This window comes from Pseudomonas sp. FG-3G, assembly GCF_901007645.1.
Lineage (GTDB): Bacteria > Pseudomonadota > Gammaproteobacteria > Pseudomonadales > Pseudomonadaceae > Aquipseudomonas > Aquipseudomonas rhizophila.
Genome location: NZ_CAAKGZ010000016.1, coordinates 1 through 109,907 on the forward strand (window position 1 = coordinate 1; position 109,907 = coordinate 109,907).

Genomic DNA, 109,907 nt, shown 5'->3' on the forward strand with positions numbered 1-109,907 from the left:
AAGGTTTACATCACCCGCCAACCCCCACCCAGCGCCCTGTACAACGCCACGCTCGCCTGCACCCGCGCCAGCCTCAGTTGCACGTTCATGTCCTGGGCGGCGTACAGCGTGCGTTGGGTTTCCAGCACGGTGAGCAGGTCTTCGGCGCCGGCCTGATAACGGCTCTGGGCGATGTCGAAGGCGCTCTGGGCCTGGTGCAGTTCTTCGCTTTGCCATTGTCGCTGCTGGTCGAGCCCGTGGATGCCGTTCAGGGCTTTTTCGACGTCGGCGAAGCCGTTGATGATGGCGGCGCGGTAGAGCTCCAGCAGTTCTTCCTGGCGCGCGGTGGCTCGGTCGCGTTCGGCGCTCAGGCGGCCGTTGTTGAAGATCGGCGCGGCCAAACCTGCGGTGAGGTTGTAGACGTTGTTGCGCAGCAACTGCTCGGCAATGTCGGCGCCGCTGGCGAGGCTCAGGCCCAGGGTCATGGAGGGCAACATGGCCGCGCGGGCTACGCTGATGTCGGCCTGGGCGGCGGCGAGGCGGGCTTCGGCGGCGGCGATGTCGGGGCGGCGACTGAGCAGGTCGCTGGGCACCCCGGCGTCGATGGCGGGCCAGTGCAATCGGTCGAAATTCTCATCGTCGAGTGTGACCGACTGCACCGGTTGCCCCAGCAGCGCCGCCAGGCTGATCAAGGCTTCCCGGGCCTGCTGCTGCACTTGAGGCAACCTGCGCTGTTGCGCCGCCACCAGGCTTTTTTGCTGGGACAACTCCAGGGCCGTGGCACTGCCGGCGTCGTAGCGGGTCTGCACCAGATCGAGTACGCGTTGGGCGTTGTCCAGGTTCTGTTCGGCGATGCGCTGTTGCTCGCGCAGGGACAACGCCTGGGTGTAGCTGTTGGCGACGCCGCTGAGCAGGGTCAATTCCACGGTCGCCCGGTCGAACTGGCTGGCTGACAGACTGCTCAGTGCACTGTTCCGGGCCGCCCGTTTGCCGCCCCAGAAGTCCAGCTCATAGCTGGCGCTGAGGTGGGCGTCGTAATAGTCGATGGTGCGGTTGTCCCGATTGACGTCCAGTTGGCTGTAACCCTTGCCCCGCAACAACTCTTGACGAGTGCCGTTGAGCCCGGCTGTGAGCGCTGGCAGCAGCGGCGCGCCGGCGATCACTGCGCTGGCCTCGGCCTGGCGCACCCGGGCCATGGCGGCAGCGAGGTCGTAACTTTCCCGGCGCGCCTGCTCGATCAAACGGTTCAATTGCGGACTACCAAAGTGCGTCCACCATTGCTGGTTATCGGTTCGAGCGGTTGCGGTGTCGAAACTTTGCCAGGCCGGTGGCGGCTGGATGCCGCTGTCTGGTGCCGACAAAGGGGTGCCGCAGGCCACCAGTAAAAGACTGGCGGCCAGAAGGGTCAGGTGCGCTTTCATAGAGTGGAGGTCATTCACTGGTGAGGGCCGCGACCGGGTCGAGGCGAGCCGCCTTGCGGGCCGGCATGAAACCGAAGACAACGCCGGTGACCAGGGCGCAGCCGAAGGCGCCGAACACCGCCAGCCATTCGAAGGCCACGGCGATCTTGCCCAGCAGCAACGCACCGCCCACCAGCAAGGCCAGGCCGATGCCGGCCAGCCCGCCGACCACCGAGAGCATCACCGCTTCGGTGAGGAACTGGCGCAGGATGTCCCGCTGGCGAGCGCCGGTGGCCATGCGAATGCCGATCTCGCGGGTTCGCTCGCGCACGGTCATGAGCATGATGTTCATCACGCCGATGCCGCCCACCAGCAGCGAAATCGCGGCAATGGCCCCGAGCATCAGCGACAGTGTGCCCTGGGTGCGCGCCTCGGCCTGGATCATCGCGGCGTTGTTGGTCAGTTCGAAATCCTGCTTGCCGTCATGCAGGCGCAACAGGGTGCGGGAGATGGCCTGTTCGGCCTCCCTGACCTTGCCCGCGTCCCGGGCGGCGATCACCACGTATTCGGGATGCCGGCTGCCGAACAAACGAACGCTGGCGGCGGAATAGGGTACGGCGATGCGGTTGTCGGCGTCCGAATCCCCGGAGCTGGCACCTTTTTCCGCTAGCACGCCGACCACTTGAAAGGGCACGTTCTCAATCAGGATGTAGCGGCCGATGGGGTCGTCGACCTCCTTGAGCAGCTTGTGCCGGACCTTGTGACCGATCACCGCCACTGCCGCCGCGCTGCGTTCATCGGCATCAGTGAAATAGCTGCCCTGGGCCACCGGCCAATTGAAGATGGTCGGGAAGTTCGTGTCGTTGCCGCCGACGTAGCTGGTGTGGTCGAGGTTGCCGAAACGCACGCTGGCGTCGGCGCCGTTGACCGGCATGATCCGCTGCACCTCGGGCAGGGCGGCGAGGGCCGCCAGGTCGTGTTCGCTGATGATGCCCTTGGCGGCGCGCGGGGCGGGCGCGGTGCCGTTGAGGTAGATGATGTTGGAGCCGAAGGCGCCCATCTGGGCCATGACCTGACGTTTGCTGCCTTCGCCCACGGCCAGCATCACCACCACCGAGGCCACGCCGATGACAATGCCCAGCAGCGTCAGGGCGGTGCGGAAGCGGTTGATCCACATCACCCGCCACGCCGCTTGCACAGCGTCGAACAGTTCGCCTTTCCAGGCGCCGTTGTGTTCGCTGCCGGCGCTCAGGCGCTGGCGCAGGTCCACCGCTTGCAGTGCCTTCGGATTGGCTTGCACGTTGTGCGGCAAAGCGCCGGCGCTGTCGCTGATGATCAGCCCGTCGCGAATCTCAATGATGCGCTTGGCCCGCGCCGCCACCTCGCGGTCGTGGGTGATCAGGATCACCACATGACCCTGGCTCGCCAGTTCGTCGAGCAACGCCATGACCTCGATGCCGCTCTGGCTGTCGAGGGCGCCGGTGGGTTCGTCGGCGAGGATGATGTGGCCGCCGTTCATCAATGCCCGGGCAATCGACACCCGTTGCTGCTGGCCGCCGGACAGTTGATGAGGGCGGTTGCCGGTGCGGCTGGCCAGGCCCAGGCGTTCGAGCAGGGCGCTGGCCCGGGCGTGGCGCTCGGCGGCCGAAGTGCCGGCGTAGATGGCCGGCATCTCGACGTTTTCCTGGGCAGTGCCGGACGGGATCAGGTGATAGCCCTGGAACACGAAGCCGAAGGCTTCGCGTCGCAGCCAGGCCAGTTCGTCACTGCCCAGGCCGGCGACGTATTCGCCGGCAAACCGGTAATCGCCGCTGGTGGGGCGGTCGAGGCAGCCGAGGATGTTCATCAAGGTGGACTTGCCGGAGCCAGACGCTCCGACAATCGCCAGGAATTCCCCGGCGTGAATGGACAAGTCGATGCCGCGCAGTACCTCCACCCGAGGGCTGTCGCCACCGCCGTAAACCTTGCGAATGTCCCGCAGTTCGATCAGGGGCGCGTCCATTCAGCCTCCACTGCCGACGGCCGGACCGATCAGCACCCGGTCGCCTTCACTCAGGCCGTCGAGAATTTCGGTACGCAGCCGATCGCTGACGCCGGTGCGAACAGTGCGCGGCTGGACATCGCCATTGTCGGCCACCACCTGCACTTGCCCGGCGTTGGCCTGCAACGCAGCGCTGGGCACGGTCAGGACATCGCGTGCCTGGGCGGCAACAAAAAACACCTGGGCGGTCATTTCCGTCATCAGGGCGCGGTCGGCGTTATCCACATCCAGCAACACGGTATAGAGCACCACCCGTTCGCTGCCACTGCGCCCGCCCGTGAGGCTACCGCCCTGGCTCGCTTCCAGCGGGCGCGGCGGCACCGGCAGGATCTGGCGCACGGTGCTGCTCCAGCGCCGGGCGCCGCCGGCCAGGGTGGTGAAGTAGGCGGTCATGCCCGGTTTGACGTGGCCGATGTCCGCTTCCGAGACTTCGGCCCAGACCGTCATTGGCGACAGGCGCGCGATGCGCAGAATCAACGGGGTTTGCTGCTGGGCGTTAAGAGTCTGGCCTTCCCGGGCACCGACGGCGACCACGGTGCCGCTCATGGGCGCGAAAATGCGCGTGTAACCCAGCTCGGCCTCGTCACTGCGCAGGTTGGCCTGGGCCTGGCGGATCTGGGCCTGGAACATGTCGATGCGCGCCTGGGTCGCCCGCACTTCGGCCTGGGCAGTCTGCACGTCTTCCTCGCGGGTGGCGCCGCCGGCCTTGAGTTGCTGCTGGCGGCGGAATTTCTGCTGGGCCAGATCGTGCTGGGCTCGTTGTTCCTGGAGCTGGGCCTTGAGGTTTTCAATGGAGAAGCGTCCGGCGTCCAGCTTGGCCTTTTGTGTGGAGGGATCGATCTCAACCAGCAATTGGCCTTCGCGAACTTCGTCGCCGGCTTCTACATGAATCTTGCGGATCTGCCCGGACGCCTGGGCGCCGACGTCCACGTAACGCCGCGGTTGCAGGGTGCCCAGGGCGGTGACGCTGTTTTCGATATCGCCACGGGTGACGGGGGCGGTAATAAGCGATTCACGGCTCGGGGCCACCGCTTGCCAGGCGGCAAAGGCCACGGCTGGAAGCAGGGCGAAGGTTAAAAGCCAGGCGCGTCGGGTAGGGCGGGGACGTTTCATGCAGGGTTCCGGCCGGTGGTGTCGGGCCCGTTCCATGAGGGGCAGGGACGGGAGGCTGTCTTGGTAAACGAGCGCTTCTGACGGGAATTTACTGTGTGAAACACTTGGTAGCAGGTTGGAAAAATCAGTTGAAGCGCCACTGCCCCCCTGTGGCGAGGGAGCTTGCTCCCGCTGGGGCGCGAAGCGGCCCTAAAACCTGCGTCCCGGTTATGTCAGATTCAATGGTGTCGCCGGCCTTGGGCCTGCTGCGCAGTCCAGCGGGAGCAAGCTCCCTCGCCACAAAAGCAATACCTGGTGCCAGTAGAAATGAACGAATCAGCCTTGATACAAACCAAAGCTTTAAATCTATATGAGAATTACTATAAATTACGCGATGAAATCTGCCACTATCGTGCCATTGCCGATTTCAGGCACGCCGATCTGGCACAGGGATAGCTGTCGCAGCCATTGCGCAGGGGAGTCATGTTGGAAAACTACTATCGCGAGCTGGTGTGTTTCCTGAACGCCAGGCTAGGCAACCGCCAGGCGGCCGAGGATGTGGTGCATGACGCCTATGTGCGGGTACTTGAGCGCGCCAGTGACACGCCCATCGAGCAGCCCCGGGCGTTCCTGTACCGCACCGCGTTGAACCTGGTGATCGACGGGCATCGGCGCAATACCCTGCGCCAGGTCGAATCCCTGGACGTGCTGGACAGCGAAGAGCGTTTCTTCACGCCATCGCCCCATACCAGCCTTGACCACGGTCAGCGCCTGGACCTGCTCCAGCGCGCCCTGGCCGAATTGCCACCGCTGTGCCGCGAGAGTTTCCTGCTGCGCAAGCTCGAAGGCCTGTCCCACCCGCAAATCGCCGAACGCCTGGGCATTTCCCGGACGCTGGTGGAAAAGCACATCGTCAACGCCATGAAGCATTGCCGCACTCGTATGCGGCAGTGGGACGCGCATTAATCCGTCCACGCCGGTCGCATCGCGGTAAATTTTTTTTCACTGTCCTCGTTCCTCTCAACAGACGACTTGCCGGCTTGCCAAAGATCGGTCGGGTCACCCCAGGCTTTTCGCGCCCTGTTGAGGGGCCCTCCAGAGGACACTGGACATGACACAGGCAATTGCTTCGCCCAACGTTCACGACTTGATCGGTATCGGCTTCGGCCCCTCGAACCTGGCGCTGGCCATCGCGCTGCAGGAGCGGGGCCCGGTCCAGGGCGAACTGGATGTGCTGTTCCTCGACAAGCAGGCCGACTACCGCTGGCATGGCAATACCCTGGTGACCCAGAGCGAGTTGCAGATTTCCTTCCTCAAGGACCTGGTGACCCTGCGCAACCCCACCAGCCCCTATTCGTTCGTCAATTACCTCAAGCATCACGGCCGCCTGGTGGACTTCATCAACCTTGGCACGTTCTACCCGTGCCGCATGGAGTACAACGACTACCTGCGCTGGGTGGCCGGGCAGTTCACCGGGCAGAGCCGCTACGGCGAAGAAGTGCTGCGCATCGAGCCGGTGTTGCACAACCAGCAGGTCGAAACCTTGCGGGTGATTTCCCGTGACAGCCAGGGCGAAGAGCTCGTGCGCAGCGCCCGCTCGGTGGTGGTCAGTGCCGGCGGTACGCCGCGCATCCCCGACGCGTTCACCGCCTTCAAGGAGGATGCTCGGGTGTTCCACCATTCCCAGTACCTGGAACGCATGGCGACTCAGCCGTGCGTCAACGGCCAGCCCATGACCATCGCGATCATCGGCGGCGGGCAGAGCGCGGCGGAAGCCTTCATCGACCTCAATGACAGTTTTCCTTCGGTGCAGGTCGACATGATCCTGCGCGGCTCGGCCCTCAAGCCTGCCGATGACAGCCCGTTCGTCAACGAGGTGTTCTCCCCGGAGTTCACCGATCTGGTGTTCCAGCAGCCCCACAGCGAACGCGAACGGCTGGTCAACGAGTACCACAACACCAACTATTCGGTGGTGGACATCGACCTGATCGAACGCATCTACGGGATTTTCTATCGCCAGAAAGTCTCAGGCATCGCCCGTCATGCCTTCCGTACCCTCACCACGGTGGAGAAAGCCACGGCCACCGATGCCGGCGTGGAGCTGGCGGTGCGCAACAACGCCACCGGCGAGTTGACCGTGCGCCGTTATGACGCGGTGGTGCTGGCCACCGGTTACGAACGGCAGATGCACCGCACATTGCTGGCGCCACTTGAGCAATACCTGGGGAATTTCGAGGTAGATCGCAACTACAAGTTGATCACCGACGAGCGCTGCAAAGCGGCGATCTACATGCAGGGCTTCTGCCAGGCCAGCCATGGCCTGAGCGATACCTTGTTGTCGATCCTGCCGGTGCGCGCCGATGAGATCGCTGGTTCGCTGTACGAGCACAGCAACCATCGCGGACAGAGCCGTTCGGTGCGCGACCTGAAGCTGGCCACGGCGTAAGCAATCGGCAGTCTCGCCAGGAAAATCTTCAGAAACTTCCTACACTCACCTCACGTGTCCTGTCTTTCAGGCAGGCGCGTTGACGGTTCGCTGTTCCCTCGCTTTGGCAGTCTGAACCCATCAGCCGGTCTCCCTGACTTGACGTGAAGTCGGGGGTGTTCCGGGCCGACTACGCCAAACGAAACAACCTGAGTCAAATGACGCTGTTCTTACGCACAGGCCTGGTGGCGCTGTTGCTGGGCTTATCAAGTGTGACGCCGCAGGTTGGCGCGGCACCTGAGTCGCTGCAAGTGCTCGGGCGCTCCAGTGTGAGCGACTATTCGGTATCCCTGGGGGAGGCCGACTGGAACTGGCTACGCGGCAAGGGAACGTTGCTGTTGGGGGCCTCGGCGCCGGATTACGCACCGTTCGGTATCACCAGCAATGGCCGCGACTATGAAGGCCTCACCGCGGACTATGCCCAGTTGCTGGGGCAGATGTTGCATGTTGATGTGCGGGTGCAGCGTTATGCGTCACGGGAGGCATCGCTCCAGGCGCTGCGCAGCGGTGAGATCGACATGCTCGGCACGGCCAACGGCTTCGAAGCCAGCGACCCGGCGTTGGCGATGTCCCAGGCCTATGCCGATGACCTGCCCACCCTGGTGGCCCGCGTCGCGGATAGCCAGGACTTGCCCACGGACCTGGCGGGCATGCGCGTGGCGATGCTGTATCACTATTTGCCCACCGAGACAGTCAAGGCGTTTTATCCGGATGCGGCCTTGCAGTTATACCCTTCGACCTTGAGCGCTATCGGCGCTGTGGCGTTTGGGCAGGCCGACGTTTACCTGGGGGATTCGATCAGCTCCAATTACCTGATCAGCAAGAACTACCTGAACAACGTCCAACTGGCTGATTTCTCACGCATGGAAGTACAGCCGTTCGCCTTTGCGGTCAGCCGCGAGAACGCACGCCTGCTGCGCATTATCAACGCCGCGCTACAAGCCATCCCCGCCAGTGAACGCATGAGCATCCTGCGGCGCTGGAGCGCTGGCGGTGCGAGCATACCCGGTCAGCAACCTCTGCATTTCAGCGTTAAGGAACAGCGTTGGCTGAATGCACATCCGCGGATCACAGTGGCCGTCAACCAGAACTTCCCGCCACTCACGTTTATCGATGAACAAGGCCATTTGCGCGGTATCAGCGCCGATGTGCTGGCCCGGATCAGCCTGCGCACCGGCCTGAAGTTCGATATCCAGCGGGGTAACTCGCTTCATGATGTGATCGGGCGCGTCAGAAGCGGTCGGGCCGACGTACTGGCCGCCGCTCCACCGAGCACCGAACTTGAGGGGGCGTTGCGTTTTACCCGGCCCTACCTGAGCAATCCGTTCGTGCTGGTGGCACCCTTGAGGGGCAAAGTCCCGTTGACGTTGGACCAGATGGAGGGCAAACGCCTGGCGCTGATCCGGGGCAATGTGCTGCGTGAGTATCTGCTGGAACAGTTTCCCCGGGTGCACCTGGTGCCGGCTGAAAACGCGGCGGACGCGATGTCCATGGTCGCCGCCGGCACGGTGGACGGCGCAGTCAATTCGCTGATCAGTGCCCGCTATATGATTTCCCGCCAGTACCGCGGCAAACTGCAAATCACCAGCACCGTGGGAACATTGCCGGAGAGCGTAGCCTTGGCGACTCATCGTGATGCGCCGGAGCTGCATTCGATCCTGGACAAGGCGCTGCTGAGCATTTCTCCCGAAGAAATGGACGAGCTGACCAATCGTTGGCGCAGTGAAGTGGTGATCGACGACAACTACTGGTTGCGCAACCGCACCACTATCGTCCAGGGGTTCGCCATCGCCGCGCTGCTGTTGCTGCTGGCATTGGGGTGGGTCGTTTACCTGCGGCGTCTGCTGGAACAGCTGCGCGTGGCCAAGCAAAGCGCCGATGATGCCAACCGGGCCAAGACCACTTTCCTGGCGACCATGAGCCATGAAATCCGCACCCCCATGAACGCGGTGATCGGCATGCTGGAGCTGGCCCTGAAAAAAGCTGACCAGGGTGTGATGGACCGGTTCGCCATCGAAGTCGCGTCGGGCGCCGCTCGCGGCATGCTCGACTTGATCGGTGACATCCTCGACATCGCCCGCATCGAGTCCGGCAGGTTGTCGCTGACCCCGCAGCGGGCCAACCTGCGGGAACTGATCGAGTCGGTGGCGCGGATCTTTGAAGGCCTGGCCTGGCAGAAACAACTGCACTTGCAGCTGGAACTCGACGCCGCGATCAACCGCGACGTATTGATTGATCCGTTGCGTTTCAAGCAGATCGTGTCGAACCTGCTGAGCAACGCCATCAAGTTCACCGACCAGGGGCAGGTGCGCTTGAGTGTGCGAGCCGCACCGGGCGATGACGCGCAGTGCCTGCCGATCCGCCTGCGCGTCGAAGACACCGGCTGTGGTATTTCGGCCGAGGATCAGCGCCGCTTGTTCAGCCCGTTTACCCAGGCCAGCAACAACACCCAGTCGGCCCGCAGCGGCTCCGGGTTGGGGCTGGTGATCAGCCGCACGCTCTGCGAAATGATGGGGGGCACCCTGACGTTGAGCAGCGTGCCGGGGGAGGGCACGCAGATTGAAGTTCTGCTGAGCTTGCCGGCGCTCGATGTCTTGGCTCAAGCGCCGTCGGCGCAAGTCGAGGCGCTGGCACCGGTGCGGGCGCTGAACATTCTGGTGGTGGACGACTACCCGGCCAACCGTTTGCTGCTGTCCCAGCAACTGAGCTATCTGGGCCATCGCGTCCGCGAAGCCGACGATGGTGTCCAGGGGTTGCGCGCCTGGCGTGCTGAACGATTCGATGTCGTCATTACCGACTGCAACATGCCGTTGATGAGCGGCTACGAACTGGCCCGGGCCATTCGCGAGGCGGAGCGGGCCGAGGGTTTGTCGCCGGGGGTGATCCTGGGTTTCACGGCCAATGCCCAGCCCGAGGAAAAGGCCCGCTGTGTCGAGGCCGGCATGGACGATTGCCTGTTCAAACCCATCAGCCTCAAGGAACTGAACAGCTGCCTGGCTGCGGTCACGCAGGATTGCGCCGCAGTGCCCGATGAGCGGGTGCCTGCGCCGACCACCGGCGACATCGACTTGAGCAGCCTTGAACTATTGAGCGCAGGTGACATGGGCTCAATCAAAAAACTGCTAGGGGAAATGGTCAACAGCAATGCCGAAGACCTGGCGCAATTGATGCGTCTGCTCGCCCGACAAGACCTGCCAGGGCTGGCGGACCTGGCGCACCGGGTCAAGGGTGGCGCGCTGATGATCAGGGCCCAGCGCCTGATTGCCGCCTGCGAAGCCCTGGAAAGTGCCTGCCGTGGCGGCGACCGGCCGTTGCTCGCCGCCGCGGTGGATGACGTGCGCCAAGCCATGGAGCACCTGACTGAACGACTGGAGGCCTATGTGGCGGGGGAGCTTGCTCCCGCTGGGGCGCGAAGTGGTCCCCGCGGGTCTTCTCATGGATAAGCGAGCCGCGTAGTCATCCCGAAGCTACATGCGAAGTACCTTTTTCCTCCCTTTTTTGGGATTCGTCCTACAGCGCCTCTCAAAAGCTTCCTCTAGCCTGACGCCCCTTAACGATTGGGATGCCTGTCATGCCGAACAAAGCATTACGTATCATGATTGCCGACACGCAACATGCTCATCGAATGAGGCTTGAGCACCTGTTCAATCAACAGGGTTATTTTCGGATCGCCCCCGTGAGTGGCCTGCAGGAGCTGTTGACGCTGGTGGAATACGGCAGCGAGCCGTTCGACCTGGTCGTGGTCAATGCCGGCCTGGCCAAGGGCGCGCTGAACCTGCACGATTTCATTCTCGATAACCCCCAGCTTCGTCACGCGATGATTTACAACACACCACAGGTCGGCCTGTCCTCGGCGGCGGTCGCGCGGCGGCCGGGCATGCACTTGAGCCCGGCCCAGTTGCCTGACCTTGCGTCATTGGCGAGTCTGATGGAGCGGATTGATCCCCAGGCCAGCGAGTTGACGCGACCCTGGCTTCGCCCCCTCAGGCAAGGTCACGCAGGGTGAAGCTGCACCGTTGGTCGGCACTGTCAGACCTGACAGGTGGCATGGCCCGGCGCCTGTGCAACAGTCCGAAGCAGTCATGGCATCGGCGCCGTTTGCATTTACGTGGGGAGTTGCCTTGAAAGACGTATTGATCGTGGATGACCACCCTGTCATACGAGGGGCATTGCGGCTCATTTGCCAGAACGAGGGGTTTACCGGAGTCAGGGACGCGAGCGGTGTCGCCGACGCCAGGGCGTTGATCAAGGAAAAGGCTCCAGACCTGGTGATTCTGGACCTGGTGATGAACGGATTCGATGGCATGGACCTGTTGGTCTGGATCATGACCCAGTTCCCAGGGTGCGGGGTGCTGGTATTCACTTCCCAGGACGCGCAGCACTTCTGCAACCGCTGCATCTCGGCCGGAGCCAGGGGCTTTGTGACCAAGAAAAGCGACCTGAAAGAACTGATCAAGGCCATTCATGCGCTGAAATCCGGCTACTCCTATTTCCCTCAAATGCCGGTCAGGCTGGATTTTCAACAACGCACCGAACAGCAGACCCTGGAAAGTCTCTCGACCCGCGAGCTATCCATTCTGCGAATGCTCGCCATGGGAATGCGCGGCAAGGACATCGCCGATGCCTTGTTCCTGAGTCCGAAAACCGTCAGCACCTACAAGACCCGTCTGCTGGAAAAACTCGGACTCAAGACGCTGGTGGGTCTGTCGGATTTCGCCAAGCGCAATCATTTGTGATCCCTGTGTGCGGGCTCATTGCAGCCCCGTGCAATGGCATATCAGTGAAGTTGGGGGTCGATCGTTCTCTCTATAGAACGCTAAGACTGATTTTTGCAGTCTAGTGCGCCTGCGTTCGTGGTTTTAATCTGTGTCCATCGAATCGCAACGTCTGATTCGCAACACGATTGGAGCCACCGCATGAAAAACAACATCGGCGTCTACACCAGCCCCCGAGCCCATTGGGTCGGTGACGGCTTCCCGGTTCGCACGCTGTTTTCCTACGACAACCTGGGCAAGCACATCAGCCCGTTCCTGCTGCTGGACCACGCCGCTCCCACGCAATTCGAACCCACCGCCGAGCGTCGCGGTGTTGGCCAGCACCCTCATCGCGGTTTCGAAACCGTGACCATCGTCTACCAGGGCGAACTGGAACACCGGGATTCCACTGGCAGCGGCGGCAAGATCGGCCCTGGCGACGTGCAATGGATGACGGCCGCTTCCGGGATCATTCATGAAGAGTTCCACTCCGAGGACTTCGCCCGGCAAGGCGGGTTCATGGAGATGGTTCAGCTGTGGGTCAACCTGCCCGCCAAGGACAAAATGGCCCCGGCCGGCTACCAGACAATCCTCAAGAGCGACATTCCGAGCATCGACCTGAAGGACAACGCTGGCAGCCTGCGCTTGATTGCCGGCCGCTTCGAGGGGCATCAGGGCCCGGCGAAGACGTTTACGCCCATCGATGTCTGGGACATGCGCTTGAATGCCGAGAAAGACCTGACCCTCGACGTACACGATGGCTACAACACCGCGTTGGTGGTGTTGCGTGGCACGGTTCAGGTCAACGGTCGCGAGCGGGTCGAGGCTGGGCAACTGGCGTTGTTCGACCGGGCCGGCGAGCAGTTGCACCTGCACGCCAATCACGACGCGGTGGTGTTGCTGCTCAGCGGCGAGCCCATCGACGAACCCATCGTCGGTCATGGCCCGTTCGTGATGAACAGCGAGCAGGAAATTCACCAGGCCTTCAACGATTTCCACTCCGGTCGTTTTGGCGCGATGGACGACTGACCAGAGACAAGTCCTGTGGGAGCGAGCCTGCTCGCGATAGCGGTCTGACAGTCGATGCATCATTGACGGATACGCCGCAATCGCGAGCAGGCTCGCTCCCACATGAGTTTCTGCGGTGCTCTCTACGCCGTGTTCAATTTGTGCCAATCTTCGCCCCATGACCTTCCTGGAGCTGTCGCGATGCTGTCTCTGATCTCCGATCACCCACTGCTGAGTGCCTTGGTGCTGTTGGTGCTCGACATTCTGCTGTGGCGGCTGGTCAGCGCTGATCGGACTTATTGGAAGATCGGCGGGCGGCTGCTGATTTTTTCGTTGTTCAGCGCGCTGCTGTTCAACGAAGGCCTCAACCCCCTGCAACCGGCGCAGTGGGTTGACGACGTGCCACGCCACTTGGCGGCCACCGGTTTACAAATTGCCTGGTGGCTGTTCGCTGCGCGGACCCTGACGGTGATGATCGGCGCGGTGATGATGCAACGGGTGGGTCATACCGGGCGGCTCTTGCAGGATTTGATCGGCGCGGTGATCTTCCTGATCGCCGTCATCGCTGCCCTGGCGTATGTGCTGGACTTGCCGGTCAAGGGCGTCCTGGCAACCTCCGGGGCGATGGCGATCATCGTCGGCCTGGCCTTGCAGAGTACCCTCAGTGACGTGTTCTCCGGGATCGTGCTCAACACCACCAAGCCCTATCAAGTCGATGACTGGATTTCCATCGATGGCACCGAAGGCCGGGTCACCGACATCGACTGGCGCGCCACGCGGTTGCAGACCGCCCAGGGCAGCATGGCGGTGATTCCCAACTCCTTGGCGGCCAAGGCCAAGATCGTCAACTTCAGCCGGCCCAGCGATGTCCACGGGTTATCCATCAGCATCCCGGTCAGCCCGCATGCACGGCCACAAACCGTGATCGATGCGCTGGAGCGGGCGATGATTGGTTGTCGTTCCCTGCTTGCCAGCCCGGCTCCCTGCGTGACACTCAAGAGCACCGGCAGCACCGGGGCGGAATATGAAATCAGCGGGTTCGTCGCGTCCATGGGCCAGAAGCGCGAGGTGCGCAATCAGTTGTTCGACCTGGCGTTCCGGCATTTGCAGGCATCGGGCGTAAGCCTGTTGTCCACCAGCGAAAGCGCGTCCACCAATGGCGTGTCGCGGCCCCGTGCGTTGCTGGAAAGCTCGAGCATTTTCTCCACCTTGCGCCAGGATGAGAAAGACACCTTCAGCCAGAACATGACCCTGCAGACCTTCCGCGCCGGCGACATGATCCTGCCGGCCGGGGAGGTCAGCGATCATTTGTTCATCATCGAGTCCGGGGTGGTCAGCGTGACCTTGTTTCGCAACGGCCAGCCGTTCGAGGCCGGACGCATGGGGCCGGGAGAGGTTATTGGCGAAGCCGGGATCGTTTCCGACCAGGCCGCGCTGGCGAACTTTTCCGCCAAGACCTTCTGCACCCTTTATCGCATCGAGAAGAGCTACCTCAAACCCTGCCTGGACGCTCGCCGCGACATCAATGACGCGATGAAGAACCTGCTGGACGTGCGCATGCACCTGGCCCAGAACCTGACCCGCGACGTTCCCAAACCGGTGGCCAAGAAGCGCTTCCTGCAATGGTTGCGCAGTCGGGCCTGAGCAAGTATCAAGGGCGTGCATTGGCCCCCCGAACTTCCCAATAATTGGCTATTTGTACCGCGCCACCGCGAGGCTAACGTAGCGCCACACCCAATTGTTCTGGAGTTCACCATGCAACCGCGTATCGATTTCTACACTGCCTCCCCTGAAGCTTTCAAAGCCATGCTGGCGTTCGAAACCGCTGTTTCGAAACTGGGCCTGGAAAAATCCCTGCTGGAACTGGTCAAGCTGCGTTCCTCGCAAATCAACGGTTGCGCCTTCTGCATCGACATGCACACCGCCGATGCCCGCAAGGACGGCGAGACGGAGCGTCGCCTGTATGCCGTGACCGCCTGGCGCGAAGCCCCGTTTTTCACCCCTCGCGAACGCGCCGCGCTGGCCTGGACCGAAGCGCTGACCCGCTTGAGCGACACCCATGCGCCAGACGCCGACTACGAACTGCTGAACCAGCATTTCACACCCAAGGAAATGGTCGACCTGACCGTGGCAATCAACGCCATCAATGGCTGGAACCGCTTGGCGGTGGGCTTTCGCAAGATGCCTGAGGCGTAATCGAAAGCAGACACTACCTGTGGGAGTAACGCTTGCTCGCGATAGCGGTCAGACAGTTCATGCACCATCGACTGGCACACCGCCATCGCGAGCAAGCTTTGCTCCCACATAGATTTAATGCTCGGCTTGAAAGCTTCGGACGACAGGCACTGCAATAGGTTTGCTTCGGCTTAATAGGAAGCATTACTATTCACGCCCCGTTCCCACAGCGCAGTGCGATGACCCCCAAGCCGCCCCGCAGACCTGGCTTTTTCGAGCATTACGAAGAGTTGATCGGCACCTGGACCCGTCGCCTGCGCAATCGCCAGCAGGCCGAGGACCTGGCTCACGATACTTTCGTGCGGGTGCTCGAGTCCGATTCGGCTGATGTCCAGCAGCCGCGGGCCTATTTGCACCAGACGGCGCGCAACATTGCAGTGGATGGCTATCGGCGCGAAGATCGGCGGGGCGCCATGGAGGAGGTGGCGCTCGATCACAGCCAGTCGCTTTCGGGCGACCCGGAGCACTACATGCACGCGATCCAGTTGGCAGACTCCATCGAAAGGGCACTGGCCGAGCTGCCGGCCAATTGCCGTACGGTGTTTGTCTGGCAGAAGATCGAAGGCTTGACCCAGGCGGAAATCGCCGAGCGCCTGGGCTTGTCAAAAAACATGGTGGAAAAGTATATGATCCGCACCCTGCGGCATCTGCGCGATCGTCTGGACGGGGCTGGCCAATGATCCGTCGTTATCTTCCACCTGAGCCACAGGACCTTCCATGATGGATAACCGTGAATGCCCGTGCGGGCAGAACCGGGTTCGCGACGAGGCGGCGCAATGGTTCGTACGCTTGCAAGCTCCCGTCATGGGGGTCGATGAGCGCCAGCGTTACGAGGCCTGGCTGGACGAACATCCTAATCACCGCGACGAAATTCTACTTCTGCAGGGGATCTGGAGCGCCACGGATCTGCTGCCCAAGGAACGTCTGCAAGCGTTGTGCGAACCACCCGCCAAACGTCCCCAGCGTCGACCGCTACTGCGCTTCGCCGTGGCCGCCGGGCTGTTGGCGATGGCGGTCGGGCTGGGGTTGTTCAGCGGCTTGGGTGCTTCCAGCGATTACAGCGCTGAATTTGCCACGGCCCTGGGCGAGCGCCGGCACATCGCGCTGCCGGACGGTTCGGTGATCGACCTCAACAGCCGCAGCCGCGTGCGTGTTCAGTTCGTCCACCATCAACGGCGCGTGGAACTGGCCGAAGGCGAGGCGTTGTTTCGCGTCGAGCATGACGCCGGCCGGCCGTTTACGGTGGAGGCGGGCAACGGCCGGGTGACGGTGACCGGAACGCGCTTCGATGTGCGCCGCGATGCCGACTCAACCCGGGTGGCGGTGGAGCAGGGCAGCGTCAAGGTCCAGGGGCACGACGCGGCGCAGGCCGGGTTCGTCAGCCTCACGGCCGGCCTTGGCACTCGTATCGATGCGCAGGGCAAGGTCGCCGCACCTTATGCTATCAACGCCGATGAACTCACCGCCTGGCGCCACGGCAAACTGGTGTTCAACAACGCTCCCTTGAGCGAAGTCGTCCAGGAGGTTTCCCGTTATCGCGCTAAACCCCTGCGCATCGGCAGCGCGGCAGTGGGCAACCTGCGCCTGACCAGCGTGTTTCGTGCCGATAACCCCGAGGCGCTGCTCAAGGCTTTGCCGAACATCCTGCCGGTTGCCGTGCGTACCCTGGATGACGGCAGCCAGGAAATAATTGCGCGGTAAATTCAGGTTTTTTTCGAGTTCTTCGTCTTCTTGTCCAACTGCAACTGGTTTGCATTAACAGACGCGTATTCTTGCGATTCAACAGGACAAGGTTCGACGTGAAAACCACCTTCAAAAACAACAACCGCGCCCCCGCCCGCTGGCTGCCGCTGGCCCTGACCCTGGCCGTCAGTGCCGCATTGCCCCAGGCCTTCGCCGATCAGGCGGCCACGTCCATTCACATCCAGGCGCAGCCGCTGGGCCAGGCCTTGAGCCAGCTCGGCCAGCAGACTTCTTTGCAGGTGTTCTTCAGCCCGGAACTGGTGGCCGGCAAGCAAGCCCCGGCGGTGGACGGCAACTTGTCCCCAGAAGCGGCCCTGGGCCAACTGCTGCAAGGCAGCGGCCTGCAATACCAGATCAATGACGGTTCGGTGACCGTGCTGCCGGCGCCCTCGGCGTCCACTGACGGCCCGCTGGAACTGGGGGCCACCGACATCCAGGTGGTCGGTGACTGGCTCGGCGATGCCAATGCCGAGGTGGTGCAGAACCACGCCGGCGCGCGCACGGTAATCCGCCGCGAAGCGATGGTGGAGCAGGGGGCCATGAACGTCGGCGATGTGCTGCGGCGGGTGCCGGGTGTGCAGGTGCAGGATGCCAATGGCACCGGCGGCAGCGACATCTCCCTGAACGTCGGCGTGCGCGGTCTCACTTCGCGCCTGTCGCCCCGTTCCACGGTGCTGATCGACGGCGTGCCGGCGGCGTTCGCGCCTTACGGTCAGCCGCAACTGTCCATGGCGCCGATTTCTGCGGGCAACCTGGACAGCATCGACGTGGTGCGCGGCGCCGGGTCCGTGCGTTACGGACCGCAGAACGTCGGCGGCGTGATCAACTTTGTGACCCGCGCGATTCCGGAAAAAGCCACCGGTGAAATCGGCACCACCCTGGAAACCTCCCAGCGCGGCGGCTGGAAGCACATCGACAGCGCTTTTCTCGGCGGCACGGCCGATAACGGCATGGGCGTTGCGCTCCTGTATTCGGGGGTCAACGGTAATGGCTATCGCCGCAGCAACAACGACAATGACATCGACGACGTCATCCTCAAGACCCATTGGGCGCCCACCGAGGTGGATGATTTCTCGCTTAACTTCCATTACTACGACGCCAAGGCTGACATGCCCGGCGGCCTGACCCAGGCGCAATACGACGCGGACCCGTATCAGTCCGACCGTGACTGGGACAACTTCGCCGGCCGGCGCAAGGACGTGTCGTTCAAGTGGATCCGCGAGATCAGCGACCGCACCCAGGCCGAAGTGCTGACCTATTATTCCGACAGCTACCGTGGCAGCACCATCGCCTCCCGGGACCAGCGCAACCTGGCGTCCTACCCGCGTACTTACTACACCTTCGGCATCGAACCGCGGGTGTCCCATGTGTTTGACCTGGGCTCGACCACCCAGGAAGCCAGCGTCGGTTATCGCTACCTCAAGGAAGGCATGCACGAAGAGGCCAGTCGCCTGGCGCTGCGCGATAACCAGCCGGTGGTGCGGCCGGGGTCCGATGGTCACGTCTATCAGGACCGCACTGGTGGCACCGAAGCCCATGCGGTCTACATCGATGACAAGATTGATGTCGGCAAGTGGACCATCACCCCGGGCATCCGTTTCGAACGCATCAGCACCCAATGGCACGACCGCCCGGTGCTCGACACCGACGGCAGTCCGGTACAGGAAAAACGCCGCAGCATCGACAGCAACGAACCGCTGCCGGCCTTGAGCGTGATGTATCACCTGTCCGATGCCTGGAAGCTGTTCGCCAACTACGAGACGTCGTTCGGCAGCCTGCAATATTTCCAGCTCGGCCAGGGCGGCGACGGCAACAACACCGCCAACGGCCTGAACCCGGAAAAAGCCAAGACCTACGAGATCGGTACGCGCTACAACGATGACGTCTGGGGCGGGGAAGTGACGCTGTTCTACATCGACTTCGACGACGAGTTGCAGTACATCAGCAACGACGTGGGCTGGACCAACATGGGCGCCACCAAGCACCAGGGCCTGGAAGCCTCGGTGCGCTACGACATGGCCGCGCTGGACCCACGCCTGGAAGGCCTGAGCGCCAATGCCGGGTTCACCTACACCCGCGCAACTTATGAAGGTGATATTCCAAGCTTCAAGGGCCGTGACCTGCCGTTCTACTCGCGTCAGGTGGCGAACCTGGGCTTGCGTTATGAGATCAATCGCTGGACTTACAACCTCGATGCCTTTGCCCAGTCCAAGCAACGCTCACCCGGCAACAGCGTGAACCCCGACGGCAGTTTCAGCGACGACTACATCACCGACGGCAGCGCCGATGGACGTTACGGTGACATGCCGGGTTACGTGCTCTGGAACGTGCGCGCTGGCTACGACTTCGGATCGCAACTATCGAACCTGAAGGTCGGCGCCGGGGTGAAGAACCTGTTCGACCATCAGTACTACACCCGCTCCAGCGACAACAACTCGGGCATCTACGTCGGCGCACCGCGTACGTTTTTTGTGCAGGCGAGTGTAGGGTTCTGATCGGGGATCAGGCACTTTCCTGTGCTTGAAACACTGGAACGCAGCCCTGTGGCTTTGAGCCCAACCCTGTGGCGAGGGAGCTTGCTCCCGCTGGGGCGCGAAGCGGCCCCCAAACCTGCTGAATGCGGTGCGTCAGACACACCGCGTCCACCGGTTTACGACTGCTTCGCAGCCGAGCGGGAGCAAGCTCCCTCGCCACAGGAGGCAGTGGCAGGCCTCAAACCTTCAACACTTTCCCACTGACCGCCACCGCCACCAACGACAGCGCGATCAACCCGAACGCAAAGCTCAGGCTGCTGCCATGGGCGACGAATCCGATCAGCGCCGGGCCTGCGAGGATGCCGGCGTAGCCGATGGTGGTGATGGCCGGTACGGCGATCGCTTCAGGCATCAGCGTCTGCTTGCCGACCGCGGTGTACAACACCGGCACGATGTTCGAACACCCGGCCCCGACCAACGCATACCCCAACAGCGCCGCCTGCCACATCGGTGCCAGGGTCGCCAGCAGGAACCCGGCCGCAGCGGTCGCGCCGCCGTAGATAATCACGCGTCTGGCGCCCAGGCGATGCACCACCGAATCCCCCGTCAAGCGGCCGACGGTCATGGTCAGCGCGAATGCGGCATAACCGAGCCCGGCATAGGCGGTTTCCACTCCACGCTCGGCCGTCAGAAATACCGCGCTCCAGTCCAGCACCGCGCCTTCGGCCAGGAATACGATGAAACACAAGATGCCGATAAACAGCACCACGCCGTGGGGAATGGCAAACGCCGGGCCCGAACTTTCACTGCCATAGGGCAGCAGATGCGGCGCCGCCTTGAACAGCGCCACCAGCAACAGTGCATTGACCACCAGCGTCGCCCCCAGGGGCGAAAGGCCGAGGCCGAGCAGCGCGCTCACACCGGCCGCGCCAATGATCCCGCCGAGGCTGAACATGCCGTGAAAACCCGACATCATGGTCTTACCGCTGGCCCGCTCGACGATCACCGCCTGCAGGTTGACGGTCGAGTCCACGGTGCCGAGGCCGGCGCCAAACAAGAACAAGGCTGCCACCAGCCAGGGCAAAGACGTCATCGTTGCCAGCGCGGGCAAGGCCAGGCAGATCAGAATCGTGCCGCCACTGAGCACCCGCCGGCAGCCAAATCGCGCCGCCAGTGCGCCGGAAATCGGCATCGCCAGAATCGACCCCACCCCAAGGCACAACAGCAGCAACCCGAGAGTGCCTTCGTCCAGGTTCGCCCGCACCTTGGCGTACGGCACCAGCGGCGCCCAGGCCGCGATCCCGACACCGGCGATGAGATAGGCAATGCGGGTGGACATCTGTTCCAGGCGTCCGGGGATGAAGGTTGGCGGTGGCGTAATGGCAGTCATGAAACGTCCTTGGTTTGGCGAGGCGATGGTGCGGGCGGGCCCTATGCTTGCACATCCACTGACCGCGCCGCGACCTCAAGGTGCCGAAGAGGTGCGTGGGTGGCAAGCACGCTTTGCCTGCACAGCCTTGGCCGGAATAAAGTACCGGCTTTCGCTGGCTGAATCCGGGTCTGGTCCATGACGCAGTTTTATGATGCACGGGGCAATATTTATGGCGTGGTCTCACCGCAGCAGGTCCGTGCCCAAGGCATTGACCTGCCGCCGACAGCCGCCCAGGCTGCCCAGGCCCGCCAAGCCTGGACCCGCGCCGCAGTGCAGGCCTTCTGTAGTTGGGCGCCGGGTCAGGCGCCGCCGGATGCCAAGGCCCATTGCAGCGATGGTCTGCTGATCGGCCCGTTCCAGAATGAGCCACCTTTTGACCTGTTGATCGTCAACACCGACGGGACCCTGGCCGAGCGCAGCGGCAATGGCCTGACGATTTTCTCCCAGGCGCTCAAAGAGCAAGGTTTGATGCCGAGCGACGGCGAATGTGTGCTACAGGTTCATCACGACAAACGTGAAGGCGTGTCACCGCTGCAAACGGCGGTCCGCGTAGCGGAGTTCGAAGGTCTCTCGGGTTTCTGGCTGGACTTGGGAAAACCACTTTTCGGCCCCGGCGCTGTCGCGGCTCAAGGCATGCAAAGCGTGATCGTCAACCAGCGCGAAGTCAGCCGTGTGGCTGCGCTCCATGCTTTGAATCCGGCCTGGGGCAGCAGTCAGTTCGTGAATATTGGCAACCCGCACTGCGTGACCCTGGTGGACAGCGCCGAGACGTTGCCAAGTAACCCGCAGATGCGTGCCCCGGCGTTGGCGCAAAGCCTGACGCGCATTGCCTATGCGCCGCCCGGTGGGGCCGGGATTCCCTGCCCGGCGGGAGTGAACCTGCAGTGGGCCTGGCGCCAGGCCGAAGCAAGCATTGCCGCGCGGATTTTTGAACGAGGGGAAGGTCCCACCGCTTCTTCGGGCACCAGTGCCAGTGCGGTGGCGTGCGCCGCGTGGCGAGTGGGTTGGGTGAAGGCGGGGGCGGTGAGTGTGGTGATGCCGGGTGGCACTGCACCGATTCTGCTGGAAGAACAGGCGGGTGAGCTGCTGCGGGTCAGATTGTTTGGTGTTGCGCGGTCTGTGTCATAGACGATCTGCGCCGCAGTCAATGACGCCATCGCGAGCAGGCTCGCTCCCACATTCGATCTTCAGCGGGCACAAAAATGCGCGTTCGGCGCCGCTCCACTGTGGGAGCGAGCCTGCTCGCGATGACGCAGGCACATCCAGCATCAATGCAACTGAACCACCGCTATCGCGATGACCTCAGCCTGGCTGAACCGCAAACTCCACCATCGGCATCTGCCGCTTCATCAGCACTTCGCCATTGCGAATGGAGTAAAGCGGTAGGCCCTGGCTACGGATCACTTCGTAGTCACTGTCGGCCGAGAGGATCAGCAGATTCGCCGGGCGCCCGGTTTCCAGGCCGTAGCGCTCGCCCAGGGCCATGGCCTTGGCGCTGTTGTCGGTGACCAGGTCCAGGGCGCTTTGCAGGTTGCGGTAACCCAGCATGTGGCAGATGTGCAGGCCGGCTTCCAGCACCCGCAGGATATTGCCGTTGCCCAGGGGGTACCACGGGTCGACGATGGAGTCCTGGCCGAAGCACACGTTCATCCCCGCTTCGAGCAGTTCATTGACCCGGGTGACGCCGCGGCGTTTAGGGAAGTTATCGAAACGTCCTTGCAGGTGGATGCTTTCGGTGGGACAGGAAACGAAGCTGATGCCCGAGTGCCCGAGCAGGCGAAACAGCTTGGCGCAGTAGGCATTGTCATAGGAGCCCATGGCCGTGGTGTGGCTGGCGGTGACGCGGGCGCCCATGTCGCGGCTGCGGGCTTCTTCGGCCAGCACTTCGAGAAAGCGCGAGTGCGGGTCGTCGGTCTCGTCGCAATGCACGTCCACCAGGCAACCGGTGCGCTCGGCCAGGTCCATCAGGAATTTCACCGAGCTTACGCCTTGATCCCGGGTGTACTCGAAATGCGGAATGCCGCCCACCACGTCGGCACCCATTCGAATTGCTTCCTCCATCAGTTCGCGGCCGTTGCGGTAGGACTCGATGCCTTCCTGGGGAAACGCGACGATCTGCAGGTCGATCAGGTGACGACTTTCCTCACGCACTTCAAGCATGGCTTTGAGGGCGGTGAGGTCAGGATCGGTGACGTCGACATGGGTGCGCACATGCTGGATGCCATGGGCGGCCAATGCCTGGATGGTTTTTTTGGCGCGGGTCTTGGTGTCTTCCTGGGTGATGGTGGCCTTGCGCTCGCCCCAGCACTCGATGCCCTCGAACAGCGTCCCGCTCATGTTCCAGCGGGGTTCGCCGGCGGTGAGGGTGGCATCCAGATGAATGTGCGGTTCGACGAACGGCGGCACCACCAGATTACCGCCGGCGTCGAGGTCTTGCGGGCCGAGGCTCGGGGCTTCGGTCTGGCGTGCAATGCTGGCGATCAGGCCGTTTTCCAGGTGCAGTTCATGCAAGCCTTCGCGGTTGCGCAGGCGGGCGTTGATGATGTGCATCAAGCGAGTCCTTCTCAAAGATCTTGGAGGGGGGTATCGGTGGCGCGAATTCCCAATAGGCCGATCAATATCACATACGTTAGCGCGCCGGTGGCGATTCCTACCAGTGGCGCAACCCAAGGCGAAGTGAACGCCGCGAGGGTGCCTGCGCCGTACGCAAACAGCCCCGGCCAGTTGAAGGCCGGCAGCTGCGCTTGGGCCAGACGCGGATAGCGTCCGCGCCAGCGGAAGAAGAAATCGGCCATGATCACTCCACCAATCGGCGGGATCACCGTGCCCAGCAAAATCAGGTAAGGCACCAGCAGATCGTACATGCCCAGCAGGGCCAGCAGTGTGCCGATCGCCGCGCCGCCCAGGGTCACGGTTTTGCGCCGACGGGTGCGCAGCAGATTGCAGCCGGCCACGGCAAAGTTATAGATGGTGTTGTCCTGGGTGCTCCAGATGTTGAGCAGCAGCATTGCCATCGCCGCCATGGCGAAGCCTTGCAACAGCAGAACTTCCACTACGTCCGGCTGCTGATAGACGATGGCTCCGTAGGCGCCGATCAATACCATCAGGCCGTTGCCGATGAAAAAGCCGATCAGGCTTGCCAGCACCGCGATCTTCGCCGAGCGGGAAAACCGCGTCCAGTTGGTCGCCTGGGTGGCACCGCTGACGAACGTGCCGAACACCAGCGTGATGGCGGTGGACCAATCGAGGCTGCCCGTCGGCACCACCGCCAGCAACCCATCCAGGCCACCGACCTTTACCGTCGCGACCCACATCGACAACATCAGCAACAACATCATGGCTGGCACGGCGATGTACGACAGGATCTCGAGCCCGCGATAACCGATGTAGGCGGTGACGCAGAACCCCAGGCCGAACAGCACCATCAGCCCCAGCACGGTGCCTTCGTTCAAATGAAAATACTTGCCCAGTACCACCGCCGCCGTCGCCGTGCCCCAGGCGTACCAGCCGATCTGGGTGAAACCCAGGATCAAGTCGCTGAGCTTGCTGCCCACCTCACCGAAACAGAAGCGACCCATCAGCACCGAATTGAGCCCGCTCTTGAAGGCGATATAACCCAGGCCGGCGGCATACAGGCCCAACAGCAGATTGCCGATCACGATGACCGTGAGCATTTCGGCAAAACCGAACGCTACCCCCAGCTTGCCACCGGCAAACATCGTGGCGGTGAAAAAGGTGAAGCCCAGCAGCACCATGGCCGTGGAGGCCAGGCCCTTGCGGGCATGCATCGGGACTTCGCTCAAGGGATAGTCGTTGCCCGGATCGTTTTGAGTCATGTGGAGGTCCTTGCGCAGGAGGAAGATGTCGCAAGCGTGCAGCGCCCGTGCCAAGCGAGTGATCGCGAGGTTATTTATAGCCAATCCGTGGGATTGGGTAAGTGAAGAGAACGAAAGCGGTGCGGCGGTGGTTCAAGTTGGAACACAGTTTCCACTGCCTATGCGGTTTCTTCAGGTGGGAGAGAGCAGCGCTAGAAACCGCAACACCGCCGCGACGATGGCCTCCGGCGCGTCTTCCTGGACCAAATGCCCTGCATTGGGAACGGGATGAAACTGTGCGCCCGGTATCATCCGTTGCAACGCCCGACCGCGTTCGATGGGGATCCACTGATCGTCTTCTCCCCAAAGGATCTGCGTCGGGCAGCGCACGGTTGCATACAGCGGTTCGACCTCGCGGGTATAGCGTTCGTCCATCTGCGCGATCTGCCGATAGAGCGCGGCCTGGCCGGTCTCGCCAAGCCAGGGCTGCACGTACGGCGCCAGTTCTTCATCGGGGATCTGCCTGTTGATCGCACCCCGGATATAGGTCGGTACGATGGCCCGCTGAATGTAATCGGGCAGGCCGCTGAACGCCGCTTCGTACTGGCGCACATGCTGGACAAAAGGTGAACCCCAGGGCGACAGCGCCACCGGATCGATCAGGGTCAGGCTGCGGTAGTGCTTGCCGTTGAGCAGGTGCGTGCGCAGGGCGGTTGCGCCACCAAAATCGTGGGCCACCACGTCCGGGCAATCCAGGCCCCAGTGTTCCAGCAACTGCGCGAGCAACTGGTTTTGCACACCGAGGGAAACGTCGGCGTCCGGTTGTGCGGATTGGCCGTAACCCAGCAGGTCAAAGTAATGCACCTTGTGAGTGGCGAAGAACAGCGGGGCGATTCGGTGCCACACGTAGGAAGAGAAGGGCGTGCCGTGGACAAACACCAGCGGCGGGCCGTCGCCGTGGACGGCGTAACGGATGCGGTGTCCGTTGAAGTTGTATTCGTGATCCAGGGGCCAGTGGCTCATGGTCGCGTCCTCTTGGCATGTTCGAGCCAAAAAGCATAGACACAAAAAAAGCCAATGCCACAGGTCCTTGTGGCCCGCTTACTCGCCGCGGTAGATGCAACCGCTGGTGCAGGTCTCATGGATGCGAATGGCACTGAGTTCCGGCAACAATGGCTTCAACTGTTCCCAGATCCACTTGGCCAGGACTTCGCTGGTGGGGTTTTCCAGGCCGGGAATGTCGTTGAGGTAGTTGTGGTCCAGGCGCTCGTAGAGCGGTTTGAAGATCGCCTTGATCTCCGAGAAGTCCCGAATCCAGCCGGTGTGCGGGTCGATGTCGCCGCTCAGGTGAATCGCCACTTTGAACGAGTGACCGTGCAGGCGGCCGCACTTGTGACCGTCTGGCACGTGGGGCAGGCGGTGGGCGGATTCGAAGGTGAATTCTTTGAAAATTTCCACAGGTTCAGGCTCTTTAAGGTAGCGGTCGCGAGGCAGGCGGCGGAGTTTATCAGTTTGGTTCCGGCGTTGCGCGACCGTGCTGACTAAAGGGTCAGCAAACGCCCGCCCAGCCCACCGTTGGCCGCCAGTTCAAGGAACTCGTCACCGAGCCGGCGGCTTTCGTCCATCGCCGTGCGCCAGTATTTGCGGCGGCTCGTGTCATCGCCCATGAAACGCTTGAAGTCGTTACGGTCCGGCAGCTTGCCGAAGGGCAGGCGCGCCAGGTATTCACGGGACGGCGCCAGTAACAGCACGTCCTGCAGGCGCTCGACGTTCCCCCGGCGCCATGGCAGGCCCTTGTCGAACCAGCCGGGAATGACCCGGTCGGTGAAGTGCGGATACAGCACGATGTCTTCGCCGCTGTAGGGCAGGTCCAGGTGGTAGTCCAACAGGCCGCCGTCGCGGTAGGTGCCAACGCCGGCGCCGGGTAGGTCGCGCACGCCCTCCATCACCATCGGGATCGAGCCGGATGCCAGCAGCGCCTGGCGCAGATTACCGGCCTCCAGTGGGACGAAGCGTGACGGAAAGTCATTCAACGGGTGCAACGGCGGCGCCCGGCGTGGGTCGTGGACGATCAGCCGTTCGAAATGCCGCGACAGGCGCGCTCTGCCGCGCAGGTTGTCGGCGATCACCGACGACAATCCCAGGCCGAGCCGCCCGCGATGATCCTGGGCCAGCAAACCGTGACTTTTGACCACCATGATGTTGAGCCGGTAATGCGGGTTTTCGAGGATCGACGTATCACGGCCCTGGAGCAGATCATCGAGCATGCGCTGCGAACTCTGGCTGACCCCGGCCATGGTCACGCCTTTGGCAAAGCTTTGCTCGTTGTACAGGGTGCCCAGGCGCCGGATCCCCTCGGCGGCATCCGGCAGGCAGGCGCTGGCGAAGCGCCAGGAACCCACCGAAGCACCGATCAGCGAGCGCTCCCGGGGCGCGGCAGGCAGCCACTCGCCAAACAGCGCCAGGTCCAGCCCCTGAATGCCCAAGGCCTTGGGGCCACCAGCGGCGCCCGGCAGAATGCCGACATCGGCAGCGTTCAGGCCAGCCTGGCGAATGCGTGCCAGAGCACGAGGGCCGGCCTTGAGGGTCAGGGCAGGGAACTTGATGTGGATGGCGGTCATACCGGTCTCGAATGGTGCAACGGATAATTTAACGGCGTCAGCCCTGTGGCAGCGAGCAGGCTCGCTCCCACATTGATCTGTGTTCAATGATGGCAATTCAGTTTCAGTTAAGTTCGCCCCGATACAGTTCCCCGGTGAAGATTACAAAAAAAGGAGACAACCCATGAACCGCCTGACTGCCTTTTTCATCGTTACCCTGATGGCCATCAGTGGCCTGGCCAGCGCACGAGATCTCACGGCCGACGAAGCCCAAAAGCTGCAGGACGCTGGTACCATTCTGTCGGTTGAAAAACTCAACGCCACTGCCTTGTCCAAACACCCTGGCGCCACCTTGACCGATACCGAGCTGGAACAAGAATACGGCAAGTACATCTATCAGGTGGACTTGCGCGATGCCCAGGGCGTTGACTGGGAACTTGAATTGGACGCGGTTGACGGCAAGGTACTCAAGAATCATCAGGATCTGTAATGAAGCTTAATTTACGCCCTCGCAGCCGTTGGGGGCTGGCGCTGCTGGTGTTCTGTTCACTGGCCGTCGCCCGAGACCTGGACCAGGATGAGGCCCTGCAATTGCGGCAGCAGGGCGTGATCCTGCCCCTGGAACATTTGCTGCAACAGGCGCTGGATCGCCACCCCGGCGCCAAACTGCTGGAGGCCGAGCTGGAAGAAAAACACGGCGTCTATATTTACGAGGTCGAATTGCTGGCTACCGACGGCGTTGTGCGCGAACTGGACCTGGAGGCCGCGACCGGCCGTTTACTCAAAGATGAGGAAGACTGATGCGCCTGCTTCTGGTGGAAGATCATGTTCCCCTGGCCGACGAAGTGATGGCCGGGCTGACGCGGCAGGGTTACGCCGTCGACTGGCTCGCCGATGGCCGCGACGCGGTTTATCAGGGCAGCAGCGAGCCTTATGACCTGATCATCCTCGATCTCGGCTTGCCGGGTGTGCCGGGGCTTGAAGTGTTGGCCCAATGGCGCGCGGGCGGCCTGAGCACGCCTGTGCTGATCCTGACCGCCCGCGGTTCCTGGGCCGAACGCATCGAAGGCCTCAAGGCCGGGGCCGATGATTACCTGACCAAACCCTTTCATCCCGAAGAGCTGCACCTGCGGATCCAGGCATTGCTGCGCCGCTCCCATGGCCAGGCCAACCAGCCGACGCTCCAGGCGGCCGGGTTGCATCTGGATGAAGGTCGCCAGTGTGTGAGCCGCGACGGCACCGAGATCCAACTGACCGCGGCCGAATTTCGCCTGCTGCGCTATTTCATGCTTCATCCCGAGCAAATCCTGTCCAAGAGCCATCTCGCCGAACACCTGTATGACGGTGAAACCGAGCGCGATTCCAATGTACTGGAAGTCCATGTCAATCACTTGCGGCGCAAGCTGGGCCGCAGCGTGATCGAAACCCGTCGCGGCCAGGGTTACCTGTTCGGCGGGCAGGCGCAGTGAGATCGATCCAGCGGCGTCTGAGCCTGGGCCTGATCGGTGTGATGGTGGTGGTCGGCCTGGTTCTGGCGCAGACCAGTCTGTGGTTGTTCGAGCTGGGTCTGCAGCGGTACCTGGAGGCGGGGCTGCGCAACGACAGCGAGAACCTGCTGGTGGCCTTGGTGCGTGGTCCGCAAGGCCTGCAACTGGATGAGCGACGCTTGTCGCCGGCTTATCTGCGACCATTTTCCGGGCATTATTTCCGCATCGATTTTGCCGATACGCATTGGCGCTCCCGCTCCCTTTGGGACCAGGAGTTGCCCCATCTCGACCATCCGGGGCTGCACAGCAACCTGCAATTGGGGCCTGAAGGTCAGAAGCTGCTGGTCCTGCGCACCGACTATCGGCGTCTGGGCCAGGCGATTTCCATCAGCGTGGCCCAGGACTACACGCCCGTGCGGGACAGCTTCCTGCGCATGCAGCAGATCGGCCTGGGACTTGGGTTGGCGGGGTTGCTGTTGATTCTGTTGTTGCAACGCATCACGGTGCACCGCGCCTTGCGCCCGCTGGACAAAGCCCGGGAGCAGATCGCCCAGTTGCAGCGCGGGCAGCGTTCGCAACTTGACGAACAGGTGCCCCGGGAACTGGAACCGCTGGTGGCGCAGATCAACCATCTGCTGGCCCATACCGAGGACAGCCTCAAACGTTCACGCAACGCCCTGGGCAACCTGGGTCACGCCCTGAAAACTCCACTGGCGGTGCTGCAAAGCCTGGCCTCGAATGAAAAACTCGACCCTTACCCCGAGCTGCGCAAGCTGTTGCTCGAACAACTGGAGCAGGTCCGTCAGCGCCTGAACCGCGAACTCAACCGCGCCCGACTGTCCGGCGATGCCTTGCCCGGTGCCCATCTTGACTGCGACGCGGAACTGCCGGCGTTGCTGGCCACGTTGAGCATGATCCATGGTGAGCACTTGCACTTGGCTTACGTCGCGCCGCCCGGCCTGCACCTGCCCTGGGATCGTGAAGATCTGTTGGAACTGCTGGGCAACCTGCTGGACAACGCCTGCAAATGGGCCGACGCGCAAGTGCGCCTGACCGTGAGCGAGACAGCCGAGGGGTTCAGCCTGGCGGTGGAAGACGATGGGCCAGGCATTCCCGCAGACCGCCGCGATCAAGTCTTCAGCCGCGGCACGCGGCTCGATGAGCAGACCGACGGCCACGGTCTGGGGCTGGGCATCGTGCGGGACATCGTCGACACCTGGGGCGGGACACTGGCGCTGGGCGACAGCGAGTGGGGCGGGCTGAAGGTCACGATCGGATTGCCCAAGCGCTGATCTCTGGTGGGAGCGAGCCTGCTCGCGATAGCGCCGGGTCAGCCACTTCAATATCAACTGACAGACCGCTATCGCGAGCAGGCTCGCTCCCACATTGTTTTGGGGCTGGACTCAAGATATCGGTGCGTTCCCGCTCTCATGCGGATATAAAACCCGCCGCATGACCCTTGCAGCTTCTCGCCGCTTCCTGCAAAGTCGCGACCTTTTTGTCCGGTGGCTCTCCATCGCTATGCTTTGAGGTAATGATGATAAATGCAGTAATTGCCGCGGTTGGCGTGATGCTGGTGCTCAGTCTGTCCCGCGTGCATGTGGTGATCGCGCTGATTATCGGCGCTCTGGTGGGCGGTCTGACTGGCGGCCTGGGCATCGACGCCACGCTCAAGGCGTTCAATGCCGGCCTCGGGGGCGGGGCAACCGTGGCGTTGTCCTACGCTTTGCTGGGTGCTTTCGCCGTAGCGATTGCCAAGTCCGGCATGGCTCACGCCCTGGCCGACAAAGCCCTGGCCATGGTGGATCGCCAGGACGTCGCCGGTGGCTCGGGGGTCAAATGGGTCCTGATCGGCTTGCTGGGAACGGTAGCGGTTGCCTCCCAGAATATTCTGCCGATCCACATCGCCTTCATCCCGCTGTTGGTACCGCCGCTTCTTTATGTACTGACCAAGCTGCAGCTGGACCGCCGGTTGATTGCCTGCGTCATGACTTTTGGCTTGATCACGCCCTACATGTTCCTGCCGGTGGGCTTTGGCAACATCTTCCTCAACGAGATCCTGCTGGCCAACGTCGCCCGCAGCGGCGTGGACGTCAGTGACATCAACATCACCCATGCCATGGGCATTCCGGCGCTGGGCATGGTGTTTGGTTTGGTCATGGCGTTTTTCACGTATCGCAAAAAACGCATCTACGACCTGAAAACAATCGCCAGGGCCGAACAGGTGACCGTGCGCTACAACCCGTTGAGCCTGTTGGTCGCGGGACTGGCGATCGCGGCGGCGTTTGCCATTCAGCTCCTGCTGGATTCGATGATCATCGGTGCCCTGGTCGGGTTCCTGATTTTCTCGGTGTCGGGGGTGGTGCGTTGGCGCGAAACCGACGACCTGTTCACCGAAGGCATGAAGATGATGGCGATGATCGGTTTCATCATGATCGCCGCCTCAGGCTTTGCCGAAGTGATGAAGGCAACAGGTGAAGTCCAGAGCCTGGTGGAAACCTCGGCGGCCTGGATCGGCCACAACAAGGGCATCGGCGCCCTGTTGATGTTGCTGGTGGGCTTGCTGGTGACCATGGGCATCGGTTCGTCGTTCTCCACGGTGCCGATCCTGGCGACGATCTTCGTGCCGCTGTGCCTGCAATTGGGTTTCAGCCCGCTGGCGATCGTTTGCATCGTCGGCACCGCCGGAGCCCTGGGCGATGCCGGCTCGCCCGCTTCGGACTCGACCCTGGGCCCGACCTCCGGGCTGAACATCGATGGCCAGCACCACCACATCTGGGACACCGTGGTCCCGACCTTCATCCATTACAACTTGCCGCTGCTGGTGTTTGGCTGGGTGGCGGCGATGGTGTTGTAATCCGGGACCCAGTCGCCTTCATCGCGAGCAGGCTCGCTCCCACAGGGGTGTTCACAGAATATCCAATGTGAGAGCGAGCCTGCTCGCGATAAGGCCCCCAAAATCCAGCACCTCTTTAGCTGACCACTCGGCGCAAGCCCTTCACCTTGTCCTACAGTTTTCCCGCGCCGTGCCGTTAACACAGTTAACCACGCCATAAAACCGATAAGAGTGAACAGTATGCGCCTGAGCCTGAAGGCTAAAGTTCTGTCCTTGGCAATACTGCCTGTATTGCTATCCGCCGCTATTATCAGCCTGACCACGGCCTTCATTCTGAAGGAACAGGCCGGCAAAGAGGTTCAGCAAACCCGCGAGCGCTTGCTCAGCGACGCCAAGGCCACCCTGCAGAATTACGTCGCGGTGGGGCTTACTGCCATCAAGCCGTTGTACGACGCGTCGGCGCCGGGGGATAACGCCGCGCGGGCCGAGGCTATCAAGCTGCTGTCGAACGTCACCTACGGCAAGGACGGCTATTTCTTCGGTTACGACTCCGAAACTGTTCGTCTCTTCAAGGCCAACAGCCCCGACGGTGTGGGCAAAAACTTCAAGGACAACCGCGATCCCAATGGTGTCTATGTCAACCGTGACCTGGTGAAAGTCGCCAAGGACGGAACCCACTATCTGGAATACAGCTCGCCACTGCCAAACAGCAAGGAACTGGTGCCAAAGCTCGGCTACACCGACTACTTGCCCAAGTGGGACATGGCGGTCGGCAGCTCGGTCAACCTGGACGGCATTGAAGCTCAGGTAGCACTGGTTGAGGCCAAGGTTCAAGAACGTCTGCAAGGCGTTCTGCTGAGCATCGTGGGCATTGCTGTGGTGGTATTGCTGGTGATTGCGGTGGTGGGCATGTTGCTGGCCAATGCCATCCTGCGGCCGCTGCACCTGATGAAAGACAACCTCGATGACATCGCGGCGGGCGAGGGCGACCTGACTCGCCGCCTGGCGATCACCAGCCAGGACGAACTCGGCCAACTGGCCGGCTCGTTCAACCGTTTTGTCGACAAGATCCACGGTCTGGTCCGGCAGATCACCGAAATGACCTCGCAGCTGACTGGGCTGGTGGCGCAGGTTTCCGAGCAGGCACAGCGCTCCGAGCAGGCCATGGAGCGTCAGCGTCACGAAACCGACCAGGTCGCCACGGCGATCAACGAGATGTCTTCGGCCGCCCAGGAAGTGGCTCGCAGTGCCCAGGGTGCCGCTGTCGCGGCCCAGCAGACCGACGAAGAAGGCCAGTCGGCCAAGCGTGTGGTGGCCGGCAGTATCCAGCAGATTCATGCACTGGTGAGCGATATTCGCAGCAGCGGCCTGTCCCTGGACAGTTTGCAACAGGACGTGGCTTCGATTGTCAGCGTGCTGGGGGTGATTCGTTCGATCGCCGAGCAGACCAACCTGTTGGCGCTGAACGCCGCCATCGAGGCCGCTCGCGCCGGGGAAGCGGGCCGCGGTTTTGCCGTGGTGGCTGATGAAGTGCGGGCCCTGGCCAGTCGGACTCAGCAAAGTACCCAGGAAATCCAGGGCATGATTGATCGTCTGCAGTCGGGCACCCACGCAGCGGTAGAAGCGATGCGCCGCTCCAGCGAAGCGGGCGATGGCACGTCGGTGCAGGCCAATGAGGCCGGGGCGTCCCTGGACACCATGGCGCAGTTGATCGGCACCATCAATTCGATGAACGCCCAGATCGCCAGCGCTGCTGAAGAACAGACCGCCGTGGCCGAGGAAATCAACCGCAGCGTGCACCAGATCGCCGTGGCGGTGGACAGCGTCGCCGACGAAACTCAACTCGGTGCCCAGACCTCCCGCAGCTTGGCCGATCTGGGCCAACGCCTGGGCAAACTGGTGGGGCAGTTCCGCATCTGAGTCGTGCAGCAGGAGCTGCCGAAGGCTGCGATCTTTCGTGCTCGATCCGGATGTTTCGCCTGGGCAACCGGGCCCTATCGGGAAAGGAGGATCGCAGCCTTCGGCAGTTCTTGCCGGACGCAGGCAAACACGACCTTGTGGGAGCGAGCCTGCTCGCGATGGCGGTAGATCAGTCAATGACGATGTTGACTGTGAAGGCGCTATCGCGAGCAGGCTCGCTCCCACAATTGTTTGGCGGTGTCTGCATTATTGGGGAGGCCGTGCAGGTGCTACGCTTCTCGCACATCCCGCATCAACAACCCAAACCGCAAATCCACCGCATCCGGAATCGGCACGTACACCACATGCCCGTCTCCCGGTGCCACGTCGATGCCCTGGCCGTTGACGTTTTGCAGTTGATGCAGGTCGAAGTGAAAGTTGCCCTTGGGGGTCATCAATTCCATGTGATCGCCCAGGCCAAAGCGGTTCTTGACCCGGACTTCGGCCAGACGCTCGCGCCGCTGGCCGGTCAATTCACCGACGAACTGCTGGCGCTCCGACACTGAGCTGCCGTTCTGATAGTTCTGGTACTCATCATGAACATGCCGGCGTAGAAAACCCTCGGTGTAGCCGCGCTGGGCCAGGGATTCGAGATCGGTCATCAGGCTGCGGTCAAACTCCCGGCCGGCCACGGCGTCGTCGATCGCCCGGCGATAGACCTGGGTGGTGCGTGCGCAATAAAAGTGCGACTTGGTCCGGCCTTCGATCTTCAAGGAATGCACGCCCATGCGGGCAAGCCGCTCCACGTGTTGCACGGCCCGCAGATCCTTGGCGTTCATGATGTAGGTGCCGTGCTCATCCTCGAAGGCCGGCATCGATTCCTCCGGGCGGTTCGCTTCCTGAAGCAGGAACACCTGGTCGGTGGGCGCGCCGAGGCCCAGGGTCGGTTCGGCTGGCCAGGTCTGCACGATATCGCCCACCGCGTTTTCCTGCGCCGGTTGCGCCGAATATTTCCAGCGACAGGCGTTGGTGCAACTGCCCTGGTTGGCGTCGCGCCGGTTCAGGTAGCCCGACAGCAGGCAACGTCCGGAATAGGCCATGCACAGCGCCCCGTGAACGAACACTTCCAGTTCCATGGCCGGCACCTGCTCACGGATTTCGGCGATCTCCTCCAAGGACAGCTCCCGGGACAGGATGATGCGGCTCAAGCCCTGCTGTTGCCAGAACTCGACGCTGGCCCAGTTCACGGTGTTGGCCTGCACCGACAGATGAATCGGCATCTGCGGGAAATGCCGGCGCACCAGCATGATCAAGCCGGGGTCGGACATGATCAGCGCGTCCGGTGCCATGGCAATCACAGGCTCCAGGTCTTTGAGGAAGGTGCGCAGCTTGGCGTTGTGGGGCGCGATGTTCACCACCACATAGAAGCGCTTGCCCATGGCCTGGGCCTCGCCAATGCCCAAGGCCAGGTTGGCGTGGTCGAACTCGTTGTTACGCACACGCAGGCTGTAGCGCGGCTGACCGGCGTACACCGCGTCGGCGCCGTAGGCGAAGGCATAACGCATGTTTTTCAGGGTGCCGGCGGGGGCGAGCAGTTCGGGGGCAACGAAGGGCATGGTAGCGTCGGATCGCAAAAAGCGCCGAGAGTACGCCACGACGGGTACCGTGCAATTGATCTGGATCAACACCGGATGCAAAGGGAAAGGCACTCCGGCGAATCCTGGCTGACTAACGTTTATCGCGCCAAGGATATGGAAAAGAAATGAACCGAAAGACCCTGCAAGACAAGTCCCAGATGCTGATGTTGATTCTGGTCACCATCGCTTTCATCTGGATCCTCCTGCCGTTTTATGGCGCCGTGTTCTGGGCAGTGATCCTGGGGATCGTCTTTGCGCCGATGCAGCGCCGCCTGCAACTGAAACTCGGCTGGCAGCGCAACCTCACTTCGCTGCTTACATTGAGTATTTGCGTGGTGATCGCGATCTTGCCGGTAATCGTCATCAGTACGTTGCTGGTCCAGGAAGGGGCGGCGTTGTACAAGAGCCTGGAAAGCGGAGAGTTGGACATTGCCGATTACCTGGCCCGCTTCCGGGATGCCTTGCCGCCTTACTTCCAGAACCTGCTCGACCGTTTTGGCCTGGGTAACCTGAACGGGCTGCGAGAGCGGATCGTCAAAGGTGCGATGCAAGGCAGCGAATTTTTCGCCACCCAGGCGTTCAGCTTCGGCCAGGGCACGTTTCAGTTCCTGGTGAGCTTCTTCGTCATGATTTATCTGTTGTTCTTTTTCCTGCGTGACGGCCCTGAGCTGGTGCGCAAGGTCCGTACCGCCGTTCCCCTGGCGGAGTACCAGAAACGTCGCCTGCAGTTGAAGTTCAACCGTGTGGTGCGGGCAACGGTGAAGGGAAACCTGCTGGTGGCCATCACCCAAGGGGCATTGGGTGGGCTGATTTTCTGGATCCTGGGGATTCCCACGGTGTTGCTCTGGGCGGTGCTGATGGCCTTTCTGTCGCTGTTGCCGGCGGTGGGCGCGGGCCTGGTCTGGGCGCCGGTGGCAGTGTATTTCCTGCTCTCCGGGGCCATCTGGCAGGGCGTGGTATTGACCCTGTTCGGGATATTCGTCATTGGCCTGGTGGACAATTTCCTGCGCCCCATCCTGGTGGGCAAGGATACGAAGATGCCCGACTACATGGTGCTGGTCTCGACATTGGGCGGGCTGGCGGTGTTCGGGCTGAACGGATTTGTGATCGGCCCGCTGATCGCCGCGCTGTTCATGTCGTGTTGGGCGCTGTTCGTCGAAAGCAAGCCGCGGGTGCGATTGCCCTAGGCCGTCAGCAGATAAGGGCCGATACGTTGTGACAGGGCTTGGGCGGCGGGCAGAGAAGTCAGCGGACCGCTGATGGTGACGCCGTCCTGCACCAGATACCAGCAGGCCAACAGACCACGCTCCCTGAGCGGGGTGGGCACGGCGCTGCCAATGACAGACATGATTTGAACCTTGGGCATGGGAACCTCCATCAATCGATGGAGTTACCTTACGACTCAGCAGGGGGGAGGAAAAATCAACCGCTTCAATAGTAGGAATCGATGCTGCTCAATCGACGACCAGATCGAGCATGTGCACCACTTCCTGCTCGTTGAGCAAGCCCTTGCGCACCAGGTGTTGCGTCAGCAGCGAAAGGAATTTGGCGCTGCGGTGGCCTTCCAGGTGCTTGAGTTCAGTCAGCGCGGTGTACACCTTGCTGGAGGTACACAGATCATTGTTGCGGTGCGGGTGTTGCGTGGGCATGTCTTCGTCCTTGTTGTTATGGAGATGTTTGTTGGCGGACAACGCCAGTTTGCGACGTCCTCATGACGTGCACGTGACGGTCGGGCCTGGCAAATTCAAGCAGGATTCAGACCATGATGCCTGTTCGGGCCTGACTGATTGTTCCGCCAGCGACATCGGCAAGCCTTTTCAATCAATCAGCCCTTTCTTTCGCCCACAAAAAAGCCCCTGAATCTTTCGATTCAGGGGCTTGATCTGCTGCTGTCTGGCTCCACGACCTGGACTCGAACCAGGGACCCAGTGATTAACAGTCACTTGCTCTACCAACTGAGCTATCGCGGAATGACGCGTATGTTACTGATTGGAAAAGAGAAGTCAAGCTTCTCTTGCCGGCCGGCACATTCCTCAGGTCCGTTGGCGATTAATCGGCGATTGGCGGTTACCGCAACGGCAGGAGAGGGCTACCATGGTCCCCCGGAAGTGGCTGGACGCGCTGCCGGCCATTCGCCAAACAAAGGTTTGCGCCATGAATCATCTGTTACCGCTTCACACAGGCAACCACACTGAGGTGCGCCTATGAGCACCGCCCAGATCAGCTTGCCCAAGGGCGTGGGACCGCACGCGGAGAAACTCTACGATGCCATCACCCAGGCCAGCACCGCTGACGAATTGAACCGTGCCGGTGGCAAGGCCGAGGGTTTTGTCCTGGGGCTGGAAAGCACCAAGGCCATCAAGAGTCAGATTGCCGAGTCGTTGTATGTGATCTACGACGATGCTGCGAGTCAGCGGGCGACGGAGCTGTAATTTCGACGAGTTGCTTTTGTGGCGAGGGAGCTTGCTCCCGCTGGGCTGCGCAGCAGCCCTAGGAAATGCTTGAGTCAATCAGTCTGACACACCGAGGTGGCTGGCTTTAGGGCTGCTTCGCAGCCCAGCGGGAGCAAGCTCCCTCGCCACGGGGTCAGCGTGAACGCAAAAAAAGGGAAGCCTTGGCTTCCCTTTTTTCATCCCGGCGGCCTTCAGATCACCTGAACAATCGCCTTGGTCACCGCATCGATGTTGTTCTGGTTCAGTGCGGCCACGCAGATGCGGCCGGTGTCCAGGGCATAGATGCCGAACTCGTTGCGCAGGCGCGTCACTTGTTCAACGGTCAGGCCGGAGTAGGAAAACATCCCGCGCTGGCGTGCGACGAAGCTGAAATCCCGGTGCGGAGCGGCTTTAGCCAGCATATCCACCATCTGGTTGCGCATGCCGCGAATCCGCAGACGCATTTCGGCCAGTTCCGCTTCCCATTGGGCCCGCAGTTCCGGGCTGTTGAGCACGGCTGCGACAATACTGGCGCCGTGGGTCGGCGGGTTGGAGTAGTTGGTGCGGATCACGCGCTTGACCTGGGACAGTACCCGGGCACTTTCCTCTTTCGATTCGCTGACGATCGACAGGGCGCCAACGCGCTCGCCGTACAGGGAGAACGATTTGGAGAACGAGCTGGACGCAAAGAAAGTCAGGCCCGACTCGGCGAACAGGCGCACGGCGGCGGCGTCTTCGTCGATACCGTCGCCAAAGCCCTGATAAGCCATGTCCAAAAATGGAACGTGGTTCTTGGCCTTGACCACGTCCAGTACGTTTTTCCAGTCTTGCGGGCTCAGGTCCACGCCGGTGGGGTTATGGCAGCAGGCGTGCAGCACGACGATCGAGCGGTCGGGCAGGGCGTTGAGGTCTTCCAGCAGGCCGTTGCGGTTCACGTCATGGGTAGCGGCGTCGTAGTAGCGGTAGTTCTGCACCGGGAAACCGGCAGTTTCGAACAGCGCGCGGTGGTTTTCCCAGCTTGGATCGCTGATGGCCACGACGGCGTCAGGCAGCAGTTGCTTGAGGAAGTCGGCGCCGATCTTCAGTGCGCCAGTGCCGCCCACGGCCTGGGTGGTGATGACGCGGCCGGAGGCGATCAGCGGCGAGTCCTTGCCAAACAGCAGGGTCTGGACCGCCTGGTCGTAGGCGGCAATGCCGTCGATCGGCAGGTAACCACGGGAAACGTGTTGGGCCACGCGGATCGTCTCGGCTTCGACAACGGCGCGCAGAAGTGGAATGCGCCCCTCTTCGTTGCAGTAAACACCCACGCCCAAGTTGACCTTATTGGTACGGGTGTCGGCGTTGAATGCTTCGTTGAGGCCCAGGATGGGGTCGCGTGGTGCCAATTCGACAGCGGAAAACAGGCTCATTATTGCGCGGCTCTGAATGGAGTGTGAGGGGACGTGTAGCGCTCCAGCCGAATGCACTAGAGCGGTGCACAAACGGGGAGCTAGTATAGAGGCCATCACCGGGCGCGGCGACAGGCGATTCGGTTTTTAAGGCAAGTATTTTCGTTTTTTTTCGACCGTTAGTCCCCTGGCGGCGTCAAAGACTTCAAGGCGTGTAGGACGTTCGTCTTGAAAGCGAAGGCATTCACCTCCACATTGTATGCATCCCAGTTTTTTCCTCGGGCGACATCAGTCGTTTCGGTCTTTCTCGTTCCTGTTGGCTGGCCGACAGGGGTGAACCCAGAGGTTATGTTATGTCTGAATTCCAGCTAGTCACCCGATTCCAGCCCGCCGGCGACCAGCCGGAAGCCATTCGCCTGATGGTCGAAGGCATCGAGGCCGGACTGGCGCACCAGACGCTGCTCGGTGTGACAGGCTCGGGCAAGACTTTCAGCATCGCCAACGTGATTGCCCAGGTGCAGCGCCCGACCCTGGTGCTGGCACCGAACAAGACCCTGGCGGCGCAGCTGTATGGCGAGTTCAAGGCGTTTTTCCCCAACAACGCGGTGGAGTACTTCGTCTCCTATTACGACTACTACCAACCCGAAGCCTACGTACCGTCTTCGGACACCTTCATCGAGAAGGATGCTTCGATCAACGATCACATCGAACAGATGCGGCTCTCGGCCACTAAGGCATTGCTCGAACGCAAGGACGCGATCATCGTCACCACGGTGTCTTGCATCTATGGTCTGGGTAGCCCGGAAACGTACCTGAAGATGGTCTTGCACGTTGATCGTGGCGACAAGCTCGACCAGCGAGCCTTGCTGCGCCGCCTGGCGGACCTGCAATACACCCGCAACGACATGGATTTCGCCCGGGCAACGTTCCGGGTCCGTGGCGACGTGATCGACATCTACCCGGCGGAATCGGACCTGGAGGCGATCCGCATCGAGCTGTTCGATGACGAAGTGGAGAGTCTTTCGGCGTTCGATCCGCTGACCGGCGAGGTGATCCGCAAGCTGCCGCGTTTCACCTTCTACCCCAAGAGCCACTACGTTACGCCCCGGGAAACCCTGCTGGGCGCTATCGAGGGGATCAAGGTTGAATTGCAGGAGCGCCTGGAATACTTGCGGTCGAACAACAAACTGGTGGAAGCCCAGCGGCTGGAGCAGCGGACCCGATTCGACCTGGAGATGATCCTGGAGCTGGGTTACTGCAACGGCATCGAAAACTACTCGCGCTACCTGTCGGGTCGCCCGGCGGGCGCGCCACCGCCTACGTTGTATGACTATCTGCCGGCCGATGCCTTGCTGGTGATCGACGAATCCCACGTCAGCGTGCCCCAGGTCGGCGCCATGTACAAAGGCGACCGGTCCCGCAAGGAAACCCTGGTGGAATACGGCTTCCGTCTGCCTTCGGCCCTGGATAACCGGCCGATGCGTTTTGACGAATGGGAAAGTGTGAGTCCGCAGACGATTTTTGTCTCCGCCACCCCAGGCAACTACGAGGCCGAGCATGCCGGCCGGGTGGTCGAGCAGGTGGTACGGCCCACCGGGCTGGTCGATCCGCAGGTTGAAGTGCGCCCGGCGCTGACTCAGGTCGATGATCTGCTCTCGGAAATCTCCAAGCGTGTGGCAGTGGAGGAGCGGGTGCTGGTCACCACGCTGACCAAGCGCATGGCCGAAGACTTGACTGATTATCTGGCCGACCACGGTGTGCGGGTGCGCTACCTGCACTCGGACATCGACACGGTGGAGCGGGTCGAGATCATCCGCGACCTGCGCCTGGGTACGTTCGACGTGCTGGTGGGGATCAACCTGCTGCGCGAAGGTCTGGACATGCCGGAGGTGTCACTGGTGGCGATTCTGGACGCCGACAAGGAAGGTTTCCTGCGCTCCGAGCGTTCGTTGATCCAGACCATCGGTCGGGCGGCGCGTAACCTCAACGGCCGGGCGATTCTTTATGCCGATCGCATCACCGGTTCCATGGAACGGGCTATCGGCGAGACCGAGCGTCGTCGCGATAAACAGATTGCCTTCAACCTGGCCAATGGCATCACGCCAAAAGGGGTGTTCAAGGACGTCGCCGACATCATGGAAGGCGCCACTGTGCCCGGCTCGCGCAGCAAGAAGCGCAAGGGCATGGCCAAGGCCGCCGAAGAGAGCGCCCGTTACGAAGCCGAACTGCGCTCGCCGAGCGAAATCAGCAAGCGTATCCGTCAGTTGGAAGAAAAAATGTACCAGCTGGCCCGGGACCTGGAGTTTGAAGCGGCTGCGCAGTTGCGTGACGAGATTGGCAAGCTGCGCGAGCGGTTGCTGACTGTCTGAGGTTGTGTGGCCACGGTAATGGCCTTATCGCGAGCAGGCTCGCTCCCACAATGGACCGCGTCCAGTCCGGACAACTTGGTTCCCTGTGGGAGCGAGCCTGCTCGCGATTGAAGGTGCCTCGGTCTGACAGGTGCCACACAAATCCCCCTCTCACTGGAGCCCGCCCACCATCGCCTGTTACCATTCGCCCCCTGTTTCATCTTCGCTTTTATATTCTTTCCGAGACATGCCATGACCACCGTCCGCACCCGCATCGCGCCTTCGCCCACTGGCGATCCCCATGTCGGCACCGCTTACATCGCTTTGTTCAACTATTGCTTTGCCAAGCAGCACGGCGGTGAGTTCATCCTGCGGATCGAGGACACCGACCAGCTGCGTTCGACCCGCGAGTCCGAACAGCAGATCTTCGACGCCCTGCGCTGGCTGGGCATCGACTGGAGCGAAGGTCCGGACGTTGGCGGCCCGCACGGTCCTTACCGCCAGAGCGAGCGCGGTGACATCTATCAGCAGTACTGCCAGCAACTGGTAGACATGGGGCACGCCTTCCCGTGCTTCTGTACCGCCGAAGAGCTGGACCAGATGCGCGCCGAGCAGATCGCTCGCGGCGAGACCCCACGCTACGACGGCCGCGCGCTGCTGCTGTCCAAGGAAGAAGTCGCCCGTCGCCTGGCCGCCGGTGAGCCCCATGTGATCCGCATGAAGGTGCCGACCGAAGGCGTCTGCGTGGTGCCGGACATGCTGCGCGGCGATGTCGAGATCCCGTGGGATCGCATGGACATGCAAGTGCTGATGAAGACCGACGGCCTGCCGACGTATTTCCTGGCGAACGTGGTCGACGATCACCTGATGGGCATCACCCACGTCCTGCGCGGTGAAGAGTGGCTGCCGTCGGCGCCGAAACTGATCCTGCTCTACGAATACTTCGGCTGGGAACAACCGCAGCTGTGCTACATGCCACTGCTGCGTAACCCGGACAAGAGCAAGCTGTCCAAGCGCAAGAACCCGACGTCGGTGACCTTCTACGAACGCATGGGCTTCATGCCTGAGGCGATGCTCAACTACCTGGGGCGCATGGGCTGGTCGATGCCGGACGAGCGCGAGAAGTTCTCGCTGCAGGAAATGGTCGAGCACTTCGACCTGTCGCGGGTGTCGCTGGGTGGTCCGATCTTCGATGTCGAGAAACTCTCCTGGCTCAACGGTCAGTGGTTGCGTGACCTGCCGGTGGAGGAGTTTGCTGCGCGTGTACAGAAGTGGGCATTCAACCCTGAGTACATGATGAAAATCGCTCCCCATGTGCAGGGCAGGGTGGAGACGTTCAGCCAGATCGCACCCCTGGCCGGCTTCTTCTTTGCCGGCGGCGTGACCCCGGATGCGAAGCTGTTCGAGTCCAAGAAGCTTTCCGGTGATCAAGTGCGCCAGTTGATGCAGCTGATCCTGTGGAAGCTCGAAAGTCTGCGTCAGTGGGAAAAGGACAGCATCACCGCGACCATCCAGGCCGTGGTCGAATCGCTGGAGCTGAAACTGCGTGATGCCATGCCGCTGATGTTCGCCGCCATTACTGGCCAGGCCAGCTCGGTGTCGGTGCTCGATGCCATGGAGATCCTTGGCCCGGACCTGACCCGTTTCCGTCTGCGCCAGGCCATCGATCTGCTCGGTGGTGTGTCGAAGAAGGAGAACAAGGAGTGGGAAAAACTGCTGGGCGCGATTGCCTGAGTGCTCGATGAGGCAGGACATACCCCGGTTTTCCGGGGTTTGTCGGTAAGTGATTGTTATCCCGGCAAAAAACTTTCAAATTTGTTGAAAATAAATTTGACAGCCCTCGGATACGCCCTTAAGATTCGCCCCGTCCTCAGCGATGAGGGGCTATAGCTCAGCTGGGAGAGCGCTTGCATGGCATGCAAGAGGTCGACGGTTCGATCCCGTCTAGCTCCACCAATTTACACTTCAAGGCCTGGCCACACCGGTCTTGAAGCGATCAACACTCAGCGTTGATCAGTTGTATAGAAGGGTTTGCGTCCCCTTCGTCTAGTGGCCTAGGACACCGCCCTTTCACGGCGGTAACAGGGGTTCGAGTCCCCTAGGGGACGCCAGTTTTACAGAAGCGATGTTGCAAGATGTCGCTCCGCCGCGAGGCGAAAAATCCGGGGCTATAGCTCAGCTGGGAGAGCGCTTGCATGGCATGCAAGAGGTCGACGGTTCGATCCCGTCTAGCTCCACCAATTACAGGTTCAAGGTTTGGCCACACCGACCTTGAATCGATCAGTTCTCAGCGCTGATCAAGTTAGAAGGTTTGTGTCCCCTTCGTCTAGTGGCCTAGGACACCGCCCTTTCACGGCGGTAACAGGGGTTCGAGTCCCCTAGGGGACGCCACGATTACCCGCTCTGCGGGATTTTATAAGGGTCATTCAATTCTTGAATGGCCCTTTTGTTTGTCTGGCGTTCGGCCAATCTTCAATTCCTTTAACGATGCTTCTGACCAGCGGTCAAAATTTCCGCTTGCGGAAAATTATTACATAGATAATATTTCAGTCGTAATATTCGGAGGTAACGATGAGCGATAAAAAAGCGCAAACCCGCGAACGCATACTCAAGGCCGCCAGTGCTGCGCTGATTCAGCGGGGGCCGGCCGAGCCGAGTGTCGGCGAGGTGATGGGCGCCGCCGGGCTGACAGTGGGCGGCTTCTATGCCCACTTCGAAAGCAAGGATGCCTTGATGCTGGAGGCATTCAAGCAACTGCTCAGCCAGCGTCGCGGTCTGATCGCCGAGATGGATGCCGAGCTGACCGGTGAGGAGCGGCGAACCCTGGCGGCGGCGTTCTACCTGTCGCGCAAGCACCGTGATACCACCGATCTGGCCTGCCCGATCCCGGCATCGGTCGGCGAGCTCGGGCGGCTGCCGGATGAGTTTCGTGAGGTGCTCAATGAGCATATTGAGCTGATGGTTGCGCAGTTGGCGGCCAGCCCGGAAGACGCCGACAAGGCCTTGGCGGACATTGCCCTGATGGTCGGCGGCCTGGCCTTGGCACGAGCGTTGGGCCCGGGAGAGTTATCGGATCGGTTGCTGCGCGCTGCCAAGTCGGCGGTGCGATGAGCTAAGGCGCAAGCCCTGGAGATGAGCGATGAACAGGTTTAGCTGGATTCGTGGCGTCAATGGCACGCTGGGATGGGTGGCCCCGGGCCTGGTGGCGAAGAAGATGCGATCGCTGTTCATGCGTCCCCGGGACTTGCCGCCAAGGGATTGGGAGTTGCCATTGCTGGCGACCTCCGAGCGCATCACCTTACGCTTCGGTCTGTCCGCCTTGCGCTGGGGCAAAGGCCCGACTGTCTTGTTGATGCATGGCTGGGAAGGGCGACCCACGCAATTTGCCGCGCTGATCACGGCGCTGGTAGGTGCTGGCTACACGGTGGTGGCGCTGGACGGCCCGGCCCATGGTCGTTCACCTGGACGCGAGGCCAATGTCCTGCTGTTCGCCAGGGCCATGCTCGAAGCCGCGGCGGAGTTACCGCCGCTGCAAGCCGTGGTTGGGCATTCCATGGGTGGTGCCAGTGCCATGCTCGCGGTTCAGCTGGGGTTGCGGACCGAGACTCTGGTCAGCATTGCAGCGCCTGCGCGCATTCTTGGCGTGCTGCGTGGGTTCGCCCGGATGATGGGGCTGCCGCCCAAGGCGCGATCGGCCTTCATTCGCCAAGTGGAAAACGATGTGGGCATGCCGGCTTCGAGGATGGATGTCGCCCATTACCAGCTGGACGTGCCCGGGCTGATTGTCCATGCCGAGGACGACACCTTCGTTTCGGTCAAGGAATCGCAACTGATTCACGAAGCCTGGTTCGACAGCCGCTTGCTGCGCTTGCCGCAGGGCGGCCACCAGCGGGTGCTGGCCGATCCTCGCGTCATTGATGGCGTGTTATCCCTGCTGGCCGGGCGCAGTCTGCAAGCACGGCAATCGGCTTGATCTGTGGGAGCAAGGCTTGGCCGCGATGGCGGTCAAGCTCGGATCCGTTACACTGGCCCCCACCAAATTCGACCGGGAGAGGGGCATGGGCTGGGATCGGGCAACGCCGTTCATTATTGATCTTCAAGTAAATGCCGAAGACATCGACGGGCTGGGCCACGCCAATAACGCGGTATACGTCACCTGGCTTGAGCGCTGTGCCTGGCGCCATTCCCAGCGCCTGGGGCTGGATCTGGTGGAGTATCGGCGGCTGGACCGGGCCATGGCGGTTGTGCGTCATGAGATCGATTACCTGGCGGCGGCCTACGAAGGTGACGAGCTGCAACTGGCTACCTGGATCGTCGACTGGGATCAGCGATTGAAGATGAATCGGCATTTCCAGCTGATTCGCCCCAGTGACAACACCACGTTGCTGCGCGCCCAGACCACCTTTGTTTGCATCGAACTGTCCACTGGCAGGCCCAAGCGCATGCCACCGGAGTTCATCGAGGGTTATGGTCCTGCGCTGATGACATCCGGCATTCTCATAGACTGACCCAGCGCTATCGCGAGCAAGCTCGCTCCCACAGGGAACTGTGGTGGATGCAGAATCTGTGAACACGCGGGATCCAGTGTGGGAGCCGAACTTGCTCGCGATGACGGCCGCACATTCGGTATCAATGCAAGCTGACCCAGCGCTATCGCGAGCAAGCTCAACTCCCACAGGGGATTGGTGGTGAATTCCGATGTGGTGGGCAAAATCCGGTAAACTGCCGCACGTTTTTCGTTGAGTGTGTTTTTCCATGCAAATTGCCCTGGCGCCCATGGAGGGGTTGGTTGACAACATCCTGCGGGACGTTCTGACCCGTGTTGGCGGTATCGACTGGTGCGTGACCGAGTTCATTCGTATCAATGACCGTCTGCTCACACCGGCCTATTTCCACAAGCTTGCCCCTGAGCTGCTGACCGGTGCCCGGACCGCTGCCGGCGTACCGCTGCGGGTGCAATTGCTGGGTTCCGATCCGGTGTGCCTGGCGGAAAACGCCGCATTGGCCTGCGAGCTGGGTTCGCAGGTTATCGACCTGAACTTCGGCTGTCCGGCCAAGACTGTGAATAAATCACGGGGTGGGGCGGTGTTGCTCAAAGAGCCGGAGCTGCTCAACGAAATTGTCGAGCACGTGCGCCGCGCGGTGCCCAGGCACATTCCCGTTACCGCCAAGATGCGCCTGGGTTTCGACAGCCCGGATGGGGCGTTGGTCTGTGCCACGGCATTGGCCGAAGGTGGCGCGGCGCACATTGTGGTGCATGCGCGGACCAAGACCGACGGCTATAAACCACCGGCCCACTGGGAGTGGATCCCACGGGTTCAGGAGGTGGTCAAGGTCCCGGTATTCGCCAACGGCGATATCTGGAGCGTTGAAGACTGGCGCCGGTGCCGCGAGATCAGTGGTGTGGAAGACATCATGCTCGGCCGCGGACTCGTTTCCCGTCCTGATTTGGCCCGGCAGATCGCTGCGGCCAGGGCCGGTGAAGAGGTGATCGAGCTGTCCTGGGCAGAGTTGCAACCGATGCTCCAGGACTTCTGGGTGCAGGTGGTCGAGCAATTGACCCCACGCCAGGCGCCCGGCCGGTTGAAGCAGTGGCTGGCGATGCTGACTCGCAATTATCCCGAAGCGGTGGAGCTGTTTACCGCCCTGCGCCGGGAAACCGACCTGGACGCGGTAGGCCATTTGCTCGGCGTGCAGCGCACCGAAGCGGCCTGAAAAAAATTTCAAAACAACCTCTTGAAAAGTTTTTGGCGGTCCCTAGATAGGGATTACGCGATGCCGAATTCGGGTCGCGGAGACAAAAAAACTTGCTGAACTTTTCAGGAGATTTGAATCATGAGTACTGCATTTTCCCTGGCCCCTCTGTTCCGTTCCTCGGTGGGCTTCGACCGTTTCAACGACCTGTTCGAAACCGCCTTGCGCAACGAACCGGGCAGTAGCTATCCACCCTACAACGTGGAAAAACATGGCGATGACGAGTATCGCATCGTGGTTGCCGCCGCCGGGTTCCAGGAAGACGACCTGGACCTGCAAGTGGAAAAAGGTGTGCTGACCATCAGCGGTGGTAAGCGCGAAGCGAGCAACGACAGCGTGACCTACCTGCACCAGGGTATCGCCCAGCGTGCGTTCAAGCTGTCCTTCCGGTTGGCCGATCATATCGAGATCAAATCCGCCGGCCTGAGCAACGGTCTGTTGAGCATCGACCTGTTGCGAGTGATCCCGGAAGAGGCGAAAGCCAAGCGCATCCCGATCAACGGGGCGCAGCAACAACCCGCGCTGCAAAACTGATGCATCGCAACTAATGAAGAAGGGCGCCATTGGCGCCCTTTTTCATTTGTGGAGCCCTCATTGCGGGCTCCTTTGTCAGGGCAACAGTCGCTCAAACGCGTCTAGCGGCAACGGCCGACTGTGCAGGTAGCCCTGGTACAAATGGCAACCCAGCCCCTGCAGGAAACTCAGTTGTTCCGGGGTCTCGACCCCTTCGGCGATCACCTCCAGCTCAAGGCTGCGGGCCATGGCGACGATGGCGCGGATGATTTCGGTATCGTTGGGGTCGCTGGTGGCGTCGCGCACGAATGACTGATCGATTTTCAAGGTGTCCACCGGCAGACGTTTGAGGTAGGTCAGCGACGAATAACCGGTCCCGAAATCGTCCATGGCGAAGCTCACCCCCAATTTTTTCAGGCGACGCATCTTGGCGATGGTGTCGTCCAGGTTCTGGATCACGATGCCCTCGGTGATTTCCAGCTTGAGCATGGCGTAAGGCAGGCCATAGGTGGCGAGGCAGCTTTCGATGCGCTCGACGAAGTCGCTCTGGCGGAACTGCCGTGGGCTGATATTCACGCACAGGCTGAATTGCAGCGGATCGATCTTGCCCTTGGCGATCAGTTGTTTGAAGCCGTTGCAGGCTTCATCGAGAATCCAGGTGCCAACTTCCAGGATCAGCCCGCTGTCCTCCAGCACTTTGATGAATTCATTCGGTGATTGGGCGCCCAATTCGGGGTGATGCCAGCGCACCAGCGTTTCGGCGCCGATGATGCGGTTGTCCCGGGCGTCGACCTGAGGTTGGAAATGTACGCTGAACTCCCCGCGAGCCAAGGCCTGGCGCAGGTCGGTTTCCATGCGCAGCCGTTCGCTGGCGGCTTTTTGCATGGTGGTGTGGAACATCTGCGAGGTGTTGCGCCCCGAATCCTTGGCGCGGTACAGCGCAATGTCGGCGCGCTTGAGCAGGTCGGTGGGGGTGGAGCCATGGTCGGGAATCAGCGCCATGCCGATGCTCGGCGTGACTTGCAACCGTTGGCCATCGAGAAACATCGGCTCCGACAGTAATTCGCGCAGAGTGTCGGCCAGGTTCTGTACCTGTTGGCTGACTGCGCTGCGGGTGCCTTCCAGGCCGCTGAGCAGCACCACGAATTCGTCGCCGCCCAGCCTCGCCACGGTGTCTTCCAGGCGCACGCTGGCTTCCAGGCGTGCGGTGATGATTTTCAGCACCGTGTCGCCCACCGGGTGGCCCAGGGAGTCGTTGATGTGCTTGAAGTGGTCCAGGTCCAGAAACAGCAGGGCGCCCCGCAGGTTATGGCGCTTGAGCAAGGCGATCTGCTGGCTCAGCCGATCCATCAGTAAGGCGCGGTTGGGCAGGTTGGTCAGCGGATCGTGATAGGCCAGGTGGCGGATCTGTGCTTCGGCATTGCGCAACAGGCTCACGTCCCGGGCGGTCAGCAGCAGACAGGCCGTTTCATTGAGCATGATGGGTTCGACCGAGACCTCCACCGTGAGGATCTCTCCGCGTTTATTGCGCCCGAGCATTTCCTGGTGATGCACCCGGCCCTTGAGCTCCAGTTCGGCCAGTAGCGCCATGCGTTGTTTTTCTTCGGCCCAGATACCGACCTCGTAGACCGTATGCCCGATCACTTCGTCGGCGCGGTAGCCGGTCAGGCGGCAGAAGCCGTCATTGACTTCGAGGTAGCGGCCGCTGTCGCGTTCGGTGATGGTGATGGCGTCAGGGCTGGAATGGAAAGCCTTGGCGAATTTCTCCTCGCTGGCCTTGAGGGCCGCTTCAGAGCGCTGCTGCTGGGAGATATCCCGCAGGGTGGTGACAATGCAGGGCTGGTTGCCGACGTTGATCTGGCGACTTGAAATCACGCATGTCAGCGGCTGGCCGTTTTTATGGTGGACGACGACGGCCACGTTGTTCAGGGAGCGCTCGCGTATCACCCTTTCGATGCGTTGCAGGCTGCTCCCCGAGGCGTCCCACAGGCCGATTTCGTCGGCGCTCAGGCCGATCACGTCGGTGGCTGACCAGCCGAAGGTCTGGGTGAAGCTGGAATTGATTTCGAGGAACCGGCCACTATCCTGATGAGTTACGCAGATCGGGTCGGGGCTGACCTGGAACAGGGTGGCGAATTTTTCTTCCGACGCCGCCAGGCTCTGTTCGCGTTCTACCTGGTCAGTGATGTCCAGCAAGGTACCGGCCATGCGCAGCGGGCTGCCGTCGTCATTGCGATAGAGACGTGCGCGGCTTTCCAGGTATCGGGCGCTGCCGTCCGGCATTTGTACGCGGTAGGTCAGTTGATAATTCCCCGCCGGGCCTTCCCGCAGGCTGCGGTAGGCGTTGCGCATGTTGTTGCGCTCGTCATCGGGCACCCCTTCGAAAAACGCATCGAACGACTCGTGGAACGGCTTGGGCTCCAGGCCATGCAACTGCGCCGCCCGGGCCGAGCCGTAGAGCATGCCGCTGGGAATATGCCAGTCCCAGGTGCCCAGTTGCGCCGAATCGAGGGCCAGATCAAGGCGTTCCTGGCTGTCCTTGAGGGCCTGTTCGGCGAGTTTGCGTTCGGTGGTATCGAGGAAGGTGCTCAGCAGATAAGGTTGGCCTTCCAGCTCGACCTTCTGGGCGCTGAGCAGGCCGCTGTGGATCTGACCATTGCTGGCCTGCAGTTCCACCTCCATGCTCGCCATTTCGCCGTTGGCCTTGATGATCTCCACCAGTTTTGCCCGCTGTCCGGGGTCGACCCATAGGCCCAGTTCCAGCGTCGTGCGGCCGATGATGTCGTGCAGCGGCCAGCCAAACAGACTTTCGAAATACTGGTTGGCCTCGATGATCAGCCCGTCTTCCTGGCGGGTCAGCAACACCATATTCGGACATAGGTGAAAGAGCGTGGCGAAGCGTTTTTCCGAGTTGCGCAGTGCCTGCTCCCGTTCGCGCTGGTGCGTGATCTCCCGGATTACTCCGATCATCCGCGGGCGGCCGTGTTTGTCGGGTAATACGCTGCCGTTGATTTCCAGCCAGTGCAGGCTGCCGTCGGGCCAGACGATGCGATGGTGCATGGCCTGTTCCAGCGGCGCACCGGCCACAGCCGCATGAAAGGCGCGGATGGCCTTTGCTCGGTCTTGGGGGAGTAACAGGTCCAGATAGTCCACATCCGCCGGCAATGGCTGGCGCGGATCGAAGCCGAACAGCGCCTGGGTGCCCCGTGACCAACTGATCCGCCCGGTATCAATGTCCCACGACCAGGCTCCCAGGCGCGCGCCGTTCAGGGCGGCCAGCAACTGTGGGGCACTGTCCCAGCTTTGCTCGGACCGTTTCGGGTCTAGCGCCTGAATGCGCGGCAGGGGCGGGAACTGGTCAGCGGACTTGGGCATTATCTCGCGAGCCTTGGGCAATTTTGGGCGTTGAGCGCAGGCGTTTCGGCTCTATAGGAGTAGCACAACCTATGCCCTTTTCCCTGGCAGATCGATTTGTGCGTCCAGTAAGGACATGAAAGCCCGTGCAGCATTCGACAGCGTCCGTTCGGTGTGCAAGATATAGCCTAGCTGGCGACTGAGCTGTATGCCCGGCAAAGGAATGCGTGCCACCTGTTCATCGAGCATGGTGCGCGGCAGGACGCTCCAGGCCAGGCCGATGGAGACCATCATTTTTATGGTTTCCAGATAATTCGTGCTCATGGCGATGTTCGGCGTCAGGCCCTGGGCTTCGAACAGGCGTTGAACAATGTGGTGGGTAAAGGTATTGCCGCCGGGGAAAACCGCCGGATGCAAGGCGATGTCTGCCAGGCTGACCGGGCCGTTGTCCAACAGCGCGTGTTCCGGCGCCACCACGAAATCCAGGGGGTCGTCCCACACCGGCGTGGCGCGTACCAGCGTGTGCGGTTCCGGGGCCAGGGTGATGACCGCCAGCTCCGCCCGGCCGTGGAGAATTTCTTCGTAGGCCACTTCCGAATCGAGGAACTGAATATCCAGCGCCACCTCAGGGTAGCGTCGGGTGAACTCCCTCAATAGAGGTGGCAGCCGATGCAGGCCGATGTGGTGGCTGGTGGCGAGCGTCAGGCGTCCGGTCACTTCACCGGTCAGGTTGGTCAGGGCGCGGCGGGTGTCATCCAGCACGTTCAGAATCTGATAGGCCCGTGGCAGAAGGGCTCGTCCAGCCTCGGTCAGGCCGACTTCTCGACCGAGCCGATCGAACAGGCGCACTTTGAGCTGTTGCTCCAGCCCGGCGATACGCTTGCTGATGGCCGGCTGGGTCAGGTGCAGGCGTTCACCGGCGCCGGAGAAACTGCCGGTCTCGGCGATGGCGATAAAGGCGTTAAGGCTGGCGAGGTCCATGGTCGTCCTGGTCGAATTCCAAATGGTTATGCAAAGCATGAAAAATATGAATTTGAGTTATTTAATGTAGCCTCATAAGATCAGCCTCACAAGCCAAGGGGTTATTGATTCACTCAAGACCCGGGGCATAGAAACAAGCTGATGAGGAACCGTCTGATGGCCGGCAAAACGCTCTACGACAAGCTCTGGGATTCGCATTTGGTCAAGCAGCGCGACGATGGTTCGGCGCTGATCTACATCGACCGTCACATCATCCATGAAGTGACTTCGCCGCAAGCCTTCGAAGGCCTGCGTCTGGCCGGGCGCAAGCCGTGGCGCATCGATGCCAATATCGCGACCCCGGACCACAACGTACCGACCACGCCGGAGCGCAAGGGCGGCATCGAAGCCATTGCCGATCAGGTGTCGCGCTTGCAGGTTCAGACCCTTGACGATAACTGTGACGAATACGGCATCGTTGAATTCAAGATGAATGACGTGCGCCAGGGTATCGTCCACGTCATTGGCCCGGAGCAGGGCGCGACCTTGCCCGGCATGACCGTGGTCTGCGGCGACTCCCATACTTCCACCCATGGTGCGTTTGGCGCCTTGGCCCACGGCATCGGCACCTCCGAGGTCGAGCACGTGCTCGCTACCCAGTGCCTGGTCGCCAAGAAAATGAAAAACATGCTGGTGCGCGTCGAGGGCAAGCTGCCGTTTGGCGTGACTGCCAAGGACATCGTCCTGGCCGTGATCGGCAAGATCGGCACCGCCGGTGGTAACGGCCATGCCATCGAGTTCGCCGGCAGCGCCATCCGCGATTTGTCCGTGGAAGGGCGCATGACCATCTGCAACATGTCCATCGAAGCCGGCGCTCGTGTCGGGCTGGTGGCCGCCGATGAAAAAACCGTGGAGTACGTCAAGGGCCGTCCGTTCGCCCCCAAGGGCGCCGAGTGGGACATGGCGGTGCAAGCCTGGAAAGACCTGGTTTCCGACGCCGACGCGAAGTTCGACACCGTGGTCGAACTCGACGCGACGCAAATCAAGCCGCAAGTCAGCTGGGGCACTTCCCCGGAAATGGTCCTGGCTGTGGACCAGAACGTGCCCGATCCTGCCCAGGAGATGGATCTGGTCAAGCGAGACTCCATCGTCCGCGCCCTGAAATACATGGGTTTGAGCGCCAACCAGGCGATCACCGACATTCAGCTGGACCGTGTGTTCATTGGCTCCTGCACCAACTCGCGGATCGAAGACCTGCGCGCAGCGGCGGTGATCGCCAAGGGCCGCAAAGTCGCCTCGACCATCAAGCAGGCCATCGTGGTGCCAGGCTCGGGCCTGGTGAAGGCCCAGGCCGAAGCCGAAGGTCTGGACAAGATTTTCCTCGAGGCCGGTTTCGAATGGCGTGAGCCTGGGTGTTCGATGTGCCTGGCGATGAACCCGGACCGTTTGGAGTCGGGCGAGCATTGCGCCTCCACCTCCAACCGTAACTTCGAAGGCCGTCAGGGCGCCGGTGGCCGTACGCATCTGGTCAGCCCGGCCATGGCCGCCGCCGCCGCCGTCAACGGCCGTTTCGTCGACGTCCGTGAATTGATCTGAAGGAGCGCAGCATGAAAGCTTTTACCCAGCACACTGGTCTTGTCGCGCCTTTGGATCGTGCCAACGTCGACACCGACCAGATCATCCCCAAGCAGTTTTTGAAGTCGATCAAGCGCACCGGCTTCGGCCCGAACCTGTTTGACGAGTGGCGCTACCTGGATGTGGGTCAGCCGTACCAGGACAACTCCAAGCGCCCGTTGAACAAGGATTTCGTCCTCAACGCCGAACGTTACCAAGGCGCCAGCGTGTTGCTGGCCCGCGAAAACTTCGGCTGCGGCTCCAGTCGCGAACACGCGCCATGGGCCCTTGAAGAGTACGGCTTTCGCAGCATCATTGCGCCGAGCTACGCCGACATCTTCTTCAACAACAGCTTCAAGAACGGCTTGTTGCCGATCATCCTGAGCGACGCTGAAGTCGATGAGTTGTTCCAGCAGGTCGAGGCCAACCCCGGCTATCAACTGCAGATCGACCTGGCGGCCCAGACCGTGACCCGTCCTGACGGCAAGGTGTTGCGTTTCGAGATCGATGCATTCCGTAAGCACTGCCTGCTCAACGGTCTGGACGACATCGGCCTGACCTTGCAGGACGGCGAGGCGATTGCCACGTTCGAGGCCAAGCACCGGGCGAGCCAGCCTTGGTTGTTTCGGGATGCTTGATTGATCTGAGATTGATGTCGTCAGTGCTGGCCCCTTCGCGAGCAAGCTCGCTCCCACAGGTGTTTTGTGAACACCATAAATCCCCTGTGGGAGCGAGCTTGCTCGCGATGGGGTCCGCCCAGGCAATAAAAAACCATAAGGACATCCCATGACCAGCACCGCCCACAGTCAGGTCGTACAAAAGCAATTCGGTGAACAGGCTTCGGCCTATCTGAGCAGTGCCGTGCACGCCCAGGGCACTGAGTTCGCCCTGCTGCAGGCTGAGCTTGCCGGGCGCGGCGAGGCCCGTGTGCTGGACCTGGGCTGCGGCGCTGGGCACGTGAGTTTCCATGTGGCGCCGCTGGCCGGTGAAGTGGTGGCCTACGACCTGTCCCAGCCAATGCTTGACGTTGTAGCTACGGCGGCAGCGGATCGTGGTCTGAGTAACATCACCACGGTGTGCGGCGCCGCCGAACGCCTGCCGTTCGCTAACGCTGAGTTCGACTTCGTGTTCAGCCGCTATTCGGCGCATCATTGGAGCGACCTGGGCTTGGCGCTGCGGGAAGTGCGCCGGGTGCTCAAGCCGGGTGGAGTGGCGGCGTTCATTGATGTCCTGTCACCCGGCATGCCGTTGTTGGACACGTACCTGCAAAGCGTTGAGGTGCTGCGTGACACCAGCCATGTTCGCGATTATTCGGCCGGCGAGTGGTTGCGCCAGGTCAGCGAGGCGGGGTTGCATACCCGCAGCACCACGCGCCAGCGTCTGCGCCTGGAGTACCAGTCGTGGGTCGAGCGCATGCGCACCCCCGAAGTGATGCGTGGGGCGATCCGTGAGCTGCAGCGATCGATGGGTGTTGAGGTGCGTGAATATTTTGAGATTGAGGCCGATGGTTCGTTCAGTACAGACGTACTGGTGCTGTGGGCCGAGCGATAGCACTTTTTCCGGCCAGTCCAAGCGCGGGCCGACAGAGCAAACGAGGAAAACATGAGCAAGCAGATTCTGATTCTCCCAGGCGACGGTATTGGCCCGGAAATCATGGCCGAAGCGGTCAAGGTCCTGGAACTGGCGAACGACAAGTACGGCCTGGGCTTTGAACTCAGCCACGATGTGATCGGCGGCGCTGCGATCGACAAGCATGGCGTCCCCCTGGCCGATGAAACCCTGGATCGTGCGCGTGCCGCCGATGCCGTACTGCTGGGCGCCGTGGGCGGCCCGAAATGGGACAAGATCGAACGCGACATCCGTCCTGAGCGCGGCCTGCTGAAGATCCGTGCGCAACTGGGCCTGTTCGGCAATCTGCGTCCGGCAATCCTCTACCCGCAACTGGCCGACGCTTCGAGCCTGAAGCCGGAAATCGTTTCGGGCCTGGACATCCTCATCGTCCGTGAACTGACCGGCGGTATCTACTTCGGCGCCCCGCGCGGCACCCGTGAGCTGGATAATGGCGAGCGTCAGGCCTACGACACCTTGCCGTACAGCGAGAGCGAAATCCGCCGTATCGCCCGGGTCGGTTTTGATATGGCACGGGTGCGCGGCAAAAAACTGTGCTCGGTGGACAAGGCCAACGTCCTGGCTTCCAGCCAGCTGTGGCGCGAAGTGGTCGAGCAGGTGGCCAAGGATTACCCGGACATCGAACTGAGCCACATGTACGTCGACAACGCCGCCATGCAACTGGTGCGCGCGCCCAAGCAGTTCGACGTGATCGTCACCGACAATATGTTCGGTGACATCCTGTCCGATGAAGCCTCGATGCTCACCGGCTCCATCGGCATGCTGCCGTCGGCCTCCCTGGATGTCAACAACAAAGGCATGTACGAGCCATGCCACGGTTCGGCGCCGGACATTGCCGGGCAGGGCATTGCCAACCCGTTGGCAACCATCCTGTCGGTGTCGATGATGCTGCGCTACAGCTTCAGTCTCAATGACGCGGCTGATGCCATCGAGAAGGCGGTCAGTGTGGTATTGGATCAAGGTTTGCGCACGGGCGACATCTGGTCGACCGGTTGCACCAAAGTCGGTACGCAGCAAATGGGCGATGCAGTAGTCGCCGCGTTGCGTAATCTGTAATCTTTGCGGCCCACCGCTTCGACGGTGGCCCACTTTTGTATAGGTGTAGTTGCGATGAAACGTGTAGGTCTGATCGGTTGGCGCGGCATGGTCGGTTCCGTGCTCATGCAGCGAATGCTGGAAGAGCAGGATTTCGATCTCATTGAACCGGTGTTTTTCACCACCTCCAATGTCGGTGGCCAGGGCCCGTCCGTGGGCAAGGACACCGGTGCGCTCAAGGATGCCTACAGCATTGACGAGCTCAAGACCCTTGATGTGATCCTGACCTGTCAGGGTGGCGACTACACCAGCGAAGTCTTCCCGAAACTGCGTGAAGCCGGCTGGCAGGGTTACTGGATCGACGCCGCCTCCAGCCTGCGCATGCAGGACGACGCCGTGATCATTCTCGACCCGGTGAACCGCAAGGTCATCGACCAGCAACTGGACGCGGGCACCAAGAACTACATTGGCGGCAACTGCACCGTAAGCCTGATGCTGATGGGCCTGGGCGGCCTGTTCGAGGCCGGTCTGGTGGAGTGGATGAGTGCCATGACCTATCAGGCGGCCTCGGGGGCCGGCGCGCAGAACATGCGTGAACTGATCAAGCAAATGGGTGCGACCCACGCCGCTGTCGCCGATGACCTGGCCAACCCGGCCAGCGCCATCCTGGACATCGATCGCAAGGTCGCCGAGGCGATGCGCAGCGATGCGTACCCGACCGAGAACTTCGGCGTGCCGTTGGCCGGCAGCCTGATCCCGTGGATCGACAAGGAACTGCCGAACGGCCAGAGCCGTGAAGAGTGGAAGGCCCAGGCCGAAACCAACAAGATCCTCGGTCGCTTCAAGAGCCCGATCCCGGTGGACGGCATCTGCGTGCGTATCGGTGCCATGCGCTGCCACAGCCAGGCGCTGACCATCAAGTTGAACAAAGACGTGCCGATCGCCGACATCGAAGGGCTGATCAGCCAGCACAACCCTTGGGTCAAGCTGGTGCCGAACAACCGCGAAATCAGCATGCAGGAGCTGAGCCCGACCAAGGTCACCGGCACCTTGAACGTACCGGTGGGTCGTCTGCGCAAGCTGAACATGGGCTCGCAATTCGTCGGTGCTTTCACCGTCGGCGACCAGTTGCTGTGGGGCGCGGCCGAACCGCTGCGTCGCATGCTGCGGATTCTGCTCGAGCGTTGATCGGTCACTGCTGTGAAAGAACCCGTGCCTTGTGAGAGGTGCGGGTTTTTTTATGGGAACGGTGTCGTCCGTGACATCGCCATCGCGAGCAGGCTCGCTCCCACAGTGGATCTTCAGTGGCCACAACACCTGTGGGAGCGAGCTTGCTCGCGATGGGGCCAGTACAACCACTGCAAACTCCCCTGCCAATTGCCTGCATACCCCCCACCCGGTAAAGTGCCGCTCCCCACGTTTTACCTGAGGTAGACCCATGAGCCAGTCCTTTGATATTGCCGTGATCGGCGCCACCGGTACTGTCGGCGAAACCCTTGTCCAGATTCTCGAAGAGCGTGACTTCCCGATCGGCAACCTGCACCTGCTGGCCAGCAGCGAGTCGGCGGGAAGCTCGGTGATGTTTCGCGGCAAAAATGTGCGGGTGCGCGAAGTCGACGAATTTGATTTCGGCAAAGTCCAACTGGTGTTTTTTGCCGCCGGCCCGGCGGTGACCCTGAGCTTCGCCCCCCGTGCCACGGCGGCCGGTTGCGCGTTGATTGATCTGTCCGGCGCCCTGCCGCCTGAGCAGGCGCCGCAGATCGTGCCGGAAGCCAACGGCGGGTTGCTGGCGGGTCTGAGCAAGCCGTTTCAAGTCAGCAGTCCCAGTGCGTCGGCGACCGCGCTGGCCGTGGTGCTGGCGCCGCTGCGCCAATGTCTGGCGTTGCAGCGTATCAGCCTGACCGCCAGTCTCGCTGTGTCCGCTCAGGGCCGTGCCGCCGTCAGTGAGCTGGCCCGTCAGACTGCCGAGTTGCTCAATGCACGTCCCCTCGAGCCGAAATTTTTCGATCGGCAAATGGCGTTCAACCTGCTGGCTCAGGTGGGTACCCCGGACGAGCAGGGCCACACGCTGCTGGAAAAGCGTCTGGTGCGTGAATTGCGTCAGGTGCTGGAACAGCCTTCGTTAAAGATTTCCGTCACTTGCATTCAAGCCCCGGTGTTTTTTGGCGATAGCTTTAGCGTGACTGTGCAGGCAGCCAGCGCCGTCGACCTGGCGAAAGTCAACGCAGCCTTGGAGGCGGCACCCGGCATCGAGCTGGTGGAGGCGGGCGATTACCCGACCCCGGTGGGCGATGCGGTAGGGCAGGATGTAGTCTACGTTGGACGTGTGCGCGGGGGGATCGATGACCCGGCGGAACTAAATATGTGGCTGACGTCAGATAACGTACGCAAGGGCGCGGCGCTCAATGCTGTGCAAGTGGCTGAGTTGTTGATAAAAGACCTGCTGTAAAAGATACTTGGCAACAATTTGTCGAATGATTCTAGCTGGGCGCTATGCTTGGCCAGAGTGCTGAAGGCGAACCTCCCTCTCGGGGCTTTCCCCGAGCATGAGTGAAACGATCGCGCGCGCCGTTGCTTCGGGGGGGGCGCGCAATGCCTTACGGCAGCGGCATCAACACCTTCTCGCTGGCCGAGGAATGTTCAAACAAAGGAAGAGGCTATGGTTCAAGTTCGCAAACTGGTGTTAGCAATAGCGGCCGCCTCGGCGCTGTCCTCCGGTATGGCGCAAGCACTCGGGCTCGGGGAATTGACCCTGAAGTCGCCGCCGAACCAGCCTCTGGTCGCCGAGATCGAGCTGCTCGACGTCCAGCAATTGACCGCCGCCGAAGTCGTGCCGAGCCTGGCCTCGCCCGAGGAGTTTGCCAAGGCCGGAATCGACCGCCAGGCGTTTCTCAATGACCTGACCTTCACCCCGGTAATCAATGCCAATGGCAAGAGCGTCCTGCGGGTGACTTCCAGTCAGCCGCTGTCGGAGCCGATGGTCAAGTTCCTGGTGCAGGTGATGTGGCCCAATGGCCGCCTGTTGCGCGACTACAGCGTGTTGATCGACCCTTCCAAATTCTCCCCTCAGGCGGCTGACGCCGCCCGGACGAAGCCGTCCCAGGTCGTCTCCACGCCGGTGACGGGCGCCACCAAGCCTTCCCAATACACCACCACGCCGCGCGATACACTTTGGGAAATTGCCGCCAAGGTGCGCAACGGCGGGTCGATCCAGCAAACCATGCTGGCGATCCAGGCGTTGAACCCGGACGCATTCATCAACGGCAACATCAATCTGCTCAAGACCGGCAAGGTATTGCGTCTGCCGGACCCGGTGCAAAGCACCGCGTTGCCGCAACCCCAGGCTATCGCCGAAGTGGCTGCGCAGAATGCCGCCTGGCGCCAGGGGCGTCGGGGTGTTGCGCGTTCCGGCCAGCAGCAGTTGGACGGTACCAAGCGTGGTGGCAGTCAAGCTGCACCGGCCCAGGCGGCCGGTCGCGATAATCTGAGTCTGGTCTCCGCCGAGGCCGCGAAGGCCGGCGCCAAAGGCGCTGCCGGCGATGCCCAAGCCCTGAGCAATCAGCTCGCGGTCACCCAGGAAAGCCTCGATTCGGCTCGCCGCGACAATGAAGAGCTCAAAAGCCGCATGGCGGATCTGCAGAGCCAACTGGACAAGCTGCAGCGCCTGATCGAGCTGAAGAACAATCAGCTGGCCAAAATGCAGGCTGATGGTGTCGCCGTACCGCCGCTCGATGAGTCGGCCCCGGCGATGTCGGCAGAATTGACGCCGGACCCAACGGCACAAGCTCCTGCGCCCGCGCCTGAAGCGACGCCGCCCGCGACTCCCGTGGAGCCAGCTCCGGCAGCGTCCAGCGAACAAAAGTACAACGATCTGCTGACCAATCCGATCCTGTTGGGTCTGGTTGGCGGTGGCGCGTTGATCCTGCTGTTGTTGCTGCTGTTGCTGGCCCGTCGCCGCAAGGCGCAACAGGAAGCCGAGAAGCACTTGCGCATGGCCCGAGCCCTCGAGGAGGAGGCTGATTTTTCCCCGGAGCTCGATCTGCCCCCGAGCAGCTTCGAGGGCATTGAAGTTCCACCGCCAAGCGTAAAGCTCGAACCAAAACCCGCTCCCGCGCCAGCGCCCAAGCCAGCCCCGGTGATTGCGCCCGTGATCGTCACGCCGCCGATCGCCGCGCCATTGGTGGCTCCGGCTGCCGAGCGTTCCGACGATGTGCTGGGTCAGGCCCAGTCCCACATTGATCGTGGTCGTTTGAATCAGGCGGCCGATCTGCTTGAGCAGGGCATCAAGGCCGAGCCTCAGCGCAGCGACCTGCGCCTGAAACTGATGGAAGTCTACGGTCAGCAGGGCGACCGCGATGCTTTTGTTGCCCAAGAGCGCCAACTGGTGGCCAACGGCGAAAACTATGCCCAGGTCGAACAGCTCAAAAGCCGTTTCCCGGCCATGGTGGTCGCCACCACTGCCGGTCTGGCCGCAGCGGCAGTCGCTGCCGAGTTGGACGCCCAGTACGTCAAGGATTTGCTGGAAGACACGCCGCCCACCGATGAGGAGCTCGACAGCGCCTTCGACCTGAGCCTTGAGGATCTGGAAGCCGCACCGGCAACGCCTGAGCCAGAGCCTGTCGTCGAGCTGGATGCATTCCCATCCGATGATGACCTGGACTTCGAATCGTTGCTCAAGCAGCAGACCGAGGCCAATGAAAGCCTGGATGACCTGTCGGAGTTCGACCTTGACCTGGGTGCCGACGCCCCGGCGCCGACGCCGGCCCTGGCCGACGAAGACTTCCTGCTGGACCTGGATGACGACCTCAAGGGCCTGGATGAGCCTGCCGTCCAAACCCCTGCGGTGGCCGACACCCCGTCTGACGACCTTGAGCTGCCGGAAGATTTCGACCTGTCCCTGGCCGATGAAATGGACGTGCAAGACAAACCCAAGGACGCCTTCGAGTCCGAACTGGACGATGTCAATGCCGAGCTTGAGCGCCTGTCCGACAGCCTCGCTCAGCCGACTTTCACTGCCGAAGACGCGTTGGCCAGTGCCGACGATGAGCCGGATTTCGACTTCCTCAGCGGTACCGATGAAGTGGCGACCAAGCTCGATCTGGCCCAGGCCTACATCGACATGGGTGACAACGATGGTGCCCGGGATATCCTCGGCGAAGTCCTCAGCGAAGGCGATGCCACGCAGAAGAGCGAGGCGCAGGAAATGTTGTCGCGCCTGGCCTGAGGTGATCGGGTAAACAAAAGCGGCAGCCGGTGAGGCTGCCGTTTTTGTTTGGGCTGGAGTTTAGGTTGGCTGGCGGGCCTCATCGCGAGCAGGCTCGCTCCCACAGAGGTTCTCGAGTATTCACAAATCCTGCGCCCAGCACAGATCCCTTGTGGGAGCGAGCCTGCTCGCGATGGCGCCAGTACATTCAACACATGACCACCGGTTGGACTGGCATCCCATCCCGTCGGCCTTATAATGCCCGCCTTTGCGTACTTCAGCAGGCTGTAATTCCTTGGCAAACATAGACAACCCGGCCGCCGAAATGGCGGCCGACGGCTTTTTCCGGATCGCCCTGGGCGTTGAATATAAAGGCTCGCGCTATCGCGGCTGGCAGCGCCAGGCCTCCGGTGTGGCGACGGTGCAGGAAACCCTCGAAAATGCACTGTCCAAAGTCGCTGATTCGCCCGTGTCGCTGCATTGTGCCGGCCGTACCGATGCCGGCGTGCACGCCTGCGGCCAGGTGGTGCATTTCGACACCCAGGTCGAGCGTTCGATGAAGGCCTGGGTCATGGGGGCCAACATCAACTTGCCTCACGACGTCAGTGTCAGCTGGGCCAAGGCAATGCCGGCGCATTTCCATGCACGCTTCAAGGCCATCGCCCGGCGTTATCGCTACGTGATCTACAACGACCAGATCCGCCCCGCGCATCTGAACGAAGAAATCACCTGGAACCACCGTCCGCTGGACGTCGAGCGCATGGCTGAAGCCGCGCAGTACCTGGTCGGTGTTCATGATTTCAGTGCCTTTCGCGCCGGCCAGTGCCAGGCCAAGTCACCGATCAAAGAGCTGCATCACCTGCGGGTGACCCGCCACGGCAAAATGATCGTGCTCGATATCCGCGCCAGCGCCTTCCTGCATCACATGGTGCGCAACATCGCGGGGGTGCTGATGACCATCGGTGCCGGTGAGCGGCCGGTGGAGTGGATCAAGGAAGTGCTTGAAAGCCGCATCCGGCGTTCCGGCGGCGTGACGGCGCACCCGTTTGGCCTATACCTGGTGCAGGTCGAATACCACGATGAATTCGAGCTGCCACAGCGTTACATCGGGCCACATTTCCTCACGGGCTTCTCGGAACTCGACGGCTGACGCCCTGCGCAGCATTTGCTACCATCCGGGACTTTCACGGATTTGCCTGAGGTTTTGACGACATGCCGGCCGTTCGCAGCAAGATTTGCGGGATCACCCGCGTCGAGGACGCGCTGGCGGCGGTGGAGGCTGGTGCCGATGCCATCGGGCTGGTGTTTTATGCCAAGAGCCCTCGCGCGGTGACGGTGCAGCAGGCGAGGGCGATCATCCGGGCCTTGCCTCCGTTCGTAACCCCCGTCGGCCTGTTCGTCAACGCCAGTCGTTGCGAGCTGGGCGAGATACTCGACGCGGTGCCGTTGGCCCTGTTGCAGTTTCACGGGGACGAGACGCCCGCCGATTGCGAGGGCTGGCATCGTCCGTACATCAAGGCGTTGCGGGTCAAGGCCGATGATGACATCGCGGCCAGTTGCGATGCCTTTGCCGGTGCCAGTGGCATACTGCTGGACACCTATGTGGAAGGCGTTCCCGGTGGGACCGGTGAAGCATTCGACTGGTCGCTGGTGCCCCAGGGCCTGAGCAAACCGATTATCCTCGCCGGTGGGTTGACGGCGCAAAACGTGGCCGAAGCCATCCGTCAGGTTCGCCCTTACGCGGTCGATGTCAGCGGTGGGGTAGAGCAAAGCAAGGGCATCAAGGATCCGGCCAGGATTCGTGCGTTCATGGCCGCTGTACGCAGCAGCCAGTAGTCAATGTGACGGCTGGCAGACTGCCGCCGTCCATACCAGCACTGTACAAAGCAGGCAGGCGCCGCCTCCGGGTGGGCCGATAGCGTAGTGGTAGCCGCGGTGCCGCGGTTGCCGGGATGGCTGAGGAGGTTGGGCTGCACGCAGGTCATGCTTCGCGCTGATCGTGGTGGTCCCTCGACCCTCGCCGCACAATGAATTTAGCTCAAGGGCATACGCGGGACCGCGAACCAGAGCGTTCGGGTCACCGGTACTGGAGAAAGAAAGCATGAGCAACTGGTTGGTAGACAAACTGATCCCTTCGATCATGCGTTCCGAGGTGAAAAAAAGCTCGGTGCCTGAAGGTCTGTGGCACAAATGTCCATCCTGCGAAGCGGTGCTGTACCGCCCCGAGCTGGAAAAGACCCTGGACGTTTGCCCCAAGTGCAACCATCACATGCGCATCGGTGCGCGTGCCCGTATCGACATCTTCCTGGACGCCGAAGGCCGTGTTGAGCTGGGTGCCGACCTGGAGCCGGTGGACCGCCTGAAATTCCGCGACGGCAAGAAGTACAAGGATCGCCTGGCCGCGGCCCAGAAGCAGACCGGCGAAAAAGACGCCCTGGTGTCCATGAGCGGCACCCTGCTGGGCATGCCGGTGGTGGTTTCGGCCTTCGAGTTCTCCTTCATGGGGGGCTCCATGGGGGCCATCGTCGGCGAGCGCTTCGTGCGTGCCGCCAACCATGCCCTGGAAAACCGTTGCCCGATGATCTGCTTTGCCGCTTCCGGTGGTGCGCGTATGCAGGAAGCGCTGATCTCCCTGATGCAAATGGCCAAGACCTCCGCGGTGCTGGCGCGTCTGCGTGAAGAAGGCATTCCGTTCATCTCGGTGTTGACCGACCCGGTCTACGGCGGCGTTTCCGCCAGCCTGGCGATGCTGGGCGATGTGATCGTTGGCGAGCCGAAGGCGCTGATCGGTTTTGCCGGCCCGCGCGTTATCGAGCAGACCGTGCGCGAAAAATTGCCGGAAGGCTTCCAGCGCAGTGAGTTCCTGCTGGAGCACGGCGCCATCGACATGATCATCCACCGCCAGGAGTTGCGTCCGCGTCTGGGCAATCTGCTGGCGCAACTGATGGGCCTGCCGACCCCGAAATTCGTCGCCGCCCCCATCGAGCCGATCGTGGTTCCGCCGGTGCCAGCGAACATATGACCCAACGTACCCTGGGCGATTGGCTTGCCTACCTTGAGCAGTTGCATCCGTCAGCCATCGACATGGGGCTGGAGCGCTCGCAAGCGGTAATGTCCCGCATGGGACTGGCCAAGCCGGCGCCCCGGGTCATCACCGTTACCGGCACCAATGGCAAGGGTTCGACCTGCGCCTTCGTGGCCTCGCTGTTGCGGGCCCAGGGGTTGAGCGTAGGTGTCTACAGTTCGCCGCACCTGTTGCGCTACAACGAGCGGGTGCAGATCAACGGCGTCGAAGCCTCTGACGCCGAGTTGTGCGAAGCCTTTGCTGCGGTGGAAGCCGGGCGGGGCGAGATTTCCCTTACCTATTTCGAGATGGGCACCCTGGCGGCGTTCTGGCTGTTCGCGGGTGCCGGTCTTGATGCCGTGGTGCTTGAAGTCGGCCTGGGTGGCCGGCTCGATGCTGTCAATCTGGTGGATGCGGACGTTGCGCTGGTCACCAGCATCGGTGTGGACCATACCGATTATCTGGGTGACACCCGCGAGTCCGTCGCCTTCGAGAAAGCCGGCATCTTCCGCCCGGGCGCGCCTGCGCTCTGTGGTGACCTCAATCCCCCTCAACCGTTGCTGGACAAGGTCCGCGAGTTGAGCTGCCCGTTCTTTTTGCGCGGGCGGGATTTCGACCTGGCAATGACTGAGCAACATTGGCAATGGCGGGGCAGTGACGCCCGGGGCAATCCGGTGGAGTTGCGCGATTTGCCGCTGCTGGAGCTGCCGATGGAGAACGCCGCGCTGGCGCTCCAGGCCTACCTGTTGCTGGACCTGCCATGGCATGCCGGGCAAATTATCGAAGCGTTGCAAGCGACTCGCGTCGTCGGTCGTCTCGATCGCCGCCAGTTCGATTGGCACGGCAAACGCCTGAATCTGTTGCTTGATGTCGGCCACAACCCTCATGCGGCGCAGTATCTGGCCGAGCGCTTGGCGCGGCGGCCGGTAGCCGGGCGCCGCCTGGCGGTATTTGGGCTGCTTGGCGACAAGGATCTGGATGGCGTTGTCGATGCGTTGGGTGCTAGTGTCCAGCATTGGGCGGTAGCACCGCTGGATTCACCGCGCTCGCGCCCGGCTGCCGAGCTACGGGAAGTCTTGCAGCGTCGCGGCGCTTGCGTAGAGACTTATGACAGCGTGGCCGCGGCGCTGGAAGGGCAGTGCGCCCTGGCGACGGTCGACGATGAGATCCTGCTGTTCGGATCATTTTTTTGTGTTGCCGAGGCCCTTCAATGGCTGGCCCGGCGCTCCACGGAGGAAGCTGCAGATGGCATTGCTGGATAAAGCGTACAAGCAGCGCATGGTGGGGGCCCTGGTATTGGTGGCCTTGGCGGTGATTTTCCTGCCGATGCTGTTTTCTCGTCAGGATGAGCAGCGCCAGGTTACGGTCGACGCTCCGGCTGCCCCCCAGGCGCCGTCTGTCGCGCCCGTGCAGGTCGAGCCGGTGCTGGTGCCTGAACCTGAAGCGCTACCCCAGGAACCCGTTCCGAGCGACGAGGAGCTGGCCGAGCAACCTGCGCCTTCCCTGCCGATCGAGCCTGCGCCGGCGGCACCCGCCACGGCAGCGCCGGCTCCGAGCAAGCCGGCAGTCGCTCCAGCCCCGGCAGCACCGGTGGCCAAGCCGGCCCCGACCCAACCGATTACCCCAGCCCCGGCCAAGCCGGATACCACGCAAAGCCGCGTGGACGCCAACGGTCTGTCGGTCAGTTGGTCCGTTCAGTTGGCCAGCCTGAGCAATCGTGAGAGTGCCGAAAAACTTCAGAAAACCCTGCGCAGCCAGGGCTACAACGCCTATATCCGCACCGCCGATGGCAAGAATCGCGTATTTGTGGGGCCGCTGATCGAGCGTGCCGAGGCTGATCGGCTGAGGGACCTGCTCAGCCGCCAGCAGAACCTCAAGGGTTTTGTGGTGCGTTTTCAGCCTGAGCGCGGTTGACGGCGGTTTGCCTGATTTGAATCACACTGACAATCGCAGCTTACCGACAGCTCTGGCCTCTGCTAAAATGCGCCGCCTTATCCGTCTGTAGGCTGCACCGTGCCATTTACCTGGGTTGACTGGGCGATCGTTGCAATCGTCGCCATCTCCGCATTGATCAGTCTGAGCCGCGGCTTCGTCAAGGAAGCCCTCTCGCTGCTGACCTGGATCATCGCGGGGGTCGTAGCCTGGATGTTTGGTGGTTCGTTGTCCCAGTACCTCGCCGGATACATTGAAACTCCGTCGGCCCGCGTGATCGCGGGCTGTGCCATCTTGTTTATCGCCACCTTGCTGGTCGGCGCAATGATCAACTACCTGATCGGCGAACTGATTCGCGTCACCGGGCTTTCCGGGACGGACCGGTTCCTGGGCATGGCCTTCGGCGCGGCGCGTGGCGCGTTGCTGGTGGTCGTGGCTGTCGGGCTATTGAGCCTGGGGCCGGTACAGCAGGATACGTGGTGGCAGGAGTCCCGGCTCGTGCCACAATTTCTATTGGTCGCAGACTGGTCCAAGAACCTGATCCTGGGTTGGAGCAGTCAGTGGCTTGCCAGCGGTATCAGCGTACCCGCTGAAATACCGTTCAAGGAACAACTCTTGCCGATGGCCAAAACGCCGCAGTGAGTGTTGTTCAGTTCAGATCCATTAAGTAGGGGTTGTGTCGCATGTGTGGCATCGTCGGTATCGTCGGTAAGTCGAACGTCAATCAGGCGCTGTATGACGCGCTAACCGTGCTCCAGCACCGCGGCCAGGACGCTGCCGGTATCGTGACCAGCCATGACGGCCGGTTATTCCTGCGCAAGGACAACGGGCTGGTGCGTGACGTGTTCCATCAGCGTCACATGCAGCGCCTGGTTGGTCACATGGGCATTGGCCATGTGCGCTACCCAACAGCGGGCAGCTCGACTTCGGCCGAAGCCCAGCCGTTCTACGTCAACTCGCCGTACGGCATCACGTTGGCGCACAACGGCAACCTGACCAACGTCGAGCAGTTGGCCAAGGAGATCTACGAATCGGACCTGCGCCACGTCAATACCAACTCCGACTCGGAAGTGATGCTCAACGTCTTCGCCCATGAACTGGCCCAGCGCGGCAAGCTGCAGCCTACCGAAGAAGACGTGTTCGCCGCTGTGACCGACGTGCATAACCGCTGCGTCGGCGGCTACTCGGTCGTGGCGATGATCACCGGTTACGGCATCGTCGGTTTCCGCGACCCCCATGGCATCCGCCCGATCGTGTTCGGCCAGCGTCACACCGACGAAGGCGTCGAGTACATGATCGCCTCGGAAAGCGTGTCCCTGGACGTGCTGGGTTTCACCCTGATTCGCGACCTGGCCCCGGGCGAAGCGGTCTACATCACCGAAGACGGCAAGTTGTTCACCCGTCAGTGCGCGACCAACCCGAGCCTGACTCCGTGCATCTTCGAGCACGTTTACCTGGCGCGCCCGGACTCGATCATCGACGGCATCTCGGTCTATAAGGCCCGCCTGCGCATGGGCGAGAAACTGGCCGACAAGATCTTGCGCGAGCGGCCGGACCACGACATCGACGTGGTCATCCCGATCCCGGACACCAGCCGCACCGCGGCCCTGGAGCTGGCGAACCACCTGGGCGTCAAGTTCCGCGAAGGCTTCGTGAAGAACCGTTACATCGGCCGTACCTTCATCATGCCCGGCCAGGCTGCACGGAAAAAATCGGTACGCCAGAAGCTCAACGCCATCGAACTGGAATTTCGCGGCAAGAACGTGATGCTGGTGGATGACTCCATCGTGCGCGGAACCACGTGCAAGCAGATCATCCAGATGGCCCGTGAAGCCGGTGCCAAGAACGTATACTTCTGCTCGGCGGCGCCGGCCGTGCGTTATCCGAACGTCTACGGCATCGACATGCCGAGCGCCCACGAGCTGATCGCCCACAATCGCACTACCCAGGAAGTGGCCGACCTGATCGGCGCCGACTGGCTGATCTATCAGGACCTGCCGGACCTGATAGAAGCGGTGGGTGGTGGCAAGATCAAGATCGAGCAATTCGACTGCGCAGTGTTTGACGGCAAGTACGTAACCGGTGACGTCGATGAGGCCTACCTGAACAAGATCGAGAACGCTCGTAACGATGCGTCCAAGGCCAAGACCCAGGCGGTCAGCGCGATCATCGATCTGTACAACAACTGAGTGACAAGCCGGCCCTGAGGGGCCGGTTTGCGTTTAATGACTACAGGAGCGACAGCATGAGTCAGGATTGGGATGCCGGTCGGCTGGACAGCGACCTTGAGGGTGTAGCGTTCGATACCCTGGCGGTCCGCGCCGGTCAGCACCGCACGCCGGAAGCCGAGCATGGCGATCCGATGTTCTTCACGTCCAGCTACGTGTTCCGTACCGCTGCCGATGCGGCGGCACGGTTTGCCGGCGAGGTGCCGGGCAACGTCTACTCGCGCTACACCAACCCCACCGTGCGGGCTTTCGAAGAGCGCCTCGCTGCTCTGGAAGGTGCCGAGCAGGCTGTGGCCACCGCCACCGGCATGGCGGCGATCATGGCCGTGGTCATGAGCTTTTGCAGCGCTGGCGACCACGTGCTGGTGTCGCGCAGTGTCTTCGGCTCGACCATCAGCCTGTTCGAAAAGTACTTCAAGCGTTTCGGCGTGGAAGTCGATTACGTGCCCCTGGCGGACTTGTCCGGTTGGGATGCGGCAATCAAGCCCAATACCAAGATGCTGTTTGTCGAATCGCCGTCCAACCCCCTGGCCGAGCTGGTGGACATCGCCGCGTTGGCGGAAATCGCCCACGCCAAGGGCGCCATGCTGGTGGTCGATAACTGCTTCTGCACGCCGGCGTTGCAACAGCCACTGAAGCTGGGTGCCGACGTGGTGGTGCATTCGGCGACCAAGTTCATCGACGGCCAGGGTCGTTGCATGGGCGGCGTGGTGGCCGGTCGTGGCGAGCAGATGAAAGAAGTGGTGGGCTTCCTGCGCACCGCCGGGCCGACCTTGAGTCCGTTCAACGCCTGGATCTTCCTCAAAGGCCTGGAAACCCTGGGCCTGCGTATGAAAGCCCATTGCGCCAACGCCCAACTGCTGGCTGAGTGGCTGGAGCAGCAGGATGGCATCGAGAAAGTGCACTACGCCGGCCTCAAGAGCCATCCGCAACATGACCTGGCCGCGCGTCAGCAGCGCGGTTTCGGTGCGGTGGTGAGCTTCGAGGTCAAAGGGGGCAAGGAGGGCGCATGGCGCTTCATCGACGCCACCCGGTTGATTTCCATCACCGCCAACCTGGGTGACAGCAAAACCACCATCACTCACCCAAGCACCACCTCCCACGGTCGCCTGACGCCCCAGGAGCGTGAAGCAGCGGGCATCCGCGACAGCCTGATCCGCGTCGCGGTGGGTCTGGAGGACGTGGCTGACCTGCAAGCCGATCTGGCCCGTGGGTTGGCCGCCTTGTGATCGAGCTGGCAACGCCGCACGGCGGCACTCATGGCCGGGTAGCTCTGGTGACAGGCGCCGCGCGGGGTATCGGCCTGGGGATTGCCACCTGGCTGATCTGTGAAGGCTGGCAGGTGGTGCTGACTGACCTGGATCGTGAGCGCGGCTCCAAGGTCGCCAAGACGCTGGGGGAGAACGCCTGGTTCATCACCATGGATGTGGCGGATGAGACGCAAGTCGCCACGGGAATCGCCGAGGTGTTGGGCCAGTTTGGACGGCTTGACGCGCTGGTGTGCAACGCGGCCATCGCCGATCCCCACAACATCACCCTGGAAAGCCTGGATCTGGCCTACTGGAATCGGGTCCTGGCGGTGAACCTGGGTGGTCCCATGCTGCTGGCCAAGCATTGTGCGCCTTACCTGCGTGCCCACAATGGCGCCATCGTCAACCTGGCCTCGACCCGTGCCGCACAATCAGAACCCGACACCGAAGCCTATGCGGCGAGCAAGGGCGGCTTGCTCGCCCTGACCCATGCCTTGGCGATCAGCCTTGGGCCGGAGATCCGGGTCAATGCTGTCAGCCCCGGCTGGATCGACGCACGGGACCCGTCCCAGCGTCGCGCGCAGCCGCTCAGCGATGCCGATCATGCTCAGCATCCGGCAGGCAGGGTAGGCACGGTGGAGGATGTAGCGGCGATGGTGGCGTGGCTGTTGTCGCGCAATGCCGGTTTTGTCACGGGCCAGGAGTTCGTGGTGGACGGCGGCATGACCAAGAAAATGATTTATGAGTGAGAGCGGTTGTGCGTGCCGCTTGAACTGTTTTGAAAAAACTTCAACCCTGCTATTGACTTAGCTTCGGTACCTGCGTAAATTTCGCGGCCTCAACGAAGCAAAGGGTGATTAGCTCAGCTGGGAGAGCGTCTGCCTTACAAGCAGAATGTCGGCGGTTCGATCCCGTCATCACCCACCATGTTTTACGAGAGTTTTGCGAAAGCAAGACGGAAGCTGTCAAAAGCCTCCACCGACGCGCAGCGGTAGTTCAGTCGGTTAGAATACCGGCCTGTCACGCCGGGGGTCGCGGGTTCGAGTCCCGTCCGCTGCGCCATATTTTCCGAAGCAGGTTCGCCTGGTTCGAGATCCAAACCCAAGAGGTTGGATCAGACGAGTTAACTGGACGCAAGTCCATAGCGATACGCAGCGGTAGTTCAGTCGGTTAGAATACCGGCCTGTCACGCCGGGGGTCGCGGGTTCGAGTCCCGTCCGCTGCGCCATATCTGCTTCGAGGCCCACTGAACGCCTTGAAGCTAAGAAGAAAGCTGAAAAGCTACTTCTAGTCGATAGCAAAGACCCTGGTCGAAAGACCGGGGTTTTTTGTTTTCGGGATAATGACACTGAAAGGTTGGAACACGCCTGTGGCGAGGGAGCTTGCTCCCGCTGGGCTGCGCAGCAGCCCTTTTCTATGAAGTCGTCCGACGCGTCAGAATCCAAGCCTATCCCGCAGCCCGTAATACCAAGCCCCCATCGCCGCAAACGGCGTACGCAACAACTGACCGCCGGGGAAAGGGTAGTGCGGCAGATCGGCAAACGCATCGAAACGCTCAGCCTGCCCACGCAGCGCCTCAGCCAGCACCTTGCCCGCCAGATGCGTATACGTCACGCCATGGCCGCTGCAGCCCTGGGAATAATAAATGTTGTCCCCCAGTCGCCCGACCTGCGGAAGGCGCGATAGCGTCAGCAGGAAGTTTCCGGTCCAGGCGTAGTCGATCTTCACGTCCTTGAGCTGCGGGAATGCCTTGAGCATCTTCGGACGAATGATCGCTTCAATATTCGCCGGATCCCTCGCGCCATACACCACGCCGCCGCCGAAAATCAGACGCTTGTCGCCCGTGAGTCGGTAGTAATCGAGCAAGTAGTTGCAGTCTTCAACGCAATAGTCCTGAGGCAGCAGGCTGCGAGCCAGCTCATCGCCCAGCGGCTCGGTGGCAATAACCTGGGTGCCGCAAGGCATGGATTTGGCTGCCAGTTCGGGCACCAAATTGCCCAGATAAGCATTGCCCGCCACGATGATGAACTTGGCCCTGACCTTGCCCTGCGGTGTATGCACAACCGGGCTGGCGCCACGCTCGATGCGCACCGCCGGCGACTGCTCATAAATCACCCCGCCAAGAGACTCCACCGCCGCCGCCTCACCGAGGGCCAGGTTCAGCGGATGAATATGCCCACCGCTCATGTCCAGCATCCCGCCCACATACTCCTCGCAGGCCACCACCTCGCGAATACGCCGCTGATCCAGCAACTCCAACTGGGTATGCCCGAAACGCTCCCACAAACGCTTCTGCGACTCCAGATGGCCCATTTGCTTGGCGGTAAGGGCAGCGAACACTCCGCCATCCTTCAAATCACACTGAATCTGATACTTCGCCACCCGCTCGCGAATGATCCGACCGCCCTCGAACGCCATATTGCCCAGCAACTGCGCCTGCTGAGGCCCGACACTGCGCTCGATCACGTCGATGTCGCGGCTGTAACTGTTAACGATCTGCCCGCCATTACGACCCGAAGCCCCAAAGCCGACCTTTGCCGCCTCAAGGACCGTGACCTTGAAACCGTTCTCCAGCAGAAACAGCGCAGAGGACAGGCCGGTGTAACCAGCGCCGATCACGCAAACATCCGTTTCGACATCATCCTGCAGGGCAGGGCGAGCTGGAACCGGATTGGCCGACGCGGCGTAATAAGATTCTGGATACGGTGTGTTCGCCATTCTGCAACCTCTGTTTTATATTTTTTACGAATGCGCCGATCCTACCCGAGATAAAAATCAGCCGCCAGCCACCGCCAAATCTTCGGCGCTTTGGCGAAATTAAATATTTTGCATATTCATAGGGTTAGGTGAAAAAAAGGTATTGACACCCCTTCGGAATTCCGTAGAATGCCGCCTCACAGCAGGCACGTAGCTCAGTTGGTTAGAGCACCACCTTGACATGGTGGGGGTCGTTGGTTCGAGTCCAATCGCGCCTACCAAACAAAATCCGCTCTGCTGGGCGGTCTAGAAGGGTCAACCGAGAGGTTGGCCCTTTTTTGCGTCTGGGGTTTGGGGAGGCTTGCTATAGTGGAAGCCACTGATAGCCGATACGCGGGCTTTTTCGCTACTCAACGGCCATTGGCGATATCTGCTTCGGCCTCGCCAATCAGATCGTCGAGAGATACTCGAACAGGTGTTTCGTTGGCGTCGAGACGTGCCTTGACCAGGTGTACGAGTTCCAGTTCGTCCAGGCGCTCGACCATCGCCTCATAGACATTCGCCGGGACCATGTAGCCCACAACGCGGTTGTGGTTCAGCACGGCCACAGGTAAGCCATTGGTGCTGCTCAAGGCGGAAGATGGGTTCTTCATGAGTTCAGATACGCTGACGGCCACATCGGCAAGAATATTTTGCATGGATATGACTCCTGAATAGGTCTTTATTCTGGTCTTTTTATTCTGGAGTGACCACTGCCCAGAATCTCCATGCCAGGCCCAAGTCCAGTCAAACCACGGGGCATCGATCAGTCCGTCGTGCGTATGCCGCTGGCGTATTTGCTCCGCTACCTTCTTCACCAGTGAGCATCCCGACGCTTAGTTTTCGTCCTTGCTGATTTATGTCAAAAGCGGGCGACTTATGAGTCGCCCGCTTTTTGTAGGTCTCAGTTTCTAAAAGCAAGGACTCGGTCCGATTGTCTACCGCTTGCGCTGACATCAATCCGCAGTAGAAAAGGACAGATTTATTTTTACTTCGCTGCGCTGAGAGTTTTCATCGAATGTATTCGCTTGGATCAACTGGCAGCCGGCTAGAAAATAAATCTATCCCCTTTTAGCCCGTCCCCTTTCAGCCCTTCGCACGGCCCGGCCCAGCGCCGAGCTTCTTGTTTGTGGTGAGTACCCACTCTGCTATCGTGGTGCCCCTAGATCGAAATGGAAGCATCAAAGAATGGATTCATGGATGACTGTGGCCGTCGCCATCATGGTGTCGATCAGCGCTCAAGCGGTAGCGGAAGATAAGGGCTCGTATCAAAACTCGATGATGATGATAACGCTGGCACCTACCTTCCTTCTTGCAGGAACGACTGGGCTCTCTCTGCAGGCTACAAAGAACTTCAAGCCTGCCAAGGCTGATGCGCTCGCGTTTATGGGTTCAGATGGCGAGATCCGGGGTGCACAGTTCGAACAGGCTTGCCGATATTACCGCGCGACCTACACGTCACCTCTGATGTCTGATATGCAACTTGCTCAGGCAATCGCGACGTCCTATTGAAGAAAGATTGGGAAGAGCTGCACAGTTGTTTACTAAAGCGGACCTGGTTTCACTAACGATATGGAAATCTCATGAATAAAGTCATCACAATTTTCGCTATCTTCGCTCTTACCGGCTGTGCCTATCAGAAATCCCAGTACGTTCTGGACATAGAAAACGCGCCAGTGCCGACGACTCCTGAAGCAACGACCAGCGAGTGTGCTCGCATCTACGATGAAATCGATAAGAATAACCAAGCTATGGCTCGCAGCTACCAAGACGGTAGCTTCACCATGAAGGCTCAGAACGAAAAGGATGCGCGTAACGAAGCGTTATCCATTCGGACATTTAAGATAGGCTGTCCTCGACGGTAACGGCTTTCTCCTGAACCCCAGCTTTGAAGTGGAGGAAACGGGACATACCACGATTATGAATCGGGCCGATTACAAGAGGCCCCAAAACCGTGGCCTTTTCCCAGTTTTACCCCTGACCCTATGGCAAAGGGCAAGCCCTGTTATGCGGCTCGTAGTGGCGAAGTAATGGTGCTAAATTCTATGCATTCAGCATGTATGAATCGCCTGACGAGGCGGGGAGATATAGGCCCCACGATCTACTCGCGTCGGTCAGCCAAATCGGCACAACCCAGGAACTCGCAATCACAGGAAGTGGACCATGAAAATCATCACCCTAGTACTGGCAGCAATTATTGCAGTCACCTCTGTATCCGCAATTGCTCATGGTGGCCGTACGGACAAGCAGGGCTGTCATAACGACAAGAAAGCTGGAACACGCCACTGCCATTGACCCGAACAGCACCGGGATCTGAAGAGGCTGCGGTCTTCTCAAGTGGATGGGCGTCGATCTGATCCCGTCTGTCGCGCGAATGTCGGAAGCCGGGCAGGAAAGACGAGGCCAATTGGAAAAGGGGGGACAGATATATTTCGCCGCGCTGAAAGCCCTTTGTTTTGGCTGGTTCGGGAAAAAACTGGCTGCCGTTAAGTTTTCGGAAACCAGGCGGAAGACGGGACCCGCGAGTTGACCGCGACCGCTGTCAGTTTTCAAGAATTGTGCGTGCATCCTGCCTCTGGCATAGGAATCCTCGAGATTGTGGAAAAATGTGCATTGATCAACTACAAGTAAATAGTTGGGCAATTACGTTTAACGTATGGATTGATCGATTGGCTTTCCAATGAAAGGGAGTTCATATGGCATATGAAGGTGTCACTCGAGAAAAGTTTTTTTCTATTTTTCCTAAGCTTGAGATACAAAAGGTGAGTCATAGTTGCTGGGCGGCGAGCTTTTCAGTGCTTATGCGATTAAATGATGTTCAGGTCTCGGAACAGGCTGTAATTGGTTTTTATCCTGAATGGGTTCACGATGGGATAACTTTTCATCAATTAGAAGAGCTGGCCAAATATTACAATACCTATCACTTTTCAAAGGAAACTGGACTTGTGCATGGGGCAAGAGAGCTTAAAGCTTATGCAAAGCTGGAGCCTATTTTGCAGTATGCAAGCCAATATTCAGGGTTCTTGGTGTTTGTTGAATCTCACTACGTGGTCGTATTGGGATATGATGATTCTGCTAATACAATCGATTATTATGACCCTTGGTTGGGCGTTATTGAGACGTGTGCCCTAGGATATTTTTTGGCATGGGGTACTCAGCAAACATTAGTTGTTGCAAAAGATTGATTCTTTCGTAATTAAAGCGAATAACGGGGCAGGTCACGATTTGAGACAGGTGGGTGATCAGAGACGAAGAATTGTGGTCTGGCCCTCCAGTTCTCTCTCCTTCGCCAAGAGGCAGGAGCGGCAGTTCTCCATTTTGAAGCAGGTGTTCCGGTTGGCGAAGTATTCGCACTGAAGCTGATGCAACACGCCCTGAGGAAGGGTTAACCAATGCCAAAGAAACATCAGGAAAGCAAAGCAGCGACGGCTGCTGACATTGAACGCTCTATCCAGGCACTGAACAAAATGGCTGAACGCCTCTGGGGTGATGGTCGGGAAGCTGAGGCCAAAGCTCTGCTCGATGCCTTGGATGCTTTAAACCGGGCGCTCGATAGAATCAGGATTGGGGAGAGCCGCAGGGTTCTTCATTGAGGCGTGAAGGAAAATGGGATACCTCCCACAATATGAAACGGGACGATTCCAACGGTCCAAATTGTGGTCGGGCCGCGGTTTTCTACCTGACGCATTAATCGAAGGATATGGAATGCTCATCGTCTTCAGCGGCCTTCCCGGCACCGGAAAAACGACTATCGCCAATGATCTCGCCGCGACAACAGGCGCCATGTACCTGCGGATCGATACTATTGAGCAGGCGATTCGAAACTCGGGCGCTCTTGCGCAAGATGTGGGGCGCAGTGGTTACATGGTCGCCAATGAGCTTGCGCGGAGTAATCTTCGTTTGGGCCGCACGGTCATTGTTGATTGTGTCAATCCCGTCCTCGAAAGCCGAATCGCGTGGAGCGAAATCGCCTCACACGCTGGTGTCCTATTAGCAAATATCCAAGTGGTCTGTTCCGATAAAGATGAACATCGACGCCGGGTCGAAACAAGGATGGTTGATGTTCCAGGGCTGACTCCACCAACCTGGCAATCGGTACTGGATCATGAATATGAGCCATGGGATGAAGCTTCGTTTTGCATAGACACAGCCTTGGTCTCTCCGGTGCAAGCGGTCTCGATGATCATCGACCGATTCCTGTCCCGTGAGTAACGTCGGCGCGCGGCGCAGTCCACTCAGAACTCCGTGTCCAGCGCCAACGCTCCCTGAATCCACCGATCCAAACTCCGGTTTTTTCAGTACCTGCCGTTCATCCATTGCCCGGCACTTGCAGTTGCCCAGACATCTCTGATGTTTAAGCGTGGAAATCCCTCGCGTCAGAACGGAGAGCCAACATGGAAATCGACGAGAATGCCCCTGGGAACAAATCCCAGCAGGACGTAACCCGTGGCACCGATAATGAAACAGGCCACGATCCCAAGAAGGGCGGCCCCGAGGTTCCATTGCCGGCGGATGATGAGGCTCCTGTCGAGGAGGATATGTCTGATGTGGAGGCCGCCGATTCGGTGGCCAGTGAGCATCCCGACGCTTAGCTTTCGTCCTTGCTGATTTATGGCAAAAGCGGGCGACTTATGAGTCGCCCGCTTTTTGTAGGTCTCAGTTTCTAAAAGCAAGGACTCGGTCCGGTTGTCTACCGCTTGCGCAGACATCAATCCGGGGATCTGCTTGATCTTGCGCGAAAAAATGATGCTGGTATGGTGGCGCCTCGTTTAAATCAGCGTTCAAGAGGGATCTTCTATGCACTCATTTTTCGCCAAGACCTTTGGGGGTCTTACTACCAGCTACTACATCCGCCAATTCCTTTTTGGGCTGGTGTTCGCTGTGATGATCATCTCTTTGGCGGCCAATGGCCCTGGGGGAATCGGTGCCAAGCCTGGGCTGATTGTGTTGGCGGTCATCAACTCATTGCTCTATCCGTATTCTCGGTTCGTCTACGAAAGCGTTGTTGGCTACATCATGGGTAACAACGTTTTCTTCGTGAATGCGCTGTTCATGCTGATAGTGAAGGTTTTCACCATGGCGATGTGCTGGTCGTTGGCGATTTTCATAGCACCGGTGGGGCTGGCGTATCTGTTCTGGCGTAATAGCCGGTCGGCGGTTGAGTAAGTCAGCAGTTCAGTGCGTTCGCAGTGATAACTGACGAGAATGGCTAAAGGAAGCCCTACATTGAATCGTAGGGCTCCCCATGACTTCTTTGTTGACACGGTTCCTGTCTTGCGGCCCTGGGTTGTTCAAGTGACGCAGCAAATATTTTAAGAGGCCATCTCTTGTCGAACGTAGAATTTCGCCTGCATGAACTAAAGCTCAATCACATCTACGACGGCTTCAAACAGCTGCTCCCCATTTCTCTGTTCGTCGTTGTATTCGGCGTCGCCTTTGGCCTGGCCGCAGCGCAGTCGGGGTTGAGTGATGTTTCAGCCGTGCTCATGAGCACGCTGGTATTCGCCGGCGCTTCTCAATTTGCTGCGCTGGATCTGTGGGGTCAACAGGTCCCGGTCGTTCCGTTGATGATCACCGTCTTTGCCATCAACGCCCGGCACCTGTTGATGGGCGCCACGCTCTACCCATGGCTACGGGAGCTGCCGGTTGCCAAGCGTTATGGGGTGATGCTGGTGGTCTCGGACGCCAACTGGGCCATGGCGATGCAAGCGTTCAGCCGTGGAAAACCTGGGCTGGGGCTTTTATTTGGCGGTGGCATCGCGCTCTGGGTTGCCTGGATCCTGGGCAGTTGGCTGGGGCTGCACTTTGGCAGCGCCATTGAAGACCCGGTCAGTTTCGGGCTCGACATGGTGATGGGGTGTTTCCTGTTGGCGATGGTCGTGGGCGGGAAGAAGAACCTGCGCATGCTTATCATCTGGACGGTGGCGGCCTGTTCATCGCTGTTGGCCTACTGGTATCTGCCGGCTAACAGTCATGTCGTGGTGGGGGCTTTGGCGGGAGGTATTCTGGGCGCGTTGTGGATGGAGAAAAAACAATGAATATCGACACGGCGGGCCATGGCACCCTGATCATCATCCTGATCATGGCCATCGTGACGTTGGCGACCCGCTGGGGCGGTGTTTTCGTGATGTCGTTCGTGCCGATCAACTATCGGGTGCAGCAATTCATCACGGCAATGTCCGGCTCGGTATTGGTGGCCGTGCTTGCCCCGTTGGCGATCGAGGGTGACAACGGCGCGCGCCTGGCTTTGCTGAGCACCGCAATCATCATGGTGATCGTGAAGAAACCTCTGCCGGCGATTGCGGCCGGGATACTTGCAGCCGCTTTGGTCAGGCAGTTCTGAAACCATGTCGCCCGCTCACAAGCGGGCGATGAATTCCAAGTAACACAGGTCAGAAGTTCAGGGCCAATGCCTCCCCAAACGAGTGGTCCTGAACGCCGGCCATGAAGTGTAGTGGCATCTTCTGTTTCGCCTCGACCGGCGCAATGTCAAAACTACCGACTATTTGACTGTGAAGTGCACGTAGCCGTATCGACTCTTCTTCCTTTGCCTTTGCCATTCTCGCGTGGTTCGCTGCGATTTCATTGAGAGTTGACACGGTACATCTCCGGTGACTGACCAGCAGTGATAAGACGGCCGCCGCGTCAGGGTTACGTCGCCCTGGGGCTGCCATGACAAGTCGGTGCAACCCCTGAGCCAGACGTGGCGGCGAAATGCGCGTCACCTTCCATTAGCGACGAATGGTGGGCACCGGGAAACTCTAACCGCCCACAGATGAATATTTAAAGACGCGGGCGACTTCTCAAGCGTCTGTGTCGGCGCCATAGCCGGCCGGCATGCCTGCCGTCTTGCTGAAGAACGCGACCACGGTGATGCCGATCAGGCTGGTGGCAAGCGCCAGCAGCAGGATCACCTGCTGCGTTCCGACGGGCGCTGCCAGCAGTGCGACCAGCAGCCCCGCCAAGGGCTGTGACAGGTTGTTGAGCAGGGTAATGACGCCGACGGTCTTGCCAAAGTCCTTGGCTGGAATGACCTGCTGGCGAATGCTGCGCATGTAGACGTTGAACATCTTGTCGAAGCCGACGATCAGCAGAAATCCGACGACGTAACCCCACACTGTCGGGCTGAATGCTGTGATGAAGGCGCCGGCGGCGATCAGCGTGTAAGACACACTGCCCAAGACTCTCAAGGGCAAGGTCACCCGCGCCAGGAAGAACAGAATGATGATAGTGGTCACGGCCCCGGCTGCCTGTAACCAGGCGTAGTAGTCCTTGCCGGCGCTGTACTCGCCGATCACCATGGCCGCCGAGGTGGCGAGGGTGACGCCGATGATCAGGTTGACCCCTACGGCCAGGCCGATGATTTTTTTCAGCTCGGCCAGGTTGCGGATGTGACCGAAGGCAATACGCAGCGGGTTCAGCCAGACGTCGTGATGTTGTTCGAAGGTTTCCAGTGTGACCGCGCTGGTGCGCTGCCAGAACAGCATCGCCAGGTCCGCCAGCAGGAACAGTACGGCAATCGCCAGCACCACCCAGTGCCAGGCCCATACCTCCAGCATCAGCGCGGCGATCAGCGGGCCCAGCACCAGCCCGGTCTGGTCGGCGATCTGCGAGTACGACAAGGTCTTGGTGTAGGTGTAATGCTTGAAGATGTAAGGCATCACCACTTCGCGAGCCATGATGCCCTGGGTGGTCAATACACCGCAGACCGCCGAGAGGGCGACGATCCAATAAATGCCGCCAAAAATCATGAAGAGCACCACGGCGGCGATGCACATCACGGCGCGATAAACCTGGCTGATGTGCAGGATTCGAATGGGCGAGAACTTGTCGCACAGCGCCCCGCAGATCGGGAACGACAGAAAGCGTGGCAGGGATTCGACGAAGAAAGCCAGGCCCGCCCAGGAGACGCTTTGGGTGGTTTGGAAAACAATCAGCGGGACGATGAACAGCAGTATCTGGTCGGCCAGCCGTGAGAGGAACATTGAAACGAAAAAGGCCAGGTAATCCTTGCGCATGGAGCTCCTTGAAAACGTCGTTGTACGGTATCGGGCCTTGCTGTCAGCGCGCAGTATGATATGGAACTAATATCACTGTTAGCCTCTATATTCACAGGGATGTTCCCTTTTCAGTGAGAACCACCATGTTCAAATCGCGCTCGTTGATTGTTGCGGTTACCTGCTTCGCCCTCGTGGCGGGTTCTACCGCTGTAGTGGCGAACCCGGGTAACGACAAGGGGAACGCCAAATTCGATCAAGGCCAGGGTCAAGGACAAGGAAACAAAGGCGGGCAGGGCAACAAGGGCGGTCAAGGCAATCCAGGTAGCAATCAGGGCGGCAAAGGTAACCAGGGCGGCAAGGGCAACCCATCGGGTGGTGATTGGCACAACGGCCCCAGCATCGACCGCGGCGGCATTCTCGGCCTGGTGAGCGGTCACCGTGATTATTGGAGCCCCGGTCCGCCACTGCCGCCGGGTATCCAGAAAAACCTCGCCCGAGGCAAGCCGTTGCCACCGGGTATTGCCAAGAAGCTGGATGGGCGTTTGTTGGGGCGCCTGCCGCACTATGACGGGTACGAATGGCAGCAGGTGGGCACGGACCTGATTCTGGTGGCGATTGCCACCGGCATCATCTATGAAGTGCTGAACGGTGCGTTCGACTAAAGCGCCAATGGAATAAATAGCAGCCTCATTCGGAGTGATGCCAGTCAGTTAAGCGAAACGCCTGTGGGAGCGAGCAAGCCCGTTCCCACAGGTTTTGCATCAGCTTTCAAGTTGTCGCAGGCGCTTGTACAAGGTGTTGCGGCTGACCCCCAGCCGCCGCGCCAGGTGTGAGATGTTCCCGCCCACCGCCTGCAACTGACGGTTCAGGTCCTCGACATCGTTCAGGTCGACCGTCAGCGGCTCCGGTGTTTCCACCGGCTCCATTTCAAGATCAATGAAGAAGTCGTCTGGCAGATGTTCCGGGCGGATCGGCTGCTCTTCGGCCATCGCCAGGGCCACTTGCAGCACGCTGCTGACCTGGCGCAGGTTGCCTGGCCATGGATGGCGTTCGAACAGATCCAGCACTTCGCGGCTCAGGCCGGCCCATTGTGTGGGTTCGCGGTGGTGTTCCCAAAGACGTTTGAACAGGGCCTGTTTGTCATTGCGTTCGCGCAGGGGCGGCAGTTCCAGGGTCAGGCCGCCGATGCGGTAGTACAGGTCTTCGCGGAACCGGCCCAGTTGCACCTGTTCGCGCAACGAGCGGTTGGTGGCGGAGATGATACGAATGTCCACCGCAAACAGCTCGGCGCTGCCCACCGGTTGCACGCAACGCTCTTGCAATACTCGCAGCAATCGGGCCTGAGTCGGGAGGGGCATGTCACCGATCTCATCGAGGAACAGGGTGCCGCGGTCGGCCTTGCGGATCAGGCCGATACTGCCTTTTTGATTGGCGCCGGTGAAGGCGCCTTTTTCATAACCGAACAGTTCCGATTCCACCAGCTCGGCGGGAATCGCCGCGCAGTTGACCGCAATGAACGGCTGCTTGCTGCGGGAGCTGGCCTGGTGAAGGGCTTTGACGAACACTTCCTTGCCGACCCCGGTTTCGCCGTGGATCAGCAGTGGAATGTCCTTCTCCAGCAAGCGCTCGGCCTGGCGTACGGCTTTTTCCACGCGGCTGTCGCCGAAGTGCAGGGTATTGAGGCTGATCACGTTCGCGGCGGGGGCGGACGAGGGCGCTGGCTCGCTGAAGACCCGGGCCTTGACCGTCACCTGTTGCGGGCGTCTGAGCAAACACTGGAAGCGATTGCTCCCCGACGCTTGCAGGGCGAACGGCAGGCCGTCGGGCTGGTTCAGCAGCTCCAGCAGCGAAACCTTGAACAGGCTTTCGATGCTCACCCGTGACAGGCGCAGGCCCAGCAGATTGTCGGCGCGGCGGTTGGCGGAGAGCACCTGGCCGGTTTCATCGAAAATCAGCAGCCCGGCCCATTGGCTGTCGAGGTTGTTCAAGCCGGTGTTGAAGGTCAGTTGGAAGTGTTCACCGCGAAACAGGTTGAGGATCAGCCGGTTTTCCACGGTCTGGCTCATCATCTTGACCATGCCCAGGGTGTGGGAGGGCGGCAGGTAGCTGTCGCTGGAAACGTCCAGCACTGCGATGACCTTGCGCTCGGCGTCGAAGATCGGCGCGGCGGAGCCGGTCATGAAGCGGTTGGCCTTGAGGAAGTGTTCATCGTGTTCAATGTGCACCGCCTGTTCACAGGCCAGTGCCGTGCCGATGGCATTGGTGCCGCTGCAGCGCTCCATCCAGCTCGCCCCGGCGCTGAAACCATGGGCCAGTTTCGGTTCGATAAAGCGCTGGGTCCCCCACGAGGTCAGCACCTGGCCCTGGTTGTCGGCCAGCATGATCAGGCAATTGGAGTTGCTCAGGATATTCTCGTAATACGGCAGGACTTCCTGGTGGGTGGTCTGCACCAGCGAATGCTGGCTTTCCAGCAACTGGGCAATGCCTTCGGCGGGCAATTGATCGAAGGCAGGCACACTCTGGTGATTCAGGCCAAAGGCGCGGCAGCGGGACCAGGAGGCCTGGATGATGGCTTCGTGGGACAAGGCTGGAGCAGGTGCGGCCATGGGGCACTCTCGCAGATGTTGTTTTTATTGTTGTGATAAGTCTCGCACATCCTCCTTGTGCTGGGGCATGCCTGAATGTCACTTGATACACGAAACCTGTGGGAGCGAGCCTGCTCGCGATAGCGTCTGATCAGTAGCATTGATGTGCCTGACACAACGCTATCGCGAGCAGGCTCGCTCCCACAGGATCGAAGTCAGGCTGGCCGAAAACCTTTATTCAGTGTTGTTCAAAATTGTTCATTGTCAACCAGTAATCTGTTCAGTTGTTCAGCCAGGTTGTTCATTTTCGTTCATCAACGAACGTTCTTTTCTGAAGGATAAGAGAAAAAATCAACAGGATCATGAGCTTGTGATTTCTGGCACGGCTTTCGCTTTTAGACTCGGGTCGCTTGACTCCAAATAATAAAAAGGCCGAGCCATGTCATTAACGCTTGAGCACATTTGTCGCACCGTCGAAGGCCAGACCTGGATCGACGATGCCAACCTGAGTTTCGAACCCGGATCGTTCAACGTTCTGCTGGGCCGCACGCTGTCCGGCAAGACCAGCCTCATGCGCCTGATGGCCGGTCTGGACAAGCCCGACAGCGGTCGCATCCTGATGAACGGCGTTGATGTCACCCAGCGCCCGGTGCGCCTGCGCAACGTGTCGATGGTCTATCAACAGTTCATCAACTACCCGACCATGACGGTGTTCGAAAACATCGCCTCGCCGCTGCGCCAGGCCGGTGTGTCCAACGAGGTGATCCAGAGCAAGGTGCTGGAAACCGCGAAGATGCTGCGCATTGAGAAGTTCCTGCAGCGTCACCCGCTGGAGCTGTCCGGTGGACAACAGCAGCGTACCGCCATGGCCCGGGCGCTGGTCAAGGACGCCGAACTGATCCTGTTCGACGAGCCTCTGGTGAACCTGGACTACAAGCTGCGTGAGGAACTTCGCCAGGAAATGCGCGAACTGTTCCAGGCCCGCCACACCATCGCCGTCTACGCCACCACCGAACCCAACGAAGCCCTGGCTTTGGGCGGCACCACGACGATTCTGCATGAGGGGCGGGTGATCCAGAGCGGCAAGTCGGCCTCGGTGTATCACCAGCCGCAAACCGTACTGGCCGCCGAGCTGTTCTCCGAGCCACCGATCAATCTCATGCCGGGCCGCATCGCCGGCAATGAAGTAAGTTTCGCCAATTTCGTGCACTTTCCGCTGAACGTCGATCTGCGGCCGGTGGGCGAGGGTGAGTTCCGCTTCGGTGTGCGGCCCAGTCATATTTCCCTGGTGCCGAGCAACGACGACGACCTGGAACTGGCGGTGACCGTCGAGGTGGCCGAGATCAGCGGTTCGGAGACATTCCTGCACGTGCGCAACGAGCATTTCCTGCTGGTGCTGCACTTGTCCGGCGTCCATGAATACGACGTGGATGAGCCGATCCGCATCTACATTCCGACCCACAAACTGTTTGTCTTCGATGCCCAGGGCAAGCTGGTCCAAGCCCCAGGCCAGCGTATTGCGAGGGTTGCCTGATGGCTGAAATTCGTTTGCAGAACCTCGCCCACAGCTACACCAGCACCCCGGCGGGCCCAGAGGATTACGCGATCCGCGAGATGAACCACATCTGGGAGCAGGGCGGCGCCTATGCGTTGCTCGGTCCATCGGGCTGCGGCAAATCCACCTTGCTCAATATCATTTCCGGACTGCTGAGCCCCTCTGAAGGCCAAGTGATGTTCGACAGCAAAGTCGTCAACGACCTGACCCCGGAGCGTCGCAACATTGCCCAGGTGTTCCAGTTTCCGGTGGTGTACGACACCATGACGGTGTTCGACAACTTGGCCTTCCCGCTGCGTAACCAGGGCATGGCCGAGGCGAAAATCCACACCAAGGTGCAGGAAATCGCCGAAGTCCTGGACCTGCAGAACCTGCTGGATAAAAAAGCCCGCAACCTCACCGCCGACGAAAAACAGAAGGTCTCCATGGGGCGCGGGCTGGTGCGCGACGATGTGTCGGCGATCCTCTTCGATGAACCGCTGACGGTGATCGACCCGCACCTGAAATGGAAACTGCGGCGCAAGCTCAAGCAGATCCACGAGCAGTTCAATATCACCATGGTCTACGTCACTCACGACCAGTTGGAAGCTTCTACCTTCGCCGACAAGATCGCGGTGATGTATGGCGGTCAGATCGTGCAGTTCGGTACGCCTCGGGAGTTGTTCGAGCGTCCGAGCCACACCTTTGTCGGCTATTTCATCGGCAGCCCGGGGATGAACCTGATCGAGGTCACGGCACAACCCGGCGGCGTCGGTTTCGCTTCCACCCACTTTCCGCTGTCCGAAACGTTGCAACGCGGTATTGCCCAGGCCGAAGGCAAAAGCCTGAAGGTCGGTATTCGTCCTGAATTTGTCCATGTATGGGACGGGCCTTACGACGATGCGATGCGGGCCGATGTGGTCCACGTCGAGGACCTGGGCACCTACAAGATCCTCACCCTCAACCTCGATGGCGCGCCGATCAAGGTGCGCCTGGCCGAAGACAAACCGGTGCCCGAAGGCACTGCGTACATCAGTTTTCCGGGCCAATGGCTGATGGTGTATGCCGATGAATACTTGCTGGAACCGTTGAGCGAGGTGCAGCCATGAACAAGGTGCAGAACAACAAGGCCTGGTGGCTGGTGTTGCCGGTGTTCCTGCTGGTGGCGTTCAGTGCGGTGATCCCGATGATGACCGTGGTCAACTATTCGGTGCAGGACATCTTCGACCAGTCCAGTCGTTATTTCGTCGGTGCCGATTGGTACAGGCAGGTGCTGCTCGATCCACGGCTGCACGACTCGTTACTGCGCCAGTTCATCTATTCGGCGTGCGTACTGCTGATCGAGATTCCGTTGGGCATCGCCATCGCCCTGACCATGCCGACCAAGGGCAAATGGTCGTCCCTGGTGTTGATCATCCTGGCGATTCCGCTGCTGATTCCATGGAACGTGGTGGGCACCATCTGGCAGATTTTCGGCCGCGCCGACATCGGCCTGATGGGCTCCACGCTCAACGCCATGGGCATCAACTACAACTATGCGGCCAACACCATGGACGCCTGGGTCACGGTATTGGTGATGGACGTCTGGCATTGGACGTCCCTGGTGGCGCTGCTCTGCTATTCCGGGTTGCGGGCGATTCCGGACGTGTATTACCAGGCCGCGCGAATCGACCGGGCCTCCAACTGGGCGGTGTTCCGGCATATTCAGTTGCCGAAAATGAAGAGCGTGCTGCTGATCGCCGTGATGCTGCGCTTCATGGACAGCTTCATGATCTATACCGAGCCGTTCGTGCTCACCGGCGGCGGGCCGGGTAACGCCACCACGTTCCTGAGCCAGACCCTGACTCAGATGGCCATCGGTCAATTCGACCTGGGCCCGGCGGCAGCGTTTTCCCTGGTGTACTTCCTGATCATTCTGTTGGTGTCGTGGCTGTTCTATACCGCCATGACTCATTCCGACGCCAACCGTTGAGGCCCGCGCCATGAGCAAGAGAAAGCTGATTCCGTTGCTGATCTACATCCTGTTCCTGCTGGTGCCCATCTACTGGCTGCTGAACATGTCGTTCAAGAGCAACACCGAGATCCTCGGCACCCTGACGCTGTGGCCCCAGGATTTCACCTTCCAGAACTACAAGGTGATCTTCACCGACCCGAGCTGGTACACCGGTTACCTGAACTCGCTGTACTACGTCAGCCTGAACACGGTGATTTCCCTGGCTGTGGCGTTGCCGGCGGCCTATGCGTTTTCCCGCTACCGGTTCCTGGGAGACAAACACCTGTTCTTCTGGCTGCTGACCAACCGCATGGCGCCGCCAGCGGTGTTCCTGCTGCCGTTCTTCCAGCTGTACTCGTCCATCGGGCTGTTCGACACTCATATCGCTGTGGCCTTGGCCCATTGCCTGTTCAACGTGCCGCTGGCGGTGTGGATCCTCGAAGGGTTCATGTCCGGGGTGCCGAAAGAAATTGACGAGACTGCCTACATTGACGGCTACAGTTTCCCCAAGTTCTTCGCGAAGATCTTCATCCCGTTGATCGGCTCCGGCATCGGCGTCACGGCGTTTTTCTGCTTCATGTTTTCCTGGGTCGAACTGTTGCTGGCGCGCACCCTCACTTCGGTGAATGCCAAGCCGATCGCGGCGGTCATGACCCGCACGGTCTCGGCATCGGGTATCGACTGGGGCGTGCTGGCGGCGGCGGGGGTGTTGACTATCCTGCCAGGCATGCTGGTGATCTGGTTCGTACGCAACCATGTGGCCAAGGGCTTTGCCCTGGGCCGGGTCTGAGGAGACGATGATGGAATGGATGAACTGGACCGGCCCGACGGCGGCCTTCTTTGGTGTCATCGCCTTGCTGCTGGCAGGCATGACTACGTGGGAACTGCGTTCGCCGAGTATCCCTCGGCGCGGTTTCCTGCCGATTGCCACCACCCGTGGCGATCGGTTGTTTATCGGTCTTCTCGGTAGCGCCTACCTGCATCTGCTGGTAATCGGCGCCACCGACTGGAGCATCTGGATAGCGTTCGCGTTGTCTTTGGTGTGGCTGTTGGCAGTGATGCGGTGGGGCTAGTCGAAGGTTCGACGATCAGGCTCTTAAACCCAAACAGGAGGTCTCTATGTTCGATAAAAACAATAAGCTGCGACATAGCGTTTCATTGGCAGCCGTGCTGGCACTCAGCGGGTTGAGCGCTGCGGCCTGGGCCGACGCCTATGAAGACGCGGCGAAAAAATGGATTGGCAGTGAATTCAAGCCGTCTACCCTGACAGCCGAACAGCAGCTCGAAGAGCTCAAGTGGTTCATCAAGGCGTCCGAGCCATTTCGCGGCATGAAAATCAACGTGGTGTCGGAAACCATCGCCACCCACGAATATGAATCCAAGGTGCTGGCCAAGGCCTTCAGGGACATTACCGGGATCGAGCTGACCCACGACCTGTTGCAGGAAGGCGACGTGGTGGAGAAGCTGCAGACCCAGATGCAGTCGGACAAGAACATCTACGACGGTTGGGTCAATGACTCGGACCTGATCGGCACGCACTTTCGCTACGGCAAGACCGCATCGATCACCGATATGATGGCCAACGAAGGCAAGGCCTACACCTCGCCGACCCTGGATCTCAAGGACTTCATCGGCACTTCGTTCACCACCGCGCCGGACGGCAAGCTCTATCAACTGCCGGACCAGCAGTTCGCCAACCTGTACTGGTTCCGCGCCGACTGGTTCGAGCGGGCCGACCTGAAGGCCAAGTTCAAGGAAAAGTACGGCTACGAGCTGGGTGTACCGGTGAACTGGTCGGCTTATGAAGACATTGCCAAGTTCTTCACTGAAGACGTCAAGGAAATCGACGGTAAGCGCGTCTACGGTCACATGGATTACGGCAAGAAGGATCCGTCCCTGGGCTGGCGCTTTACCGATGCCTGGTTCTCCATGGCCGGTGGCGGCGACAAGGGCCTGCCCAACGGCTTGCCGGTGGACGAGTGGGGGATTCGCGTCGAGAATTGCCATCCGGTCGGCTCCAGCGTGACCCGTGGCGGCGACACCAACGGCCCCGCGGCTGTGTTCGCCACCACCAAATACGTGGACTGGATGAAGAAGTACGCGCCACCGGAAGCGGCGGGCATGACCTTCTCCGAATCCGGCCCGGTGCCGTCGCAAGGCAACATCGCCCAGCAGATCTTCTGGTACACCGCTTTTACGGCCGACATGACCAAACCGGGCCTGCCGGTGATGAACGCCGATGGCACGCCGAAATGGCGCATGGCGCCGTCGCCGCGCGGACCGTATTGGGAAGAGGGCATGAAGCTGGGCTATCAGGACGTGGGCTCCTGGACGTTCCTCAAGTCCACGCCTGAGAAGCAGAGGCTGGCCGCCTGGCTCTATGCGCAGTTCGTGACGTCCAAGACCGTATCGCTGAAGAAAACCATTGTAGGTTTGACGCCGATTCGTGAGTCGGACATCAACTCTCAGGCCTTGACCGATCTGGCGCCGAAACTCGGTGGGCTGGTTGAGTTCTATCGCAGCCCGGCCCGTGTGCAATGGACCCCGACCGGGACCAACGTGCCGGACTATCCACGCCTGGCTCAGCTGTGGTGGAGCCACATCGCCGAAGCCGCCAGCGGCGAGAAGACTCCGCAACAGGCACTCGACGGGTTGGCCAAGGATCAGGACGCAATCATGACCCGTCTGGAACGCTCCAAGGCCCAGGCCACCTGCGCCCCGAAAATGAACCCTGAGCGCGACGCGCAATACTGGTTCGACCAACCGGGCGCACCGAAGCCGAAACTGGCCAACGAGAAGCCTAAGGGTGAAACCGTGAGCTACGCCGAACTGCTGAAATCATGGGAGGCGGCGCGTAAATAAAGCTGGACCTGCAATGAATGAACGGCACCGCAAGGTGCCGTTTTTTTTTGCGGCCGGCCCCTCGACGCGCAAAACGGTGGGAGCAAGGCTTACCCGCGATGACGGTGGCACATCCCGCATTAATGCCAACTGACCCGCCGCCATCGCAAGCAGGCTCGCTCCCACAGGGGGATTGGGTGGCGGAGTTGAATCAGCCCGCCTTGGCCGGGCTGGTAGGAGGGTGTCCGGCCACTGGCGATGGCCCGGCTTTCATCAGGGCCTCCAATGCTTGGCGGTAGGTGCTGCCCGCCAGGTTCATACTGTTGTTGTGGGTTGCGCCTGGCACCAGCAACAGACGCTTTGGCTCCAGGGCGGCGTTGAATAATTGTTCGCTCAAGCGTGGCGGGACGTAGCGGTCGGCGGCGCCGTGCACCACCAGCAAGGGCATGTTGATCTCGCGGATCTTGTCGATGGAGTCGAACTTCTGCGACAGCAGCCAGCGCACCGGCAGGGAGGTGTTCGCCATGGCGGTGGCGACATCGCCCAGGGAGGTGAACGTGGATTCGATGACCAGACCTCGGGCGGGCACGAGGCTGCCGTCTTTCGCCGCCTTCTGGCCAAGCTCCGCGGCGAGGTCTACCGCGACGGCGCCACCCAGTGAATGGCCGTAGATCAGCCGCAGGGCCGGGTCCGGTTGCAGCACTTCAAGACGCTGCCAGGCAATGCGCGCATCTTCATAGACGCTGGCTTCCGACGGCAGATCGCCCAGGCTTTTGCCGAAACCACGGTAATCGATGGCCAGCACCGAAAAGCCCAGGGCCCTTAACTGCCGAATACGAAACAACTGACCGGTCAGGTTCCAGCGCACCCCGTGCAGGTACAGAATCGCCGGCGCGTTCTTGCGTTCGGCCGGCCACCACCAGCCGTGGATATTTTCCCCGGCCTTGAAGCTCTTGGGCTTGAGGTCGAACTCCTGCACGTCGCCCGGCAAGCCGCTGAACCAGGTTGCCGTACCTGGCTCGATCCGAAACACCAGTTCACGTTCCTTGTGCTGCAACACGCCACAGCCCACCGGCAGCCCGACCACCATCGCGCTCATGCACAGCAAAGCCAGCCAGCGTCGCCCAAGACGGGAGATAAGAGACGAAGACATCGATGCGATTCGCTACTCAAGGCATGAAGGTGCTTTTTATCAGATTCGCTGGAAGGGTGGAGGGATTTCGGATGGCTTGTTGTCGCGTATCCTAAATCACTGCACATCCCCATATTGGGTCAATATCAAAGCCTTCACCGCCGCGCCGTACGCCACCCTAGGTACGCCCGACAGGCGTTTATGCAACACTTGGGTCAGTGAGTCCCCTGGCATCAGGCTCGCGTCGCCAAAGTCTTCATCCAGGTGCAGTGGATGAACGATTACCTCAAGCGAGCCGTGACCTGGCGGCGCGGCGTGGTGCAGGTCGGCGGGTGTGCAGACGTAGTCGGCTGTCGCGCCGCACAGGCTGCGCAGGCGACGGTTGAGCATGGTCTTGAACAGGCGCTTGGGCAGGTTGAGATTCGCCCCCAGGTTACGCGCCAACCGAATCGGCACGCCGTGTCGGGCGGCAAAGCGGGCCACCAGCTCTCCAATGGGCCAGATGTTATGTACGTGTTGATGAGAATCGAGGTGGCTAGGCCGCAGGCCGTGGTCCAGGCAGCGTTGCCATTGGGCATCAAGCTCTTCCTGTACCGCGCGGAGGTCCTTTGAACCAAGGCGCAGGCAGTAGCGCGAGAGGTTCAGGTCGAACTCGCCGTTCGTGTCGCAAAACGCCGGTCGCGAAGCAATGGTCTGGCTCAGCGGGCGGCCGAAGCTGAGATTGAAATGCAGGCCGATTCGGCCGTCGAGTAGCGGTTTGCGGGCCATTTCACAAGCTTGCTCGAAAGCCGGCATGTTGGCCATGGCCGTGGCCGAACTGATCACGCCAGCCTCGAAGGCCCGCAGAATCAGGGAGTTTTCGTTGAGATCGAGTCCGAAGTCGTCAGCGTTGACGATCACTTGGCGTGGCATTCACATTCTCCTGGCGCTTGGGGGTAGATGACGAAGTCGCTGTCGCGCTTTGCCCGGTCGGGCGCTTGCGCAGTAACGGTTTCAGGCTTTTCCATAACCGCAAGGCGAGCCCCAGTACCAGGCCATCGGGCTGCCATGAATAAAAACTCCAACGCCAGTGCTCCAGTTGTCCGGTCATGCGTTCATGCAGTTGATGGCTCGAGTTCTCCAGGCTGACCCGCGAGGCATCGATCCAGCGCCAGTTGTCATCCAGCCCCCAGCGAATCCACTCCTCGAGCAGAACCCGACCACTGCCCAGGTCGGCATGCTGTGGCAGGAACGCCAGGTTGTAGTCGTACAGTCGTCCCTGATCCAGCAGGCCGAGGCGATAACTGATGCAGCGACCGTCCAGTTCCAGTATCACCACCCGCACCATGCCCTCGGCGGCGAGCGCAGTGAAGGCGTGATTCATCCATTGCCGACGGCTGGGGTCGGCGAAAATGCCGACACCTTCTTCTCCTTTCCAACTGGCTGCCTCGACTTCGGCAAGGTCGTGCAGCAGCAGCCCCATGCTGATGGCATCGGGTGTCACCCGGCGGATTTGGGCACCGCATGCGGCGATCCGCTTGCGCGCCCGGCGTAACTTGTAGCGCGGATCACCGGATATCTCCTGGCGGTCGCTGTCGCTGATCAAATGCACCGGCACCCGGCAACTGAGTCGCCGTTCCCCGGTCGAGCTCAGGGCCATCCAGGCACTGAGGACGCTTCCTTCACCCACCGGTTCGGTCACTTCATTCAACTGTAGTAACGCATGGGGCAGATGTTGGCGGATCTGCATCAGCGCCTCTGCCATACCCTCGGCGTCCAGACGTATCAGCGGCGCGATGCGGTCAGCCAATGGATAGCCCAAGTGACGCAATACCCGGAAACGCAGCCCACAGATACGTTCGCGCCCCGAAATGAGCGGCAGACACAGGCACAGTGTCTGATCCTGCCAGCCAAGCAGTATGTTGAGCTGCTGATCTGGCAGCAGCGCAAATTCCGCCGCTTGCAGCCAGGCCAATGTGTTGAACGGTGTAGTGTCGGGCACCAGGGTTCGCAGCTGTTCATAAGCTGTTGCAGGGAACTGCGCCGCGCCCAAGGAACGGCACCATTGGAACCTGATCGCCATGGACATCAGGCCGCCGCAGTGGTGGCGGACGGCTGGGCCGGTTTGCGAAACGGGTCCAGTAGTGAGCCGCTATAGAACGTGTCGCGGAAAAAACGCCAGCGGCCAAACAGGCAATACACGTGGGTGATTTGTCCGCGCTCCTGATAGTCCATGCGCAGGTGCAGTTTTACGGCTGGAATGTTCTCCAGATCGCAGACGTCGACTACTTTGTCGCTGCCTTTGTCGGCCATGGTCTTCCAGAGATCCAATTGCACATCCACCGACAGCTGACTGCCCCAATAGGCGCGGATCATTTCACCGCCGAACTCGAAGAACTCGCCCGGCTTGACCGGGAACCAGCAACCATAGAAATGGCGGTCGAAATAGTCGCGTTGACTGCCCCAGATGAAACCGACGGTGTCGCCCTTGTCGTCCAGGTACATCAGCCCGGTGTGGCCTTCGGCAGCCAATTCGCGCATGGTCTCGACACGGTCGCCGAAGTGAGTGGCGAAAGCGTCGGCGTTGCTGGTAGTGATGACTTCCCTGCGCAAAAGTGGATAAGGCTTAAGTTTGCAAGGCCGCACAGGACTGACCAGATCCCGCTCCATCCATATTAGTTGGGAGTGAAAAAACACGTAGCGTCTGCACAGCTTTTTGAGCACGGTGCGCAGGCCTTTCTTCTGAATGCGATCACGCAATTTTTGCAGAACGTTCATAGTGCCTCCTGACGGGTGGCGGGTTGGGAAATGGCCCCCATCGCGAGCTGGCTCGCGATGGGGTTTTGGCTGACGAGCGCACTCATGCTGATGTCCCCATCAGCCTCCGGCGCATCGGCAGCCAGTCGCTGGGCAGGATGATCTGTGTCTGCCACGGCGCCACACCGCTGGGACGGCAAGGAGCGACACCATTTGAGCCGGATCGCCATGGACATCAGGCCGCCGCAGTCGATGCAACCGGCTGATCCGGTTTTTGAAAAGTGCCCAGTGCCGAGCCGCGGTAAAACGTGTCGCGGAAAAACCGCCAGTGACCGAACAGGCGATACACGTGGGTGATCTTGCCGCGCTCCTGGAAGCCCATGCGCAGGTGCATCTTGATCGCCGGGATGTTTTGCAAGTCGCAGACATCGACCATCGTGTCGCAACCTTTGTCAGCCATGATCTTCCAAATTTCCAACTGCATGTCCGCCGACATCCTGGAACCCCAGTAGGCACGGATCATCTCGCCACCGAACTGAAAGTACTCGCCAGGCTGGATCGGGAAGTTGCAGCGATAGAAATGGCGGTCGAAATAGTCTCGCGTACTGCCCCAGGCGAAACCCACGGTGTCGCCTTGAGCATCCAGGTACATCAAGCCTGTGTAGCCCTCCGCCGCCAGCTCGCGCATGGTTTTGACGCGGTCGCCGAAGTGCCGGGCAAACGCGTCGGCATTGCTGACCGTGATGAACTCCAGGCGCATTGGTGGGTAGGGTTTGAGGTTATGCGGGGGAAGCGGGGTCCGCACATCGTGCTCCAGCCACACCAGTCGGGAGTGGAAATACACGTAGCGCCTGAACAGCTGTTTGAGCACAGCGCGCAGGCCTTTCTTCTGGATGCGATCACGCAATTTTTGCAGGGACTTCATGGTGCCTCCTGACGGGTGGCGTGGTGGGAGAAACGAGGTGTGTTCCAGTCCATGGCAAAACAGGGTGTCCCCGGGCAGGAGATACCCGATCTGAGGGGTTTGCATAAGCTCCGGGCCGACCCCATCGCGAGCAGGCTCGCTCCCACATTGGAGGTGTAGCGGCCGCAGCTCTTGTGTTCGGCGGCGAGCCACTGTGGGAGCGAGCCTGCTCGCGATGACGATCTGCCTGACGACGGCGTTCATGCGGATTTCCCCATCAGCATCTGCCGCATTGGCAGCAGGTCACTGGGCAGGATGATCAGCGTCTGCCATAGCGCCACGCCACTGAGGCGGCAGTACATCGTCAGTAGCGCGACGGTCACGGCCATATAGGCGATCGAAGACGCCGCGGCGGCCCCGACGATGCCGTAACGCGGAATCAGGATCAGGTTCAATGCCAGGTTCAATAACGCTCCCACACCCATCAGCAGCGAAACCGTGCCGGGCCGGTTCTTGCCCAGCAGATCCAGGCGCAGGATGCTCGCGTAGCACAATCCGAACAGCCCCGGCAGCAGCGCCAGCAAGGCGGGATAGGCTGGTTGGTAGGCCGCGCCGAACAGCGTGACGATCAGCCATTCACCAATCAGTGCCATGCCCAGGCAGGCGCCGAGCATGACCGTGGCGGTCAGGCGCAGGGCCAGAGGCGTCAGGCGTTTCATGTCGGAGTCCTGCTGCAGCAAACGCTTCATCAGCGGCGTGGTGACCGCCTCAGGCACAATCAGCAGCAGTTCGGCGGCGGCGCTGGCCATGGCGTAATGGCCCAGGGCAGTGCTGCCCAGCAGGGCGCCGATGAACAGGTAGTCCGAGCGCAGTACCACTTGCTGGAACAGTAAATCGGGGTGGCTGCGGGCACCGTAGCGCAACAGCTCCTTCTGGTTGGAGCGATCCCATTGCAGGGTGAACCTGTGGTCCCGCCGCAGCCAGACCCAACCGGCCAATACCACCAGGCTCAGACCCGCCAGCCAACTGATCAGTGCGGCCTCCAGGGCGGTGTCTTTCCACATCCAGAACAGCGCCAGAAACAGCAACAGCGGCGCCAGGGATTCCATCAGCCGCAGGGCATTGAAGGCGCCAACGCCGCCGGACGCATTGTGCAGTGTCAGCAGGCCGCTCTTGAGCACGGTCAACGGCACGGCCAACAGCAGCAGCCACGCCAACAGTCCCAACTGTGTGGTGATGTCCAGTTCGCCGCCGAATTCGCGCACCAGTGCCACCACCAGCACCGTCAATAACCCGGCCAACAGGCAGCCGAAGACCAGCACCTGGCTGAGCAGCAGGCCCATCGAGCGTTGTTGAGCCGCTTGATAGCCCACGGCCGAATTCAAGCCGCCACTGGTGACGGCGCTGATCAGGTCCGGCAGGGTGCTTAGCAGGGCGAACAGCCCGCGTTCACTGGGCCCCAGGATCCGCGCCAGCAGCACATTGCGCAGCAGGCGCAGGCCGATCATCGCCAGGCGCGTGCCCATGCTCAGCGCCAAGTGCTTGAGGTAGTGGCCGCGGCTCATGGGCGTGTCCCCCGGCGAATGCGCCAGGCCAGCAATTCAGGGTGCTGGGCATTGCGTTGGCTGACGCCGAAGCGTGGCAGGTTCAATGGATCGCCGTCGGTGCGATACAAGCCGGTTTCGGTGCCCAGGGCAAATGGGAAACCGTGGGCTGCCACCTGTTGACGCACGCGCTCATCGTGATCGCCGTTGGGGTAGCAATACACCGGCAGCGGCTGGGCGCAACCGTTCTCCAGGGCCGCCCGACTGCGGCTCAGCTCTTCGTGCAGACGCTGATCATCCAGCGCGGTGAGAATCGCGTGGCTGGCACCATGGGGGCCGAAGCGGATGAGCCCGGAATCTTCCAGCATTCGTACCTGGAACCAGTCCAGGGCCTGGGGCTGGGCGCCCGTGGGACAGGCGTCGGTGAGGTCGTTCAAGACCTGCGGGTCAAGGCTCTTGAGGCTCTGCAGATAGTGCATCAGCGACAGGCTGCGGCGCTGCTCATCCAAGTCATCGAGCATCACCGGCAATGGCCGGCCGGCGTGCTGCAAATGCTCGATCAACGAGTGTCGCGCCACTTGGCCATGGCTGCCCCACAGGGTTTCGCCGATGCTTTCCCACCAGAAGTGCTGGCGGCTGCCGATGAAGTCGGTGGACAGGAAAATACTCGCCGGCACCTGGTATTGGCGCAGCAAAGGAAAGGCATTCATCGCGTTGTCGCGCCAGCCGTCGTCGAAGGTCAGCGCCACTCGCGGGCGATTCGGGACGCTTTCAGGATCGGCCAGCAGCAGGCTCATCAAGGGCACGCATTCGAAATAGCGTTGCAGCCAGATCAGCAAGCGCTCGAAAGCCTCAGGTCCCACGCACAATTCGTTGCGATGGGGCAGCTCGGCGGCGCGGTCATTGTTAAGGACCCGGTGCAGCATCAGAATCACGCCGGCGCCACGCAACGGACCACGGCCCAGGGACGTGTTCAGGTACAGCCAGCCGCCGGTGCGCTTGCAGACTTGTTTGATGGACATGGGCCGTCTCCTTAGCGGTTCTGCTCGGGGTTCCATTGGCTATAACGATGACCTCGCAGAAACTGCCACAGCCCGATGCTCATGCCCGCCAGCGTCACCAGCACGAACGCCGCCAGGCGAAAGGGCCTGGGCAATCGGTGGCCTACGTCCAGTAAGCCGATCATTGCAATGGCGTAGCCGAGCAGTTGCGCCACCAGGCTCAGGCGATAGAACAGATGTTCATTCCACAGCCAGGCGTTGCTCAGCAGCAGCGGCAATAGCAACACCGGCGCCAGACGGCGGATCAGTTTGTGACTGATCAGGCCGATGGCGTAGAGCCCGTGACGAAGAGGGTTGAGCAACTGCCGACGCTGGGCCAGGCTTTGCAGGCCGCCAACGGTGACCCGCTGGCGACGGCGAAACTGTTTGTCGGCTTCGTCCACGCCCTGGTCGGTGACCCGGGCCAGTGGCGCATACACGATGGACTTGCCCGCCGCCGGCGCACAGGTGCTGAGGAAGAAGTCGTCGTTGACCTGCGCCGGTATGGGTTCAAACAGTTCGCGCCGCAGGGCCAGCAAGGCGCCGTCGGCCGAGACCATGCAACCTGTGCGGCTCTCTACCTGACGCAGCCAGCCTTCGTAGTGCCGATACAGGCTATCGCCCAGGCTCAGGCCCTTGCCCGGCACGGGGATTTCCATATGCCCGGCACAGGCGCCGACTTGCGGATCGCCCAGCGGGGCCAACAGGTGGCCAAGGGTATCGGCGGCCCATTGGTTGTCGGCGTCGGTGAACACCAGGATCTCTCCAGTGCTGTGGGCCACGCCGGTATTCAGGGCGGCGGCCTTGCCCTGGCGCGGCAGGTCGAGCACGGTGATGCGCGGGTCGATGACCCGCCGAGCGCAGGCCACTGTGTCGTCGGTGGAGCCGTCGCTGGCCAGGATGATTTGCAGCGAGCGCGCCGGGTAGTCCTGGGCCAGCAAGGTGCGCAGTTTCTCTTCGATGTGCCGTGCCTCGTTGTGGGCGGCAATGACAATGCTGACGTCCATCGGCAACGCCGGCCCGTAGCGCCGGAGTGGAAAAAGTGGCGCCAGCAGGCTCAGCATCAACGGATAACCGAGGTAGGCGTACACCGGCAGCAACAGGCACGACCAGTAAAGAAATTCAGCCACGGGCAGGTCTCCTGACGTTCCAATGACAAAGGTTGAGAAGCAGCGCGGCGCCGGTCAGGTGCAAGCGCACCCCGTGCAAGGCCCACAGTTGCAGCGTCAGGCGCAGGTCACGCCCGCTTTGACGCAGACTGAGGAACAACGCGGGCAGAGAGGTCAGCAACAGCAGCATCAGCGCGATGCGCGGCTGGCCCTGGAACAGAGCGACCAACGCCAGAAAGTCCAGGCCCCAGGCTCCGATGGACAGCGCCGGAAAACGCAGCAGGCGCAGACTCGGACCATGGCTGCGCAGCAACTGCAAATGGCTGCCCTGGCGCCACAGTTCCTTGCTCATCCACTCCCGCCAACTGCCTTCGTAACCCCAATGCAGGGCCACGTTTTCATTGACTAGCAGCAACTGCGCCCCGGCGTTGCGCAGGCGCAGGGAAAAATCCTTGTCTTCGCCCGTGCGCAGGGTTTCGTCGAACCCCCCGACCTGCTCAAACCACTGGCGACGCAACAACAGGTTGGCGCTGGGCAGCCACTGCACCCGGTGCAAGGGACGCGAGCCTGGGCGTTGGCTGCGGCGTTGCCAGGCTTGAGCGAACCAAGGCGCCTGAGCGGGGGTGTCCAGGTCCAGGCCCAGCACATCGCCCTGGCCTTGGAGTTCCAGCAGCAGCTTGAGCCAGTTGGCCGGCATCTCGATGTCGGCGTCGATGAACGCCAGCCATTCCCCATGGGCGATGGCCGCACCGCGGTTGCGCAGGGCGCCGATGTGCACGCCGGGCACGATCAGCACGCGCGCCCCCAGTTCGTTGGCAATGCGCGGCCCATGATCGTCCGAGCCGTTGTCCACCACGATCAACTCACAGTCCAGTTGCGCCTGGCGAGCGGCTTCCTGCGCCGCCAGCAACGTACGGCCAATGTGTCGGGCCTCGTTGAACATCGGGATCACAATGCTGATACGGCTCATGGACGGGCCTCCTGCGGTGTTGCCTGTTCGGCGTCGTAGCGCAACACGCTGGTGATGGCGAGCATGATCCACAGCAACTTATGGTTGGGGGCGCTGAGGAACATCAAAAACAGCGCCAGCGACAGAAAACTCATGCCCATATGCGTCAGCAGGTCCGCCTGCACCCAGTCCCGACGTTGCAACCAGAGCTGGCGGGCGCGCCACAGGTTGTAGAGGCCCAGGCCGATCATGCCGACGAACATCAGCCCGCCAGGGATGCCGATCTCGCTGAAGATTTCCAGGTAAGTGTTGTGGGCCCGGCGATACAGATCCCCCAGCTTGCGATTGGCCGAGAACGCCTTGGCGTAGCCCGTGGGGGCGTAGTGCAGCGGGAACGTGCCCGGACCGCTGCCCAGCACCGGGTTCTCGCGGATCATTTTGCTGCCGACCACGATGTACGAGGCACGACGGCCCAGGGATTCGTCTTTGTGGGCACTGGCGCCGGCGCTGAGGATGCTCAGCGACTGGATACGCGCCACGTAGCCGGCCGGCATCACCGCAATCACCAAGGGAATCATGATTGCCAGCCCGAGCATGGCGAAGCCCAGGTGTCGCGGGCGGATGCGCGGCATTTGGGCACGATAGTGATAGAGGCCAATCACCAGGCTAAGCAACAGCACCACCAGCCCCGAGCGCGATTCGGTCTTGGTCATGCCGCCCAGCAGCAGGATGAAACAGCCACCCCAGAACAATCGGTGTAGCAGGTTCGGGCTGCGCAACACCAGCAACAACGCCATCGGCACGGTAAAGGCGATCAACAGGGCAAAGGCGTTCGGGTCTTCCAGCAGGCCGGATGCGCGGCCCTGGTCCTGGTATTTGACCGAAAACATTGCCAGCACGCAGGTGGTGGTCACGCTCAGGGTCATCAGTCGGCAGAACAGGTCCAGGTTCAGCTCGCGCCCGATCAGCAGGGTAATCACGAACAGAATCAGCCCCACCATCAGTTCGCGCAGATGGGTCATGGACAGGCCCAGGTTCTGCGACAGCATCAGGCTCAGGCCATAGAGCATCATGAAGGCGATCAGCGGCCGCCAGATATTGCTGCGCAAGCGTGATGAGGGAATCTGGCGCAGGGCCAGTTGCAGCATCAGGATCAGAATCAGCGCCACGCCGAAGAATTTGCTGCCCGAAAAAGCATTCTCCTTGAACAGACCTTCGAACGGCACCAGCGCCGCAATGCCCAGCAAGCCCCAGCCGGGTTTGCGGTATAGCACGGCGACGCCCACCAGGCCGAGCACCGCTCCCGGCGCCAGGAAGGGATAGGGGCTGGCCAGTAACGCCAGGCAAACCAGGCCCAGCAGACTGACGATCGAGAGCGGGACAATCATGGACGAGCCTCCCGTGCCGTGCGGATATAGAGCTGCGACCAGCGTTCGGCCAGGGCGCGCAGGTCATAACGGTCCCGTTGGGTACGGCGCGCGTTATCGGCCAGGATCCGCGCCAGGGGCGGTTCGCCAAACAGTGTTTCGATCTGCCGCGCTAGTTCGGCGCTGTCGGCCGGCGTCGCGAGCAGGCCGTTGTGACGGTCCTGCAGCACATCGGGAATGCCCCCCACACCGAACGCCACCACCGGCACTCCGGCCTGCATCGCTTCGAGCAGAATCATCGGCGTGCCTTCGGTGCGCGAACTGATGACCAGCGCGTCGAGCTGACTCCACCAGGGGTTCATGTCGGTCTGATAGCCGGGCAGCTCGATGCGAGTAGGTAGGCCCGCGTCGGCAATGCGCTTGAGCAAGGCCTGACGTTCCGGGCCGTCGCCGAGCATCACCGCGTGCAGCGATGCATGCCGCTGGCACAGGGGGATCATGGCGTCGAGGAACAGGTCCGGGCCTTTCTCGTGGCTCAAGCGACCGACGTAGCCAACCCGCCAGCGCAGCCGATCGTCACGATGAGGCAGCGGTGCTGTGACCGACGGCAGGCCGTTGGGGATCACGTCGAGTTTTTCCGCGCGCACGCTGGCCTGGCGGTGCAGCACGGCAATGCTTTCGGCCACGCAGACCACGCGCTTGACCGAGGCGGTGCGGCACAGTTGCAGGCTCAGCCACGTGTAGAACCGTTGCTTGGTGCTGCGAGGCGTAAAGCCGTGCTGAGTGATGACCAGGGGCAAGCGCAGCAGCGTGGCCGCAGCCCAGCCGAACAGCAGGCCCTTGAAGTTATGGGTGTTGATCAGCGGCTGCTCGTCCCGTCGCTGGCGCAGGTGCTGCAACAGCTCGGCCCAACTGGCGCAGTGGCGGCAATCGACCCCGGCCTGGCGAAAGCGCGTGATCAAGGTCGGCGGCGCCGCCAGGAACAGCACCTGGTGCTGCCCTGGCGTGGCCAGGCAATGATCGAGCAACATCCGCTCGGCCCCGTAGAAGCCGCCGCTGTCGAGCAAATGAATGATCGGCAGGGCGCTGCTGCGGCAGGTCGGGCCAATCGGCGCGTTCAATTGCGCACCCAATGGACAAGGCTGGGCAGGCTCCAATTGCGGTGCGGGTTGACCTGTTCGGGGTTCTGCTCGTTGATCACCAGCAACACCGGTACATCCAGTTGCTGGGTAATCTGGGCAGGGTGCTTGAAGCGATGGTCGAAGAACTCACGCACATAGACCAGGGCGATCGCCAGGAGCAAGCCGCTGAACAGACCGAACGCAATAATCAGCATCGGCTTGGGAAACGCCGGGGCGGTCGGTTCGAACGGCGGGCTGAGGACGCGAGCATTGGACAGGTCGTTGTCCAGCGCGCGGGCGGTGCTGCTCTCGGCGAACCGCTGGGCGTAGGTGGAAAATGCCGCATGCAGGGCATTGATCTCGGTGTCCATCTGCCGCAGCTTGCTCTGGGTTTGCTGCAACTGATGGATACGCTCCTTGAACTCGGCGATGCGCGCGGTTTTCTGGTCGATCACCGAGCTGACGACTGCCAGGTCGTTGGTGCGTTCCTGGATGCGGTTGCTCACCACTTTGAGAAACTGCTGGCGGGTGCGCGCGATCTGCTCCCGAGTCAACAGCATCGGCTCGCTGCCGGGCTGGAAGATCGCCAGATCATTCATGTAGCGGCTGACCTGAGTGGTCAGTTGCTCGCCCAGTTGTTTGATTTCCCGGTCTTCGAAGGCGATGTTGTCCATGGTGGTGGTGAAGGTGAACGGGAAGGTGTAGTCGTTGAACCGTGAGTTGTTCGCCGCTGCCAGGCTGGTCTTGAGGTAATCCAGCCAGCGTTGGCTTTGCAGCAGACGATCGCGGTACAGGTTCAAGGCCTGTTCTTCGGTGTTGATGGCGTTCAGGCGGAAGGTGATCTCCTCTTTGGGATCGGAGGAGCTGACGTCTTCAAGCAGCGCCAGGCGGGTGCCCTCCAGTCCGTCGAGGCGAGTCTGGTACTGGGTTTTCTTCTGCTCATAGAAGGCTTGCGGCAGCTCGATCGATTGCAGGTCCTGGCGACCGGAGAGGTAGTTCTCCAGCAGTTGCGCCACGAACCGGGTGCCCTGGGCCGGGTCGCCGAAGCTGTAGACGATGGAGATGACGTTGGAGCCTGGCAGGGTTTCGATTTTCAGGTTGGCGATGGCTTCGTCGGTCAGCATGTCGAGCGTGGTATCTCGCACCGGATCGACTTCCAGCCCCAGGCCGTCGCGCAGCGGGTTGACGACGTACTCGCGCAGCGGCGTGGTGACATAGTGCTTGAGCGGCTCGCTCACCCATTTGTTGAAGATGCCGGGGCTAGGGGTGTACTCGCCCTGGTCGCGCAGGGTGCTGATGGTCTGCCGGATCAGGGCCGGCGAGCGCAGGATATTGCTCTCGGTTTCCATGTCCGCCAGGGACGGTGGAATGAAGGTGGCGTCTTCCTGGTTCAGCGACGTGGTGGCGTCGCCCTGGGAGAGTTTTTTCGACTGGACGATGACCTGGGCGGTGATGTCGAAGCTCTGTTTGAGCATCAACGGCAGCGCCAGGGCGATCACGGCGAAGATCAGGAAGACGCGCTTCACCCACTGCTTGTTGGCGAAGAAAATCCTGAAGAACTCATGCAGATAGTTTTCCTTGGGATTCATGATCAATTACCTGCTGCAGAAGTGTTGGACCTGCCGTTGTCGCCTTTGCTGTCAAGGCGGTAGCCGAAGCTGACTCCCATGCCCTGGAACAGCACCACGTCGGCCAGTTGCCGAGCCATTTCACCGGCTTTGGCCAGCCCGGTCTTGGGCACGAAAAGCATGTCTTCGGGCTGCAGGTAGGCGATCTGCGAGGCGTCACCGCTCAGGGCTTTTTCCACGTCATAGTGGCGGGCTTCGACCTGATTTCCGTTGCGGCGCATGATCACCACCGAGTCGAGTCGGGCCTTGACGTTGGTGCCACGGGCCAGGGTCAGGGCCTCGAGGACCGAGATCGGCCGGCGGATCGGGTAGGAACCGGGCTGGGCCACTTCCCCGAGGACATAGATCTCGTTGCCAGCGGTGGATTTGAGCAGCACATCGACGGACATGCGCCCCGGCAATTGGGCGTAGCGCTCGTTAAGGTAGGTTTCCAGTTGATTGACGGTCATGCCTTGCAGCGGCACGGCACCGATTTCGGGGAAGCTTGCGTAACCATCCCGGCCCACGGTGATCTCCCGACTCATGCCGGTGCCCGGGTGGGTCAGGGTGTTGCGCAGTTTTGTCTCGTTGCTCAACGGGCTGGTGACATGCACCGTCAATTGATTGCGGTTGGGCTGGAACAGCATTTTGCGGTCATAGGCACGCTGTACCTCCAGGCGTGCTTCATCCGTGGTCAGCCCGGCGATTTTTACCGAGGTGTTGGCCCCCGGCAGTTCGATACTGCCGTCGGGCATTACCTGTTGTGCGCCGTTGAGCTGGCTGGCGGCGGTGAAGTTCAAGGCCACCTGGTCACCCGGCTGGACCCGGTAGGCATCCGGCCCGCTGGTGCTGATGTGAAAGATCACATCCAGCACATCCTGGGGACGCAGGGTCTGTTCGACCCGGGGCATGTCGGTGGCCTGGGCGTTGGCCGGTGCCGCCGTAAGGATCTGCACCGGCATGGAGCGGGTTTCGGTGTGGCTGGTGCAACCGGCAAGCGGCAACAGCAGCAGGACAAGCAATCTGGCGTTCATCTCGTCATCCTTTTTGCAGGCTTACAGGTTGTTGTAGAGCCACTTGGGCATGTAGTACTTGCGGCGGTTGAACACGCTGCCCACCACCTTGGCGCCGGCCTGGGTCAGACGCAGGCGAGCGGCCTGGGCCACCTCCCAGCGGGTGTCTTCACCGCGCACCACCAGCACCACACCGTCCACCTGGGTGCTCATGACCAGGGTGTCGCAGGCCGAGTACACCGCGTCAGCGTCGATCACCACAAAGCGATACTGCCCGGCCAGTTGCTTGAACAGCGGGCGAAGCTGCTCGGGGTTCAGGCGCTCGGCATTGCGCCCCAGACGACCGTTGGGCAGCACGTCGAAGGGCAAGCTGGAGGTCTGCACCACGCAGTCCTGCAACAAGGGCGGTGCGAGGCTGTTGAACAGCAGGTCGCTGAAGCCGCGCTCCTTGTGCAGCGACAATTGCTGGCTGAGGTTGCGCGGCGACTGGCTGGCGTCCACCAGCAGTACGCGGCCGCTGCTCATCTGCGCCAGTTGAGCGGCCAGGGCCATGGCACTGGTACTGGTTCCGGTGCCGGTGTTGGCGGCCGTCAGAAGCAGAATCCGTATGGATGGGTCAAGCACGGTTGAGGTCAGGTTGGTCTCGCTCGGGCTTGCGATGCTCAGGATATTGGTTGAACCGTCCATTTAACTCGCTCCGTGGCCGCTGAAAACTTTGAAAGGGGTGATCATCAGGATCTTCAAGTCCAGCAACAGGCTTTGTTCGGCGATGTAGCTGAGGTCCAGTTCCACGCGCTGGTCGAAGTCGATGTTGCTGCGCCCGGAGATCTGCCACAGGCCGGTCAGGCCGGGGTAGATGCTCAGGCGGACAAGATGGTTGTCCTTGTAGCGGTAGGCGTTGAACGAGGTCGGCCGCGGGCCGACCAGGCGCATGTCGCCGGTCACCACATTGATCAGGTTGGGTAACTCGTCGAGGCTGCTGCGTCGCAGGAACCGGCCGACGGGGGTGATGCGCGGGTCGTTGTCGATCTTGAAGTCGATGGCATCGGCGCCGTGCTTGTTGAGGTGGCGCAGTGATTCTTTGAGCGCCTCGGCATCAGCAACCATGGTGCGGAACTTGTACATGCCAAAGACCCGACCGCGGTATCCGGTGCGTTTCTGCACAAACAGCACTGGACCGGGGCTTGAGAACTTGATCAGCAGGGCCAGGCCCAGCAGCAGCGGGCTGAGCAGTACCAGGATCGACAGCGCGCCGAGACAGGCCACCACCCGATTGGTGCGCGAGACCGTCCAGGGTCGACCGCCGTCGCGACCAGTCAGCCAGCCGCGGCCCTGACGATGGATGGCCGCGTCCAGGCGTCGGCGGTGTTCGGGATCGACACGCTTGTCGCCCCCGCGGGCGGTGATAGGGATGCATTGCTCATGTCGGGTCATAGACTCCTCCGCTGAAGGTTGGTCGCATGCGTTGGGCTGCAAGCGGTGTCGGCGATAGGCAGGGCGTAGTAATCGAGGAACCAGGCAATGAAGCGCCCCAGGCCCTCGTCCAGCTCGATGCGCGGCTGAAAACCGGTGGCCCGCGCCAGGCCGCTGGCATCGGCGCAGGTGTTCAACACGTCCCCTGGTTGCAGGGGCAGCAGTTCGATCCGGGCGGTTTGCCCCAAGTGCTTTTCCAGCAATGCCACATAGGTGCGCAGCGCTACCGGGTGCTGCCCGCCGATGTTGTAGATCCGCCAGGGCGCTGCGCTGGTGGCCGGGTCCGGTTGATCGCGATCCCACTGTGGCATGGCATGGGGCGGGCGTTCGATCAGCCGGGCGATGCTTTCGACGATGTCGTCGATGTAGGTGAAATCGCGCTGGTGCTCGCCATGGTTGAACAACTGCAACACGCGGCCTTCGGCGATGGCGCGGGCGAACTGGATCGGCGACATGTCCGGCCGGCCCCAGGGGCCGTACACCGTGAAAAACCGCAGGCCGGTGCATGGGATGCCAAACAGATGGCTGTAACTGTGGGCCATCAACTCGTTGGCTTTCTTGCTGGCCGCATACAGCGACAGCGGATGGTCCACGCCGTCCTGTACTGAGTAAGGTGTGCGCTGGTTGGCGCCATACACGGAGCTTGAGGAGGCGTAGATCAGGTGCTTGACCGGATGGCGACGGCAGCTTTCCAGAATGTTCAGGAACCCGCTGAGGTTGCTGTCGACATAGGCCCGTGGATTCTCCAGGGAATAACGCACGCCGGCTTGGGCGGCGAGATGAATCACCACGTCGGGGCGGTGTGACTGGAACAACTCATCGATGGCCGAGGCGTCGGTCAGGTCCACCCGGGCCAACGCAAAGTCCCCCGCCTGGTCCTTCACCCACGCCACGCGGTCGTGCTTGAGCTGCGGGTCGTAGTAGTCGTTGAAATTGTCCAGCCCCCACACCTGATGGCCGTCGCGCAGCAGCCGCAGCACGCAATGGGCGCCGATGAAACCGGCCGCGCCGGTCACCAGAATGTTCACGCCCGTGGCCCCTGGGTCAGGCTGCTGGGCACGGTGTGACGCAATCCGATGCCGCGATACAAGAGGCCGGCGGCGGCCAGATGTTCGGGGTTGTACAGGTTGCGGCCATCGATGATGACCCGGGCGCGCAACTTGTTGGCCAACAGAGCGAAATCCACGACCCGGAAGTTCTTCCACTCGGTGCAGATCACCAGGGCGTCTGCATCCTCCAGGGTGTCGTCGCGGGTGGCGCACAGGTTCAGGTCTTTGCGGTAGCCGTAGAGGCGGCGGCATTCGGACATGGCTTCCGGGTCGTAGGCATGGACCCGAGCGCCTTCGCGCCACAGCGCTTCCATCAGGTAGCGGCTGGGGGCTTCGCGCATGTCATCGGTGTTGGGTTTGAAAGCCAGGCCCCAAATCGCAATCGACTTGCCGGCCAGGCCGCCGGAGAACTGTTGCGTCAGTTTCTCGAAGAGAATGTGTCGCTGGCTGTCGTTGACGTCGGTGACACTGCGCAGCAGGCGCAGGGGCATGCCGCTCTGTTCGGCGGTATGCAGCAGGGCGCGCAGGTCCTTGGGAAAGCATGAACCGCCGAAGCCGCACCCGGGGTAGATGAAGTGATAGCCGATACGAGGGTCCGAACCGATGCCCTTGCGTACCGCTTCGATGTCGGCGCCCAGCCTTTCGGTGAGATTGGCCAGTTCGTTCATGAAGCTGATGCGGGTGGCGAGCATGGCGTTGGCCGCGTACTTGGTCAGTTCGGCGCTGCGGTTGTCCATGAACATCAGTTTTTCGCGGTTACGGCAAAAGGGCGCGTACAGCTCGCTCATCTGATCGCGGGCCAGCGGGTCGGCGGTGCCGATGATGATCCGGTCCGGGCGCATGCAGTCGGCCAGGGCGCTGCCTTCCTTGAGAAACTCGGGGTTGGACACCACTCGCACGTTCAGCTGTTTCAGGCCCCGGCGAGCCAATGCCTGATGGGCACATTCGGCGACCTTGTCGGCGGTGCCGACCGGCACCGTGGACTTGATGATCAAGGTGCGGTCGCTGTCCATGAAGTCCGCGATCTGGCGGGTGACCGCCAGTACATGGCTCAGGTCTGCCGAACCGTCTTCATCGGCTGGCGTGCCGACGGCGATGAAAATCAGTTCGCCGTGATTGACCGCATCGCTGGCCTGATCACTGAACAGCAGCCGGCCACTCTTGATGTTCTCTTCGAGCAGTTCGGACAACCCAGGCTCGCTGATCGGTGGCACCGCTTGCTGCAGCTGACGGATCTTGTTGGGGTCAATGTCGATGCACAAAACACGGTGACCGACGTCGGCCAACGCAGCCGCTTGAATCAATCCCACATACCCCGTACCAAATACGCTCACATCCATTTTTGGCGTGCCTCGCAAGACGGTTGATGTAACTCGGATGAAACTGTTTAGAGGGGTATAGCGCAGCTTCAGAAAAGCGTGTCAGCAAAATGACAGTTGTCACTGTTGGCAAACTCGACAGAACTTGGCCTTTTGATATCAAGTCATTGACTGGTTTAGAAAAGTGCCGTTTTTAAAGGGCTGTAACGGCTTTTAACTAGGCGATGAACGGTATTTATCCATAGATTTTTACGTTTGACTGGCTTCAAGCGTGTCATTTTTGGGGTAACTTTTTTTTGACGCATTGGCCGTTCGTCCCTTTTCTTGCGCTTTGCAAAGCCGCTGCTAACGTGCAGAAAACGACCCTCTATCCAACACCGCCCTATCGCCGAGAAACACATGCTCCGATACCTCAAGGAACTGTTGCTGGTGCTGTACCTGATCAGGGGATATGACTATTACCTTGATCGTCTGAATGCCTTGGGTTTGGGATTCGCCACGTTGCTGTTCGGCGCGATGTTCGTGGTGTTGGTGGTGGCGCTGTGGATGAGTGCGTACATCCGCCAGACCTCCGTGCGCCACCTGTTTGCCCTGGCGATGTTTGGTTCGGCGGTGTTCTTCGAGGTTTACACGAGGGTGACCGACAGCTACCTGACGTACAGCCAGTTTGTGTCGCTGGTGTATTCGGGTGGTTTTATCGGGGAGGCGGCTTCGCAGTACCGCGAAGTGATTGTCAGCGCCGCCACCGGTGGCCTGTTGCTGCTGCTGGGACTGGGTCTCAAGCCTCGGCGGTCGGTGTCATTGCCCGGTTATTTGCCAATCGCCGCACCTGTGTTGGGCGTGTTGTTGCTCAGTGGTGTTCTGTTCGTCCGGGCGGGCGAGGGCGCACGGGGGTTGCCGGTGATGTACACACCGCTGGCCTATCTGAATCTGTTCGTTTACGAAGCCCTGCACAACACCGTCGGTCCTCGGGAGCCGATCCGCCTGACGCGGCCAACATCGCCGATCGAGCATGATATTGTGCTGATTATCGATGAAAGCGTCGCTGGGAATTATCTTGATATCAATACGCCGTTCGGCGTGCACACCGGCCTCAAGACCCCGCCCGATGGGGTGCAGGTGTTCAATTTCGGCTACGCGGCTTCCATTGCCAACTGCAGCGCCGACACCAACGTCACCTTGCGTTACGGCGGCACCCGGGCCGATTACGTGCGCATCAACAGCACGTTGCCGTCGATCTGGCAGTACGCTAAAAACGCCGGGTTGCGCACGGTCTATATCGACGCCCAGCGTACCGGTGGTCACCTTCAGAACCTGATGACCGACACCGAAAAAAACGATATCGACGACTTCGTGCAGTTCGACCGCACCCCGGTGTTCGAGCGAGACATGGCGGTTGCCGCGCAACTGATCGAGCGGCTGGGCAATGACCGGGCCGAGCTGGTGGTGGTGAACAAGCTCGGTGCGCATTTTCCCGTGCATGACAAATACCCGGATGAGTTCATGAGCTATCGTCCCGCACTGCCGCGTGGGCGCTTTCTCGAAGTCGCCGATACCGGCCAGCGTGACGGTTTTGATGGCCGGACCCATGACTGGGAGCTGTACCGCAATGCCTACCAGAACACTTTGCTGTGGAATGTCGGAGAGTTCTTCAGGCGGATCTTCCAGCAGGCCGATTTGGGCAACGCCGTGCTGATCTACACCTCCGACCACGGCCAGGACCTTCACGAGCGCGGCAACCCTGGGCTCAATACCCACTGCGGCGGTGACCCGGTGGCGGAGGAAGGGCTTGTGCCGCTGGTGGTCATAGAAGGCGCGCGCTTGCAGACCCTGGATTGGCAGCGGGCATGGGCACAGAACAAGGACCGCTCCAGCCACTACAACATCTTCCCGACGCTGTTGCAGTTGATGGGGTACGACCCGGCCGGTGTTGAAGCGACCTATGGGAAATCCCTGAGCCAGCCGACCGAAGACGCCTTTACCTTCAACTACCGCTTCAATGCGCGGCTGGGGGCGCTGCCTGAATGGAAACACATCGACCTCAAGCACATTGTCACACCAGGCCCGGTTCAGGCCGAGATGGCGGCGGGGCAGGCGGGATCGATGTTGAATGTGCCGCCGTCATCGCGAGCAGGCTCGCTCCCACAGTAGTCCGAGTTGTCCGCAGGCCTTGCATACCCCCGCAAATCCCTGTGGGAGCGAGCCTGCTCGCGAAGGCGGTGTGTCGGTCGGAA

At 61.0% G+C, this 109,907-nt stretch carries 97 protein-coding genes, 9 tRNA genes and 1 pseudogene; 70 read left to right on the forward strand and 37 right to left on the reverse strand.

Features of this window, described 5'->3' with window-relative positions; translation table 11 throughout:
• Positions 1-5: 5 nt before the first annotated feature.
• The 3 genes from PSEUDOMOFG3G_RS07325 to PSEUDOMOFG3G_RS07335 are packed head-to-tail and all read right to left on the reverse strand — an operon-like array spanning position 6 to position 4,533.
• The gene (locus PSEUDOMOFG3G_RS07325) at positions 6-1,400 is read right to left on the reverse strand and encodes an efflux transporter outer membrane subunit (RefSeq protein ID WP_139049538.1); all 1,395 of its coding nucleotides are present in this window, start codon (positions 1,398-1,400) and stop codon (positions 6-8) included.
• Between the two features lie 10 nt (positions 1,401-1,410).
• On the reverse strand, positions 1,411-3,381 hold the full coding sequence (locus tag PSEUDOMOFG3G_RS07330) for a MacB family efflux pump subunit (RefSeq protein ID WP_139049539.1): 1,971 nt from the start codon (positions 3,379-3,381) through the stop codon (positions 1,411-1,413).
• On the reverse strand, positions 3,382-4,533 hold the full coding sequence (locus tag PSEUDOMOFG3G_RS07335) for an efflux RND transporter periplasmic adaptor subunit (protein ID WP_139049540.1): 1,152 nt from the start codon (positions 4,531-4,533) through the stop codon (positions 3,382-3,384).
• A 462-nt stretch (positions 4,534-4,995) separates the two neighbouring features.
• Between PSEUDOMOFG3G_RS07335 and PSEUDOMOFG3G_RS07340 the strand changes: the two genes are divergently transcribed.
• The 11 genes from PSEUDOMOFG3G_RS07340 (at position 4,996) to PSEUDOMOFG3G_RS07390 (ending at position 19,232) form a co-directional block, all read left to right on the forward strand.
• The gene (locus tag PSEUDOMOFG3G_RS07340) at positions 4,996-5,478 is read left to right on the forward strand and encodes a sigma-70 family RNA polymerase sigma factor (protein WP_139049541.1); all 483 of its coding nucleotides are present in this window, start codon (positions 4,996-4,998) and stop codon (positions 5,476-5,478) included.
• Positions 5,479-5,623: 145 nt separating this feature from the next.
• Positions 5,624-6,958 carry a lysine N(6)-hydroxylase/L-ornithine N(5)-oxygenase family protein gene (locus PSEUDOMOFG3G_RS07345; protein WP_139049542.1) on the forward strand — a complete coding sequence of 445 codons (1,335 nt, stop codon included), beginning with the start codon at positions 5,624-5,626 and terminating at the stop codon, positions 6,956-6,958.
• Between the two features lie 197 nt (positions 6,959-7,155).
• On the forward strand, positions 7,156-10,440 hold the full coding sequence (locus tag PSEUDOMOFG3G_RS07350) for a transporter substrate-binding domain-containing protein (RefSeq protein WP_139049543.1): 3,285 nt from the start codon (positions 7,156-7,158) through the stop codon (positions 10,438-10,440).
• Positions 10,441-10,568: 128 nt separating this feature from the next.
• Positions 10,569-11,003, forward strand: a complete 435-nt coding sequence (locus tag PSEUDOMOFG3G_RS07355) for a response regulator (protein ID WP_139049544.1) — start codon at positions 10,569-10,571, stop codon at positions 11,001-11,003.
• 115 nt (positions 11,004-11,118) lie between these two features.
• Positions 11,119-11,733, forward strand: coding sequence for a response regulator transcription factor (locus PSEUDOMOFG3G_RS07360; protein ID WP_139049545.1), 615 nt, complete (start codon positions 11,119-11,121; stop codon positions 11,731-11,733).
• A 180-nt stretch (positions 11,734-11,913) separates the two neighbouring features.
• Positions 11,914-12,780, forward strand: a complete 867-nt coding sequence (locus PSEUDOMOFG3G_RS07365) for a pirin family protein (protein WP_139049546.1) — start codon at positions 11,914-11,916, stop codon at positions 12,778-12,780.
• 180 nt (positions 12,781-12,960) lie between these two features.
• Complete coding sequence (locus PSEUDOMOFG3G_RS07370; protein WP_047229281.1) at positions 12,961-14,403, forward strand: mechanosensitive ion channel family protein; 1,443 nt, start codon at positions 12,961-12,963, stop codon at positions 14,401-14,403.
• Between the two features lie 111 nt (positions 14,404-14,514).
• Positions 14,515-14,955: a carboxymuconolactone decarboxylase family protein gene (locus PSEUDOMOFG3G_RS07375; RefSeq protein ID WP_047229280.1), complete on the forward strand. Its 441-nt coding sequence runs from the start codon at positions 14,515-14,517 to the stop codon at positions 14,953-14,955.
• 218 nt (positions 14,956-15,173) lie between these two features.
• Positions 15,174-15,674, forward strand: coding sequence for a sigma-70 family RNA polymerase sigma factor (locus PSEUDOMOFG3G_RS07380; RefSeq protein WP_047229277.1), 501 nt, complete (start codon positions 15,174-15,176; stop codon positions 15,672-15,674).
• A gap of 37 nt (positions 15,675-15,711) precedes the next feature.
• A complete protein-coding gene (locus PSEUDOMOFG3G_RS07385) occupies positions 15,712-16,695 on the forward strand; it encodes a FecR family protein (RefSeq protein WP_139049547.1) in 984 nt (327 codons plus the stop codon).
• 98 nt (positions 16,696-16,793) lie between these two features.
• Positions 16,794-19,232, forward strand: coding sequence for a TonB-dependent receptor (locus PSEUDOMOFG3G_RS07390; RefSeq protein WP_139049548.1), 2,439 nt, complete (start codon positions 16,794-16,796; stop codon positions 19,230-19,232).
• 217 nt (positions 19,233-19,449) lie between these two features.
• On the opposite strand, the gene PSEUDOMOFG3G_RS07395 is transcribed toward PSEUDOMOFG3G_RS07390, so the two are convergent.
• Positions 19,450-20,601 carry an MFS transporter gene (locus tag PSEUDOMOFG3G_RS07395; protein WP_047229274.1) on the reverse strand — a complete coding sequence of 384 codons (1,152 nt, stop codon included), beginning with the start codon at positions 20,599-20,601 and terminating at the stop codon, positions 19,450-19,452.
• A 177-nt stretch (positions 20,602-20,778) separates the two neighbouring features.
• Between PSEUDOMOFG3G_RS07395 and PSEUDOMOFG3G_RS07400 the strand changes: the two genes are divergently transcribed.
• Positions 20,779-21,771: a diaminopimelate epimerase gene (locus PSEUDOMOFG3G_RS07400; protein ID WP_139049549.1), complete on the forward strand. Its 993-nt coding sequence runs from the start codon at positions 20,779-20,781 to the stop codon at positions 21,769-21,771.
• A gap of 174 nt (positions 21,772-21,945) precedes the next feature.
• Here the strand turns inward: PSEUDOMOFG3G_RS07400 and codA are convergent, their stop codons facing one another.
• From codA to PSEUDOMOFG3G_RS07425, 5 genes are all read right to left on the reverse strand, one after another.
• The gene (codA, locus tag PSEUDOMOFG3G_RS07405) at positions 21,946-23,193 is read right to left on the reverse strand and encodes a cytosine deaminase (RefSeq protein ID WP_107322224.1); all 1,248 of its coding nucleotides are present in this window, start codon (positions 23,191-23,193) and stop codon (positions 21,946-21,948) included.
• 14 nt (positions 23,194-23,207) lie between these two features.
• Positions 23,208-24,479 (reverse strand): cytosine permease, encoded by a 1,272-nt coding sequence (gene codB / locus PSEUDOMOFG3G_RS07410; protein WP_076383905.1) that lies wholly within the window; start codon positions 24,477-24,479, stop codon positions 23,208-23,210.
• 171 nt (positions 24,480-24,650) lie between these two features.
• Positions 24,651-25,481: an alpha/beta fold hydrolase gene (locus PSEUDOMOFG3G_RS07415; protein WP_139049550.1), complete on the reverse strand. Its 831-nt coding sequence runs from the start codon at positions 25,479-25,481 to the stop codon at positions 24,651-24,653.
• 78 nt (positions 25,482-25,559) lie between these two features.
• Entirely contained in the window at positions 25,560-25,916 is a 357-nt protein-coding gene (gene queD / locus PSEUDOMOFG3G_RS07420) for a 6-carboxytetrahydropterin synthase QueD (protein ID WP_047229269.1), read from the reverse strand.
• 83 nt (positions 25,917-25,999) lie between these two features.
• Complete coding sequence (locus tag PSEUDOMOFG3G_RS07425; protein ID WP_139049551.1) at positions 26,000-27,079, reverse strand: patatin-like phospholipase family protein; 1,080 nt, start codon at positions 27,077-27,079, stop codon at positions 26,000-26,002.
• Positions 27,080-27,242: 163 nt separating this feature from the next.
• Here PSEUDOMOFG3G_RS07425 and PSEUDOMOFG3G_RS07430 point away from each other — a divergent pair, with 163 nt between their 5' ends.
• The 7 genes and pseudogenes from PSEUDOMOFG3G_RS07430 (at position 27,243) to PSEUDOMOFG3G_RS28325 (ending at position 33,301) form a co-directional block, all read left to right on the forward strand.
• Positions 27,243-27,548, forward strand: coding sequence for a PepSY domain-containing protein (locus PSEUDOMOFG3G_RS07430; RefSeq protein ID WP_047229267.1), 306 nt, complete (start codon positions 27,243-27,245; stop codon positions 27,546-27,548).
• Positions 27,548-27,859 carry a PepSY domain-containing protein gene (locus PSEUDOMOFG3G_RS07435; RefSeq protein ID WP_047229266.1) on the forward strand — a complete coding sequence of 104 codons (312 nt, stop codon included), beginning with the start codon at positions 27,548-27,550 and terminating at the stop codon, positions 27,857-27,859. The genes PSEUDOMOFG3G_RS07430 and PSEUDOMOFG3G_RS07435 overlap by 1 nt, the downstream gene beginning before the upstream one ends.
• Positions 27,859-28,527 (forward strand): response regulator transcription factor, encoded by a 669-nt coding sequence (locus tag PSEUDOMOFG3G_RS07440; RefSeq protein WP_047229265.1) that lies wholly within the window; start codon positions 27,859-27,861, stop codon positions 28,525-28,527. Before PSEUDOMOFG3G_RS07435 ends, PSEUDOMOFG3G_RS07440 begins: the two co-directional genes overlap by 1 nt.
• A complete protein-coding gene (locus tag PSEUDOMOFG3G_RS07445) occupies positions 28,524-29,837 on the forward strand; it encodes an ATP-binding protein (RefSeq protein ID WP_139049552.1) in 1,314 nt (437 codons plus the stop codon). Before PSEUDOMOFG3G_RS07440 ends, PSEUDOMOFG3G_RS07445 begins: the two co-directional genes overlap by 4 nt.
• A gap of 248 nt (positions 29,838-30,085) precedes the next feature.
• Positions 30,086-31,402, forward strand: a complete 1,317-nt coding sequence (locus tag PSEUDOMOFG3G_RS07450) for a Na+/H+ antiporter family protein (protein WP_160891366.1) — start codon at positions 30,086-30,088, stop codon at positions 31,400-31,402.
• A 219-nt stretch (positions 31,403-31,621) separates the two neighbouring features.
• A pseudogene (locus PSEUDOMOFG3G_RS28320) lies at positions 31,622-32,443 on the forward strand (cache domain-containing protein); the annotation flags it as partial.
• Positions 32,444-32,545: 102 nt separating this feature from the next.
• Positions 32,546-33,301 (forward strand): methyl-accepting chemotaxis protein, encoded by a 756-nt coding sequence (locus PSEUDOMOFG3G_RS28325; RefSeq protein WP_373685067.1) that lies wholly within the window; start codon positions 32,546-32,548, stop codon positions 33,299-33,301.
• A 269-nt stretch (positions 33,302-33,570) separates the two neighbouring features.
• Here PSEUDOMOFG3G_RS28325 and yegQ read toward each other — a convergent pair whose 3' ends face one another.
• Complete coding sequence (yegQ, locus tag PSEUDOMOFG3G_RS07460; protein ID WP_076386590.1) at positions 33,571-34,896, reverse strand: tRNA 5-hydroxyuridine modification protein YegQ; 1,326 nt, start codon at positions 34,894-34,896, stop codon at positions 33,571-33,573.
• Positions 34,897-35,042: 146 nt separating this feature from the next.
• On the opposite strand from yegQ, the gene PSEUDOMOFG3G_RS07465 reads away from it, so the two are divergent.
• On the forward strand, positions 35,043-36,104 hold the full coding sequence (locus PSEUDOMOFG3G_RS07465) for an AI-2E family transporter (RefSeq protein WP_139049554.1): 1,062 nt from the start codon (positions 35,043-35,045) through the stop codon (positions 36,102-36,104).
• On the opposite strand, the gene PSEUDOMOFG3G_RS07470 is transcribed toward PSEUDOMOFG3G_RS07465, so the two are convergent.
• The 3 genes from PSEUDOMOFG3G_RS07470 to PSEUDOMOFG3G_RS07480 form a co-directional block, all read right to left on the reverse strand.
• Positions 36,101-36,283: a hypothetical protein gene (locus PSEUDOMOFG3G_RS07470; RefSeq protein ID WP_139049555.1), complete on the reverse strand. Its 183-nt coding sequence runs from the start codon at positions 36,281-36,283 to the stop codon at positions 36,101-36,103. The two genes, PSEUDOMOFG3G_RS07465 and PSEUDOMOFG3G_RS07470, sit on opposite strands and share 4 nt — an antisense overlap.
• 88 nt (positions 36,284-36,371) lie before the next feature.
• Positions 36,372-36,566, reverse strand: a complete 195-nt coding sequence (locus PSEUDOMOFG3G_RS07475) for a hypothetical protein (protein ID WP_047229259.1) — start codon at positions 36,564-36,566, stop codon at positions 36,372-36,374.
• A 245-nt stretch (positions 36,567-36,811) separates the two neighbouring features.
• A tRNA-Asn gene (locus tag PSEUDOMOFG3G_RS07480) sits at positions 36,812-36,887 on the reverse strand.
• Between the two features lie 234 nt (positions 36,888-37,121).
• Between PSEUDOMOFG3G_RS07480 and PSEUDOMOFG3G_RS07485 the strand changes: the two genes are divergently transcribed.
• Positions 37,122-37,349 carry a hypothetical protein gene (locus tag PSEUDOMOFG3G_RS07485; RefSeq protein ID WP_047229257.1) on the forward strand — a complete coding sequence of 76 codons (228 nt, stop codon included), beginning with the start codon at positions 37,122-37,124 and terminating at the stop codon, positions 37,347-37,349.
• 212 nt (positions 37,350-37,561) lie between these two features.
• Here PSEUDOMOFG3G_RS07485 and PSEUDOMOFG3G_RS07490 read toward each other — a convergent pair whose 3' ends face one another.
• Positions 37,562-38,758, reverse strand: coding sequence for an amino acid aminotransferase (locus PSEUDOMOFG3G_RS07490; RefSeq protein ID WP_139049556.1), 1,197 nt, complete (start codon positions 38,756-38,758; stop codon positions 37,562-37,564).
• Between the two features lie 332 nt (positions 38,759-39,090).
• Here PSEUDOMOFG3G_RS07490 and uvrB point away from each other — a divergent pair, with 332 nt between their 5' ends.
• The 11 genes from uvrB (at position 39,091) to PSEUDOMOFG3G_RS07545 (ending at position 47,373) form a co-directional block, all read left to right on the forward strand.
• Positions 39,091-41,106, forward strand: a complete 2,016-nt coding sequence (uvrB, locus tag PSEUDOMOFG3G_RS07495; RefSeq protein WP_076383911.1) for an excinuclease ABC subunit UvrB — start codon at positions 39,091-39,093, stop codon at positions 41,104-41,106.
• A 231-nt stretch (positions 41,107-41,337) separates the two neighbouring features.
• Positions 41,338-42,819 (forward strand): glutamate--tRNA ligase, encoded by a 1,482-nt coding sequence (gene gltX / locus PSEUDOMOFG3G_RS07500; RefSeq protein WP_047229254.1) that lies wholly within the window; start codon positions 41,338-41,340, stop codon positions 42,817-42,819.
• Between the two features lie 146 nt (positions 42,820-42,965).
• Positions 42,966-43,041 (forward strand) — tRNA-Ala (locus PSEUDOMOFG3G_RS07505).
• A gap of 79 nt (positions 43,042-43,120) precedes the next feature.
• Positions 43,121-43,196: transfer RNA gene (locus PSEUDOMOFG3G_RS07510), tRNA-Glu, on the forward strand.
• A 53-nt stretch (positions 43,197-43,249) separates the two neighbouring features.
• A tRNA-Ala gene (locus PSEUDOMOFG3G_RS07515) sits at positions 43,250-43,325 on the forward strand.
• Between the two features lie 75 nt (positions 43,326-43,400).
• Positions 43,401-43,476, forward strand: a tRNA-Glu gene (locus tag PSEUDOMOFG3G_RS07520).
• Positions 43,477-43,656: 180 nt separating this feature from the next.
• A complete protein-coding gene (locus tag PSEUDOMOFG3G_RS07525) occupies positions 43,657-44,196 on the forward strand; it encodes a TetR/AcrR family transcriptional regulator (protein WP_139049558.1) in 540 nt (179 codons plus the stop codon).
• A 28-nt stretch (positions 44,197-44,224) separates the two neighbouring features.
• Positions 44,225-45,058, forward strand: a complete 834-nt coding sequence (locus PSEUDOMOFG3G_RS07530; RefSeq protein WP_047229252.1) for an alpha/beta fold hydrolase — start codon at positions 44,225-44,227, stop codon at positions 45,056-45,058.
• 85 nt (positions 45,059-45,143) lie between these two features.
• Positions 45,144-45,593, forward strand: a complete 450-nt coding sequence (locus tag PSEUDOMOFG3G_RS07535) for a thioesterase family protein (RefSeq protein WP_047229251.1) — start codon at positions 45,144-45,146, stop codon at positions 45,591-45,593.
• A gap of 247 nt (positions 45,594-45,840) precedes the next feature.
• Entirely contained in the window at positions 45,841-46,800 is a 960-nt protein-coding gene (locus tag PSEUDOMOFG3G_RS07540; RefSeq protein WP_047229250.1) for a tRNA-dihydrouridine synthase, read from the forward strand.
• Between the two features lie 120 nt (positions 46,801-46,920).
• Entirely contained in the window at positions 46,921-47,373 is a 453-nt protein-coding gene (locus tag PSEUDOMOFG3G_RS07545) for an Hsp20 family protein (protein WP_047229249.1), read from the forward strand.
• A gap of 75 nt (positions 47,374-47,448) precedes the next feature.
• On the opposite strand, the gene PSEUDOMOFG3G_RS07550 is transcribed toward PSEUDOMOFG3G_RS07545, so the two are convergent.
• Positions 47,449-50,727: an EAL domain-containing protein gene (locus tag PSEUDOMOFG3G_RS07550; RefSeq protein WP_047229248.1), complete on the reverse strand. Its 3,279-nt coding sequence runs from the start codon at positions 50,725-50,727 to the stop codon at positions 47,449-47,451.
• A gap of 69 nt (positions 50,728-50,796) precedes the next feature.
• Positions 50,797-51,687 (reverse strand): LysR family transcriptional regulator, encoded by an 891-nt coding sequence (locus tag PSEUDOMOFG3G_RS07555; protein ID WP_047229247.1) that lies wholly within the window; start codon positions 51,685-51,687, stop codon positions 50,797-50,799.
• Between the two features lie 156 nt (positions 51,688-51,843).
• On the opposite strand from PSEUDOMOFG3G_RS07555, the gene leuC reads away from it, so the two are divergent.
• The 19 genes from leuC to PSEUDOMOFG3G_RS07650 all read left to right on the forward strand — a co-directional run bounded on the left by leuC (position 51,844) and on the right by PSEUDOMOFG3G_RS07650 (position 70,849).
• Positions 51,844-53,262: a 3-isopropylmalate dehydratase large subunit gene (gene leuC, locus PSEUDOMOFG3G_RS07560; protein ID WP_139049559.1), complete on the forward strand. Its 1,419-nt coding sequence runs from the start codon at positions 51,844-51,846 to the stop codon at positions 53,260-53,262.
• Positions 53,263-53,273: 11 nt separating this feature from the next.
• Positions 53,274-53,918: a 3-isopropylmalate dehydratase small subunit gene (leuD, locus tag PSEUDOMOFG3G_RS07565; protein ID WP_047229245.1), complete on the forward strand. Its 645-nt coding sequence runs from the start codon at positions 53,274-53,276 to the stop codon at positions 53,916-53,918.
• Between the two features lie 148 nt (positions 53,919-54,066).
• Entirely contained in the window at positions 54,067-54,831 is a 765-nt protein-coding gene (locus PSEUDOMOFG3G_RS07570) for a class I SAM-dependent methyltransferase (protein ID WP_139049560.1), read from the forward strand.
• Positions 54,832-54,882: 51 nt separating this feature from the next.
• Positions 54,883-55,965 carry a 3-isopropylmalate dehydrogenase gene (leuB, locus tag PSEUDOMOFG3G_RS07575; protein WP_139049561.1) on the forward strand — a complete coding sequence of 361 codons (1,083 nt, stop codon included), beginning with the start codon at positions 54,883-54,885 and terminating at the stop codon, positions 55,963-55,965.
• Between the two features lie 54 nt (positions 55,966-56,019).
• The gene (asd, locus tag PSEUDOMOFG3G_RS07580) at positions 56,020-57,132 is read left to right on the forward strand and encodes an aspartate-semialdehyde dehydrogenase (protein WP_047229242.1); all 1,113 of its coding nucleotides are present in this window, start codon (positions 56,020-56,022) and stop codon (positions 57,130-57,132) included.
• 250 nt (positions 57,133-57,382) lie between these two features.
• Complete coding sequence (locus tag PSEUDOMOFG3G_RS07585) at positions 57,383-58,393, forward strand: aspartate-semialdehyde dehydrogenase (protein WP_139049562.1); 1,011 nt, start codon at positions 57,383-57,385, stop codon at positions 58,391-58,393.
• 210 nt (positions 58,394-58,603) lie between these two features.
• Positions 58,604-61,168, forward strand: coding sequence for a FimV/HubP family polar landmark protein (locus PSEUDOMOFG3G_RS07590; RefSeq protein WP_139049563.1), 2,565 nt, complete (start codon positions 58,604-58,606; stop codon positions 61,166-61,168).
• A gap of 304 nt (positions 61,169-61,472) precedes the next feature.
• Positions 61,473-62,297, forward strand: a complete 825-nt coding sequence (gene truA, locus PSEUDOMOFG3G_RS07595) for a tRNA pseudouridine(38-40) synthase TruA (protein WP_047229296.1) — start codon at positions 61,473-61,475, stop codon at positions 62,295-62,297.
• 62 nt (positions 62,298-62,359) lie between these two features.
• Positions 62,360-62,983 carry a phosphoribosylanthranilate isomerase gene (locus PSEUDOMOFG3G_RS07600; RefSeq protein WP_139049564.1) on the forward strand — a complete coding sequence of 208 codons (624 nt, stop codon included), beginning with the start codon at positions 62,360-62,362 and terminating at the stop codon, positions 62,981-62,983.
• Positions 62,984-63,248: 265 nt separating this feature from the next.
• Positions 63,249-64,169, forward strand: coding sequence for an acetyl-CoA carboxylase, carboxyltransferase subunit beta (gene accD, locus PSEUDOMOFG3G_RS07605; RefSeq protein ID WP_139049565.1), 921 nt, complete (start codon positions 63,249-63,251; stop codon positions 64,167-64,169).
• Positions 64,166-65,473 carry a bifunctional tetrahydrofolate synthase/dihydrofolate synthase gene (gene folC, locus PSEUDOMOFG3G_RS07610; RefSeq protein WP_139049566.1) on the forward strand — a complete coding sequence of 436 codons (1,308 nt, stop codon included), beginning with the start codon at positions 64,166-64,168 and terminating at the stop codon, positions 65,471-65,473. Before accD ends, folC begins: the two co-directional genes overlap by 4 nt.
• Positions 65,457-66,125 carry an SPOR domain-containing protein gene (locus PSEUDOMOFG3G_RS07615; RefSeq protein WP_047229236.1) on the forward strand — a complete coding sequence of 223 codons (669 nt, stop codon included), beginning with the start codon at positions 65,457-65,459 and terminating at the stop codon, positions 66,123-66,125. Before folC ends, PSEUDOMOFG3G_RS07615 begins: the two co-directional genes overlap by 17 nt.
• A 99-nt stretch (positions 66,126-66,224) precedes the next feature.
• A complete protein-coding gene (locus tag PSEUDOMOFG3G_RS07620; protein ID WP_039593931.1) occupies positions 66,225-66,785 on the forward strand; it encodes a CvpA family protein in 561 nt (186 codons plus the stop codon).
• Positions 66,786-66,826: 41 nt separating this feature from the next.
• On the forward strand, positions 66,827-68,332 hold the full coding sequence (gene purF / locus PSEUDOMOFG3G_RS07625) for an amidophosphoribosyltransferase (RefSeq protein WP_047229235.1): 1,506 nt from the start codon (positions 66,827-66,829) through the stop codon (positions 68,330-68,332).
• A gap of 56 nt (positions 68,333-68,388) precedes the next feature.
• Positions 68,389-69,600, forward strand: coding sequence for an O-succinylhomoserine sulfhydrylase (locus tag PSEUDOMOFG3G_RS07630; protein WP_047229234.1), 1,212 nt, complete (start codon positions 68,389-68,391; stop codon positions 69,598-69,600).
• Complete coding sequence (locus tag PSEUDOMOFG3G_RS07635; protein WP_047229233.1) at positions 69,597-70,370, forward strand: SDR family oxidoreductase; 774 nt, start codon at positions 69,597-69,599, stop codon at positions 70,368-70,370. Before PSEUDOMOFG3G_RS07630 ends, PSEUDOMOFG3G_RS07635 begins: the two co-directional genes overlap by 4 nt.
• 102 nt (positions 70,371-70,472) lie before the next feature.
• Positions 70,473-70,548: transfer RNA gene (locus PSEUDOMOFG3G_RS07640), tRNA-Val, on the forward strand.
• Positions 70,549-70,606: 58 nt separating this feature from the next.
• Positions 70,607-70,683, forward strand: a tRNA-Asp gene (locus PSEUDOMOFG3G_RS07645).
• Between the two features lie 89 nt (positions 70,684-70,772).
• Positions 70,773-70,849, forward strand: a tRNA-Asp gene (locus tag PSEUDOMOFG3G_RS07650).
• Between the two features lie 206 nt (positions 70,850-71,055).
• Here the strand turns inward: PSEUDOMOFG3G_RS07650 and PSEUDOMOFG3G_RS07655 are convergent.
• Positions 71,056-72,339, reverse strand: coding sequence for an FAD-binding oxidoreductase (locus PSEUDOMOFG3G_RS07655; protein ID WP_047229232.1), 1,284 nt, complete (start codon positions 72,337-72,339; stop codon positions 71,056-71,058).
• A gap of 183 nt (positions 72,340-72,522) precedes the next feature.
• Here PSEUDOMOFG3G_RS07655 and PSEUDOMOFG3G_RS07660 point away from each other — a divergent pair.
• A tRNA-Val gene (locus PSEUDOMOFG3G_RS07660) sits at positions 72,523-72,599 on the forward strand.
• A 129-nt stretch (positions 72,600-72,728) separates the two neighbouring features.
• Here PSEUDOMOFG3G_RS07660 and PSEUDOMOFG3G_RS07665 read toward each other — a convergent pair.
• Positions 72,729-73,016, reverse strand: a complete 288-nt coding sequence (locus PSEUDOMOFG3G_RS07665; RefSeq protein ID WP_076383935.1) for an antitoxin — start codon at positions 73,014-73,016, stop codon at positions 72,729-72,731.
• A gap of 529 nt (positions 73,017-73,545) precedes the next feature.
• Between PSEUDOMOFG3G_RS07665 and PSEUDOMOFG3G_RS07670 the strand changes: the two genes are divergently transcribed.
• From PSEUDOMOFG3G_RS07670 to PSEUDOMOFG3G_RS07715, 10 genes are all read left to right on the forward strand, one after another.
• On the forward strand, positions 73,546-73,869 hold the full coding sequence (locus PSEUDOMOFG3G_RS07670) for a DUF2388 domain-containing protein (protein ID WP_047230558.1): 324 nt from the start codon (positions 73,546-73,548) through the stop codon (positions 73,867-73,869).
• A gap of 71 nt (positions 73,870-73,940) precedes the next feature.
• Positions 73,941-74,222 carry a hypothetical protein gene (locus PSEUDOMOFG3G_RS07675; RefSeq protein ID WP_076383936.1) on the forward strand — a complete coding sequence of 94 codons (282 nt, stop codon included), beginning with the start codon at positions 73,941-73,943 and terminating at the stop codon, positions 74,220-74,222.
• A 298-nt stretch (positions 74,223-74,520) separates the two neighbouring features.
• On the forward strand, positions 74,521-74,652 hold the full coding sequence (locus PSEUDOMOFG3G_RS07680; RefSeq protein ID WP_107322247.1) for a YHYH domain-containing protein: 132 nt from the start codon (positions 74,521-74,523) through the stop codon (positions 74,650-74,652).
• Positions 74,653-75,053: 401 nt separating this feature from the next.
• The gene (locus tag PSEUDOMOFG3G_RS07685) at positions 75,054-75,542 is read left to right on the forward strand and encodes a papain-like cysteine protease family protein (RefSeq protein ID WP_076383937.1); all 489 of its coding nucleotides are present in this window, start codon (positions 75,054-75,056) and stop codon (positions 75,540-75,542) included.
• Positions 75,543-75,749: 207 nt separating this feature from the next.
• A complete protein-coding gene (locus PSEUDOMOFG3G_RS07690) occupies positions 75,750-75,950 on the forward strand; it encodes a hypothetical protein (RefSeq protein WP_007895617.1) in 201 nt (66 codons plus the stop codon).
• Positions 75,951-76,062: 112 nt separating this feature from the next.
• Positions 76,063-76,569 (forward strand): AAA family ATPase, encoded by a 507-nt coding sequence (locus PSEUDOMOFG3G_RS07695; protein ID WP_139049567.1) that lies wholly within the window; start codon positions 76,063-76,065, stop codon positions 76,567-76,569.
• 182 nt (positions 76,570-76,751) lie between these two features.
• Positions 76,752-76,949, forward strand: coding sequence for a hypothetical protein (locus tag PSEUDOMOFG3G_RS07700; RefSeq protein ID WP_139049568.1), 198 nt, complete (start codon positions 76,752-76,754; stop codon positions 76,947-76,949).
• A gap of 205 nt (positions 76,950-77,154) precedes the next feature.
• Complete coding sequence (locus PSEUDOMOFG3G_RS07705; protein ID WP_047228561.1) at positions 77,155-77,523, forward strand: hypothetical protein; 369 nt, start codon at positions 77,155-77,157, stop codon at positions 77,521-77,523.
• Between the two features lie 161 nt (positions 77,524-77,684).
• Positions 77,685-78,395: an AzlC family ABC transporter permease gene (locus PSEUDOMOFG3G_RS07710; protein ID WP_139049569.1), complete on the forward strand. Its 711-nt coding sequence runs from the start codon at positions 77,685-77,687 to the stop codon at positions 78,393-78,395.
• Positions 78,392-78,700, forward strand: coding sequence for an AzlD family protein (locus PSEUDOMOFG3G_RS07715; protein ID WP_047228559.1), 309 nt, complete (start codon positions 78,392-78,394; stop codon positions 78,698-78,700). Before PSEUDOMOFG3G_RS07710 ends, PSEUDOMOFG3G_RS07715 begins: the two co-directional genes overlap by 4 nt.
• A 460-nt stretch (positions 78,701-79,160) precedes the next feature.
• Here the strand turns inward: PSEUDOMOFG3G_RS07715 and PSEUDOMOFG3G_RS07720 are convergent, their stop codons facing one another.
• Entirely contained in the window at positions 79,161-80,375 is a 1,215-nt protein-coding gene (locus PSEUDOMOFG3G_RS07720; protein WP_139049570.1) for an MFS transporter, read from the reverse strand.
• A 125-nt stretch (positions 80,376-80,500) separates the two neighbouring features.
• Between PSEUDOMOFG3G_RS07720 and PSEUDOMOFG3G_RS07725 the strand changes: the two genes are divergently transcribed.
• A complete protein-coding gene (locus PSEUDOMOFG3G_RS07725) occupies positions 80,501-81,019 on the forward strand; it encodes an anti-virulence regulator CigR family protein (RefSeq protein ID WP_107322251.1) in 519 nt (172 codons plus the stop codon).
• A gap of 99 nt (positions 81,020-81,118) precedes the next feature.
• Here the strand turns inward: PSEUDOMOFG3G_RS07725 and PSEUDOMOFG3G_RS07730 are convergent, their stop codons facing one another.
• Positions 81,119-82,963 (reverse strand): sigma-54-dependent Fis family transcriptional regulator, encoded by a 1,845-nt coding sequence (locus tag PSEUDOMOFG3G_RS07730; protein ID WP_047228555.1) that lies wholly within the window; start codon positions 82,961-82,963, stop codon positions 81,119-81,121.
• 418 nt (positions 82,964-83,381) lie between these two features.
• Here PSEUDOMOFG3G_RS07730 and PSEUDOMOFG3G_RS07735 point away from each other — a divergent pair, with 418 nt between their 5' ends.
• Genes PSEUDOMOFG3G_RS07735 through PSEUDOMOFG3G_RS07760 form a run of 6 tightly spaced genes read left to right on the forward strand, consistent with a single transcriptional unit; the run spans position 83,382 to position 89,331 of the window.
• Positions 83,382-84,476 carry an ABC transporter ATP-binding protein gene (locus PSEUDOMOFG3G_RS07735; protein ID WP_047228554.1) on the forward strand — a complete coding sequence of 365 codons (1,095 nt, stop codon included), beginning with the start codon at positions 83,382-83,384 and terminating at the stop codon, positions 84,474-84,476.
• Complete coding sequence (locus tag PSEUDOMOFG3G_RS07740; RefSeq protein WP_047228553.1) at positions 84,476-85,585, forward strand: ABC transporter ATP-binding protein; 1,110 nt, start codon at positions 84,476-84,478, stop codon at positions 85,583-85,585. Before PSEUDOMOFG3G_RS07735 ends, PSEUDOMOFG3G_RS07740 begins: the two co-directional genes overlap by 1 nt.
• Positions 85,582-86,448, forward strand: a complete 867-nt coding sequence (locus tag PSEUDOMOFG3G_RS07745; protein WP_047228552.1) for a carbohydrate ABC transporter permease — start codon at positions 85,582-85,584, stop codon at positions 86,446-86,448. Before PSEUDOMOFG3G_RS07740 ends, PSEUDOMOFG3G_RS07745 begins: the two co-directional genes overlap by 4 nt.
• 10 nt (positions 86,449-86,458) lie before the next feature.
• Positions 86,459-87,259: a carbohydrate ABC transporter permease gene (locus PSEUDOMOFG3G_RS07750; protein ID WP_047228551.1), complete on the forward strand. Its 801-nt coding sequence runs from the start codon at positions 86,459-86,461 to the stop codon at positions 87,257-87,259.
• Between the two features lie 10 nt (positions 87,260-87,269).
• Entirely contained in the window at positions 87,270-87,542 is a 273-nt protein-coding gene (locus PSEUDOMOFG3G_RS07755; protein WP_047228550.1) for a DUF2160 domain-containing protein, read from the forward strand.
• Positions 87,543-87,588: 46 nt separating this feature from the next.
• A complete protein-coding gene (locus tag PSEUDOMOFG3G_RS07760; protein WP_047228549.1) occupies positions 87,589-89,331 on the forward strand; it encodes an ABC transporter substrate-binding protein in 1,743 nt (580 codons plus the stop codon).
• A 190-nt stretch (positions 89,332-89,521) separates the two neighbouring features.
• Here PSEUDOMOFG3G_RS07760 and PSEUDOMOFG3G_RS07765 read toward each other — a convergent pair whose 3' ends face one another.
• The 17 genes from PSEUDOMOFG3G_RS07765 to PSEUDOMOFG3G_RS07845 form a co-directional block, all read right to left on the reverse strand.
• Complete coding sequence (locus PSEUDOMOFG3G_RS07765; protein WP_139049571.1) at positions 89,522-90,463, reverse strand: alpha/beta hydrolase; 942 nt, start codon at positions 90,461-90,463, stop codon at positions 89,522-89,524.
• A 96-nt stretch (positions 90,464-90,559) separates the two neighbouring features.
• Entirely contained in the window at positions 90,560-91,354 is a 795-nt protein-coding gene (locus tag PSEUDOMOFG3G_RS07770) for a ChbG/HpnK family deacetylase (protein ID WP_047228569.1), read from the reverse strand.
• The gene (locus PSEUDOMOFG3G_RS07775; protein WP_047228568.1) at positions 91,326-92,504 is read right to left on the reverse strand and encodes a GNAT family N-acetyltransferase; all 1,179 of its coding nucleotides are present in this window, start codon (positions 92,502-92,504) and stop codon (positions 91,326-91,328) included. Before PSEUDOMOFG3G_RS07775 ends, PSEUDOMOFG3G_RS07770 begins: the two co-directional genes overlap by 29 nt.
• Before the next feature lie 5 nt (positions 92,505-92,509).
• Positions 92,510-93,199, reverse strand: a complete 690-nt coding sequence (locus tag PSEUDOMOFG3G_RS07780; RefSeq protein WP_139049572.1) for an N-acetyltransferase — start codon at positions 93,197-93,199, stop codon at positions 92,510-92,512.
• A gap of 214 nt (positions 93,200-93,413) precedes the next feature.
• A complete protein-coding gene (locus tag PSEUDOMOFG3G_RS07785; RefSeq protein WP_139049573.1) occupies positions 93,414-94,103 on the reverse strand; it encodes a GNAT family N-acetyltransferase in 690 nt (229 codons plus the stop codon).
• 239 nt (positions 94,104-94,342) lie between these two features.
• On the reverse strand, positions 94,343-95,647 hold the full coding sequence (locus PSEUDOMOFG3G_RS07790) for a lipopolysaccharide biosynthesis protein (RefSeq protein WP_076383945.1): 1,305 nt from the start codon (positions 95,645-95,647) through the stop codon (positions 94,343-94,345).
• Positions 95,644-96,648 (reverse strand): polysaccharide deacetylase family protein, encoded by a 1,005-nt coding sequence (locus PSEUDOMOFG3G_RS07795; protein ID WP_107322255.1) that lies wholly within the window; start codon positions 96,646-96,648, stop codon positions 95,644-95,646. The genes PSEUDOMOFG3G_RS07790 and PSEUDOMOFG3G_RS07795 overlap by 4 nt, the downstream gene beginning before the upstream one ends.
• Before the next feature lie 11 nt (positions 96,649-96,659).
• Entirely contained in the window at positions 96,660-97,796 is a 1,137-nt protein-coding gene (locus PSEUDOMOFG3G_RS07800; protein WP_047228542.1) for a glycosyltransferase family 2 protein, read from the reverse strand.
• Positions 97,789-98,745 (reverse strand): glycosyltransferase, encoded by a 957-nt coding sequence (locus PSEUDOMOFG3G_RS07805; protein ID WP_047228541.1) that lies wholly within the window; start codon positions 98,743-98,745, stop codon positions 97,789-97,791. Before PSEUDOMOFG3G_RS07805 ends, PSEUDOMOFG3G_RS07800 begins: the two co-directional genes overlap by 8 nt.
• Positions 98,742-100,112 (reverse strand): O-antigen ligase, encoded by a 1,371-nt coding sequence (locus PSEUDOMOFG3G_RS07810; RefSeq protein ID WP_139049574.1) that lies wholly within the window; start codon positions 100,110-100,112, stop codon positions 98,742-98,744. Before PSEUDOMOFG3G_RS07810 ends, PSEUDOMOFG3G_RS07805 begins: the two co-directional genes overlap by 4 nt.
• Complete coding sequence (locus PSEUDOMOFG3G_RS07815; protein ID WP_139049575.1) at positions 100,109-101,212, reverse strand: glycosyltransferase family 4 protein; 1,104 nt, start codon at positions 101,210-101,212, stop codon at positions 100,109-100,111. The genes PSEUDOMOFG3G_RS07810 and PSEUDOMOFG3G_RS07815 overlap by 4 nt, the downstream gene beginning before the upstream one ends.
• A complete protein-coding gene (locus PSEUDOMOFG3G_RS07820) occupies positions 101,209-102,801 on the reverse strand; it encodes a Wzz/FepE/Etk N-terminal domain-containing protein (protein ID WP_047228538.1) in 1,593 nt (530 codons plus the stop codon). The genes PSEUDOMOFG3G_RS07815 and PSEUDOMOFG3G_RS07820 overlap by 4 nt, the downstream gene beginning before the upstream one ends.
• Before the next feature lie 2 nt (positions 102,802-102,803).
• Complete coding sequence (locus tag PSEUDOMOFG3G_RS07825) at positions 102,804-103,853, reverse strand: polysaccharide biosynthesis/export family protein (RefSeq protein ID WP_047228537.1); 1,050 nt, start codon at positions 103,851-103,853, stop codon at positions 102,804-102,806.
• A 21-nt stretch (positions 103,854-103,874) separates the two neighbouring features.
• Positions 103,875-104,519, reverse strand: a complete 645-nt coding sequence (locus PSEUDOMOFG3G_RS07830; protein WP_047228536.1) for a CpsD/CapB family tyrosine-protein kinase — start codon at positions 104,517-104,519, stop codon at positions 103,875-103,877.
• The gene (locus PSEUDOMOFG3G_RS07835; protein ID WP_047228535.1) at positions 104,520-105,266 is read right to left on the reverse strand and encodes a sugar transferase; all 747 of its coding nucleotides are present in this window, start codon (positions 105,264-105,266) and stop codon (positions 104,520-104,522) included.
• Positions 105,263-106,333 (reverse strand): NAD-dependent epimerase, encoded by a 1,071-nt coding sequence (locus PSEUDOMOFG3G_RS07840; protein ID WP_139049576.1) that lies wholly within the window; start codon positions 106,331-106,333, stop codon positions 105,263-105,265. The genes PSEUDOMOFG3G_RS07835 and PSEUDOMOFG3G_RS07840 overlap by 4 nt, the downstream gene beginning before the upstream one ends.
• Positions 106,330-107,694 carry a UDP-glucose/GDP-mannose dehydrogenase family protein gene (locus tag PSEUDOMOFG3G_RS07845; protein ID WP_076383950.1) on the reverse strand — a complete coding sequence of 455 codons (1,365 nt, stop codon included), beginning with the start codon at positions 107,692-107,694 and terminating at the stop codon, positions 106,330-106,332. The genes PSEUDOMOFG3G_RS07840 and PSEUDOMOFG3G_RS07845 overlap by 4 nt, the downstream gene beginning before the upstream one ends.
• 378 nt (positions 107,695-108,072) lie before the next feature.
• On the opposite strand from PSEUDOMOFG3G_RS07845, the gene PSEUDOMOFG3G_RS07850 reads away from it, so the two are divergent.
• A complete protein-coding gene (locus tag PSEUDOMOFG3G_RS07850; RefSeq protein WP_139049577.1) occupies positions 108,073-109,824 on the forward strand; it encodes a sulfatase-like hydrolase/transferase in 1,752 nt (583 codons plus the stop codon).
• Positions 109,825-109,907 lie beyond the last annotated feature (83 nt).

Coding starts and splice junctions, on each gene's coding strand:
- PSEUDOMOFG3G_RS07695 (WP_139049567.1), top strand. CDS start 76,063: ATGCTCATCGTCTTCAGCGGCCTTCCCGGCACCGGAAAAACGACTATC.
- PSEUDOMOFG3G_RS07370 (WP_047229281.1), top strand. CDS start 12,961: ATGCTGTCTCTGATCTCCGATCACCCACTGCTGAGTGCCTTGGTGCTG.
- PSEUDOMOFG3G_RS07805 (WP_047228541.1), bottom strand. CDS start 98,745: ATGAGCCGTATCAGCATTGTGATCCCGATGTTCAACGAGGCCCGACAC.
- PSEUDOMOFG3G_RS07425 (WP_139049551.1), bottom strand. CDS start 27,079: ATGACCGCCATCCACATCAAGTTCCCTGCCCTGACCCTCAAGGCCGGC.
- PSEUDOMOFG3G_RS07475 (WP_047229259.1), bottom strand. CDS start 36,566: ATGCCCACGCAACACCCGCACCGCAACAATGATCTGTGTACCTCCAGC.
- PSEUDOMOFG3G_RS07545 (WP_047229249.1), top strand. CDS start 46,921: ATGAGTACTGCATTTTCCCTGGCCCCTCTGTTCCGTTCCTCGGTGGGC.
- PSEUDOMOFG3G_RS07750 (WP_047228551.1), top strand. CDS start 86,459: ATGAGCAAGAGAAAGCTGATTCCGTTGCTGATCTACATCCTGTTCCTG.
- PSEUDOMOFG3G_RS07685 (WP_076383937.1), top strand. CDS start 75,054: ATGGCATATGAAGGTGTCACTCGAGAAAAGTTTTTTTCTATTTTTCCT.
- PSEUDOMOFG3G_RS07530 (WP_047229252.1), top strand. CDS start 44,225: ATGAACAGGTTTAGCTGGATTCGTGGCGTCAATGGCACGCTGGGATGG.
- PSEUDOMOFG3G_RS07730 (WP_047228555.1), bottom strand. CDS start 82,963: ATGGCCGCACCTGCTCCAGCCTTGTCCCACGAAGCCATCATCCAGGCC.
- PSEUDOMOFG3G_RS07835 (WP_047228535.1), bottom strand. CDS start 105,266: ATGACCCGACATGAGCAATGCATCCCTATCACCGCCCGCGGGGGCGAC.
- PSEUDOMOFG3G_RS07335 (WP_139049540.1), bottom strand. CDS start 4,533: ATGAAACGTCCCCGCCCTACCCGACGCGCCTGGCTTTTAACCTTCGCC.
- PSEUDOMOFG3G_RS07795 (WP_107322255.1), bottom strand. CDS start 96,648: ATGTCCATCAAACAAGTCTGCAAGCGCACCGGCGGCTGGCTGTACCTG.
- PSEUDOMOFG3G_RS07720 (WP_139049570.1), bottom strand. CDS start 80,375: ATGCGCAAGGATTACCTGGCCTTTTTCGTTTCAATGTTCCTCTCACGG.
- PSEUDOMOFG3G_RS07665 (WP_076383935.1), bottom strand. CDS start 73,016: ATGCAAAATATTCTTGCCGATGTGGCCGTCAGCGTATCTGAACTCATG.
- PSEUDOMOFG3G_RS07745 (WP_047228552.1), top strand. CDS start 85,582: ATGAACAAGGTGCAGAACAACAAGGCCTGGTGGCTGGTGTTGCCGGTG.
- PSEUDOMOFG3G_RS07820 (WP_047228538.1), bottom strand. CDS start 102,801: ATGAATCCCAAGGAAAACTATCTGCATGAGTTCTTCAGGATTTTCTTC.
- PSEUDOMOFG3G_RS07755 (WP_047228550.1), top strand. CDS start 87,270: ATGGAATGGATGAACTGGACCGGCCCGACGGCGGCCTTCTTTGGTGTC.
- asd (WP_047229242.1), top strand. CDS start 56,020: ATGAAACGTGTAGGTCTGATCGGTTGGCGCGGCATGGTCGGTTCCGTG.
- PSEUDOMOFG3G_RS07340 (WP_139049541.1), top strand. CDS start 4,996: ATGTTGGAAAACTACTATCGCGAGCTGGTGTGTTTCCTGAACGCCAGG.
- PSEUDOMOFG3G_RS07485 (WP_047229257.1), top strand. CDS start 37,122: ATGAGCACCGCCCAGATCAGCTTGCCCAAGGGCGTGGGACCGCACGCG.
- PSEUDOMOFG3G_RS07765 (WP_139049571.1), bottom strand. CDS start 90,463: ATGTCTTCGTCTCTTATCTCCCGTCTTGGGCGACGCTGGCTGGCTTTG.
- PSEUDOMOFG3G_RS07550 (WP_047229248.1), bottom strand. CDS start 50,727: ATGCCCAAGTCCGCTGACCAGTTCCCGCCCCTGCCGCGCATTCAGGCG.
- PSEUDOMOFG3G_RS07350 (WP_139049543.1), top strand. CDS start 7,156: ATGACGCTGTTCTTACGCACAGGCCTGGTGGCGCTGTTGCTGGGCTTA.
- PSEUDOMOFG3G_RS07810 (WP_139049574.1), bottom strand. CDS start 100,112: ATGATTGTCCCGCTCTCGATCGTCAGTCTGCTGGGCCTGGTTTGCCTG.
- PSEUDOMOFG3G_RS07470 (WP_139049555.1), bottom strand. CDS start 36,283: ATGCCCAAGGTTCAAATCATGTCTGTCATTGGCAGCGCCGTGCCCACC.
- PSEUDOMOFG3G_RS07380 (WP_047229277.1), top strand. CDS start 15,174: ATGACCCCCAAGCCGCCCCGCAGACCTGGCTTTTTCGAGCATTACGAA.
- PSEUDOMOFG3G_RS07825 (WP_047228537.1), bottom strand. CDS start 103,853: ATGAACGCCAGATTGCTTGTCCTGCTGCTGTTGCCGCTTGCCGGTTGC.
- PSEUDOMOFG3G_RS07600 (WP_139049564.1), top strand. CDS start 62,360: ATGCCGGCCGTTCGCAGCAAGATTTGCGGGATCACCCGCGTCGAGGAC.
- yegQ (WP_076386590.1), bottom strand. CDS start 34,896: ATGCCCTTCGTTGCCCCCGAACTGCTCGCCCCCGCCGGCACCCTGAAA.
- PSEUDOMOFG3G_RS28325 (WP_373685067.1), top strand. CDS start 32,546: ATGGAGCGTCAGCGTCACGAAACCGACCAGGTCGCCACGGCGATCAAC.
- leuC (WP_139049559.1), top strand. CDS start 51,844: ATGGCCGGCAAAACGCTCTACGACAAGCTCTGGGATTCGCATTTGGTC.
- PSEUDOMOFG3G_RS07690 (WP_007895617.1), top strand. CDS start 75,750: ATGCCAAAGAAACATCAGGAAAGCAAAGCAGCGACGGCTGCTGACATT.
- PSEUDOMOFG3G_RS07345 (WP_139049542.1), top strand. CDS start 5,624: ATGACACAGGCAATTGCTTCGCCCAACGTTCACGACTTGATCGGTATC.
- PSEUDOMOFG3G_RS07325 (WP_139049538.1), bottom strand. CDS start 1,400: ATGAAAGCGCACCTGACCCTTCTGGCCGCCAGTCTTTTACTGGTGGCC.
- PSEUDOMOFG3G_RS07570 (WP_139049560.1), top strand. CDS start 54,067: ATGACCAGCACCGCCCACAGTCAGGTCGTACAAAAGCAATTCGGTGAA.
- PSEUDOMOFG3G_RS07700 (WP_139049568.1), top strand. CDS start 76,752: ATGGAAATCGACGAGAATGCCCCTGGGAACAAATCCCAGCAGGACGTA.
- uvrB (WP_076383911.1), top strand. CDS start 39,091: ATGTCTGAATTCCAGCTAGTCACCCGATTCCAGCCCGCCGGCGACCAG.
- leuB (WP_139049561.1), top strand. CDS start 54,883: ATGAGCAAGCAGATTCTGATTCTCCCAGGCGACGGTATTGGCCCGGAA.
- PSEUDOMOFG3G_RS07670 (WP_047230558.1), top strand. CDS start 73,546: ATGGATTCATGGATGACTGTGGCCGTCGCCATCATGGTGTCGATCAGC.
- PSEUDOMOFG3G_RS07540 (WP_047229250.1), top strand. CDS start 45,841: ATGCAAATTGCCCTGGCGCCCATGGAGGGGTTGGTTGACAACATCCTG.
- PSEUDOMOFG3G_RS07845 (WP_076383950.1), bottom strand. CDS start 107,694: ATGGATGTGAGCGTATTTGGTACGGGGTATGTGGGATTGATTCAAGCG.
- PSEUDOMOFG3G_RS07585 (WP_139049562.1), top strand. CDS start 57,383: ATGAGCCAGTCCTTTGATATTGCCGTGATCGGCGCCACCGGTACTGTC.
- PSEUDOMOFG3G_RS07760 (WP_047228549.1), top strand. CDS start 87,589: ATGTTCGATAAAAACAATAAGCTGCGACATAGCGTTTCATTGGCAGCC.
- PSEUDOMOFG3G_RS07590 (WP_139049563.1), top strand. CDS start 58,604: ATGGTTCAAGTTCGCAAACTGGTGTTAGCAATAGCGGCCGCCTCGGCG.
- PSEUDOMOFG3G_RS07490 (WP_139049556.1), bottom strand. CDS start 38,758: ATGAGCCTGTTTTCCGCTGTCGAATTGGCACCACGCGACCCCATCCTG.
- PSEUDOMOFG3G_RS07615 (WP_047229236.1), top strand. CDS start 65,457: ATGGCATTGCTGGATAAAGCGTACAAGCAGCGCATGGTGGGGGCCCTG.
- PSEUDOMOFG3G_RS07785 (WP_139049573.1), bottom strand. CDS start 94,103: ATGAAGTCCCTGCAAAAATTGCGTGATCGCATCCAGAAGAAAGGCCTG.
- PSEUDOMOFG3G_RS07830 (WP_047228536.1), bottom strand. CDS start 104,519: ATGGACGGTTCAACCAATATCCTGAGCATCGCAAGCCCGAGCGAGACC.
- gltX (WP_047229254.1), top strand. CDS start 41,338: ATGACCACCGTCCGCACCCGCATCGCGCCTTCGCCCACTGGCGATCCC.
- accD (WP_139049565.1), top strand. CDS start 63,249: ATGAGCAACTGGTTGGTAGACAAACTGATCCCTTCGATCATGCGTTCC.
- PSEUDOMOFG3G_RS07850 (WP_139049577.1), top strand. CDS start 108,073: ATGCTCCGATACCTCAAGGAACTGTTGCTGGTGCTGTACCTGATCAGG.
- PSEUDOMOFG3G_RS07715 (WP_047228559.1), top strand. CDS start 78,392: ATGAATATCGACACGGCGGGCCATGGCACCCTGATCATCATCCTGATC.
- PSEUDOMOFG3G_RS07435 (WP_047229266.1), top strand. CDS start 27,548: ATGAAGCTTAATTTACGCCCTCGCAGCCGTTGGGGGCTGGCGCTGCTG.
- PSEUDOMOFG3G_RS07395 (WP_047229274.1), bottom strand. CDS start 20,601: ATGACTGCCATTACGCCACCGCCAACCTTCATCCCCGGACGCCTGGAA.
- PSEUDOMOFG3G_RS07725 (WP_107322251.1), top strand. CDS start 80,501: ATGTTCAAATCGCGCTCGTTGATTGTTGCGGTTACCTGCTTCGCCCTC.
- folC (WP_139049566.1), top strand. CDS start 64,166: ATGACCCAACGTACCCTGGGCGATTGGCTTGCCTACCTTGAGCAGTTG.
- PSEUDOMOFG3G_RS07330 (WP_139049539.1), bottom strand. CDS start 3,381: ATGGACGCGCCCCTGATCGAACTGCGGGACATTCGCAAGGTTTACGGC.
- PSEUDOMOFG3G_RS07375 (WP_047229280.1), top strand. CDS start 14,515: ATGCAACCGCGTATCGATTTCTACACTGCCTCCCCTGAAGCTTTCAAA.
- PSEUDOMOFG3G_RS07630 (WP_047229234.1), top strand. CDS start 68,389: ATGAGTCAGGATTGGGATGCCGGTCGGCTGGACAGCGACCTTGAGGGT.
- PSEUDOMOFG3G_RS07775 (WP_047228568.1), bottom strand. CDS start 92,504: ATGGCGATCAGGTTCCAATGGTGCCGTTCCTTGGGCGCGGCGCAGTTC.
- codA (WP_107322224.1), bottom strand. CDS start 23,193: ATGCACATCATCAACGCCCGCCTGCGCAACCGCGAAGGCTTGCATGAA.
- PSEUDOMOFG3G_RS07355 (WP_139049544.1), top strand. CDS start 10,569: ATGCCGAACAAAGCATTACGTATCATGATTGCCGACACGCAACATGCT.
- PSEUDOMOFG3G_RS07675 (WP_076383936.1), top strand. CDS start 73,941: ATGAATAAAGTCATCACAATTTTCGCTATCTTCGCTCTTACCGGCTGT.
- PSEUDOMOFG3G_RS07770 (WP_047228569.1), bottom strand. CDS start 91,354: ATGCCACGCCAAGTGATCGTCAACGCTGACGACTTCGGACTCGATCTC.
- PSEUDOMOFG3G_RS07790 (WP_076383945.1), bottom strand. CDS start 95,647: ATGAGCCGCGGCCACTACCTCAAGCACTTGGCGCTGAGCATGGGCACG.
- leuD (WP_047229245.1), top strand. CDS start 53,274: ATGAAAGCTTTTACCCAGCACACTGGTCTTGTCGCGCCTTTGGATCGT.
- PSEUDOMOFG3G_RS07440 (WP_047229265.1), top strand. CDS start 27,859: ATGCGCCTGCTTCTGGTGGAAGATCATGTTCCCCTGGCCGACGAAGTG.
- PSEUDOMOFG3G_RS07415 (WP_139049550.1), bottom strand. CDS start 25,481: ATGAGCCACTGGCCCCTGGATCACGAATACAACTTCAACGGACACCGC.
- purF (WP_047229235.1), top strand. CDS start 66,827: ATGTGTGGCATCGTCGGTATCGTCGGTAAGTCGAACGTCAATCAGGCG.
- PSEUDOMOFG3G_RS07555 (WP_047229247.1), bottom strand. CDS start 51,687: ATGGACCTCGCCAGCCTTAACGCCTTTATCGCCATCGCCGAGACCGGC.
- PSEUDOMOFG3G_RS07740 (WP_047228553.1), top strand. CDS start 84,476: ATGGCTGAAATTCGTTTGCAGAACCTCGCCCACAGCTACACCAGCACC.
- PSEUDOMOFG3G_RS07365 (WP_139049546.1), top strand. CDS start 11,914: ATGAAAAACAACATCGGCGTCTACACCAGCCCCCGAGCCCATTGGGTC.
- PSEUDOMOFG3G_RS07680 (WP_107322247.1), top strand. CDS start 74,521: ATGAAAATCATCACCCTAGTACTGGCAGCAATTATTGCAGTCACCTCT.
- PSEUDOMOFG3G_RS07400 (WP_139049549.1), top strand. CDS start 20,779: ATGACGCAGTTTTATGATGCACGGGGCAATATTTATGGCGTGGTCTCA.
- PSEUDOMOFG3G_RS07385 (WP_139049547.1), top strand. CDS start 15,712: ATGATGGATAACCGTGAATGCCCGTGCGGGCAGAACCGGGTTCGCGAC.
- PSEUDOMOFG3G_RS07655 (WP_047229232.1), bottom strand. CDS start 72,339: ATGGCGAACACACCGTATCCAGAATCTTATTACGCCGCGTCGGCCAAT.
- PSEUDOMOFG3G_RS07525 (WP_139049558.1), top strand. CDS start 43,657: ATGAGCGATAAAAAAGCGCAAACCCGCGAACGCATACTCAAGGCCGCC.
- PSEUDOMOFG3G_RS07465 (WP_139049554.1), top strand. CDS start 35,043: ATGAACCGAAAGACCCTGCAAGACAAGTCCCAGATGCTGATGTTGATT.
- PSEUDOMOFG3G_RS07735 (WP_047228554.1), top strand. CDS start 83,382: ATGTCATTAACGCTTGAGCACATTTGTCGCACCGTCGAAGGCCAGACC.
- codB (WP_076383905.1), bottom strand. CDS start 24,479: ATGACTCAAAACGATCCGGGCAACGACTATCCCTTGAGCGAAGTCCCG.
- PSEUDOMOFG3G_RS07705 (WP_047228561.1), top strand. CDS start 77,155: ATGCACTCATTTTTCGCCAAGACCTTTGGGGGTCTTACTACCAGCTAC.
- PSEUDOMOFG3G_RS07430 (WP_047229267.1), top strand. CDS start 27,243: ATGAACCGCCTGACTGCCTTTTTCATCGTTACCCTGATGGCCATCAGT.
- PSEUDOMOFG3G_RS07535 (WP_047229251.1), top strand. CDS start 45,144: ATGGGCTGGGATCGGGCAACGCCGTTCATTATTGATCTTCAAGTAAAT.
- truA (WP_047229296.1), top strand. CDS start 61,473: ATGGCGGCCGACGGCTTTTTCCGGATCGCCCTGGGCGTTGAATATAAA.
- PSEUDOMOFG3G_RS07780 (WP_139049572.1), bottom strand. CDS start 93,199: ATGAACGTTCTGCAAAAATTGCGTGATCGCATTCAGAAGAAAGGCCTG.